The following is a 115,343-nucleotide window of genomic DNA, read 5'->3' as shown; positions in this document are numbered from 1 at the left end:
CCGGGTAGTCCATCACCAATGCACGAAACACGGGCATGCCTGTAAAATAGTAATTATAGAAAGCACTATATAAATAAGGGATCAGGCTCATCCGGAAGTTGAGCAGTGTTCTGATAACAGCCTCATTTTCTTCTGCATCGGGTAATAACCGGTTATCGTTGTTCTTTCCCTTATCTACCTGGAGCCAGGGTGGGTTTTGAAGGTACCAGCTATTGTATAAGGTCTGGGCAGATAAAATGGCAGTTTGGCTGCGCCGGGCCAGTTCTTTAAAAGACGCAGATTCCCTGACTTCGGGCGACCAAAGCAATCCTGAGAACCCGGAATTGCTGATCATTTCCACATACTCTTTATGATTGTACGTGTCGCTGTAAAGTACCGACGGGAATGGTGTGGCCATTGCATTGGAAGAACGCACATCCAGGTAAGTACGCTGATTTTTTTGTTTGAATATATCAAAAATGGTTTTCTGATATAAAAGTCCAAACAGTTGGTGCATTTGCTCTCCGTCAATACCGGAAGGAAATTGAGACAGCTCAGGAAAGCTCCAGCGCGCGCTGCCAAACCTGAGATCAGAATTATCGCATTCATCCATCTTGAAGCCGCTGATACCTATATCAACGAGGTTCTTTTTATGATAGTCTGCAAAGATCGCTCTTGCCTTTGCGTCAGCAAAGTCCGGCACCAGGCCATAAAAGCCCAGGTAATCGCCCGAATACTGCAAGAGCGGTTCATACAAAGGACTTTCCGATCTTACAAATGCGTGCTCCCAAAGATTGACTTTATATCCCTGGTTTCGCAAGCCTTCGATCATTTGCTGTGGTTGCGGGAAGGCGGTATTGTTCCACACAAACGTACAGGGATAAGCAGCGGTTTGCCAGCCTGGCTCCAGCCCTATTACATCCACCGGAATTTTATGCTGCCTGAAATACCGGGCAGCTTTATATACCTCCTGCTCATTAAAATCGGCTTTCACCCGGTACTTCACGCCCAGCCCCCATAGCGGCGGCAAAGCGCCGCCACCGGAAAAAAGATTATAGCGTTGCACAGCAGTACGCATTCCCGGGCCGGCAAATACATATATCTCTATTCCTTTCGCGCCGGGCACATCCACCAGTACATTACCGGCATACCGGTCATTTGCTTTATAAAGATCAGCTGCCGAAAGTTTAATGGAAGTTCCTTCTTTCGTATTGCCGCCATTGCTTTTTTTAGGCTGGTTTCCCCCGCAATAAAAAGTAGTGTATTTGGCCGTGTTCACCAGTACTGCATATCCTTTATTGGATACATAATAAGGAAGCGGGGCATGTGTATAGCCCAGGTTATTTAAAGGGTAATCATTAACAACAGGCACTTTGCGCAACCCGTTTTGATTAAAAGATCCTATTTGTAATCCAAAGCCATACAGTTGTTCATCCTCTCCAAGCGGGACGGAAACTTTTACGCCACGTTCATTTATCACAATATCAACATCAGACAGATCAAACGGGATCGTTTGTGCTGGCAATCTTTGCAGTGCTGCCGTCAGCGGCTTTCTTTCCATTACACTTACCGGCGTAAAAGCGGCAGGTTTCCCTAAGGTGAGTTTAAAAACACCTGGCGCCACTTCTTCAATTGTTTGGGCACTGCAGACAAATGCAATGCAATAAAAGGAAATAAGAAGTGTAATAATTCTTTTCATGTGCTTTTTTTAATCATTTCGACTAATCAATTTGTGTCATACAATCAATGGGGCAATGAGATGTGCCTTTACCATCATCCCTGCCTGCTTCGCAGGTATCGGAATGGTGACTACTATCATTATCTTCAAAAAAAGACACAACATATCATTGGCACCAATCGCGTTTCGGCCTACCGGCTAACCATTGGCTTACGGCTTTTGGGTGAGCCTCATCACAACTGCCAGGTTGTTCTAAAATATTATAATGTCCGAAATCTCTATTAATCGTGTAACGAAACCGAATAAGGTACTGCGTCTTCACGGGTACCCCGCTCTTTGTTAGGAGTGGCGCTCATTTCAAATTCCAGTACTCCCCCGTTAATGATGTCGGAATACGTGATCCAGTTGCGGTGGTGCACTTTATTATTCAGCCTTGCTGATTGAATATAAACATTCTTTTCGCTATTGTTATTGGCCTTCACCACAAATTGTTTCCCGTTTTCGAGCGTAATGGTAATTTTATTGAACATGGGACTTCCTATTACATATTGATCCGTTCCCGGACAAACCGAATACAGGCCAATGGCGCTTAATACATACCAGGAAGACGTTTCGCCCTGGTCTTCATCGCCCGGGAAGCCATTAGGTGTTGCATTATAGATCCGCTTCATGATCTCGCGTAATATTTTTTGCGATTTCCAGGGTTGCCCCGAATAATTATACAAATAGCCCACATGCTGCACCGGCTCATTACCGTGGGCATACTGCCCAAAGCCCTGTAAAACCATTTCCCTCATTTCGTGAATTTCCTGCCCGTAAGAGCCGTATTTTACCGTAGGAGGCGCCGTAAAAAGGCTGTCGAGCTTTTTATTGAACCGGTCCTTTCCACCCATCAGCTGAATCAGTCCATTAATATCATGAAAGACAGACCAGCTCCATTGCCAGGGGTTTCCTTCAGTAAAAGGATCGCCCCATTCTACAGGATCAAAATCTTTCGGCACCCAGTTACCGTTTTTATCACGCCCGCGTACAAAACCAACCGTGGTATCAAATACATTTTTATAGTTGAATATCTGCCGGGCAAAAACATTTTCGTAAAATTTATTGCCCGTAGCCCTGGCCAGGTAGTATGCGCACCAGTCGTCATACGCATATTCCAAAGATTTTGCCCCGCTTTCCGACACTTCTTTATAAGGTATATACCCCAGGCTAAACCAATACTGGTGACCTTCCCTGCCATTAGAGCCACCCCAGGGGCCTTTATTGGTAGCCTCATGATAATAGGCTTCGAGCGTTTTTTGCGGGTCAAAATTCCTGATACCTTTTGCCCAGGCGTCAGCTAATAAAGAAATAGCATGGTTGCCGATCATAACTCCCGACATGCCCGGGTTAGACCATGTAGGAAAAAAACCATACTGCTGCTGTGCATCTAATAAAGACTGCATATACCTTCCCTGCATAGCAGGATGCAGAATATTACTCAACGGGAACTGCGCACGAAATGTATCCCAGAAACCATTATCAGTGTACATGTACCCGTCATGAACCTTATCATCATAAGGACTAAAATAATATGGCGTCCCATTTTCTTTAAGATCATAAAATTTATGGCTGAACAGGCTGGCACGAAACAGGCAGGAATAAAAGGTAGCCTTATCATCCTCCGACCCACCTTCTACTTTCACCCGGCCCAGCAGCTGGTTCCAAACCTTATCGGCGGCCAGTTTGGTAACCTCAAATTGATTATGTTTACCCAGCTCCTGCTTCAGGTTCAGCACTGCTTGTTCAGGGCTGATATAGGATGATGAAACTTTAGCCTGTACCTTTACTCCCGGCTTAAATTGCACATAGGCGCCCTGCTTTTCTCCTGCACCGGATGCCGACATTTCTTTGATGGAGCGGCCTTCCTCACTCCAGGTGCCGTAACTTACAAATGGCTGGTCGAACTGGATGATAAAATGATTTTTAAAATTTTCAGGTATGAAAATACCATTGGTTACATAGCCTATCAATTTTCTTTCCTCCGGAATAATTTCTACATGGGAGAACTTTGTATATCCGTCGAAAACCAAATAAGCGTCTTTTCCTTTGGGAAAAGAAAACCTCATGTGTGCCGAACGCTCGGTTGGTGCTATTTCGGTGATCACATTATTATCAAACTTTACTTTATAATAAGAGGGTTTGGCCACCTCGTTATCATGGCTGAATGTAGTGGCCCGTTCTTCTTCGTTTACTGTTAGCTTACCGGCAACCGGCATTAAGGAAAAAACGCCATAGTCCCCCATCCACGGGCTGCATTGATGCACCTGCTGAAAACCACGTATAGTAGTAGCGTTATAAGTATATTTCCAGCCATCGCCGTTTTTTCCTGTTTGTGGCGACCAGGAGTGAACCGGGAAAGGAAGCGCGATAGTAGGATAAACATTCCCATACGACAAACCCCAGTTTGAGTTGGTACCCTGGAGGGTACTTACATAGTCTACCAATTGCTTTTGTGCAGATGCCTTAAATGAAATGCATATAGCGATCAACCCAGTTAATAATATTATTTTCTTCATTATTTTAATTAATTGAAAAATCTGAAACGGTCAAATTATTTTTTAAGAGGCGCAGTGCTTTGCTGATGTGCTTTTCCACGGTACTGATCGATATACCCATACAGCCTGAAATATCTTTATACGACAGGTCTTCGCTGCGGCTTAAAAGAAATGCCGTTCTGCACTTATCGGGAAGCATACTGATAGTAGACTCAATATTGGATGTAAGATCTTTCAATTCGCAATCGTAACTGGTATTGTAAGAAAAAAACCGGCGACGGGTATTGACCTGTTTATCGTAGGCTTTTCTTACACCCTGCGATCTGAATTCATTTAAAATTTTAAATTTCATCGACTTTATTAAATACGATTTCAATGAAACCTGGATCTCGACCTGAGACTTCCGGTTAAATAAACTGAGAAAGATCTCCTGTACAATATCCTCGGCCATTTGTCTGGAGGCGAGCATTCTTTCCGCCATTGAAGTTAGTAATTCCCGGTACCTCCTGTATAATTCATCAAAGGCCCGGTTCTCTCCATTCTGAAATAAACGAAAAAGTTCCTCATCCTGCAAAGTAGTATGGTATCCCGTAGCTTTTAACATGGCAATCGTTTTAAGTTGTTCAACAATCATTTCGCAAATCCTGTTGCAATATTGAAAAACTTATTAAAAAAAGGTGCAATCTTTGTTTCATATATCTCCTTATTTGTTCCAAATGCATTCGGTACGCCGCAACAGCGTACAAAACTTCCAATTAAATGAATTATTTTGTTATATCATAAGTTTGCAATTGTCACAGATGAAAGGAAAAATGCTGCTTATATTCATTTTGCTGTTTTGCAGGATCCCAGATGGGGTTTGCCAGTCTTTTTATTTCACCCATTACCAGGTGGATGATGGATTATCGAATAATGCAGTGCTGTGTATGATGCAGGACAAGCAGGGGTTCATGTGGTTTGGAACACGCGACGGGCTGAACCGGTTTGACGGCTTATCCTATAAGATTTTCAGGAATGATCCTGCCGATCCCAATACTATTGGCAGTAACGCCATTATGTGCCTGTCAGAAGCAGATAATAACAAAATATGGGTAGGCACAGAAAATGGGATTTATATTTTCGACGAGCTCACCGAAAAATTTACACAGTTTAAAAAAGCGGGGAATGGCGCTGTTCAGGCGCTAAAGGTAGATGGCGATATAGTGTATTATATTACGCTATATGTTCTTTATAGCTATAATACAAAAACAGGACGGTTTAAAACCTATTCTTTTCCTAAAGAGATAACAGCATTTTCAGTATTCATGGATAAAAGCCTTTGGATTACATCTTCCTCGGGTATAGTAGCCAGGTACGACCCCTCTACCGATAGTTTTGAGAACAGCTTTAATGTTTTCTCAAAATCCAAAAATCCTGTATCAAGAAGAATACAGTCCATTTGCGATGCGGGGCAGGGTAAAATACTTGTTGGCACTTCCAATGAAGGCTTAAAGATCCTCGACACGAAGAAAAGGGATTACCAGGACCTGATCACTTACAATGCCGACAAAACGGATATTAACGTAATGGAAATATTAAATACCGGCACTAACGAATACTGGATTGCAACACAGTCGGGTATTTATATTATGAATCTTACAACCAGCCGGTACGAACACATCAAAAAAGAAGATGAAGACCCCTACTCTCTTTCCAATAACATTGTGCAATCGCTGTATAAGGACAAGCAGGGCGGCATTTGGGCAAGCACTTATTTTGGAGGAGTGAACTATTTCTCTGCCAAACAAATGGTATTTAGAAAATACTTTCCCCAAAAAAACGAATCCTCTATTAGTGGCTATGCCGTAGGAGAAATCAAAAAGGATAAAAATGGAAAACTGTGGATCGCTACAGAAGATGCAGGTTTGAACCAGTTCAACCCTTCTACAGGAAAGTTCTTCAATTTTAATCCCGATGTTACTAAAGAAAGTATTACCTATTCAAACGTTCAATGCCTGTTAGTAACCGGGGACTCTATCTGGGCCGGCACCTTCCTACATGGATTAGACCTTTTAAATCTGAAAGGCGAACGAGTAAAAAATTACAATACGCTCAATTCCAATATAGGCAGTAACTTTTCTGATGCGCTTTTAAAAACCTCAACGGGAGATATTATTGTGGGAACAGATAAGGGCATTTATAAATTCTCGAAAAGCATGAACAATTTTGAGCGCATTTCCGAGTTGCCCCAAACATTTTTTCGTGCATTAAGCGAAGACGCAGATGGAAATATATGGGCGGGGACATACGGAAACGGGGTATATAAATACGATCCAAAGAAAAAGAAAGCTTATCATTACCTTTTTTCAGTGGGGGGAAATAAAAGCGTAGCCAGCAATATCATCAACTATATCTATTGCGATATCAACAATACCGTATGGCTGGCTACCGAGGGAGGTTTGTGTAAGCTCAACCCTGGGTCGGGAGCTTTAAGCATCTATACCATTCAGCATAATTTTCCTGCCAATGTTATTTATACCATTATAAAGGATAACAAAAGTAATCTCTGGCTCAGTACATCAAGGGGATTGGTGAGATTTAGTCCCACCACCAATGGAGTAAGAACTTTTTCCAAGTCGGAAGGCCTGCTTACAGACCAGTTTAATTACCGGTCGGCTTATAAAGATAAAAACGGCAATATCTATTTTGGAAGTATAAAAGGATTGATCAGTTTTCATCCCGATTCCATCCGGGAAGCATCATTACAATCTCCGGTCTATATCACAGGCTTCCAGGTATATAATAAAGAACTGCCTATCGGCGATGGTATATCCCCTCTTAAACAATCTATTTTATTCACCTCTAAAATCACTTTACCCTACAACCAGTCCTCCTTTAGTATCGATTTTGCAGCTTTAGACTACAGCTCTCCCCTGACTATGAAGTATGCTTATAAAATGGAAGGGCTTGATAAAAACTGGAACAATCTGCCCAGTAACAGAAAAGCCTATTTTACCGAACTTCCGCCCGGTAATTATACGTTTATTGTTAAAAGCAATAATGATCCCAAAACCCCTTCTCCTAATTTTGCCAAACTGAATATTGAAATACTGCCACCACTCTGGCTGACCTGGGAAGCCTACCTCGCCTATATTACAGGAGCCTTGCTATTGATTTACCTCATCATTATGTTCTTTGTAAACAGATCGAGGGAACGACATCAACGTAAACTGGAAAAAATGGCGTTCGAAAAAGAAAAAGAACACTATGAAGATAAAATAGATTTTTTCACCAATGTAGCACATGAAATAAAAACGCCTTTAACCCTGATCAAAGGCCCGATGGAAAATATTATGGACGAAATAGACAGTTCGCCTTCCATTATGAAAAACCTCGATCTGATGAGCCGCAATACAGACAGGCTCATGCACCTCGCCAACCAGATCCTTGACTTTAGAAAAATAGAACAAAACGGATTCCACCTGAGCTTTGAGCAAATTAATATCTCGGCACTCCTTCAAAATATATATCATCATTTCCAGCCTATTGCTGACAGTAATCATTTAGCATTCACGATAGATAATAATGAAGATATTGATGCCAAGGCAGATGAGGAGGCCCTTACTAAAATATTCAGCAACCTGATTGACAATGCTATAAAATATGCTTCAGGCAGCGTAAGTATCACTTTAAAATACAGCCATCATCATAACAGCTATAAATTAATTGTAACCAACGATGGCTTTATTATACCGCCAGAAGAAAGAGAAAAAATATTTGAAAGCTTTTACCGCGTAAAGGAATCCGCCGGGCAATCAGGAACGGGGATCGGGCTTACCTTAAGCCGTACCCTTGCAGAAATGCATAATGGCTCATTAATATTAGATCCTGAATCGAAGGACGTAAATATATTTATTCTCGAATTACCTGTTCATCCTAAAAATGAAAATTAGATTTGCTTATGAAATGAGCATAAAAATCCCCTGTCTGCCGGCAGGCATTTGACCATTAAAAAATAAAAAACAAACAGATGAAACCTGTTATACTATTAGTAGAAGACAATAGAGAGATACTGGATTTTATCGAGAGCAACCTCATCGATCAATATGATATTAAAAAAACAACCAATGGCAAAGATGCATTGGAAGTGCTTCGTAATGAAATAATAGACTTGATTGTCAGCGATGTAATGATGCCGGTAATGGATGGATTTGAGCTTTGCAGGATTATTAAATCGGATGTGGAATTAAGCCACCTGCCCTGTGTGCTGCTCACTGCAAAAAATACGCTCCAGGCAAGGCTCCAGGGGCTGGAGCTGGGCGCCGATGTATATATCGAGAAACCTTTTTCGCCCAAGCATCTCAAAATGCAGATATCCAGCCTGCTTGCCAACAGGAATAAAATTAAGAACTATTTTGCCAACTCACCGGTAGCTCACCTTAAAACCATCGCACATACCAAAGCAGATGAACGTTTCCTGGAGTCGGTAAATCATATTATTGAAGAACATTTACAGGAGCCGGAGCTGGATGTAGACCGGCTGGCCAGGTATATGAACATGAGCCGCACCACTTTTTACAGGAAAATAAATGCCATTTCTGATCTTACCCCTAACGACCTTATCAACCTGACGCGTTTGAAAAAAGCCGCGGCTTTGATGAGCGAAGGTTATAATATCAACGAGGTATCGGATCTGGCAGGTTATAACTCGCCCAAGATATTCAGCAAGAATTTTGAAAAACAATTTGGCATGATGCCTTCTGAATATATACAGGAACACCTGAAGGGGAAAAAGGGAAATTAGGAGATTATATATCTCAATTTCGTATTGAACAACCCTGCATATCTTATCTTAAATAAGGCGCCTGACATTTTTATCTTTAGACGAATAGTACGCGAAGAAATAATGCTCCCTCTTGGAGATTTCGTGTGAACATATTTCTGTACTTTAAAAAAGGTAAGGAGCAGGTGTAGGGACTGATCGAAAAGATGTCCCCCTTCGGAGGGGGCTATTGAAAAGCCCGTTATTTAGACAGAAGATGAAGGGGGGAGGACAAAGAAATGCTAACTTTATAGTTATGAAAAACCAGTTTGAAAATCACTATTACAATAAAACACTTCAGCCGTATGCCAATCGTCTTCGAAAGGAAATGACAAAGGCCGAAGCCTGCCTGTGGAAGTATATTTTACGGGCCAGGCAACTAAAGGGGTATTCATTTCATCGACAAAGACCTGTGATGAAATACATAGCTGATTTTATGTGTAAAGAATTGATGTTGATAATAGAAGTTGATGGTATTACACATCATTCGGAAGAAGCCTTAAAAAAAGATGATATCCGTCAAAAAGAGTTGGAGTCTGCTGGTTTTACTGTGTTGAGGTTTGATGACAATCAGATATTGAATAACATTAGCAATGTTCACGCTTTTCTTTCGGATTGGATTGATGAGAAGATAAAATAGCGATGATTGGGCTAAATAGGAACGTCATTCCCCCCTCCGTCCGCCGCGGCGGACACTTCCCCAAAGGAAGGACATGTGAATGCTCACAAAAATGACAAGTCAAAGATGTGTTCACACAATTGCTCCTGGAAGGACCCCAGGCGGGGAAAGGATTTGTCCACCCTCCCCCTTCGGGTACTCCCGCCAGCGGGAGATATATTGTTTCCAAAATGTTATGCATCCTCTGCTGTCCCATTGGTAATTTAAAACCCGGTATGTAAACTGTTTATTTTTTTGAACGGGGATCATAAACGGCAACTGCCACCCTGCTATCGGCACACCCATAGTATAGGAACCATTTGTTTTTATGAAAAGCCATCCCTTCTACAAAAACAGTTCCTGCCGGGTATTGCCCGCTTTTTTCGAACGGTTCTGTAGGCACAAAAAAAGGTTTGTCCAGGCGGCCTACTACTTTTGACGGATCTTTCAAATCAAACAACACCTGGCCTGCCGCGTAGGTATTGGCAGTATAGTTCATATCGCCATCATTACCGCTTTTATTTTTCCCGTTATATAACACTAAAATACCTTTATCGGTCATTATTGCCGGTGGACCGCACTCAGTAAGGTCGCTGTCAAAATAATGCAATCGCGGTTCTACAACGGCTTTCAATTCACCATTCTCATTTAAAGCGGGGATCCAGTTAATCAAATCATCAGATGTAGCAATATTCATAAACTTCTCTCCCCAATACATCATATATTTTCCATTTACTTTTGTAATAACCTGCTTACCGTTCACTATTTTGGTAACAACAGAAGCCGACTTACTTGCCAGGTCTTTAAACCTTCCGCTATATGCCCTGTAAAACACAGGCCCGTGCTTGGTCCATTGGATCAGATCTTTAGATGTGGCGACAGCGAGCCTGGGAACCTTTTTATTCCATTGCGTATAAAACATAACATACAATCCGTCTTCGGTAGCAGCAATACGCGGGTCCTCACATCCGCCCGGCCACTCGAATGCTTTCTGGTTATCATCAGCCGGATAGAAAACCGGCGTTGATCTTCTTTTCATCTTAATGCCATCCGTACTTTCGGCTATTCCCAACCTGGAAGTACGCTCTCCAATCCCTTTGCCAGATCTGTCCTCTGACCTGTAAAGCACATATATCTTACCATTTTTTACTGTGGCTGCAGGATTAAATACATCGTTTGCTTCCCAGGCCACCTGTTTCCCGCTCATAGGATCAGGGAAAACACTTTTTTCATCGGGCGAAAGAACCGGGTTTACATTTACCGGTCTGATAAAAGGTCCGAAAGCCCAATCCGGAAGTTGATGCTGCGCGGCTGTAAATATTGTAACAGGGAGTGAGCCGATTGCAAACAGCAGCTTCAAAATTATTTTCTTCATTTTAAACTTTTATTTAGGGTGTATAAAACTTTTTCTCCGAAAGACCTCACCCCCAACCCCTCTCCAAAGGAGAGGGGAGTAGAAATGCGAAAAAGTTTTATGCAACTTTTATTTATTGTAGGGCTCTACCTTTAAAAAATAGGCTCCGTCCGGCAACAGGCTTTCATCAAATTCAATAGCTATATTTTTCGTTTCGCCTTTTAGTAAAGTGAAATAATTATCATTCATTATTGCCGGCAAAATCCTTTCCCCATCGCTTTTCCGGTATGCCTGTACATGTACGGCAAAGGCTACGGCATTGTTCCCATTTTTAATGGCAGCATTAATTACAGCCTTACCATTTTTACGGGAAAGCTTTGAATACACCAGTTTAAGACTGCTTTTTGGCAGGTTGTTTAAAGCCGTATAATTATTGGCCTTGCTACCCCGCCAGTAAAAATTATCGCTTAACAGGTTACCCTTATCATCAGTTAATTTGAGTTTAATAAAATGCACGGCAGATAAACCTGTTTCAGTTTTTTTACCGCTGTATATTTCCATTTCGTACAAAGAATAACCCCACTGCGTGGCACGCTTTATACCCTGCATCTTTACATATCGAGCCATTACGGGTTTAAAGTTGATCGTTTCCAGGCCGCCCTTGCCTTCGCTTGTACTATACACTTCCTTCCAGTCGGAAAGATTGGTAGCCACCAGTAACTTATACGAGCGGGCATAAGCAGCTTCCCAGTTCAATACTACCGTTGCTACTTCCACAGGCTTACCAAGGTCGATATAGATCCATTCATCATCTTTGCTTTCGCTGGCCCACCGGCTGCCGGTGTTATTATCCGCTATACATAAAGCAGGTTCAAATTCTCCCGGAGAAGAAGAGGCTACCACATCTTTTCTATACGCCAGGTTGTCCATTATGAAATCAATATTGAAAAAACGGGTAGAGCTGTTGGATGTCGCATCCGAAGTTACTTTTTTCGAATATTTCTTTTGTAAGCTGCCGTCCATATTATATATTTCGGCAACAGCAGTAATGTTGTCTGCATTGCCGGCTGTAGTATTAATAACATTGACGGCATTATCTGCCGGGTTCCACTGAATGTGCACAGGCTCACAAGCCTTCTTCACCCCCCAGTAAGCACCGTTCAGATCGTAATAATAATCATAGGTTTGCCATACAAAAGAAGGATAGGCTGATTGGCTCATCCAGGTCATAACCCCGGAAGCATCGTTCCACATGTTATGCTGCCAGCCTTCAAACAGGGCTTTATTAGTTACTATGTTTAGTAACTGTGCTTTACGGCAGAAGTCTTCAATTCCGGTAGCGGTTCCATAATTCTCGCTGATGCTTCTTTCATACCTGTCGGGGCCGCCATTGGCGGCAGATTTACCAAAGAAATGCTTATCCCACATATCGTTGCGCGGCCACCAGTCCTTTTGAGGCATAAATTTTTTGAAGCTTTCAAAAGTGGTAAAAACAGCAGTACCTATCTCCGTTCTGAAGCCCCATCCCCTGTTGCCGCCAAAACCTCCGGGATACTTGGTAAAATACCAGTCGGGGTTAAAATTAGTCCAGGGGCCACTTCCCGTTAAAGCATCACTGTGAGAATTGGGCTGGTACCATCGATCTCCTTTATCAAATGTATTGATGTTTTCGCGCAACCAGCCATTGAGCGGAGGCAGTGGATATCCTTCGTTGTCGCCGCACCAAACAGCAATGCTTGCATGGTTTCGTAACCGCCTGATCTTTTCTACCGCATTCTGGTTAAATGCAAAAACATCGTTGGGAAGGTTAGGATGTGAGTTCAGCCAGAAATCGTCCCAAACCATGATCCCGTATTTATCGCAGGCATCGTAAAACTCCTCGTCCGTTACAGAACCGATCCAGTTGCGGATCATATTCATATTCATTTCTTTGTGCAGCCTGATCTTCAGGTCATACTCCGCTCCCCTGCATCGCAGCATATATTCACTCATTCCCCAGTTCCCTCCTTTTACAAAAACACGCGCTCCGTTTACAGATAAATGAAACACACTTCCCAGCGTATCATACGAATACTCCCTTATGCCGAATTTTATTTCCCTGCTATCTAAGGTACTGCCATCTGCAACGTATTTAATAGTGCAGGTGTACAGGTTGGGATCGCCATAGCCGTTGGGCCACCATAACTTTGGATGATCAATAACCAGTTGTTTGTAAAAAGCCGAATCAAAACAGGCTGAAACCTCTTTTCCTGCAGCTATCTTAAAATTTCGCTGAAGCTCAATATTTCCCGGTTGAATATTAATGATACATTGACCATTGACATCCTTGTTCGTACTGTTTTTCAGATCAGCGCTGATTGAAATAATTCCCTTATCCTTAGAAGGAACTTTTGTTCTGATCCACGGATCAGCTATTGTAACCGCACCGGTTACGGACAGGAATACATCATCGGTAATACCCGACAGCAATCCAGGAACGGAAGGCATCCAGTCCCACCCATCACTGGAAATATAAGTAGGGCTTTGATAGTTGGGAACAGGTAACGGCGGGTACTTCACCAGCACAGCCAAAACGTTCTTTCCTTCACGGTTCAGTATATCGGTTATTTTAAAATTTCCCCGGTTCATAAAGCCGTCCAATTCTCCTAATCTGTATCCGTTCAGAAATATTTCGCCTTTGCGATTTATCCCTTCAAAATTCAACCATACGTTTTCGCCTTCTTTATAAGACGGTGTACTGAAAGTAGTTCTATACCAGAAGTTTTTGTTATATTTCTGTTTATCCACCTTATAAATATTGTCCCCAAAGTTGGGATCCTTTTCTACGCCAGCCTCTACATAGGAAGTAAATACAGCGCCTGGCACAATTGCTTTTACCCAGTTTTCAGCATTATAACTATCATTGTATATTTGAATACTATCTCTGCCAACCTCGTCCTGAGGCTTTAATTTCCATACTACATTTTGATCATTACTATTGAAAGAAATGACCCTTTGCCCGTTCATATCCAGGGCTGCAATACAACTAATAAAAAGCATTATAACTTTTACCATCTTTTGTCCGGTTTGCTTAATAGTCACCTTATAAAAACTTTACCCCAACTGTTTATAGAGGAAAACTTTGTGAAAGGTTACTTAAAAGGTAGTTTAGCTATTCATATTTCAAAATATTTAACCGTGAAATTTTTTTTATTGTGTGTGCTGATCGTTGCTGCGGTTCCGGTAAATGCACAAAAGCTTAATGGCCCCACAAACTATTTTGTAGATGGTTATCATGGAGGAGTGTATGGGCATTATCCTATGTGGGTGACCCAATTTATTGCCGATAATATGGAACAATATAAAGACTGGAGATTAAATCTTGAAATAGAGCCGGAAACATGGGATGTGGTGGCCTTAAAAGACCCGGTTAATTATAAACGTATGAAAAAGCTGATCAATGATTCCACACAAAATGCAGTGGCCGAATATGTAAACCCAACGTATGCACAGAGCTATTTTTTTAACAGTTCGGCTGAAAGTACCATCAGGCAGTTTCAGTATGGTATGGAAAAACTAAAACAACATTTCCCCTTGATACGATTTACTACTTACTCTTCAGAAGAGCCATGTTTTACATCGGCCCTCCCCCAGATCCTGCAATCACTGGGCATTCAATATGCATCGCTAAAAAATCCGAATACCTGCTGGGGCGGATATGTAAAAGCCTATGGCGGCCAATCGCTGAACTGGATCGGGCCGGACGGTTCGTCAATACTAACCGTTCCGAGGTACAGTTCAGAAGCCTTACAAAAAAAATCAACCTGGCAAACAACCGCCTGGAATCATTCCGATCAGTTTCTGAATGCAGCTGCCCAACAAGGCATCGAATACCCTGTGGGAATGTGCCTCCAGGATGCGGGATGGGAAAACGGGCCCTGGCTCAATCATCATCAATCTCCATCTACCGCATATACCACCTGGCGTCATTATTTCAGCCTGATTGCACACAATCAACCTTCTGATAACTGGAGGCTCAGTCAGGAAGATATTCACGTAAGTTTGATGTGGGGGTCGCAAATACTTCAGCGTATATCCCAGCAAGTGCGTACTACAGAGAATAAAATAAAAATAGCGGAAAAACTATCTTCCTTAGCCAGGTTCTACAAAGGGGCACCTTATCCCAAAGCGGAGCTGGACAGCGCATGGAAGAGCCTATTGCTGGCCCAGCACCATGATTGCTGGATAGTACCTTATAATAAATTAAATGGCAAAACATGGGCAGAACATGTACAGGACTGGACGACCCAGGCTAACCTCATTGCTGAGCGCATTATACAACAATCTATTAAAAAATTAACAGGCTCCCCTACTGCAAGTAACGTGAAAACGATAACCGTCTATAATCCAACCTCTTTTAACCGTGAAGAAGTTGTTTCCTTCAGGCTTCCACGTTCATTAACAGGTTCTTTTGCAATGGTGCAGGATGGTAAAAAAATCCCCTATCAATTAGTTAAACAGAACAGCGCTGATTATACAATTCTTTTTAAAGCCGGTGTTCCCGCATTCGGTAGCAGCAATTATTCTCTTATACCTGGTACAATGGGGACTGATAATACTAACCGGGCGTTCATCCGTATTACAAAAGAGGGCAATTATCTTTTGAATACGGATCTTTATCAAATAATTGTAGATGCAAAGCGTGGAAATATCAAGCAGCTGATAGCCAAACAGCTCGGAAATAAAAATTTCATTGCTGCAGGAGAAGAAGATTTTAATACACTCCGTGGTTTTTTTTATAACGAGAATCAATTTGCTTATAGCTTTGAGAAAGCACCAACGATCTCCATACTCGAAAGTGGCCCCATTCAAATCAAGCTCAGGATTGAAGGCGTCATTAATAATAGTCTCTTCAGCCAGGTAATACAGTTACGCCAGGGAGAAAAAAAGATCGATCTGAAACTCAATATTAATTACGAAAAAGAAGTAGGTATTGGAGATGGCTTCAGGCAGCATGGTGCTTACAAAGCAGAAGAACTGCGTAAAGCATTTTATAATGACACCTGCAAGCTGCTGGTCCGTTTCCCCCTAAACCTGAAAGGTCAAAAAGTTTACAAAGATGCCCCCCTGGATGTTACAGAAAGCAAACTCGTCAATACATTTTATAACCAATGGGATGAAATTAAAAATAATGTGCTGTTCAACTGGGTAGATATTACTGACGCAGAAAACCACTATGGCATGGCGTTACTTTCTGACCACGTAACCAGCTATTCACACGGCCGCAGCTTTCCCTTATCATTAACCGTTCAATATACAGGCATCGGGCTTTGGGGAAGAAATTATTTTATCGACGGACCTACAGATATACATTATTCTTTATTACCCCACAGCGGGAACTGGCATAAGGCTCAATTAAATAAGGAAGCCACTGTTTGGAACGAACCTTTAATCGTTAGTGTAAATGAGGGTAATAATATACATGCGCCTTTCATTAAAAAAATGGACCCGGGACTGGAAGTTACTGCCCTGTATTACAAAGACGCTGATTTGTATATAAGAATTACAAATACCGGTTCTATGAAAAATATGCATCGGGTCGAACTTAATTGCAACGCAGAATCCCTGCATTTTATTGAACTCAATGATAAGGTAACCTCTTCTCTCCGCCTTGGTTCTGCAGAAAATATTTTCTTTGATTGCAATATACCTTTATTCGGGTTCAAAACAATTAAGCTGGTGAATGCAACACCCAAAGATTAAGAAAACAATACAACCCGTAAATTCGAGAAGCGGGATCCTTCAATTTTAAAATCAAGCCCGGCCTTACTGAAAAGGCCGTTCCTGCTTTTGAGAGAAGTCCGGTAATATTGCTTCACTTAACTTTTATTGACCCAATCAAAAACGATGGCAGCCAAAAGCCCGCCGATAACGGGGCCTGCAACAGGTACCCAGCTATAGGCCCAGTCGCTGCTTCCTTTTTTACCTATCGGCAAAACTGCATGCATTATACGGGGCCCCAGATCTCTTGCAGGATTAATAGCATAGCCCGTGGCACCGCCCAGGCTCAACCCTACAGCCAGCACTATAAAGGCAACCGGTAAAGCATCCAAAGCACCTAAACTATTTGCCGGTGCAATAATGAACAACACAGCAAAAACTAAAACAAATGTCCCTATAACTTCGGTAAGCAAATTGTAAAATGGTTTGCGAATAGCAGGAGCTGTGCTGAATGTAGCCAGCTTTGCTGCTGTATCATCAGTAGCCATATAATGCTGCCTGTAGGTAAGCACCACAAACAGCGATCCAAGCATGGCCCCCAGTATTTGTCCACCTATATATTGAGGAATAAGACCCGGGTTAATCTTCCCAAGCCATGCCAAAGCCAGTGTAACTGCCGGGTTAAGATGTGCGCCGCTCCCTTTTGACGAAATAAATACGCCTACAAAGACTGCCATGGCCCAGCCAAATGCAATAACGATCCAGCCACTTCCGTTACCTTTGGTTTTACTTAAAACCACATTGGCCACTACACCATTACCTAAAATAATCAGTATAGCCGTTCCTATCAGTTCGCTTGTAAAGATACCCATAAGAAAAATTTAAAATTTAATACGCATTACCCGAAAACCTTCGCAGTTGAGATATGACAAATTCGTTTTAATATTATTATTGCCCGAATTATATACGGCCGATTGCCTCCCTTCTAAGCCGGTACCTTATTATTTACCCGGAGCAGGAAAACACAAGGAATGAGAAGTGCAGCATCCGCTATCAGAAAAGATTCTAAAAAACTTAAGGTTAAACATCATTTCCGCCTTGTCAATCTGCCCAACTTTTAAACCTGTTAACTCTCTTTACTCTGCCCAGGACTGTGCCGCCTTTACAGCGCGCTTCCATTCTCTTTGGAAGGACGCTCTTACATCATCTTTCATATAGGGCTCAAACATTTTTTCCTTTTCCCAGTATGCCTGTACCTCATTAATATTTTGCCAGAAACCTACCGCCAGACCTGCAAGGTATGCCGCACCCAGAGCTGTGGTTTCTGTAACAGTTGGCCGTACCACACCGGCATTTAAGATATTGGCCTGAAATTGCATCAGGTAATCGTTAATAGTGGCTCCGCCGTCTACACGTACTTCTTTAATGGTGATGCCGGCATCTGCTTCCATTGCTTTTAATACGTCCATAACCTGATAGGCAATGCTTTCTACTGCGGCACGGGCAATATGCCCGTCGCTCGATCCCCTGGTTAAGCCTACAATGATCCCGCGCGCATGCTGGTTCCAGTAAGGAGCACCAAGCCCTGTAAACGCAGGTACCATGTACACGCCTCCATTATCCTTCTCTGTCGCTGTTAAAGCTTCCACATCACCCGATTTTTGAATGAGTTTTAATCCATCTCGCAGCCATTGTACTACAGCGCCGGCTATAAATACGCTTCCTTCCAGGGCATAATGCACTTCATCATTTATTTTCCATGCAATAGTAGTCAGCAAATTATTTTGAGAAGCCACAGGCTGAGTGCCGGTGTTCATCAGCATAAAACACCCTGTACCATAAGTATTTTTTACCATACCTGGTTGCGTGCACATTTGTCCGAATAATGCAGCCTGCTGATCTCCGGCAATACCACATACAGGGATTTCAGCTGAAGTAAGCAGATGCTGTGTATGTCCATATATTTCGCTGCTGGAACGCACTTCGGGTAACATGGCTTTGGGTATATTCATCAATTGAAGTAAATCGTCATCCCAATTGAGCGTATGAATATTAAAGAGCATGGTTCGGCTGGCATTACTTACGTCAGTTACATGTACCTTGCCGTTGGTAAGCTTCCACAACAGCCAGGTATCAACCGTTCCAAAACAAAGCGCTCCATTCTCTGCTTTAGCACGTGCGCCTGCCACGTTATCCAATATCCAACAGATCTTCGTTCCTGAAAAGTAGGCATCGGTAACAAGGCCTGTTTTTTCTTTGATAATATCCGCTGAACCATCTTTCTTAAGCTGATCGCAATAATCGCTGGTGCGCCGGTCCTGCCATACTATTGCATTATAAACAGGTTGAGAGGTGTTTCTATCCCAAACCACAGTGGTTTCACGCTGGTTGGTTATGCCAATAGCAGCAATGTCCGATGCAGTAATACCTGCTTTTACAACGGCTTCAGCCGCTACACCAATCTGGGTACTCCATATCTCATTGGCATCATGCTCTACCCAGCCAGACATGGGGAAAATCTGTTTAAACTCTTTTTGAGCAACAGCAATAATATTTCCTTTTTTGTCGAAGACAATGGCACGCGAGCTGGTAGTACCTGCATCAAATGAAAGAATGTATTTTGACATAGCAAATCGATTATTATAAGCTTAAATAATACTTGTTGTAATTTATAGTTAACTCTTCAACACTGCAAAAAAATTTTTAATGTGCGATAAGGTTGAAACTTTTATTGATACGTTGGTTAAAAATTGGAGCATTCAAACCCCATCAGGTTCTATTAATCCAGCGTTCCTAACTCATAGATACTGTGAGCGCTTTAGGCCGGGTCATCATTTCGGTGTACACATTACCAAACCGGTCGGTTACTTTTATTAAAACAGATGAAGTAGGGCCCGAAGCCCTGGTTTGAAACAGGTGCCCCGATGTGGCAGTACAGAAATCGGCTGTGGGTATTGCCCCGGCATTAAGGCGCAGCGCCTCGTAAGAAATAATATGTAAAGGGTCTTTCACTTTTACGCGCATCACAGGCAACGGTGTGGTTCCGTTCTCAAAGAGCTCTACTTTCCAGCGCTTATCATAACCCCACACATTTACCAGGATCTCGTTACCGGTATTTTTTGTAGCATAAGGGGTCGCATAATCCGCCAAAAGCGCATCCGTGGTATTAGGGGCATAGTTGGCTGCCGTTATATGCACCTCATTCAGATCATAAGCTCTGAACTGGTAGTTTTCATTGTATCCGATCGATTTATATAACCACTGATAATCCGTATCGTTGAATTTCCAGATAGCATATCCTCCGGGAGCCCCGTCTTTGCAGATCTGGTTTCCGGCATAACCATTTTTACCGGTCCACCACCATGTGGCGCAAACAGCACCGGAGTTATGCTCCATCAGCGCGGAGGAATTCTCGTAGGCATAGCAAATATGGGTATGCCCGGTCAATACATGTACATTACTAAATCCTGAGAAGCAGTTAATTAAATCTGCAGCATTGGTCAGGTTCAGCGATGCAGTCTCCGAAACCGAGGGATTGCTGTTAAGATGAATGTGCATGGCAAGAATGACCGGAGTGGTTTTATCGGTAACGGTAGCGAGATCTTTTTTTAACCAGGTAATCTGGTCCCCGGCAATGGTTTTATTGTAATTCCGCTGTCCGGGCTTTCCTTCAGCGCCTCCCGTATTTATATACTCAATATTATCTAAAACAATATAGTGCACTTTGCCGAGGTTGAATGAGTAATAGGTAGGTCCCAGCGAGGCCCTGAAATCGGCCTCTGCAGGCCAATCAGCAGCTACATAAGGATCGTTGTCATGGTTGCCCATTGTATGAAATACCGGTATATCAATATGCCTCATTACCGACAGGTACTGTGTAAAGCTATATTTATTTGTGTACCAGTAGGCATCCCATGTCATATCGCCCAGCGTAAGCCCGTAAACTTTATACCCCTCCTGCCGGTACCGGGCTATGGTTTCCTTTGCGTCGGGCAAAAAGCCGTTTTGAAACTGGGCAACATCATTATTACGGTTTGCCAGATGCATATCGCCCAGGGCTAACACCACATGTTTATTATTATTTGTTTTTGTTAATGCAAAGTTCATTGTTTCTACTACGGGTGCCGCTGCCTTAAATGCCTGGTAAAAAACAGGAAGTATGGTATTGCCGGTACTTACCTCATAACCGCCCGGAACAGATATAAAAACAAAACTTTTTGTTTTTGCCGATGGCAGGTAATATACGCCGTTAGCATCGGTTAAGGTTACCTCCAGCCCGTCTGACACCACCACACCGGGCACGCCAGCGCCATTGCATTGAACCCTGCCTTTAACCGTCATGCCTGGCACATCTGGCAGGTAATTGCTTTCAGTTCCGGTGTGTTCGGGTTCTCCACCGAAGAGGTTGTTTTTTTTGCACCCAAAGGCAACAAAACCCGCGCTGGCCAGCGTGGTCGAAAGAAGAAACTTACGCCTCGAAATTTGTCCGCGAACTTTTATCGTTTTCTTTTTCATAATTCAAATCTGCATTGCTATTTTCAAAATAATGCACAGCGAACATTCCTGTAACGGTATGCCCCGGTATCAATAGCTCTTATAAATGGCAAAATCATCTAACCCCAAACGACCGTTAGATATGGTATTATCACTGGCTCCCAGTCCTAATTTATTAATACGGAACCTTACGGGCCCCTGGATATCCATCAAAAAAACAGCCTGCTTTGCTGTAAGACTTACTGATGTAGGATGAGCGTCTGAAATATCATTTCCTACCTGTCGCCAGTTTGCCCCCTGATCAGTAGAATACTCCAGCCGGAAAGTACAGGACCTGTCGGTATAGTATGAGCCATACCAAACTGTTACTTTTGAGGCTCCATCGGGCACATCAAAATTCATTTGGAGATATGCCGACGTTGAAAGGTTTTGCTGGAAGCGTATGGCCTGTACTCCTGATACAATACGGTCCCTGCCTGCTGTATTGCCCTGAATAGATTGCAGCATGTACCAAACCCCTGTAGGCATTGTAAGAAGGTTTTGTGTAGCCGCCACATTATAGCTCACTTTTCCCTGGTAGGGTTCTTCAAATGTTTCCGGCCAGCCGGTATACAGTTTGCCGGAAGGGTACATCATATCACCGTATGATTGGAGGCGAAGCGACAGCTTATTATTTCTTTGCAGTAATACCCCCTGAAATGAAGCGCTCGGCGCTATTTTTTCATTAGCAAATCCGGCATTCTCCTCTGTATAAACCTCTATGGTTTTCCCTTCGCCATCCAATAATTTTTTGGCGCCTTTAAGGGGCTCATCAGTTACAGGATCGGGGTTCACATTTGCAGTAATGCTTATTAAAGTGCTTTCATATGCGTCAGGATCTTTTTCAATGGTTCCTATAGATACCGGGCGATGCATTTTAGCGATACGAACGCCTGGTATTTTGGTTATCCTGTTACCCGACACATTATTTATTTCCAGTCCATATTCTTTGCGTTCCATTTGAGCGCTGCTTACATCAATACGTACAGAATCGCCGAACTGGTATTCTGCCGGGTCGGGAACTGCAATCAAGAGCCCTCTTACCTTGTTTCGCCAAACATTTTCGATAGCAATATACCCGGCAGGAAAATTTTTATTTTCTGCTTTTGAAATAACCACACCGGCTATCACATGCGCTCCGGCAAGATTTTCAGTCGACAAAGTGACCGGCTGTCCTTTAAAAACTTTTCGCGTCGCATAAATGGAAGCCTCTTCATTCACTGTACCGATCGCATTATTGAGATCTTTCTTAAAACAGGAGGAGAGCAAAAATATCAGCAGGATTGAAAACACTATATTATCATATTTCCGTTTCATACGTAAATCTTTTATATGATGACTAAAATTTTCATCACGCAATGGAATCGCGATTCTCATTGTATTGATTTTATTTTTATACTTTTCAATACGATTATTGTTTTTGCCACCATACTTTTTCGTTGATGGTATTACCTCCCATGGCGGCAACGGCTTTGTCAAAATTTTCCCGGTTCCGTATCTGAACCCCCAATGGATAGATCATCCTCGATGGCATCTGTCCTTTATTCAGCAGGCCGGGACCAACATACAGGTCCAGCGCACCGGTGCGCCGGTATTCATACCATTGCTGAAAATCGGTAAACATCATGGAAAAATATTTTTGCAGATGGATACGTTTCAATTTATCTGTATCTGTTGCAGCGCTATCAATAGAGGCCAGCGGAGTTTTGAAATAGGTAGTGGTATCAATGGTTTTACCCCACAACTCAATGGATGCCTTTACGCCATTCTGATAATATGGCCGGTACGGCTTTGAAGTATACCCTTTTAATGCTGCCTCTGCCAAAATAAACTGCAGCTCTGCATAGTTCATAATATTGCCCAGCAGGGGTTGTGTTTTTAACGCCAGCTGCAGTGTTGACTGACGATCCGGTACATTACCCTGCGCGTATCCGCTTTGCATACCTCCATATACTCCCAGCGATGCTTCTGTAGCCCAAACCGGTAAACGGGGATCTTTTAGCGCAACCAGGTTATTGATAAAAAATTCAGAATAGCCTTTATCTCCGTTAAAATCAAAATCGCGCGCATTAGTAAAGGGCGACTGGAACGGAACAGAGCCGGTAAACCGTAAAATAGCAGAGCTGTTATTGTCTACCATTAACGGGTATTTAGACGGCTGCTCATCCACTATTTTGCGAATGCGCGCCACAGCATCGATATCTGTTTTATGCGACACCCGTAACAGCAGGCGCAGGTAAAGTGAATTGCCAAACCGGCGCCATTGGTCTGCCTTTCCGCCAAAGACAGGATCGGTATAGGCAAATTCTGTGGGTATGTCTGCTGCCGAGCCCGAAGCAGGAATTAATAGCGTATCGGCGCCTTCCAGCTTATTAAAAATATTTTCATAAATATCTTTCTGGCTGTCAAACACCGGCCTTGTATTTTCTTCATAGAAACCAAGATTGGATTCGGAATAAGGCACATCGCCATACATATCTGTCAAAAGCGAGCCTACCCATGCATCTAGTATGAGTGAAATACCCATATAGGTTTTATAATTGAGCTGCAGGGTGCGTTCCGCATTCCGGTAAATGTCCCGTATATTGGTTAATTGCTGGTACCATGCATTCCATTGTGCATCTGCCTCGGAAGGTCTTACATCATAACGGTGAAACTCACGGCTTTCCGAAGTGGTAACGGTTACCTGCATCAACTCGTTATTAATACGGAAATTACGGTTCAAATTACTGGTTACCAGGTTCATTAATGTGGGAGCCAGCAGGCTTTGCGGGGTTGCCGCAGTAGCGCCGTTGGGATCCGTATTCATGTCTACATATTTCCTGGTACAGCCTACAGAAAATACCAGCGCTGTAACAGCAAGTAAAACCATGGATCTGAAAGATATATTTTTTCTCATAGTCTTCTTATTAGAAATTAACGGATAAATTAAAGCCCAGGGTACGCAGTGACGGGAACTGGGCGACTTCTGCTCCCTTTTGAATACCATCGCCGGTCAGCGATCCGAATTCAGGGTCAAACGCCGGCCAGTTGGTCAATACAAACAGGTCGCGCCCATATAAACCAAGCAATAATTTTTGTACTCTTATTTTTTGTACCATCCTGGCAGGCAGGGCATACTCTATTCTTACCTCTCTGAGTTTTATAAAGTCAGTTGAAAAAGTGTTGGACTCCAGGTTATCTCTCGTAAAGTGCGCCCCATAATAAGACGCGGCATCTACCACTATCTTATTAGGAGTGTAATTGCCATTACCGTTGTCTACCACGCCGTCTCCGATAATGCCATTATAACGGCCGGGAATTGTTTTTTTCAATTTTCCCTCTTCTATCAATACAGCATGGGTAAGCGAATAGCCTACACCACCCCACTGCCCGTCAAACAAAAAATTAAAGCGAAAATTCTTATACCCGAACTCATTGCCCCAGCCTATTTTTAAAGGAGCCGTGGCATTACCAAGATACATTAATTCGCCCGACAGGCGGGGCAACCCGTTATTATAAACGATCTGGCCGTCGGGGCTGCGTACATATCCATAACCGTACATGCCTGTGAACTCGTGCCCTACCTTTGCCAGGATAGCACCCCGTGAACCAAAAACAGTTGTGATCAGCTTTTCGCTGTCATCATTAGATAGCTCAATAACTTTACTCTCGTTATAGCCCAGGTTACCGAATGTGCGCCAGTTCAGCTTATCCTTCCTGTTCAGGATCTTAGCCTCCAGGTTCAGCTCAATACCTTTATTCTGCAGATTGCCCGCGTTTACAATTCGTGAGCTATATCCCGAGGAGGGATCCAGTTGCTCGGCAAGTATCTGGTTGTAAGTATTATTCTTATAAACCGTCAGGTCTATCAAATAACGTCCTTTAAACAGCCTTAGATCAGTTCCCAGTTCATAAGATATTGTTTTCTCCGGCTTTAAACCCAGGTTAGGAATCGTTGCAGGGTTTACCACTCCAGCCGTGTAATCAGCAAGCGTTGTATAAGTATATGCCGTACGGTAAGGTCTGTCGCCGCCGCCGCCAACGCCGGAAAGAGAGGCCCTCAATTTCCAAAAACTGATATCCTTTGTCAACTTAAATGCATCACTGATAATAAAGCTCGTGTTCAAAGACGGATAAAAGAATGGCTTCAGATCATTCTTGTAAGGAGAAGCCAGGGTACTGGCCCAGTCCACACGCATACTTCCATCTAAGAAGAGGAAGTTTTTAAACGATCCGTTAATCAAAGAATAAAGGCTTCCAACACCTACGTTGCTTCTGTACCTTGCAGGAATTACTTTGTCCCCGGCATTTCCAAAATTAAATACCCCGGGGTACATCAGCTTTTCCGTATAGGCGCCGTCTTTAACATATTTATTTTCCATGAGAGCGCCTCCAATATTTGCACCGAAGTTGAAGCGCCTGCTTTTTTTGGTGGTATATTGCACCAGAAAGTCCGTATTACTTTCCTGGGTATAAATATTTGTTTCGCCATAGAAGCCATTAGCATACCTGTAGGTATCAAAAGGACGCTCCTGTTTTCGCTGGTCATATTGAAAATCGATGCCGGTGCGTATCATTAAGCTTAATTGCTCAGAAAAAGCATAGTTGGCCTGTATAGTTCCAACGAAGTTGTTTTTATTCTGGCTGTTGATAATTTCATAAGCCTGAAAGTAGGGGTTGTCCAGCAAATTGGAAAAAGGCGTGGTTTGCTCAATGTTCTCCTTTCCGGGGCGCCAGTATTCTTTAAACCAGTCTATATTCATGCTCGGAGTAATCCCTCTCATAAAATACATAATAGTCTGGTTGTTGTAGCCGGTGTTCGGCAGGTTATCGCTTTTCCTGTTATTATAGTTAATATTAGTGGAAACAGAAAGCTTGTCGGTTATATTATGTTTTAATGCCAGCGCGATGTTGTTTCTTGTATAGCCCGTATTGGGCACAATCCATTTATTGGTTGCGTTTGTGTAGGAAAGCCTTACATTGGTGGTTTTATTGCCTCCTGAAAGAGTAAGGCTGTTCGTAAGGGTGGTAGAAGGGCGGAAAAAATCTTTCCGGTTATTTTTATACGGTTGCCACAGAGTTCTTTCAGGAGGCTTTACACGGTAATATGCGGGATCATTCGGATTGTACTGGTAGTACATCTGCCCGTCGAACTTAGGACCCCATGCCGAACTGCTGCTGAATGTGCTGGGGCCGTCCTCGCTTTGCCCGTAGGAGTAATACAGGTCTTCTCCGGCAGCGCCCTGGCCGTATTCATACTGGTAATCCGGCCAGCGATTGATAAGCCCTATGGATGTATTGGAATTAAAAGTAATACCGATGCCACGATTATTCGCCTTTCCCATCTTTGTAGTAATAATAATAGCCCCGTGTGCTCCCCTGGAGCCATACAATGCCGAAGCGCCTGCCCCGGTAAGCACTGATACGCTTTCAATATCGTTGGGGTTGATATCTGCCAGGCCAGAGCCAAAATCTACCGGGGAGTCGCCGCTTTGGTAATTGCTGTTGCCCGTTCCCGTCATTTTCCCTGAAGAGCCACTCACAATAACACCATCCACTACTACCAGGGCCGAGTTGTTATCGGTAAGCGAGGTTTCTCCTCTTAATATGATCTGGTTGGAACCTGCAGGGCCCCCACCGGACTTGATAAGGTTTAAGCCCGGAACTTTTCCTGTGAGGGCATCCGTCCAGTTATTAGACAACGCATCTGTAAGCTCTTCACCCGAAACCGTTTTCATGGCATAACCCAGCGCTTTTTCCTGACGCTTAATTCCGAGCGCCGTTACAACCACTTCGTCTTCCTGCTGCCCAATGCTTTCAAGCGCCACGTTTATTTCGGAAAGCTCTGCTGTTGCTTTATCCACGGTTTTATAACCAACAGCAGAAAAAGTAAGCACGTCTCCGGGATTTACAGGGATGGAATACCTGCCATCCACACTGGTAGCGGTACCGCGGGAAGTATTCTGTATAATGACGGTAGCATTAGACAGAGGCTCTTTTGTTTCCTGCGAGGTAACAGTACCGGTTACCGTTCTTTGTTGCGCCTGAACAAAAGCAGGAGCAAGTAGCAGCAGGCAAAAAAACAGAAAGCTCGCCGGGCCATATCTTTTGATGGTTTTTCGCAGCATTTTATTTTGTTTTTTAATTTTGGAGAATGAAATAGACATCTTATACCAGCTATACTGATTATTTTAAATTTGTAGTTATCAAACAGGCCATGCGATTACCCGTTTCCCCGCATAACACCGCAAACATATTGCTCAGCAATCAGGCAAGCAACCCTCTGTACATTTGTTAACCGAAACATAATACAGTCCTCTTTTTATATATTGTTACTGTAATGATGGTCTTCCGGTAGTTTCAAAAATGTTTGCCTTTTTATCGTTTTATAATTGTGCTACAAATACGCCATCGTATTATTGTTCTATGTATGCGCACAATAATACCTCCCGTAAAGTTTTTTATGAGCGCTGACTGCTGTAACATGCGGCGTTAAACCCTGAAAAAACGATTCATTGATTTTGTAGTTAAATAAGTCTAATAATAAAATCCAGTAACTGATCCCTCCTTAAAAGCCTGCCACCTTACAAAGTTTACAGCCGGTATTTTTCTGCAATCTTATTAAACGCTGTTACCTGCTCTTCTGCCCAGGATTTTTCCTTATCAAGCAAAATGGCCATTAACTCCGCCACTTCCGGGGCCATACGCATGCTTTCTTCAGCATCTAAAAATAAAGCCCTGGTTCTCCGGGCAAGGAAATCTTCAACAGTTCGGGCCATTTCATGCCGCACCGCCCAATCTAACTGCGCCCGGTATATGCGCAGGCGTTCACTTAACCAGTCATTTTTACCCGCCAGCTTTCCCCTGATTCCTTCAGCGTCGCTTCCATAGAAATAAAGCGGATCCATCCAGTCAACATTTTGCTGGTAACCATGAATTTTAAATGATTTTGATACGGATATTGTACGTGACCAGTTCAGCTCTTTCTCTATATAATCCACCATATCCTCGCCCATCTTTCGGAAAGTGGTCCATTTACCTCCAATAACCGTAAAAAGGTAAGAGCCGGAATGCAATATTTTATGGCTTCTTGATATTTCTTTGGTCTTTTGAGATCCTTCCTGCGGAGCCGCCAGCGGCCTCAATCCTACATAAATGCTTTTTACCTCTTTCCGGGCAAGCTTTTTTGTAAGATATTGAGAGGCAGTATTCAAAATAAAATTCACCTCTTCTTCTAAAGCCCTGGGTTCGAGCGACGGCTCACCCACCAGGGTATCTGTAGTGCCTACCACCACTTCCTGGTGCCAGGGCACCGCAAATAATACCCTTCCATCACTGGTTTTCGGGATCATTAATGCATGTTCGGAACTATACAATGCTTTATCAAAAACCAGGTGAATGCCCTGGCTGGCTACCACACTGTTGCGGGCACCCGGATCATCCATCTTTAGTATGCCGTCCACAAAAACGCCCGTAGCATTTACTACTGCTTTGGCATGTACTAAAAACCTGTCGCCGCATTCCTCATCCTGTACTGTAGCGCCGCTGACCTTTCCGGCGGCGTCTTTTAAAAGCGATACCACTTTTATATAATTGACCGCATATCCACCCTGTTCTATTATTGTCTGTACCAGGTTAATGGCTAACCGCGAATCGTCAAACTGCCCGTCATGATATTTCACCCCTCCCTTCAGTCCCTTTGTTACAATCCCGGGAAGTGCCCGGGTGGTTTGCTCTTTGGAAATAAGCAGGGAAGGCCCTAAAGACAGCCGGCCTGCAATCCAGTCATACATTTTTAAACCAATACCATATTTGATCTTATCCAGCCAATTATATACAGGTATTACAAAAGTTTGATTTTTCACCAAATGCGGGGCATTTCTCCGCAGCAGGCCTCTTTCCTTACTTGCCTCACGCACCAGGGCCACATCGCCCTGCGCAAGATAACGTACTCCGCCATGCACCAATTTGGTACTGCGGCTGGATGTGCCTTTTGCAAAATCCGATTGCTCCACTAACAGTACCTTATACCCTCTTGTAACAGCATCCAGCGCTATTCCCAGGCCGGTAGCGCCGCCTCCGATAACCAGGATATCCCATATAAAATTTTCATCCCTCAATTTTCCGGTTAATATGCCTCTGCCAATACTCATCATAAAATATTACAAAACGAAATTAAAGGAAATATTATGAAACATAAAAAAATAAATATGAAACATAACGAAAAAAAATAAAAGCATGAAAATTGCGCTGGTATTTTCCAGGCAACCGGTCTGAATCTAACAGCGAGGTAAGGTATTTTATTATATTTGCAACAGAAACAAATTACAGGCATGAGCATATCGACAGACAGGCATCAGCATATTTTGCATAAACTGGAAAAAGAAGGAAGCGTTACGGTTAATAATCTTTGTCAGGAACTCTCGGTATCAACAGTAACTATACGAAAGGATCTGAAACTTTTAGAAGAAAAAAAGCTTTTGTACAGAACTCATGGCGGCGCCACCGCCAGTAATCCTTATATTGCAGACAGGCCTGTTAACGAAAAACTACTTATTCAGGCTACAGAAAAACAGGCCATTGGCCACTATGCGGCCACTTTAATAGAAAGAAATGATTGTATCCTGATCGCATCGGGAACTACAGTACAATACCTGGCAAAAAACATCGTATCAGAAGGAAACCTAACTGTGGTTACCGCAGCATTAAACGTTGCAGCCGAGCTTACCAGGCATAGCGAAATAGAAATTATACAACTGGGCGGTATTGTAAGAAAAACCTCTGCATCAGTAACCGGGGTTTATGCTGAAAGCATTTTAAAGGATTTTTCATTCACGAAGCTGTTCCTGGGCGTGGACGGCATTGATCTTGATTTTGGCCTCACTACTTCTAATATGATGGAAGCCCAGCTTAACCGGCAAATGATATTGTCAGCTCAAAAAACTATTGTTCTGGCCGACTCCGCCAAATTCGGGAAACGGGGTTTTGGAAAGATATGCGATTTTGACGAGATTGACCAGATCATCACAGACAGCAATGTTTCTCCACACATTGTGGATATGCTGACGCAAAAAGGCATACAGGTGATCACTTTAAACGCCGCTTAATGCCAGCTTTATCTCCGGTACTCAACGAATAATAATAAGTTCGATGTTCCCCGATTTTTGGAATTTGACGGAATATGACATCGAGCTCAAAGATTAAATTCTGCAATAACGCTCATGCTAAAAGATTGCACCAATCAAAAGATATAACTTCTCAGAAAATTGATAACCTTGGCCAGTTCTCAACTGTAAAAGTTAATATTTGATCCTACAGTAAAGAATGATTTTAAAATTTTCAAAGCTTAGGATTAAAAAATTAAGCAGTCGGTTCGATTTCATTGAGCATTTTTTGTTTTGTCAAGTTGAGGGAATCAGCAAAAATTTGCATCGCGTTTTGCTGCCGCTGTGTGGACGCTCTTCGTTGTAATAAGCAATTCAATGATCCGGATCTGCCCGAAGCGACTCCATATCCTCGTAAATGGCAGCAAATTGAACGCAATTACAAAAGATAAAATCAGACATCCTGAATATTGTTGTCAGTGAAATGGAGCGCATCAAGAATGACCCGAACTTGCAGCATATGGTGCAACAGGAATAAAAAAGGTGCTATTTAGACTGCCTCTCAAAGTTTAGACAAATTTAGTTATTAGATTTGTTATTATAATGTGTAATGAGTTCGATATTACATCGGGCTATCCGGCGAATATCATTTGCTGTTTTCAGGAATCCGAACGCTTTTTCAATCTTACACCAATCCTCTCTCCACCGCCATTTTTACCAGGGTAGCTACATTTTTTGCCCCGAATTTTGCCAATAAGCTTTTCCGGTGCGTATTGGCCGTTGGCAGACTGATGAAAAGTTTTTCTGCAATTTCGGGATTGGTAAGCCCGTTGCATATCAGACCCAGTATCTCCTTTTCACGTTTGGTAATCACAGGCTCTTCCGTACTGCTATATTTCAGTGATTGGGCGGCTTCCATACAGAGGTACTCACCACCGGCAATTACCGTTTCGATAGCTTCAAGTATCTCTTCTCTTGAAGCATTTTTTAGCAGATAACCAGACGCTCCGTTGCCAAGCATAGTGCGAATAATGGACTGCTGGTCGTAAGTGCTTAATCCAAGCACTCTTACCTCAGGGTACTTTTCTTTTACCAGCTTGCAGAGCGCCGTACCTTTTTGGTCAGGCAGATTGATGTCCATCAGCAGCACATCAGGTCGCTGTGTTTCCAGAAAAGCAAGGCAAGCTTCCCCGTTCATGGCATGTCCCATCCAGTGTATCTCATTTTCATGCTGCAATAGTGAGCGGATGCCTTCTATGACCATATAATGGTCGTCCGTAATGAAAACTTTTTTGGTCATGACAGCGGTATTTCAATTAAAACGGAGGTGCCCTTTCCGGGTGCGGTGTTGATGTCTATTCTTCCTTTCAGCAGCTCCACCCGGTTACGGATGCTTTTCCAACCTATACCGTCCGATTGTGCCAGTGTTGCCAAATCAAAACCTTTACCGTTGTCCTCCACGGTAAGCTGCAAAAGACCATCCTCTTTTGATACGTGAGCCTGTACCAGCAGGCTTGTGGCGGCTGCGTGTTTGAGTGCATTATTCGCCAGTTCCTGCACCACTCTGTAAGCCGTTACGGAAAGATTTTGGTCAAAAGAAACCGTATCCATATCAATCGGCTGGTAATTGGCCTTTAGCGTTCTGTTACGGCTCAGTTCTATGCAAAACTCTTTCAATGCAGTGTCCAGCCCAAATTGCATCAAAATTTCGGGCATCATATTATGAGCTACACGGCGCATTTCTTTAATGCTTCCATCAAGTAGCTCAATACCCCGTGAAAATGCAAGTGCATTTTCGGGTGTCATAATTAAGTTTTCCTTCATATTAGTAAAAGAATGTTTAATACCGCTCAGCATACCGCCCAAGCCATCGTGCAGGTCTTTGGCCAGACGGGTACGTTCCTGCTCTTCACCTTTAAGCACCGCTTCCGCAGCGGCAAGCTGTTTTTCAATTTCAAGTTCCGAAATGCGCTGCAGTTGCAGTTTTTGACGATGCTTATAATTGTGGTACGAGAGTAAAAAAATCATTATTAGGGCTACAGTACCACCTATCAAAATCAGATTGAGTGTGTTTTTTTGTCGGATGGAAAGCTGTTGGATCTTTTTTTCGTCCTGCAATATTCTAATCTCGTTATCTTTTTCCTGTACTTTAAAACGAGCCTCCATCATGGCAATTTTGTCTTTTGTTTCTGCTGATGAAATACTATCTGAAAGATTCATTTTAAGTACCAGGTATTCATTCGCCATTTTATAATCACCTTTTTTACTATACCATTCGGCTCCGTTTGAATAGCCAAACAATTGTGCAAATTTCATCTGGTAAACAGCCCCTTTTTCAAGTAATGTATCTATATAAGGCTTCGCCTCATTTAAGCGTCCGGTTTCCATTAATGCTTTGCACAAAGGATCAAGAATAGATAAATACTGATATTGATCGTCGCTTGCCTTAGCATAGTCCATTGCTTTTTTAAAACTGGCAATTGCACCATCATAGTTTTTTTGGCTTCGCAATAGATATCCTTTGTTTTGATAGAATAAAAACCATGTAAATGATCCATCCACTTCTTTTACCAAAGTCTCAATTTGATTAAGCTCTTGTTTCACTTCAACAAACTTCCCCATATTGATGAGTTTCACGATATAATTTAAGCGTCTTTTAGTAATAGCACTTTTGCTGCCATACTTTTCTGCAGAAGCAATTGCTTTTTTGTCATATTCAATTGCTTTTTGAGGCTGTAGCATTTTTTCATATACCGATGCGATTCCACTGTAAACACCAGAAAGCATTTCGGGTTGGTAACGTTCCAATAACATAGCTGCTTTGGTAAAGTGAGAAAGCGATTGTGCATAATCTTCCATTTTCAGATAATCTCCGCCCACGTTATGATGAAGATAAGCCTGCTTAATAAGTGTTTTTTCCCCCGTATCAGCTTTTAATAATGTAAAAGCCGAATCAGCATAACGCATGGCATACTCAAGATTTCCTCTGTCTGAGTAGTATAATTGAGCCGTAAGATATCCCGATTGCAAACCTTTTTTAAAATGCAGTTCCTTACTAAGCGCAATCATTTCGTTGAGATAAGGGAGCAGTAAACTGGTGTTTTCATTAGCAGACGCCACCACGTAATTCATTATTTTGTCAATGCGTACAGTATCGCGTTTTGCATGTCTATTGATTTCATCAAGCAAACTATCCAATTTCTTTGTCTGGGCAAAGCTGACAGAAGGTAAAAACAAAAGTAATGATACTATTGATCTTATAGACAATCGGATTATTGCATTTGAGTTTTCTTTAAGCATACTATTCGTAAAATTTCCTATGCTAAAGATAGCAGTATATTCTGCTATATGCCTATCGTCCAAAAGGATGATTTTTCATTTTTGACATAAAATCATCCTTTCGAACGATTGACTTGCAGTAATCAAAGGTTCAAATTTGTTCTGTAAATCTTAAACAAATAAAAATCATTAAAAATAAATCGTTATGAAAAGTTCTATATCTGTATTTGCCATACTGCTTATGGTCTTCTTTGTTTCTTCATGCAGAAAAGAGGACGATATTACACCTCCCGACACATCGCCTGTGGCACTGTCTCTTTCCTCGTCCACGGTTCATTACAACGATCAGCTGACCATTAACGGAAAAAATTTTTCGGCTAGTGCTGCCGATAATACCGTTACCATCAACGGTGTGGCAGCCGATGTGCATACGGCATCCGCCACACAATTGGTAGTGTATGTGCCGGCAGTGGGCAATACGAGTGGCGAAATAGTCATTACAACAGGTGGAACATCTATTTCGGGCGGTACGGTTACTTATGTGCCGGATGTATTTGTAGGCGGAATGTTATATGATGGTGTTAATGAAAATTATATATCAAAATATTGGGTAAACGGTACGGAAACACAGGTAAGCGAGAATTATAGTGTAATACGCTCCATTTTTGTGGAGAATAAGAATGTTTATCTCTGCGGCGAAAATGACGGGGTCGCTCAATATTGGAAAAATGGCATGCCCGCTTCAATGGGCTCCGGACAGGCCTACAATATTTTTGTGGCAAACAATGATGTGTATGTTGCCGGTGGTGGCTTTTTTCCCGTGTACTGGAAAAATGGAACCAGAACAGAGCTTGCGAACTCTTTCGGTGCAGCAGCATCCATCTTTACTAAGGGAAATGATATTTATGTCGCAGGAAATCTTAATGGACGAGCCTATTATTGGAAAAATGGCACACCGGTAAGGCTGAGCAATCTGCCATCTTACGGCAATTCTATTACTGTGGCAGGTAGTGACATCTATGTAACGGGGCATGAGCAGGAAGCCTCTTCCGGAAAATACAAAGCTACCATCTGGAAAAATGGAAATGCCTTAACGATAAGCGATGAGTATTCTGTTCCTTATACTATTGAAGTAAAGGGGAACGATGTCTATGTAGCCGGATTTACGCAGGCAGGCGGACAAAAAACGCTTACCTATTGGAAAAACGGCAATGCAGTTCCGCTTGCTTCTCTCGGTGCCGCCGAACTTGTCAATATCGGCATAAAAGTATTTGGCAATGATGTATATGTAGCGGCATTCGAGTATGCAGGAAACAAAAAAACAGCTAAATACTGGAAGAACGGCACAGCGGTTACTTTATCCAACAACGCTAATAACATAGAAGCTACCTGCATTTTTATTCGGTAGCGACCAATCATCGAAAATATGTTTAATAAAAAAATAGAGTATATGAAAAAGTTAACCATAATGATTGTTGTCACAATGTTGTACGCCACTACAGTCCAGGCACAAATCTTAAAAAAACTACAGGAGAAAGTAGAAAAGACCGTAAGTAAAACAGTAGAACAGACCACCGACAAAGCGGTTGATAAAGTAATAAAGAAACCGATGGACAAGGCAGCCGATAAGATACTGGAAGGAACTCCTGCAAAAAAAACGAAAGAGAAAGCAGAACAGACCGGTAACGATACTGAAGCACAGGATGATGGAAAAGCCACTGATACAAGAACAAATAACAGTACCACAGACAGCCAGGATAAATATGGCCCGCTCACTACTGATAACAGAGGTTGGTATCAGGGAAAATCTATAGAATATGCAGACATAGGCTGGATTAAAATGCTGGACTTCAAAGACCCGCCAAAGCCCATTATCCTAAACGGAAGAAACTATCCTGTTTCACAGATGGAGGTTTCGCAGAAATTAGCCACATGGATACAACAAACCTACAGTCCCAGAGGATTGTTGGGAGAAATGGTTCAGTCCGTTTATGCACTTCCGGCAGGACAGCCGGTAACCAGCACTTCCTACAACTACAACGAAGCGGAAAAGAACAACCGCAATGCCTTGCCCAATACCTACGGCGCAACGGGTAAAATGTATAGTAACCTGCAAAAAACGAGCACCAAAAAGTTCTGGCCTATTGATGGATTGGCGGGGTACTACGTATGGCAGATTATGGCGAATAATATTGAGCTGATTAGCAGGCAAATGATAGGACTTTCTTCGCCCGATGAATATTACTGCACCATGCCACAATATAGTATGGGTATGAAAGGCGAATATGAGGGTTCAGATAAAAATGCCAACTATCAAAATTTTATGACCAGTTCCAATTTGAAGAACTACACGCATTATTGGATCCCTTCTGATGCGCTGAACAACAATGAGCATTTTTATGTGGTAGTGATGACCAAAGACAAACAGCCACTTCCCTTTGAACAGATAACGGTAGCTGAGCTACTAACAAGGCTTGAAAAACAATTGCCTTTGATGGAAAAAATCGACAGAAACAGTGGCGGAAGACTGGACAATATGTTACAAAAGGCAAAAAATGGTTTGAATATCATGAAAAAGAAGTTTAAGGATAATTATAGTGATTATGTGTATCTGAAAGCCGGACATGATATACAAATTATAGATTTAGCCAATTTAGACGAAAAGAGCAACTTTTATTGGATACAAACAAAGTCACAAACAACAGATAGCTACGGCAATACCAATGTTTATTTTCCCATCCTTCGCTTAAAGAAAGGTGTAAAGGAAGCCTGTGCCAATAGCGGTCCACAGTGGATTGTGTTTAAAATGTACAAAGGAAAGTTTACCGATCATGCAGGAGCTGAACACATGATGGCCAATTTTGTAAACCGTTTTAACTACGACTATGTATATGATTATTTTTTCGGAAAGGGAAAAGTAATCAAACCTTATCAACCTAAATAGATCAGCTACAGATGAAATGGAGTATAAGAAAATATTCATTTTCATACACGAAAGGAATGAATATTTTCTTTTGCAGAATTCCGTGTGACCATTAAAACAATAAAATAAACACATGAAACCTTTTTTGTTATTCACCATCCTGCTGTCATTCTCCATGTGGGTTTGCGCACAGAAAGAAACCTACGATATTGTAAGCTATACACCGCCTGCGGGCTGGAAAAAAGAAAACAACAGTACAGCGGTAGTTTACAGCCGTATTGATGGCGGTAGCTGGGCACAGTTTGGTATTTACCAAAGCACAGCCAGCAAAGGCAGTATAGAAGAAGATGCTGAACACGAGTGGAACGCTATTGTTTTGGCGCTGCACGTCGTAGAAAAGGAAGAAAAAACCACAGCCGAAACGGCGGAGGGCTGGAGTGTGATGAGCCGCAGTGGCGTATGGCAGTACAACGGCGCCAACGTAGCCACTATTCTTACTACTTATAGTAACGGAAAAACCTGTGTGAGCATACTCTGTAATGCCACCGCACAACCTTACCTGAAAGATTTTCAAAAGCTCATTGCCTCCATCACGCTGGCTTATGCACTCAAAAACACCACAACGGCGAATGTCGCCATCGGCATTTCCACCATCAAAGGTTTGTGGGCAAATAACCAAAACGAAACATTTGGCTATATGAGCGGAGGTTATTTCAGGCGGGAGTATCTTTTTAATGCTGATGGTACTTATCAATATAGAGCCAAGCATTGGTCTAATGTTATTAAAGACATCCAGTTCATCCGTGAAACCGGTACTTATACCATCAACGGTAACCAATTGACCCTTGTGCCGCGACAGGCAACCGGCGAATGGTGGAGCAAAGCGAAAAGTGGCAGAACTAACGAGTGGGGCAGCTACCAGAAAGCCTATCAGCACCCATTGGAAAAAACCACCTATACTTTTGAAATCAAAAACCTTTCGGGTATGGAAAATACGTACCTGATCCTTAAAACCAATAAGCCTACTGCACGGGATAGCAAACAGAGTAATCAGGGCAATGCTAATGAATTTAACTACAGCAGTACCCCAATCGGAAAATCCCTGATAGACAACCCACCCGGAAAATAGAAGCCGGCCTCATCAATAAAAAATAAGCAGATGAAACAATTAATTATAGGAATGGCATTGCTGATGTTGGCAACAACTATTCATGCACAGAAAAAAACAACAGGCAAAGAAAAACCGCCTACGCAAAAAGAAATGGATAAAATGCTGGAAGAGGCCATGAAGCAGGAAGGCTTGAGCAGGGAGGAACAGGCGGAAATGAAAAAAATAATGGGAAGTGTTATGCCTGCTATGATGGAAAGCAATGCCAAAGCAGAAAATTACAGCGAGTTTACCAGTAATGCCGGTTTGGTGCCTGCCAGAAATGCCGGAAAGATTGCCATTGCATTGAGTAAAAAAATGCAGCAAAGCGAGATAAAGACCTTTACCGACCTGCTATATTCCAGGATGATGGCAAAAGGCGATGCCGCTGAAATGGCTATCGCCAAAAAAGTAATCACGCAAACGCCCAAAGCTGTGGATATAAACGCCGCAGCCATTTTAGCAATGGTACAGGGGCATGCCGAAACAGCGCTGGCACTCGCCATCAAAGCGGTACAGATGGAACCGACAAATACAACTTACCAGAATAACATGGCGGCATTGCTTACGCAATACGGTTATCCCGAACAGGCTATTCCGGTTTTGAGAAAACTGAACAAGGAATTTAGTACCAACAGCACAGTACTGAACAACCTGTCTCATGCATGGCTGAGCCTGGGCGAAAAGGACAGTGCTGCCGTGTATGCCAATGCCGCCATACGCATCAACCCTTTGCACACTGAAGCCGCACAGGTTGCCGGGCTTATCAAAGAAATAAAGGGCAATGACCCGTCTGACGATTACAGGCAGGCTATGGCAAATGCACCCAATCCTTTTACACAGCAAATGCTCAAAAACAAAGGGGGTAGTGCTAAGTTACAGTGGGATGATATCAGGAACAATCTTACCATCTATGAATATTTTCCTTTTAAATGGTTGAAACTGCCCCAGTTGAGCAATACGGTAAAGGGCTATGAAAACGACAGGGCAATTCAAAAGGCTTATACCCGTGTCAAGGATAAAATAGAAGAGCAAATCAGCCTGATGACCGAACAGACGGAGAAAGAAATGGATGCCCTGGTTGACAAAGGCGATGCTGCCTTTGTTGCTGAAATGGCCGACGCCACGATGAAAGGACAGAGCTGGATGAGCAAGCCTGCCGCCAATGTATTGGAAGTATTACAGGCTTACCAAACGCAAAACCAATTATCCATTGCCGACACCCTCAAAAAATTGGAAAAATGGAAAGATGGATTGAGAAAAGAAAAGGACATCAAAATCAGGAATATCTATAAAAAAATCGATGACCGTGATAAAACAACCTGCCAACAATATAAAGCACAATTGGATGCCCTGGAAAATGATTACCTGTTACAGGTGAATACCCGGACATACAAAGTGATGTTCCGGCATATAAGCAATTACCAATCTTGGCTTAACGCCTGGGTTACCTGGAACTGGTATGTAACCGGGAATGTAAAAAACCTGGTGATGATGCAGGATTTGCAGGCCACCCAACATCTTGTTGCCCTGTATGACCAGATGGCGCAGTTATTGGAAGCCCTGCCCGAACATTGTGGGGTGGCTGCCAAAGAAACACAGTATAACTTTCCTGTTCCCGCAATCCCCAACTTTACCTGTCCGGCGGTGGTAAGCATACCCAGCGGTGCCGAATGGCAGCAATTAACCGCAGGTGCCAAAGATTTTAATAAAAATGTATATGGCATCATTAAGAGCGCAGCACCGGTACCCAATGTGTCCGTAGCTTACGGCATAGGCAACCAGATTGCACAGCCCGGAAAGGCTCCATTTCTTAAAACGGCAAATGGCAGTATCCTACCCGGAGGCATTAATAGCGATGATGATGAGTTGGCTCCTATTCCAAATCTGCTGCCAAAAGGTGAAGAGCTTGCAGCCATACCTGATGTGATGAGAAATCTGGTAGCCAAAGACCTGATGCAGGCGATGTTATCAGCCGATTGCAAAAATATAAAAAGCGATAAACAGAATTTTAAAGAATTAATAGAGAGACTTGAGAAACACGGGCGATTATTAAGAATACCGAAAATTATGGAAAGTTTATTGTATTTAAGACAAGTAAGACAGGCAGAGATAGATGCGACCGCACGCAAAACCTATGAGGTCGTTATAAAAGATGAAGTGCGGCAGAAAGGTCTGCAACCTACCATCAGCAATGGCTTACAGCCTCCGGGAACATTTACCCTGAAACAGTTTTTTTAATGTTAGCATAAATTTTCTTTAATGTGGAGTGAAGCAGATACTTCGCAAAAGCGATTACGATTAAATACCCGCCTGATGTGGAACATTGGCACGGAGCAAGTGTCGATACCGCTTTTGTTCAGGTTGCCATCACAGGGCTGGAAAAGCGCGAAACAGTTTGGTTGAATGAAGTTACAGACGAGGAATACAATAAATAATCAAATCCGTATGATACAAAAATAGATTAGGAATAATGCGCTAAGAAGTGCCTAAATACGACAGATTTAGGCACTTTTAGCATTAACCCCAATATCTGGAATTTCAAAATGAAGCGAACGGATAAATTTTACAATGAAACATATCTTAAATTGGAAACTGCAATCCAGGAACTGGAGATTGAAACTGACTGTCCCATAAAAAGAATAGAAGCGGTTATACAGCTTATCATTCAAAGCCTTGCCGATTTAAAAGAGTTTGTGCTAAAAAACAACTTTAAGAATATGGAAGAAGAAATCCATTGTTTCAAGTATCAGAGACCTGTTATTGTTTCAAAGCTCATCTACTATAATTCCATCTATAAAATCGAAACGAGAAGACCATAAGGGAATAAGCGTACCAAGAAATATTTTACCAAAGAACTGAAAAAGCTAAAAAGGTTCTTTGAGAACAACCTTGATTTTTACAAGTATTCCCGCAGCAATAATTCTTTCGTTGACGAGAAGTTTTTTGTACGTGGGAAGCACGATATAAACCTATGGTTGGACACTTTTTATTTTGAGGCAGACCATCGCTTTTCTACTTCGCACGATTGCCCAAATATCCAGCTTTATTAATGAGGTTTACTCTTCTTTTGAAATTTTACCAATATCCTGTCGCAAACCTGGTGGCTTAGCATTTCCGGTTTTCGTTTGTTGTATTCAATCGTCATTGTACCATCAAATGCTTCTACTGACTTAATTTTAATAATTGTTCCGAGCCGCAGCTCACGGGCATTCAGCAATTTCAGGAAATCATCCGATGAGTGGGTAACTGCTTTAAAGATTACAGTATCCCCTGCCTTGCACTCATTTAGCTTATGATACTCTGTCCATTCCATTTTGCCATTTTTGTCGGGAATTGGCGCCCCATGCGGATCAATTTTTGGAAAACCCAGCAGTTCATCCATTTTTATAAAGAAATCGGGTGACTGTACGTGCTCAATTTGTTCAGCTATTCCATGCACCTCATCCCATCCAAATCCCATTTTCTCCACCAGGAACATTTCCGTCAACCGGTGTTTACGGATAATCAATGCCGCTTCTTTTCCACCTTTGCTGGTAAGGCGCACCGGTTTATAACTCTCATAAACAATCAGCCCTTTATCCGCCAGTCTTTTCATCATGCTGTTTACCGTAGGCATTTTTATCTCCAATTGCTTGCTTAGCTCATTCACATTCACCTCGCCTTTTACGGCAGAAAGGTTATAAATAGCCTTCAGGTAGTTTTCTTCTGTATGCGTGTTCATGCCGCAAAATTACGATATAGTCTTAGCTTATACTAACAGAACGGATTGTTTTATAAATAATTTTGTTAGAATAATCTAACTTTATAAATTTGTACAGCAAAACAAAAACTCAGGTATAAAAAAATAAAATCAATGACACAACTAAAAACGGCCATACTAACCCTGTGCTTAACTCTTTCAGGACTGTTTGCTTTGGCGCAAACCGGGCAAATTACAGGCTCTGTACATGACGAAAACGGAAAAGCTGTCGAAGCGGCAACCATTGCCATTCCCAGGCTGAATATTGGTACTACGACCGACAGCCAGGGAGGATACCAACTGAAAGGGATTGCTGCCGGCAACTGGCAACTGCGTGTAAGCGCCGTGGGCTTTGACACCTATACCCAAACGATAAAAATCGGTGATCCATTTTCCTTAACCCAGGATATAAGCCTGAAAACATCGGGTGCTTCTTCATTAGACGAAGTAGTGGTTACCGGAACGCTGAAAGAAGTACGCAAGTCCGAAAGCCCTGTTCCGGTTACGATTATTTCCTCAAAGCTGTTCCAGAGAAATCCCACCTCCAATGTGCTGGATGCGCTGTATATGGTGAACGGTATTAACCCACAGGTGAACTGCAATATGTGCAACACCTCTGACATTGGTATCAATGGTATGCCCGGTCCTTATTCTATGGTGCTGATTGATGGCATGCCCATTGTCAGTTCACTTTCTACCGTATATGGTTTCAGCGGCATTCCCAATAGTATTATAGACCGTGTTGAAGTGGTAAAAGGCCCCGCTTCCTCCCTGTATGGCTCGGAAGCCATTGGCGGCGTCATTAACATCATGACCAAAAAGGCGAACACAGCACCTAAGTTCTTTTTAGATTATAATGCTTCTACCTGGAGGGAGCTGACCGGCAATACCGGGTTCAGCGCCAGGTTAAGCAATAAGGTAGCCACGATGTTCAACGTGGACGGCTACTATTTCAATACGCCAAAAGACCAGGATCACGATGGCTATATGGATAAAACCCTTCAGAAAAGATTGTCATTCTTCAATAAATGGGATATTAAGCAAAAGTTTGACAAAACTGCCAGCCTGTCCCTGCGCTATTATAATGAAGACCGTCACGGCGGGGAACTGGGCTGGAATAAGGCAGACCGGAAATTCGTGGATTTTAATGAATATGACAATGTCCCCAATTCTCCGGGCTACAATGCCGATTATGTACTGCCCAACGGTTATACTATTTACAACCAAAAATATGCAAAGGGATTTCGTGTTCCCCGTTTTGACAACGCAGCAGACAAACAGCAATGGATGGATGAAGTGCAACAGGCAAATCCCGGTGCTGCACTGGCAGGTAATATGAAGTACCAGGAATCTATTTATACCAGCCGGTTTGAAGCAGTGGGTAAATACGAACTGCCGATTAAGGAAAACATCACCATCCAGGGTTCCTACAACCAGCATGACCAAAATTCAGCCTATGGTACAGAGCTGTTCATGGCGCACCAGAAAACCCTGTTTGGGCAGGCTTTCTGGGATAAGAAATTGGGCAGTCATGATTTGTTATTAGGTGGCTCTTACCGGTATATCTGGTTTAAAGACAATACCATTGCTTCCGATAATGGCAAAGACCCCTTTATTACTCAAATGCCCGGTTTCTTTATACAGGATCTATGGACGCTGAGTCCCAAAACAACCCTGTTGTTAGGCTATCGTTTTGATTATGATATTACCCACTCTGCTTCCGGTGACCATGAAAACCCGGTACATTCTCCCCGCATTGCGTTTAAATATGCGCCTAACGAAAAAAATACTTTACGCGCCAGTGTAGGTACAGGCTACCGGGTAGTAAATATCTTTAGCGAAGACCACAGGGCGTTGAGCGGACAATACGAGGCTAAATTCGGGGAAGAGCTAAAGCCCGAAAAATCGTTAAGCGGTACAGTGGATTATGAAGGCCGGGTAGCTACCGAGGGTATTGGGCTGACTTACGATATAAGCGCCTATTACACGCATTTCTTTAATAAGATTTATCCCGTAAGGAACGATGTAAGCAGAACGCTCACGTACTATAATGTGGACGGAAAGGAATATGCCCGCAATATTGGAGCATCGCTGGATATTGCATTAAACTTTCGTTTCCCTTTCCGTCTTACTGCAGGCGTTTCCTATACCCAGGCGGAATTGTTTGAGTTTGAAAGGGATGATGATGGCAATAAGCTAAGTAACGATATTGTAAAATCACCCTTTGAATTTTCCCCCAAATGGTCGGGCGTATTTACAGCCGCTTATGACTTCATTCCGCAGCTTACCTGGGATGTAACCGGGGAATGGCGTGGCCCGATGCTGCTGCCTACACAGGGAGAAATGGAAACTTACGATGGCAATGGCAATGTAACCGGAACGGTTACTAATCCCCGCGATCCATACTCACCCTGGTTCTGCAAAGTGCATACGCAGTTGACGTATCAACTTAAAAACGGCTTACAGATCTATGCCGGTGTAAAGAACATATTTAACTATGTTCCAAAAAATCTGCTGGTAAATAGGGCTGACCCGTTCAATGACCTGGCAAATCCTGATAAATATGGCGGGCTGCAATTTGACACGGAATATAATTATACGCCGCAGCAGGGCCGTACCGGTTATCTCGGTGTGCGTTTTAGCTTTTAATAATCATCATCATGTATTGCAAACAGAAAACAACAACTAAAAAACCAGCTCCGGTAAAAACCGGTTGGCTATGCACTAAGCGGCAATGCGCAGTTACTTTATTGCTGGTGTTGTTTTCTGTTCATATAGCAAGCGCTCAAATGAATTTTGCCGAACTGGACAAAAAGATGTCGGAGGAGAAGAAATATGTAGTTGTTTATATCGGTTCAAAATACTGCACTTATTGCCTGATGCAGGAAGCGCAGATTAAGAAAAACAATACGTTGAGGCAAAGGCTGGACAGTGCTTTTTATTTTGTAAAAGGATTAGCGGAAGAGGATTCGGCAATTGTTTTTAACCATAAGTACTATCTGAACCCCAACCCTCAAAACCCTTACCAGGTAAATGATTTTGTAAACGTTTACGGTAAGAATGAAAAAGGATTTGTAGGTTATCCGTTGTGGCTTTATTTCGATAAGGACTACCGGCTGCTGTTACGCTTTTACGGGCTGATGCCTCCAAAGAATATTTTAAAGGTGTTGGACAGGATAGCTGCCGTAATGGACAAAGACAAAAATGCGTAAATATTGTTATGGACTGTGCAAACGAAAATTTGAAATAAGATGAGTGATACCTGTATAAGTCATATAGAAAACCATTGGAAAGCGTTAACAACGACCGCAAATGAATGCTTTAATAATGGAGATTTTGAAAAAGCGTTGTCAGTTTACAAAGATGCTTTGTATCGGGCAGAGGCGCTGAACAATCACCAGGGGGATTGCCTGCGGGTGGCTATCCCGTTTATGCAGGTCTATATCATTTCGTGCAACAATCTTTCCAATACCTACGATGAGCTTGGACAGAAGAAATCAGCAGAAAATATGTTGAAACGTGCCGTGTATTATCTCCTGCATCTTTCCGGGCAGAAGCATATTAATATGAACGAGCTTCAGCATGAACTAAGAAGAGCAAGCATTGCACTGCTCAATTTTGCCGGGGAAAACGGCGGAGAAAAAAGCAGGAGAAACTGCTCATAAGCCTGAAAGAGCAATTAGCAGAAAATAAGTTAATAAAAATCGATGTCTAAATTTAAGAGAATACTAAGAGAAATACACGGTATAACAGGTTTGGTAGTGGGCATAGTCATCGTGATTGTTGCATTAAGTGGTTGTGTGTACACCTTTCAATATGAAATCAGAAATGTCATCTATTCGCACCTTATCAACGTCAGTGTTCCCGAAAACGCTGTAAAGCTGTCGGTGGACAGCATCGCCTCAATTGCATCTTCTCATTATACCAAAACCGAAATATTGGAAGTAGTGGCAGTTAAAGACCTTGACGGGCAAACAAAGGATGCCGTTTTCTTTAGCTTAGAGCAGAAGAAAGAAGTGAGCGAAAGCTCCACAGATTGGGACATTAAATTTTCGGGAACTACGATTAGTTTTGGCAATGGAGCAACCGGGCAATTGGCAGAGGGTATTTTGGCCTCCTTCAATACCGCTCCCGAAAGCGGTTACAGCGATGGCAATATAGGCGGGAGCAATTCCTACTACACCTATACCAATAACAACGAACCGAAGCATACAGTACTGATGAAGCCGGGGATGCTTATCCTCGCAAAAACATCAAAAGGCAAATATGCGAAAATAGAAATGATTAGCTACTACAAAGGAAATCCAACGGCTACCGATATGGCCAGCGAAGCCTTTGCCGATTATGGAGAAGGTAGCCAAAGGCAGGAAAAATGGCCACTCCGGCACTATACATTCAACTATGTATTACAGCCGGACGGAAGCAATAAGTTTTGAACAGACCGCAAACTACAAAATGAAGCAGTTGAGTTCGATGTTCCCCGATTTTTTGGAATTTGACGGAACAAGACATCGAACTCCGAGACTAAATTCCGCAATTGCTCTTATTTATCAGAATAACAGTAAGTTACAAGGTAAAAAAAATGGGACAAGTCTTTCTTTTTTAGACTTGTCCCAGGAAGTGACCCCTCAGGGACTCGAACCCTGGGCCTACTGATTAAGAGTCAGTAGCTCTACCAACTGAGCTAAGGAGTCGTAAAACCTTTATTATTTATTAGGCACTGTATCTGCTACCGTAAAATCAATCTTTTCTTTTGTTTCACCACAGTTCAGCATGGTTGCTCCATACTTCGGGTCCTTTTTACCCAGGTAGGGATTAACTACCTCCTCTTTGGCGCTTAACCAGTTACCTATACTTCCCTCACCAAAAGCCATCGGGCATTCCTGCCAGTAAACAATAGAACGATCGTATTTTACAGTAAGCAGCAACATACGTAAATTTTCTGACAATTCCTGCAACGCTCTCCTTTTCTCGTCCCAGCCTGAAGACCCGATAATAGCAGCGATACTGTGTTTACTGTTATCCACCGGGAACAAAGCCGTTTCATAAATAACCGAATCCTTTTTCAACTCGTCTATTTTAAAATGATCAACAGCCAATTGAAGTTCCCGGGCTGTTTTATTTACAGCAGCGCTATCCCAGTTCACAAAAGCGTCTGTCATCGCATAATAACCTGACAGGATATCAGAAACGGATGCATTAAAAGCTTCGCTATGAGCGCTTACCGATAAAGCTTTCGGCTTTTCTCCTACAGGCTCCTCTTTTTTAAACGCATATTTATACACTAAAAAAGCTGCTGCCAACAATAAAACGATCAAAAATAGTTTTTTCATAACCACGGCTTAGTATTACTGGCTGCAATTACTACTTTTGCAGACTCATAAAGTATCAAAAATAGTAAAAATATATATTATGCTGGCAGGCTTACAAAATGTGACTTTTGAATTTGGGGCAAGAACTATTGTAAAAAACGCAACATGGCATATACAACCCAATGAGCGGATCGGTCTTATCGGCTATAACGGAACCGGCAAATCTACGCTGCTTAAATTGCTGACCGGTGGTTACTCTCCTTCAGAAGGCACTGTTGAAAAAGGAAGAGAAACCTCTATCGGCTACCTGCACCAGGACCTGCTGAGCTTTGATACTAACGAATCTATTGTACAGGTGGCCTTAGGCGCTTTTGAAAAGGTATTACAGCTGGAAGCAGAGATTGAAGCATTAGGTAAAGAACTGGAAAGAACAGGCGATGAAAAAACATTACACGAGTATTCCGATAAATTACATGAACTGGAAACATTAGGAGGGTATAATATTCACCATCAGACAGAACAGGTACTACAGGGGCTGGGTTTTTCCAATGCCGACCTTCAAAGACCTTACAAAGAATTCAGCGGGGGCTGGCGTATGCGGGTGCTGCTGGCGAAAATGATACTGGCCAGGCCCGACCTGCTGCTTTTAGATGAGCCGACCAACCACCTGGATCTGCCTTCTATTGAATGGCTGGAAAAATACCTGCAGCATTACCAGGGAGCCGTAGTGATCGTAAGCCACGATAAATATTTTCTCAATCGCATGGTAACAAAAATTGTGGAACTGTACCAGAAGGAACTGCATTTTTATAATGGGAACTACGAATTTTATGAAACCGAAAAAGCGGTGCGTATTGAAATGCAGCAAAAAGCTTACGAAAACCAGCAGGATTATATCAGGCAGAACGAAAGGCTGGTAGAGCGCTTCCGCGCCAAAGCCAGCAAGGCGGCTATGGCACAAAGCATCATGAAAAAATTAGATAAGCTGGAGCGGATTGAAGATGTAAGCATTGAAAGGCCTAATATAAAGATCAATTTCCGGGTGGATAAAACACCAGGCAGGGTACTGACAGAGCTCACCGGGGTTTCTAAAGCCTTCGGGGAAAACATTATTCTTGAAAATGCCAATGCTGAAATAGAGCGGGGCGATAAAATAGCACTGATCGGTGCTAACGGGAAAGGCAAATCTACCCTGCTGCGCATTATAGCTGGTATCGAACCTATTAAAGGGGAAAGAAAATGGGGCCACAATGTAGAAGAAAGTTTTTACGCCCAGCACCAGTTAGAGTCGCTGCACCTGAACAACACCATCATTGATGAAATGAAAGAATGTGGCAGCCAGATGACAGAATTAGAGCTCAGAAGCTTATTGGGCTGTTTTTTATTTAGCGGTGATGATGCAGATAAAAAAATAAAAGTATTGAGCGGTGGAGAAAAAGCAAGGGTAGCTCTGGCAAAAACCATTATCAGCAAAGCCAACTTTTTAATGCTGGATGAGCCTACCAACCACCTGGACATGCATAGCTGCGACCTGCTGATCGACGCATTGAAAAAATATGAAGGCAGCCTGGTGCTGGTAAGTCACGACCGGTATTTCATTTCGAAGACTGCCAATAAAATCTGGGAGATCTCCGATCATAAGATAAAAGAATTTAAAGGCACTTATGATGAATGGGTTGCATGGAATGAACGCATGGCCAGGCAGAACACCACCAATAAAAAAGAAGAAACGGCAACTTCGCAAACTGTATCGCCTAAAGTGGAAGAAAAAAGGCCGGAAGTATCTGACAGAAGCCAGGCGCTCAATAAAGAGCATAAAAAAGAACTGCAAAAACAACAGAAACAGTTTCAGCAAACAGAAGATGCTCTTAATAAAAATAAATCACTACTGCGGGAACTGGAAGCTAAACTGGCCAATCCTGCCATCTATGCAGAGAAAGATAAATTTTTAGCAGTTGAACAGGAATACAAAAAGGCTTCCGAAGAAAATGTACTACTTGAAAAAAAATATGAATCCATTTTTGCTTTGCTGATAGAACTGGAAGAGAAGGCAGGCTAAAGCTTATACCCTAATCCTATACCAACACACCATTTCCCATTGGTTGTAGCGGTTTTAGCATTATAATATAACGGCACCTGCAAAGCTACACGCTTATAAATGATACTAACACCCGCTCCTAAACCCGGCATCACCGCTGCATTCTTTTTAGCGCCTGCAGGCATTTTGTCTTCTTTTATACGAAGACTGGGCAGCATTCCTAAAAGTAAGGTAAATGGCTTATGGGTTAATTTCATAGCAGGCCCGCCGAAATTCACAAAGGCACCCTTATCCGCATAGCCGGCAACAACCATTCCCTCCCATAAGACAGGTTTTATCTTTACCCGTTCATTTTGACTATACACATTTAGAGCAGTGCCCAGGATAATCGCCAGGGAAAAAATACCTTTTAAAAATTTCATATTATTATTTTGGTTGACTTATAAGTAGATCGGATTCTAACAGACACACAGGCAGGAGGCAGCGCCCTCACTGCTGTCTGTAGTTAATAAAGAAAAAAAGAAGAATGAAATAAGCTAAGCAGCTTTTTGCAAACCGGCTACCGGATTGTCACTTTGCTTTCCATAGGTATAATAAATGGCCATGCCTGTAAAGAATAGCCCACCGATAATATTACCCACTGTTACAATAAGCTGGTTGTATAACCACCAATCGGCTATGCTTACCTTTGCTCCGAATAATATTCCGGCAGGAATTACGAACATATTTACCACCGCATGCTCGTAGCCTAACGCAAAGAATATAAAAATGGGTATCCCTGCTGCCAGCATCTTCCCAATGGTTGATTTAGAGGTCATAGCCATTACCACTCCCATACAAACCATCCAGTTGCAAAGTATAGCCTTTACAAATGCTGAAAACAAACCGGCAGCGCCATTCTGGGCATAACCCGTTGTCTTTTTTTCAGCAACGGAAACTATCATCTGCTCAATAGAACCCGGAACTACAACAGGACTCATTGCAGAAGTAGCTACCCAATATAGAACACCATACAAAACACTGCCGATTAAATTACCCAAAAACACCCACATCAGGTTTTTCAGCATTGTTGAAGCGCTGATCTTTTTTTCTATATAAGCCAAAGGCACTAATGCAAAACTACCGGTTACCAGCTCCAATCCTAACAAAGCAATAATGACAAAGCCCACCGGGAAAACCAGGGCTCCAGTAATAGGAACTTTTGTTTGCGTTACCGCTGCATACGCCAGCGTAACCGAAATAGCCAGCAGCGCCCCCGACAAACAACCTCTTATCAAAAGGTCTTTAACCGGTAATGCTGATTTATTTAATGCGGCCTGCATCATATTGCCTGCCACCTCTTTAGGAGATACATAATCCATAGTTATAAAGTTTGGGGTTGAAGAATATATTTTACTAAACAGGATAATCTTTATATGTTGACGCCTATAAACACTATGCCATCTTCTACCTTTACCGGGTAAGTTTTTATATTGCACTCATCGCCGCTAAGGCACTCGCCGGTAAGCAGCGAAAACGTTTTTTTGTGGAATGGACAAGCCACTTTGGGCTCCTCGTTTTTTGTACCTAACATTCCCCGGCTCAAAGCCATTTGTTTCTTGTGAGGGCATAGATTTTGTGTAGCATACCACTCATCGCGCCGCGTAAAATAGAAGAGCGCAATCTGCTCATCACCATACTTAACGCACACTCCACCATTTAACACTACATCTTCTGTGCGGCAGGCTGCAAACCATTGTTCTGAATTGGGAATTTCTTGTTGCTCTTTGGGCATCATAAACTGTAATAATTAAACATTAATAAATAGGCAAGAGATCTGTCAGAGGTCAAAAACAGTTTAAAGAGTATACTATAGCTATTTAGGATGGAGTAACCTTATTCCAGTCTGCCGCTTTCTTTTGATCGCGCATAGGATTGAACGTAACGGTTGGATCTTTTTCCATTGGAGCATTCACAAAATGAGAAAATTTACTTCTTAATTCAGCAGATTCCACAACGCTTTTCCATTCGCACCGGTAATTATCCACCAATGCCTGCATTGCTCTTTCCAGCTCTTCACCAATACCCAGGCTATCTTGTACTACTACATTACGCAGATAATCAATACCCCCTTCCATTTTATTCAGCCATGTAGCGGTACGGGTAAGAGGGTCGGCCGTTTTAATGTAGAACATCAAAAAGCGGTCAATATACCTGATACAGGTTTCTGAGTCAATATCAGCAGCCAGCAATAAAGCATGCTGAGGCTTGGATCCGCCATTACCACATACATACAGGTTCCAGCCCTTTTCAGTAGCAATAATGCCAAAGTCTTTGGATTGGGCTTCCGCACACTCCCTTATACAACCTGATACCGCAGACTTTAATTTGTGAGGCGCCCGTAACCCGCGATAACGTTCCTCTATTCTTATGGCATAGCTCACACTATCGTGTAAACCAAAGCGACACCAGGTGCTGCCCACGCAGCTCTTTACGGTACGAAGCGCTTTGCCATACGCATGCCCGCTTTCAAATCCGGCTGCGATCAATTCTTCCCAAATAGCAGGCAGGTCGCTTACATGAGCCCCAAACATATCTATACGCTGACCACCCGTGATCTTGGTGTACAGGCCGTACTTCTTAGCCACCTGGGCTATCACCATTAATTTATCCGGGGTAATTTCTCCGCCAGGAATGCGCGGCACTACTGAATAAGTTCCTCCTTTCTGTATATTAGCTAAAAAACGGTCATTGGTATCCTGTGAAGCAGCATTTTCTTTTTTAACAATCAGCTCATTCCATAAACTGGCAATAACAGAGCTTATGGCGGGCCGGCAAACTTCGCAGCCATCTCCTTTACCCAATGTGTCCAGCACTTCATCAAAACTGTGCAGGTTTTTCAGCTTTACCAGGTCATACAGCTCCTGTCTTGAATAATCAAAATGCTCACATAACACGTTCCGCACCATTTTGCCCTGCTGCTTCATGGTATGCACCATAATGTCTTTCACCATTGGCGCACAACCACCACAACCTGTTGCAGCTTTTGTGCATTTTTTAATGGCATCTACCGTTTCACAACCCTGCTGCGTAACGGCATTGCAAATATCGAGCTTGGTCACTCCTTCGCAACTGCATATAAGCGCGTCATCAGGTAAGGCCACCACACCGGCGCCGGTATCCCCGCCTCCTTCTTTTGGCTTAATGATAAGGTCCATCGAATCAGGAGGTAACGCCATTTTATTTTTGCAGATCTGCAGCAGCATATTGTAAGCATCAGCATCGCCTACCAATACACCACCTAAAAGTTCTTTACCGTCATTAGAAAAATTGATCCTTTTATAAATACCGCGGTGATGATCCCTGAACACTATTGTTTTTGCTTCATCTCCGGCAATGAACGGATCACCAAAGCTGGCCACATCCACACCTATCAGCTTCAGCTTGGTGCTCATATCAAAGCCCCGGAAGTATTTTTGTGTACCAGCCAGGCGGCATGCCACCACATCTGCCATTTCATAACCGGGAGCTACCAATCCATAGATCACCGAATTGTGCAGCGCACACTCCCCAATAGCAAATACTGAGCTGTCGCTTGTACACATTTCATCATTCACTACAATACCACCTCTTGGCCCCACAGCCAACCCGCAGGTACGTGCCAGCTCATCGCGCGGCTTAATACCAGCAGATATAATCAATATATCGGTACTTAAAATAGATCCATCAGTAAAAATCATTCCCCTGATGGTTTCGTTGCCTAAAATGGCAGCTGTGTTCTTACCGGTATGGGTGGTAATATTCAGCTCCTTTAATTTCTGCACCAGTATATCTGAGCCTGCCTCATCTATCTGGCGAGGCATCAGCCTTGGAGCAAACTCAATAATATGCGTATCTTTTATGCCCAGGTCAAGACAGGCTTTGGCAGCCTCAAGCCCCAACAAACCTCCACCGATAACCACAGCGGTTTTGGCCGTTGGAGCATGGCGCCATATCATATTCAGATCTTCAATCGTACGATATACAAAAACACCCTGCTTATCTACTCCCGGTATAGGCGGTACAAATGCTGAGGAACCGGTAGCAAAAACGAGATAATCATAAGAAAGTGTTACCCCTTCGAAAGAACGAACGGTTTTATATTCCCGGTTTACTTCCAGTACCGGGTCGCCCAAACGCAGTTCAATACCGTTTTCCTTATACCATTTTACAGGCTGTAAGGTTAAATCCGCTACTGTCTTTCCTCCAAAATAAGAACTGAGATGAACCCTGTCGTAAGCGGCAAGGGTTTCTTCTCCAAATACAGTTATGTGCAGATCAGGAATTTCTTTAGAGAGCAGTTTTTCGCAGAATTTTTGGCCCACCATGCCATTTCCAATAATAATAATTTTCATAAACCTCGTTTTTAAAGTTTTAGAAAATGGCAGGCAATAAATAAATTAAAATAAATTATATACAATAAATAATATCACGACTTCCAAATATTTTTTCTTTTTACCTATTATAAATAATATTATTTTTATTTATGTTATTATAAATATAATAAATTTCGATTAATATTTTGTATTTTTGAATAAATTATATTATATATATTTTTTAATAATGTTTAATATATGGCAAAATTAATATTAATTGGTGCAGGTCCTGGAGATCCCGAACTGATCACTTTAAAAGCCATCAGGAAGCTAAAAGAAGCTGACGTAATATTATATGATGCGTTAGCTAATGAAGAACTGTTATCCTATTGCAAAAAAGACTGTGTTAAACAATTTGTAGGGAAAAGGTACGGCTGTCATGCATTAAGCCAATCGGAAATCAATACCCTCATACTTGAATACAGCAGCAAACACAAATATGTGGTACGCCTGAAAGGTGGCGACCCTTTTGTATTCGGCCGGGCCTGGGAAGAAATAGAAACCGCAAAAAATGCGGGCATTGATGTAGAAGTGGTACCTGGCATATCCAGCACTCTGGCCGTACCGGCATCACAAATGATCCCTGTTACCGCAAGGGGCACCAACGAAAGCTTTTGGGTAATTACCGGCACTACCCAAAGCGGGGATATATCAGGTGATATAAAATTAGCGGCCCGGCCAACCGCTACCGTAGTCATACTGATGGCAATGAGCCGGCTCGAAAGGATAGCAGGGATATTTAGCGAATACGGCAAAGCCGAAACACCCGCAGCTATTATCCAGAACGGAACTTTGCCGGACGAAAAAATAGTTACCGGCCAGGTAAAAGACATTTACTTCAGGGCACAATATGCCGGCCTGGAAAATCCGGCCATTATCATCATAGGCGATGTAGTGGCCCTGCCCGCGAAATTAGCTGCTGATAATCATGTAAAAGATCTGCTGAAAACCTTAAACAGGTAATATATATCATATATCACCCGTAAAGATCCTTTTACCTTTATTGCTATGCGTCAGAAAAAAATCATTGATACGACCCAATCTTTTCTACATGCCCATTGCATCAAGGAATGGTGGCCCGCGCTCGAAGCCAACCTTCAGGTTCGTCAGTATAAAAAGAATGAAACCATTATTGCTGAAGGCGATACGGTAACAGGCATTTATTTTATGCTTAGCGGTGTAGCTAAAGTGCACAAGCTTTGGGACGAAGAAAAAGAGCTGATCCTGCGTTTTGCGCACAACCAGGATATTTTAGGACACAGAGGCCTGAGCACTACCACCACCAATTACCCGATCACCGCAACCGCGCTGACCCCGGTTAGTTTATGTTATATCAGCCTTGATTTTTTTGAAGCCACATTCAAAGTAAATAAAGATTTTGCCTATCACTTTATGATGTTTATGGCCGATGAGCTACAGTTGTCAGAAATACGGATGCGCAACCTGGCACATATGACCGTCAGGGCCCGGCTGGCCAGCGCTTTATTAGCATTTGAAAGAAAATTCGGAAAGGATGCAGCCGGCTACATTGCCTTTACTATAAGCCGGCACGATATTGCCGCCTATGTAGGTACCGCCTACGAAACTGTTTACAAAATCATCAACGAGTTTACAGAGCTGGGGTATATTAAAACAGAAGCAAAAAATATTGCGCTCTTAAACCATGAAGCCATAGTTGCCGCCATCTGTTAATATTAAAATAATTTCCGAAATGGGACCTGCTAATACACTTATTGGCATTTAATTCGATTATATTCGTTTTGTAATTTTTTTACTAAACACTTAAAAACTAAATGAAAATGAAAAGAATTCTGGCCATTGTTGCCATTGTTACATTCTCATTCGCCTTACCTTCCTGTAAAGGAAAAAGTGATGCCGAATTAAAAACTGCTGCAGAAGCTGCTATCCAAGCCAACCCAGATTTAAGTGGTGCTACCGTTGAAGTTAAAGATGGAGTAGCCACTATCTCCGGCGAAGTTAAAGACCCTGCAGCCCAGGCTGCTGCAGAAACTGCCGTAAAAGAGGTGAAAGGTATAAAAAGCGTTATGAATCAAACCACAGTGGCACCGCTGCCTCCACCGGTTGCTATTACTCCTGATGATTCGCTTACTACTGCTGTAAAAGACGCTGTTAAAGACCATCCTACTGTTTCTGCTACAGTTACCGATGGCGTGGTTACCTTAACAGGTGAAATTGCTAAGTCTGACCTGAAAACCCTGATGCAAAAAGTACAGGCCACCAAACCTAAAAAAGTAGAAAGCTCAGGGCTTACTGTTAAATAAAAGGGCCGGATAACCACGCAGATAGAGACAATAAAAAGCGGGTTATTCAACATTAATCAATAAATTAAAAAGTTTAAAAAATATATTATGGCACTTCAGGAAAAATATCAGGCTTTGGTTGACGCAGCCAATGCTGCAGGCGTAGCTAACCTGGCTGTAAGAGAGCAGGATGGCGTTTTATATATTGACGGCGATGCACCTAATGGTGCAGTGAAAGACCAGTTATGGGACGTGTACAACCAGATCGATCCTAACTACGCAAGCGGAGATCTGGTTTTAAATGTAAATGCTAAAGCAGATGCTGGAAGCCAGGTTCGCGTTATTACACAGGAATCTAACCTGAATATAAGAAAAGGCCCAGGTACCGATCAACCCATTGTAGGGAAAGCCGCTAAAGACGAAATTATAACACTGGTAAATAGGTCGAGCGATCTTTGGTGGTCGGTTCGTACTAAAGACGGCGAAGAAGGATATGCTTATGCACAATATTTAGAGCCGGTTTCTTAGTATCCAGACTTTATTACCATTTTAAAGCTGTCTCCTGTGTGTGTTAAAGCATTACAGGAGACAGCTTTTTTAACAGGTGCCTGTCTAAGTTTTACGTTCTTACAGTTTTCTTTGAAAGTTCTTGTCGTACTGAGGCCCAAATAACAGGAAAATCAGGTTCTTTAAAATAACAAACAGTAAACTGTTGACGAGGTCTCAGGCGATAGATATCAATACCCTTAGCCAGGACAGGATATCATTGATTTTCATTTAACAATTTTTATTAACAGGCCGACAAAGAATCTTTTCAAATAGATCATAGTTCGGCAAGCTTATCCCGGATCGCTTATTGAACAGATTGAATGTTAAAAGCGGTATTATTGTCCGAAGCAGGAAAAATGTTGCCCGGCCTGATGTAAAAGGATTTCTTGTATCCATTTATGTTTTAACAGCTTCATTTATAATATAACAGAATTCTACGTTTAATCATAACACAAATTTTAAAATTTTATCAAATGAAAATCAATGATCTATAAATTATATATAATAAAAAGAGATTTTTTTAGAAATTTTAAAGAATACCTTAACGTTATTTTTATACGTAATGGTCCCTACCAGACGTTTATAATAATATAACGCGTCAGCTTTCAATGTAAATGACGCTATTATTAACTATAAACCTTTATAAAATGAAAAAAATTGCAACAAAATTCGTACTGGTAGCCGCTTCTGCCTTTATTTTCGGCACAGCAATGGCGCAAACAGATACTACAAAAACGCCGGTGCCTGACACAACAGAAACGCCAGAGCCTACAGATACAACAAGTGTTCCTGACACTACAGCCGTATCAATAATAAATCCAGATATAAATACTTCTCTCTCCATGCAATTGAGTAAATACAATAATGCTTTTTACGCAATAACAAACAGAGAATTGTTAAGTGCAAAACAGTACGATATTAAAACAGAAGAAGAAAACGAAGCTTAATCAGTACTATTTACTGTTTCTGGCTGGTTGCAATAGCCATCTCGCACGAGATGGCTATTGTTTTAGATGCTCATGCTCTATAATTTGTTTGCAATTTTATTATTGTTTTGTCAAAGAGATCCTAAAAAATTTTCATTCTTTCTTTGTATTTTATGAACGAAAAATTTCATGTACGTTTGGGCATACAAATCATACTATGTCCACAAAAATAAAATGCCCGTCCTGCGGCAATGAGTTTGAACCTAATGATGCTATACGCGAAGAAGTAGAAAAAGAGCTTCGTGCTAAAGTGAGTGAGTGGCAAAGGAAGAAAAATGAGGAGCACCAGGCCGAGATTCAAAAAAGAGAATCGGAGTGGCAGCAAAAACTGCAGCAGGAAAAATCCTCTTTACAAAAACAATTAGAAGAGCAGATCCGTACAAGCATCACAGGAGACTTTGAAAACAGGCTGTTGTTATTACAAAAAGCGAATGAAGAAAATGAGGCAAAACTGAAGCAATCAAGGCAGCGGGAAGCCGCCTATTTAAAACGCGAGCAGGAGCTGAAAAACAAGGAAGAAGAGCTGGACCTTACCCTTCAGAAAAAATTAGCCGAAGAAAGAGAAAAACTCGCCGATAACCTGCGAAAAATAGAAGCCGAAAAATCAGCGCAGAAAGAAACCGAATACCAGCTGAAGCTCCGGGAACTGGAAAAGCAGCTGGAAGACCAGAAAAAGCTCGCCAGTGAAATGAAACGTAAGGCGGAACAGGGTTCCATGCAATTACAGGGAGAGAGCCAGGAACTGGCGCTGGAGGAGCTGCTGGCAGCCGCCTTTCCATTTGACAGGATAGAGGAAGTAGGCAAAGGAATGCGGGGTGCAGATTGTATACAGGTGGTTAGAAACAACCTGGGCGCAGAGTGCGGCCGCATCATATGGGAAAGTAAGCGTGCCGAAAATTTTGGAGGAGAATGGATAGAAAAATTAAAAGCAGATATGCGTTCCCTGGGTGCTGATATAGCCATTTTAGTTACCCGCCGTTACCCTAAGGACATGGATTGTTTTGGAGAAAAAGAGGGCGTATGGATCTGTAGTTTTTCTGAAGCGAGGGCATTAGCCGCTGTACTGCGTGACGGTATACTGCGTATTTACAATGCTGCTAAAAGCCAGGATAATAAGGGTGACAAAATGAATATGCTTTACAGCTACCTTACCGGTTCGGAATTTGCAGAACAATGGAAAGCGATACGAGAGGGCTTTTTAAGTATGAAGATAAGCATACAAAAAGAACGGGATGCCATGGAGCGCCTTTGGAAAGCCCGGGAAAAGCAACTCGAAAAAGTGTTGCTGAACGCTACCCACATCCGTGGCTCTATAGATGGCATCAGTGGCTTAGAAAATGTAGACCTTAACTTATTAGGCTATAACTACGAAGAAGAAAAAGACTAAAAAGCCGGGGTATACACGTAGCTCAGGCAGAGGTTATTGAAAAGCTTAAGCGGTACATTGATCAGCACGTTTCTTTTTGTAAAAAAGCAATGGAAGGCTGTTTTACGGGTATCATAAGCCTTTAGCTGGATATGCTTTCTGAAATCTACCGCTCCGTCTCCGTGCCATTTAAACACGGCTTCTTTAGCACTCCATACCTGCGTCAGCTCTTCGCTGGTCACCGGCCGGATGGCATTCTCCTCTTCAGGGCTTATGAACTTATGCCTGATTCGGACCACTTTATCCGTTGGTATCTCTATATCTATTCCTACCCTGTGATCACGGCTTACAATAGCAGCCGCATAGTCACCGCAATGGGATATGGAAAAGTGATAGGCTTCTCCAGGTAAAAAAGGCTTCCTGGTATCGGCGATCTGTACCTGGTGCGAAGGGAAATCTGCAAATAAATATCTTAACAAAAACCTGCCTGCCAGGTGCTGCAGCCGCTTATGGGGGTGGGTAACCTCCCGGTGCAAAGGTACAAGCACTTTAAAAAAAGCCTCTTCTTCTTCTTCTATTTTCCATATACCCAGCCGGGTGGTTTCATTAATATCTTGCTGATAAAAAACGGGCATAATGATGCTAATAATTTATATTGCGCAAAGTAATTGAATTTAGTCAATGAGGAGAAGGAAGCAGTAAACAGGTTAGATCTATCGGCTAAATACCAAAGTCTAAAGTCTGTCGTCTAAAATCTAAAAAATGATCCTGTCTGACATACGCATACAACAAGAAATGGGAAAAGGTACTATTCTCATTCAGCCCTACGATCGGGAATGCCTGGGCAGCAACAGCTATGATGTGCATTTAGGCAATTGGCTGGCTACTTACCGCGAGCATTTACTCGATGCCAAAAAGCACAACGAAATAGAATATTTTGAAATTCCTGATGAAGGGTTTGTGCTATACCCTCATGTATTTTACCTGGGCGTAACTGCCGAGTACACAGAAACACACGCCCATGTACCTTTCCTGGAGGGCAAATCATCCACAGGCCGCCTGGGCATAGACATACACGCCACCGCGGGGAAAGGCGATGTAGGCTTTTGCGGACACTGGACACTTGAAATCTCAGTAAAGCAACCGGTAAAGGTGTACAAAGGAATGCCCGTAGGACAACTTATTTATTTCCCCGTAGAAGGCGATATAGAAATAAAGTACAACCAGAAGAAAAATGCAAAGTACAGCAGCCAGCCCGACAAGCCGGTAGAAAGTATGATGTGGAAAAATAAATTTTGAACTATACAGCTAAATTCAACTGTAATTTGCCACTGAGAGGTGCAGCACCAGGAGGAACAATCCATCCGCAATTATCCTAACACTCCCTTTTAATCGGCCAAAGGCAATTCTACGGTAAACACAGAGCCCTTGCCAACAACGCTTTCCACTTTAACGGTACCTCCATGAGAATCGGCCACAGACTTAACGTAATTAAGGCCCAATCCAAAGCCTTTTACATTGTGAAGATTGCCGGTATGCGCCCGGTAAAATTTTTCAAAAATCCGCTTCTGGGTTTCCCTGCCCATACCTATGCCATTGTCCTCAAACATGATCACAATATTTTTACCCGAATTTAAGGTAGATATCTTTAACCGGATAGGCACATGGTCCTTTGAATACTTAACGGCGTTGTCTATCAGGTTATTTACAAGATTCGTAAAATGCACTTCATCGCCCTTGATCACATCCCTGGCTGCTGCAAGATTCAGTACTGCATCACCATTCTTTTCATGAAGCTGCAGCTGGAAGTTATCTATCACATTCTCTATTACCTCATGCACATGCAGGGGTTTCAGATCAATATCAGCTTCCTGCTTTTCAAACTGGGAAGCTTTCAATATGGTTTCAACCTGCTTATTCATTCGCTGGTTCTCTTCCTTAATGATCCCGCTGAAATAATTCAGCTTTTCCCTGTCGTTGAGTACTTTTTCATTCTTTAAAGCATCTACCGCAAGAGATATGGTAGCAATAGGTGTTTTAAACTCATGCGTCATATTATTAATAAAATCATTCTTTATATCTCCCAGCTTTTTCTGCCTGAGCATTGTATACACGGTAAGATAAAAGGCAGATACAATGACCAGTGTAAATAATACGGCCATCAGAATACTTCCTATCAATGACCGCTTAACAAAAGATTTCCAGTTAATAACGGTTAAATAAAGCGCTTCATCTTTGGTAATGTTTTCAGAAACCGAACCGCTTTTGGATTGAATAATACTAACCGGGGGAGTATAATATTTTAAGGTATCGCTGCTGACCTCATAAAAGTTGGGCGACTGTTTTTCTATATTGATATTTCCCGATAGCATTGAGCCTGTTATAAAAGCGTACTCATATTTCATATCATGCAGCTTTGCCCTGTTAAAAGCCCTGCGTATGATCTTGTCTATCTCATCACTGCTTAACCTGGAGCTGATCGTTATGGATTTAAACGGATCGTAAAAATTACGCTGCGAGAACAGGCTGCTATAATCGTGGCTGGCTTCGTTTATATACTGATCCCTCAAATTGCCAAATTCAATACTGAGCCCCTGGTAAACACTGTTAATTTCCTGCTTCACTTGGTCTTCACGCAATGCAATAAGGTTCTTTAGCCACGACACCTGCATTACGATAATGCCTATTAACGACAGGGTGATTAAAACAGTTATACTAGAAAATAATCTTTTCACAACGTGCAAATATAATCATAGCAATTATGCTATACATTATTAGTTACTGTTGGGCATATATTTAACTTTTTTTAAATCAGCAACAAAAAATCGCAGTATTATTAACTAAAACGTTAACCATGGCCGCACTGCCCTGTTACATCTTTTTGAGCAACAGCTAAATCCTGAAACTTTTATACCCCTTAAGGCAGCGTTTCCCCAGAAAATTGCTATATTGGCTTCATGATAGAGCCAGCACCCGGAATATTACTGATAGCCAATCCCCACCTGGATGACCCGAATTTCTTACGATCTGTTATTTTGCTTTGCGAGCATAATAAAGAGGGTAGTTTTGGATTTGTTCTTAACAGGCAGCTGGACTATTCTGTCGACGAATTAGTGCCGGAGCTGGCAGATTTTCATTTGCCTGTTTTCGAAGGTGGCCCCGTAGAGCTCAACACCTTACATTTTATACATCAATACCCGCAACAGATACCAGGCGGCAAGGAGATAATAAACGGCGTTTACTGGGGTGGAGACTTTGATAAGCTTATCCGGCTGATCAATTCGCGGGTAGCAGATCCCGCTAAAATAAGATTCTTCCTGGGCTATAGCGGATGGGGCGAGGGACAGCTGGATATAGAAATGGAAGAAAAGGCATGGATCATAGCTGAAGCCAGCAGGAAATTTATTTTCTCGGCCAATGAAAAAGAGCTGTGGAAAGATGTATTGAAAGAGCTGGGAGGCGAATATAAGCTGATTATTAATGCGCCTCTTGATCCCAGGATGAATTAGTTTCGAAGGATATAAAATATATCATTATTCAACATGAGAAGAGTATTATTTGCAGGTGTACTGAGCTGCAGTTTTTTTCTGTCGGGCTGCGACACGCTTAAAAATGTTGCAGGCACACTTTCTAATTTCGAGATAGCCCAGGGCCTCAAAGAAGCGTTGACGCAGGGACTGTTCAGTGGTTTTGACGCTTTCGCCAATCCCAGCCAGGGGAATGCCCTGGTTCGCTTTGCATTTCCCGGAGAGGCTGCAAAAATCGAAAAAACATTAAGAGACCTGGGCCTTACCCAGGTGGTGAACAATGTAACTGCCAAATACACCAACGCCATGTCTCTTGCAGTGCAAAAAGCCAAACCTGTTTTTTTAAACTCGGTAAAAAACATGAGCATCGGCGACGCCACAGGCATTTTATTAAGTGGAAATAACCATGCCGCTACCCAATATTTCAAATCGGCCATGTCGCCGCAATTAATGACGGCCTTCCGCCCTATTGTAGACAGCACCATACGTACAACAGGCGCAGGTAATGAATATAATACCCTTGCAAAGGCTTATAATTCAATTCCGCTGATAACCAAAAAACTTGAGCCGAACCTGAACGATTTCATTGCAGCAAGGGCTATTGATGCCATGTTTTTATATGTAGCCAACAAGGAAGAAGATATCCGGTCCAATCTGTCGGCACGTACTACCCCCTTATTACAGCGCGTGTTTGGCTATGCTGACCTCCAAAAGAACAACAGCTCACGGTAAATTAGTGCCGGATTATTTTTTTATCCTGTGGTTGTTTAACCACTTATTTTTAGTAGTTTAGAACTCATTTTCAATCCTAAAACCAATAACCATGACCGAACCTACTACTCCTTACAGCTACCAGGGAGCATCTAATTTATTCAATGATGCGCCTCCGGTAGTTTATGCAGGATTTTGGGAACGATTTGCTGCTGTAATTATCGACGCTATCATACTCTGGATTATCGGCTATTTTATAGGGATCATACTGGGTGCTCCAAGCACCGAAGAGATCCTTACCATGAGCCAAAGAGAAGGCTTCTCTGGCACAATGAGCGCTACTTATTTCAGCACATCCAATATCACTTCATTCATAGTGCAATGGCTTTATTCAGCATTGATGATCTCCGGACCGTGGCAGGCTACTTTTGGCAAAAGAGCTTTAGGGATAAAAGTAACCGGTATGAACGGAGAACGCATCTCTTTCTTAAACGCTACAGGCCGCTATTTTGCTACTATCCTTTCTGCGATCATTTTGCTGATAGGATACCTGATGATGCTGTGGGACGATAAAAAGCAAACCCTGCACGACAAGCTGGCAGGAACGCTGGTTGTTAAAGGTAAGTAAGCAGACGGAAGTCCGGGGTCCGAAGTGGGCAAATGATGACAATGAAAAGTGGTTAAAGACCGTTTCAGACTTTTTCTGGCCTTTAACCTGCAACCTACTTCACCTTGAAATAATGATGCTTGATAGCATACAGAACCAGCCCTACCCTTGATCTTTGTTCCAGCTTTTCAAAAAGGCTGTCGCGGTAGCCATCTACCGTTCGCACACTTACAAACATTTTATCAGCAATTTCCTTGTAGGTAAGATCACTGCAGCAAAGGTTTAAAAATTCCTTTTCCCTGGTGGAAAGTTTGGCATTGCTGGTAGTATCTGAGGGTTTATTCATAGCGAACAGCAGTTTTCCTGTTACAAGTTTCGACAAATGGTAACCATGATTCACTACATCGCGTATCGCGCGGCAAAGCTCCGGCGGATCAGCATCTTTCAGTATGTATCCCTTGGCGCCGCAACGCAGCATTTTAATAACCATTTCCTCATCATCATTCATGCTTAGCACTAATACGCCTGTTAAAGGCAAATGGGCTTCGATCCATACCGCGGTCTCGTAGCCATCCATTAAGGGCATATGCACATCCAGCAGTACAATATCCGGCTCCAGCTTCGTCTTTTCAATGGCCTCGGCGAATTGCTTTCCGTTATCGGCTTCAAGCACCACAGAAAAATCCGCCTCTTCATTTAAAATATTGGCAAGGCCTTTGCGCAGCATGGTATGATCGTCTACAATGGCGATAGAGACAGGTTTCGTTTCAAGCATAGTTTCAGTGATCAGCTGGTTTTTTCAATAAAATCTTTATGGAAGTACCCTGTTCAGGCGAGCTTTCAATAAAAAGATCCGCCCCAATGGCATGCGCCCTGTTCTTCATATTCATCAGCCCAATACCAGAAGTGCTTTCACCAGCTAATTTAAAACCTTTTCCGTTATCCTGTATGAGAATTTTAAGATGATCTGCCCCGTCGTCAACGGAAATATTAACGATGCTGGCAGCAGCATGTTTAATGATATTGTTGAGCGCTTCCTGCACTATACGAAAAAGAATGATCTCTTTCTGATCGTCAAGGGAAAAATGGTTACAGGAAAATGAAAGGTTTATATCCACCAGCCCGAGCCTGCTGATGCGCTCTGCTTCATTTTTAATGGCTTCTGTAATACCAATGCTGCTCACTTTTTCACCCAGCAGGGTTTTGGAAATGCTCCTTATCTGGTAAATAGAATTACTCACCAGATCCCTGGTGCTTTCAATTTTTTCTTTATCCTGTGTATTGTTAATTTCTTTTAAGGTGCCTAAGTTGAGCTTTGCCAAAGAAAGCTGCTGGCCAATATTGTCGTGCAACTCCTGGCTGATATTATTAAAAGCCTGCTCCTGGATCTCTATTTTGGATTGGAGCAACTGTTGCTGAAACCTAAGATTCAAGAGCGCCCGCTCTTTCTTTTCCTGTGCACGGCGTTTGAGATAATATAAAACAAAAAGAACACAAAAAATAGTCAGCACCAGAAAGAATGCTGAGCCCGCAACAACTGATATAGTTAGGTCATCTCTTGACATTTTTTATTTTTGGTATAATCAACTATAAAACCTGTAGCAATAAAAACATACAAAATAATATTGAAAAAGCTCTGCACAAATCCGATATCTTTTAATATGGGTATTCCATCATTTCTCTGGTTCCAGAACAAAAAAACCAAAGCAGAGCAAGGGCTGTATAAAAGATAGGCTGTTAAATACCAGGTTTGAGATGATTTAAAACTAAATATAGCATCTTCTTTTATGATTGTATATAAATAAAATAAAATCCAGCCCGTGTATATGAAATTAGAAAGGAATACCAGCCTGCTTAAAAAAAAAGTTCGAAAGCCATAAATAAACGCCAAATAAACAACCGCAAAAACGAAAACAAATACTGAAAAGATTGAAAAAAACTTAGCCCCGTCAAATATTCTTAAACGATAGAAGAAAAGCATTAAAAGAATAAATTCAACCAGCGTATAAATATTATATACTAAATTAATTTCCGGGTTTTGTTTCCATACCAATGCAAACATTATTTGCGGTATGCTTGCAAAAACAATCAAAAGCAAAATGAGTTTCGAATTACCTTTAAGATATCCATATAAGGCGGTTCCTATTATTAAAGGAGCTATTACTATCCAGGTTGAGCAATAGCTTAAAATTTCCCGAAAACCCATTTTGCTTTTTCATAAAAATATTACATTTCTTTATTAATCAAATCATCTAATAAGAATAAACGAAGTTCGAGTTTCGTCATCTAGATCAGTCAATGGTTTAGTGTCATCAATTGTTGTGGCTGTGAAATTTGGATGCTCAGTAGCCGGAAGATCCAACCTGGTTTTTTTTATGGGATTATACCTGGTCAATTCCCTTCTAACCCCATCTGCATCTATCTCTGCTGTTTCCTCTTTCTTACATCCCACTAAAATAACCGTTGGCTCTCCCTGCCTTTTTATATCATCGTCAGAATCAATCTTTTCATATACCCCATTTATCACAAGCAAAGTATCTACTTCATCTTCTGAAAAGGCAAAGAAACGCTCAACTAATTTTCGGTCAAACACAAACGCACTATATTGTTTATTAGATGATATTTTTTCAAAATATTTTTGTATCCTCGGATCCCTTTTAGAAATATCCTGAATCAGTTCTGAAGTAGACGTAAATAAAACTGAAAAATTCTCTGCAAGTCGTTTAGCATGACTAATACTAATGGGTTTACCATTTACCATAAATATAAATTTTTGATAGTTAAAAAATATTTTCCTCAAAATAACCAACTCTCCCCGCTTTCACAACCCCGTGTTTTCACGGTATTTTATGCCGTTTTATCCGCCGGTAAAATCAGGAGATTATACGCTTGCCTCAAGACTGTACTTTGCTGCATTTTTGTGAGGAGCAGCAGGATGCCAAAGACAATAGGCAGAGAGTAGCAGGCCCTTGGCCTTTGCCTCAGGCCTAAAATACCCACTAAATACCCACTGGTAGGTATTGCAGGTATAAAAGCCGGGTAATAGTTTTGGAACGCTTATTATAAAACTACTAAAAACCAGAACTAACTGCTTATGGATTACTTATCTGATCAACGATATCAAACATAAAACTGCCCGCACCAATGGAGCCAAAATGGAATATAAAACGTTTGAACGACCAGGGAATTTTACGCATTACTATGGATATAAGATTAGAGCATGTGCCGGCACGCCTGATGAGCGAATTGAACACGTATATTACGGAGCACAATTTTATCAGCACTAAACAGCACTTATTTAATACCCTCACGCTGCGCGAAAAAGAAATACTGCTCCACATTATTATGAGCCAGACCACGAAGCAAATAGCAACCAGCTTAAACATAGCAGAGGACACGGTAAAAACGCATCGGAAAAATATGATGCGCAAGCTGCAATGCCGGTCCACGAAGGAATTGGCAGCATATAGTGTTTTTTACACAGAATGAACAGAAAGGAAAATACCGTAAAAACCGGCAGCCGGTTAGCGGGAACAACGTGAAAATGCGGGACGCAACTGCTGTCATCTTCGGGCTTCAATAAACTATATAAAATCAACAATCATGAACAAAACGCTATTCCATTACCTTATTTGCAGCATCTTTTTCATGGGTTTAGGATGTAAAAAAGAAGGAGAGAAAAAGCAAGAACCACCCAAAGCCGGATTTTACCTTTGCGCTGGAAACCACCGGAACGCTCCCAGCCAGCGTGCAATTCAACTCATCCTCATCACAGCATGCAAGGTCTTATCAGTGGGATTTCGGGGATGGCGCTTCCTCAGCCGAAGCAACCCCCCGGCATGGCTTTGCTGCCGCCGGCACTTACCATGTAACCCTCACAGTAAACGGTGATGGAGGTACCGATAGCAAATCGCAGGATGTGGTGATCAGCTTTGAAAAGCCTAAAGCCAATTTTACGTTTTCGGCCGATAATCCCGGTGTTTTACCCACAACAGTACGATTTACTTCATCTTCTGCTAATGCCACTTCCTGTAAATGGGATTTTGGAGACGGCAGCTTTTCGGAAGAGCAGCAACCTGTTCACCAGTTTTTAGCTACGGGCAATTATGAGGTAAAGCTCACCGTTACCGGCCTGGGCGGTACAGACGACATTACCAAAAGCGTTTCGATCACGCTCAGCAAACCTAAAGCCGCTTTTACTTATTCTATTATCAATAACGGCGATTACCCGGTGCGGGTGAATTTTACCAATACCAGCACCGGTGCCGACTCGTATCAATGGGATTTTGACAACGGCGATGTATCGGACCTGTTCAGTCCCGTAGACCGCTTCTTTGCGGTAAAAGCTTTCCAGATACGGCTGGTAGCGGCCAATGCAGCCGGTAAAGATACGGTAACTGTGCCGGTGAGCATCAATATCAACAAGCCCGCAGCCGGGTTCAGCTACACGGTTCTCAACCCGTCCAGCCTGCCGCTGAATATCCGTTGCAGTAACAGCAGCCAGAAAGCCGCCAGCTATTCCTGGGATTTTGGCGATGGTGGCCGGTCGTCGGAAGCTACCCCCCAGCACATTTATACCCAGGGCGGTACTTATACCATTACCTTGTACGCTACCAATCCCGGTGGGACTACAGTGGTAACGCAGACCATTAATGTGTCGCCCTACCCGGCAAGCTATACCACCTTTGGTGGCGAAACATTAACCCTCTACGCATGGGAGGGAGAGAAAGTGGCAGTGTTGTCGAGAAACAAGAATCTTGATGCAACTGTAATGTTTGCCTGGGCCAAAACAATGGACAAGGTATATGGCTATTACAAACTATGTACCGGGCGCGAACCGGGCACTGCCAAAATGATCAACGGGCATACTACTATTGCAGATGTGGCAAGCACCTGCGGAGCAGGATGCGGGTACCTGGGTGCTACGGGTATAGAGCTGCAAAACACTTATTTCGATGTGCTGTACAATGGTATTAAAAATAACAACCAGTACGACCAGGCTGTATTTTATGAATTTGGAAGAAACTTTTGGTTTTATGGAAACCAGTTAGCATACAAAGCCAACGACCCCGTAACTACCGGTTACGCCGTGCTGATGCGCTTTTTAAGCCTTGATGCCACAGGGGTGCAGGGCGGGCCATTTAATTATTATATGACGTACAGCCAGTTTAAAAGCGCCGTTGAAGGATTAGTAGATAAATACACAGCCAACACTTCTTTAAACTGGAGCAACACTTTAGGGCAGGGAACCGGCGTGCCCGGCGAGTTTGGCGGCGGCACCGACCTGTTTGCCTCCTTTTGTATGCGCCTGATGCGCGACTACGGCGGCCAGAACTTTATACAGCAGGTATGGAAAAAAGCGGCCACCATGCCCACTGCCACCACCACGCAGGATGCGGTAGATAATTTTATACTGGCCAGCTGCGCCGCAGCCAATAAAAACCTGACCACTTTATTTACCACCACCTGGCGCTGGCCCATGAGCGATGCGGCGAAGGTGAAGGCGGGGGTGTACCCGTAAAGATAGGATGTGGTAAGCTGCAATGCAAATCGGCAACAGGAAAACAATTTAAAAACGAAATGATAGGAAAAGACTTGTATCAATTATACGCAGCATATTTTAATGCAGGGATTGCGATATGAATAATGGTGATTATTCCGCTGCTTATATAAAAACACACATATTATGGCAATAACCAACTTTAATAGAGTGTATTCGTCCGGCACAGGAACCATCGCTGTGGTCCCTGTCTCGTTTGCCATTAAATAAATGTTTAACCTTAAAAACTTAAATTATGAGAACGAGAGTTTTGTTATGTATTATTTTTATTTTAGGAATAAATAGTTTGGTGTTGTCTCAAACCATCCCCAACATAAATGAGAAAGTTCTCAATAATAAAAAAATAGAGAGTGGCTCTATCAATAAAGACGTTCCGTCAACGGAAAATAAATTAGGGTATTCATTTCCTGAAGAATTGAAAGAGAGTGCTAATAAATATTTAAAAATCACTTCGGATATAGATGCTTATGGGAGTCATAGATTGATAGAAGTATGTAATAAAAAGATAGATAGCCTTAATAATAAGCGAGATATTTTAGATAAAACTCAAAATGCAAGCAATCAAGATTACCTTCAAATTACAAAAGAATTAGAGGAATTAGAAAGTTTAAAAGCTCATTTAACGATTATTAATTCATTGGAGGGCAAGCCCACAATATGGAGACGATTTTTTCCTGTTAGGTCAACTATTCAAGCACAATACTTTTATTTAGATTCAGATGACGGAGACAGAGCTCTTAAATTTATCGGAGATGTTGGAGTGCAAACTAATTTTGATAATCTGTTTTCATTAAAATCAGAAATTTTGAGCGGTGTTACCAAATTAGGAATACCAGTTAAATTTTTATTGTCTTCTACTGTTACACAAGATAGTGAACAAGAAGCGGATAGCACGGCGGTCAATAAACTACAAAATGGAGGACTTATAAATGCTGGTATAAGTTATGCTCTGTTTTTCTCGAAAAATAAATTTGGATTGGGTAAAAAACATAGTTCCTATTTTTACATTCCATTAGAGTATAAATTTCATATGGACAATGTAGAAAATGGGAAATTAGTAAAAGATATGTATTATTATCACGAGCCTTCGGTTTCTGCTATGTTTGTTACAGATATTATTCAAAAAGGAAATACTGATTTGGCTACATTTTTTACAGCCGTAAAATACTCTTATTTCATTGGAGGAAGTAAGTTTGAAGAAAAAATCACTGAAAATAATTTTGATTTTTTGCAGGGAACTGTTGGATTAAAAATCCAAGACAAGTTTACAATTGCTTTTAATATTCCTTTATATTCTAATGTCAAGGCTATTAAAAATATGCAATCAGCCAATTTATCTTTAGTTTTTGCTCCTTAAAAACAAACGTGAAAAATCGTGATATATTTGTTTTAACAGTTCTACTGAATATCATTATGAGCATCGGCATTGACCAGCTCACCAAACAAAACACTACAGGAGCAGAAAATCCTATTTATCCATGCAATGGTTAATTTGCTGTAGTGGCAGACGTTACCCAACAAAAAATATGGCCACACAGCCCAAATCACAACTGGGTGCTTTTATTTGTCTGGGGTTAAGTTTGTTGCTAATATTCCCGGCTTATATTAGCAAAGTCGTTAAACACTTTGCAAAGTGTTAGAGATTTCACTGTTAGCAGTTTTTGCCATAACACAAAAGAATTCCGGAAAAAAAATTCATCTTGCCTTTGCTGGCTTTTGTGTTGGTTGCTGCATTAGTTTACAAAGCAACGGGAGAAAACGTAATGGGTTATGCATTGGTTTTGGCGGTAGTTTGCCCCTTGTTGGTGCTGTGTACAGGCTTAGCTGCGATAGCAGGAACACCCATAAGTTCATTATACCATGATGTTTTCCTTCATGTATAAGCCGCGCACAATACCGACAATGAAAAAACAGGTGATTAATAAACAGAATATCTTCTGTCTTTGCTTCAGCGTTGGGTCCATTGAGGCACTACGGCCTCCATACCTAACCTCAAAACCGGCTGCCGCAATATGGCGTACCGAACGGTGCGAAACAGGCGGAGGAATTCCCTGCAGGATAGAGGGAGTTCCCGAATTTGATCAGATGTTTCTTTACACTACAGCCTGTCCTCAAATAACAATATTGTTTTTAGGTATATTTTTTTAAGCCCTATCCGCTTAGTTCATCAACCAGGTACAGGATCGATTCATAATTAGCGCCGGTTGCCTCCGAAAGCGCTATTTCGCAGGTTCTGGTGGTAGAATAATAGCCATCGTACGGGTGGCTGCAAACCTCCTCTGCTTCTTCTTTAGTAGCCGAATGCGTTAATTCGGGAAAAAGGAACCCCCTGTCCCCAGCCATACCGCAACAGCCGGCATGTACGGGCAGGGTTACTTTGTTCGAGAGCAGCCTGGCCACCTGTACCAGCTTTTCTGTTGTTCCCAGCTTTTCAACAGCGCATACCGGATGCAGTACAATATCTTCCTTTTTCCTGTTGATAGCAATTGCCGGCAATACATAATCGTGCAGGTAATCGACACTGTCTAAAAAAACAAGCTGATCGTATTGCCGCTGCCTTTCAGCAGATAGCGCTTTCCGCAGATTTTTTAAGGTGTACACGCAGGAGCTTACATCTATTACAACAGGTAACTGGCCCTCATTGGTGGCGCTCCACAATTTATGTACAATATCATCAGCCATATATTGATAGGCTTTTTGAAAACCTTTGGATGAAAAGATCTGTCCGCAACAGGTGCCGCTTTGTCCGCTCATTAATTTTACAGCAATTCCTGCTTTGGCAGATACACTCATAAAAACCTCTATGTTGGTCTTTTTACCAGCGTTGCTTCCCATAACACGCGAGATACAGGAAGGAAAGTATACGATGGCCTGTTGCGACGTATGATTATTTATATGATGGTGCAATGCATGAAGTGAAGGAGGTGCAGGCATTTCTTTCGACCATAAAGGAACAGAAGAAAAAAGTTTCCTCATCCCTTTTGTAATGGCTGTCATAGTGCCGGCACCGAATATTTTATTAACCAGGCTTCCGGCATATAAACCTGTACGTGCCGCCTTTTCTACCAGCGAGAAGTTTCGGGCCACTCTTAGGGCAAGATGATTCTGGCGTTCGTTATGGCTTTCGCGCCTCAGCCGTTTTACCAGATCACCGGTATTAATAAAAACAGGACAGCTACCGGCACACAGCCCGTCAACTGCGCAGGTATCCAGGCCGTCATATTGATACTCCCCTAATAGCTCGCTATAAGCTTCCTGGCGGTTCGCTTCCTGCAGCTGTTTTAATTCCCGGCGAACCACAATTCTTCTCCTGGGGGTTAGCGTAAGGTTTCTGCTGGGACAAACAGGTTCGCAATACCCGCATTCGATACATCGGTCTACCTCTTCTTCTACCGATGGAAGTGATTTAAGGTCTTTGATATGGGCTTTTTTATCTGCATTAATGATCACCCCGGGGTTTAACAATCCTTCAGGATCCACCACTTCCTTTATCCGCTTCATCATATCATATGCGGCTCCCCCCCATTCTGTTTCAACAAAAGGTGCCATATTGCGACCGGTACCATGTTCAGCTTTTAATGTGCCATTGTATTTTTCAACTACCAGCTCTACTACCTCTTTCAGGAAATGATCATAATGATTTATTTCAGATGGTGTATTGAAAGATTGTGTAATCACAAAGTGGATATTACCATCTTTCGCATGTCCAAAGATGATAGCATTGTTATAACCAAACTTCTGAAACAAATTTTGCAGATCCAAAACAGCATCGCCCAAATGTTCCAATGGGAAAGCAACATCTTCCAGCACTACAGTAGTGCCGCTTTTGCGAACAGCGCCAACAGCAGGAAAAAGCCCTTTACGTATCTTCCAGAAAAAAGCTCTTTCTTTTTCATCCGTGGTAAATACCGGCGCATTATAAACATCGAGGGCCTGTATATGTGTAAGAAAGGCATCAACCTGTTTTTCCAGTAATTCCATGCTTTCTTCCTGAAATTCTATCAGCAGTGCAGCCGCCGAAGCCGGTAATAATTTTATTTCAGGCGAGATGCCCGGCAGATCTTCAATAGCCCGGAGGGATGCCCTGTCCATCAGCTCAACCATTACAGCACCTGCATCTATCAATGGCTGAATGGCTTTGCAGGCTTTATAGATATCCTCAAAATACAAGAGTGAAGTTGCCTTGAATGCAGGTTCGGGAATGGTTTTTAATACAGCTTCAGATATAAATGCCAGGGTACCTTCAGCACCAATCAGCAGGTGCGCAAATATATCCAGCGGATGTTCAAAATCTATCAGTGCATTTAATGAATAGCCAACCGTGTTTTTGGTCGTATACTTTTTCCTGATCTTTTCAAACAGTGCTTCATCACTCAATACCTGGTTGCGCAAGCTAACCAGGGTATGACTTAAACCGGAACATTCGCTGCTGAAACGATCGTAATCTTCGGGGTTCTCAGTGGTGAATGTTTGTCCGCCAGGCAAAATAAATTTTATAAATAAAGTAGTATGATAGGAGTTGAAAGTAACCCCGCAGCACATACCGCTGGAATTGTTTGAAAGTATACCGCCCATCATTGCAGCAGAGATACTTGACGGATCCGGCCCGATTTTGCGTTGATATTTTTTCAGATAGATATTCACCATTCCCCCGGTAATGCCCGGCTGTACCCTTACTTTATTACCATGATCCTCTACCTGTATTTTGTTCCAGAACTGGCTAAGGTCTACCAGTATCCCGTCGGTTATAGACTGACCTGAGAGGCTGGTACCGCCTGTACGGAATACCAGCGGAACTTTTTGCTGATGCGAAAATCGGAACAGCCTGACAATTTCGTCTTCTGACAACGGCTGCACTACTGCTTTGGGTATCAGCCTGTAAAAACCTGCATCCGAGGCATATGACACAAGGTCTATCAACCGAGATTTTATGCGCTGAGCGGGCAAGATCGTTTCCAGTTGCCGGGCAATTTTGTTTTCCTGTTCCATCTTTTGCAAAGAAAGCTAAATATTGGGGTTAATCCGCTAAGGTGCATAACATTCTTTATTACCTGCCGCAGACCGGTTAGGTTACGCCTGGTTTTATATAGATGGCCTGTCATTAATGACCTGCCAAAGATCATTTTCGGACAATCCCTGTTTATTATGGATTTACGATCGCTCACTACAGGTATAAGGGTCTGCGAGCAGCCAATCAAAAAGCCGGTGATGATTCAGCCGGCTTTTAACTTTATTGTAATGCTCTATCCATTTGATTGCCTATTCTTGTCAGCAGCTCGCCCATTCCAGGAGCTGCGTTGCTTATAATTTTCCCGTCTTTTCCAATTAAAAAATAATGTGGGATAGAGATCACGTTATATTTTTTTACAACCGGGTCTTCGTCCCCACCCTCCGCGAGCAGGTTTACCTGATCTTCCATTTTGTATTTTTTCAGTGCACTTTTCCACTCCTTTTCGTCCGCATCTATACAAACGGAAACAAAAACCACCTCTTTACCCCTGTACTTCTCATGCAGCTTTTGCGCATAGTGCGTGATATCAGAAATGCAGGGACTGCATGTCACCCCCCAAAAACCGATATACACTACTTTTCCTTTAAATGCTGATAAGGAAACCTCTTTGCCATAAGCGTCCTTCAGTGTAAAATCCGGGGCGGGATTTCCGGGTTTTAACGTTACATAAGAGTCGTACCCCTCTTTTAATACTTTTTTTAAAACAGGATCAGTATGCTCTTCTGTAAAACGGTTGTACACTTTCTCTGTTTCTATAAAATCATCCCTGTCGAAACCAAGTAAAATGCTTTTTGTAATAAACCAGTCCCTTATTTCCGGTATTTGAAATACGGCCTTAGCCATATAGTAGTTGTACCTGGCATTATTTAATCTAACCATTTCCCCCTTAAAGGAAGTGAAGATACTTTGACCTGCCATCCGTGAATAATCAAACAAAAACTCCCTGTACTTTACCGAATTCCAAAAAAAATTAATGTCCAAACGTGTATGCTCCAGCCAGTTTATTACTTTACCGAATTCTGGATTTTTAACCAGGTTCGTATCAAGCCGGGGTTGCAGGGAAAAACGACGCCATAAGCCATAGGAAAGAAGTTCATAGGCATACTGATAATAAAGGTTTACATAAGCTGAATTAAAGACATTATAATCATCATTTGCCTTTATTGCAAGCGCATTCCATTGCTGGTTGAATAAATCATTTAGCATCCGGAATATTTTCTCCCCGGTCAGATTTGGATTGTCATAGATCGAATGTTGTAAAGCAATAAAAGGTTTCCTAAAATTAAAATGCTGGTATAACTGAATGCTCAATAACTTATTACGAACCCTATTGTTTGAGTGGATGCTAAAAGTATTTCTGAAATTCCTCTCATCCCAGCTAATAGTCAGCGTATCTCTATCTGCTACTGTAATGGTGACAGGATCATCATTGAGATAAAGAAAAAGGTCCTGCTGTTTACCTTCAATTTCAAGCCGATGCAAGAAATCTCCCTTTTCATCCACTAATACTGAAGAAGAGCTGTCTTCAAAAAAACCGGTTTGTGTATATTCAAAATACGTTCCTTTAAAATGTTTCACATTTCCTTTCAGCCATACAGTTCCAGCATCACTAAAAGATTGGGCCTGCAAGACAAAAGAGAAAAAAATAGCAACAGAAGCAAACACACCTTTTCCCATCTGTTTATTTTTTGTGTTTTTATTTGTCATACCGATACATCGGGAGGAATTCGCATAGAAAAAATATTCATTCTTTTGTGTATGATAATGAATATTTTTTTATGGCTCATTGCATAAACAATTATTTAATACCAAAATAAAAAATGCCCACGAGAAAACTCACGGGCATTCCATTTATTATGTATTCTTTAACTACACTTTCTTCGCTCCCTCTGCCAATACCGTAACATTATTATTCAGTACTTCTACAAATCCGCCCTGAATATGGTAAAAAGCAGCCGGCCCATTAAGGCTTGACTGCAATACTTTCAATTTACCTTCCGTCAAAGCAGCAATAAGAGGAGCATGCTTATCCAGTACTTCAAACGAGCCGGTTACACCAGGCATCTGCACTCCATAAGCATCGCCGCTGTAAATACTGCCTTCGGGGGTTAAAATATTTAGTTTCATCTTTTAAAATGTGATAATGTGATAATATGCCAATTAGCTAAGCTCCCGCTAACAACTTCTTCCCTTTTTCAATAGCATCATCAATATTACCAACAAGGTTAAAGGCTGCTTCAGGATATTCGTCTACTTCACCATCCATAATCATGTTAAAGCCCCGTATGGTTTCATCAATTGGTACCAGTACGCCTTTTAAGCCGGTAAACGCTTCTGCCACATGGAAAGGCTGGGAAAGGAAACGCTGTACTTTACGGGCACGGGATACCGTCATTTTATCTTCATCGCTCAGCTCATCCATACCAAGAATGGCTATAATATCCTGCAATTCCTTGTAACGCTGTAAAATTCTTTTTACCTTATTGGCACACTCATAATGCGCATCGCCTACTACCTGTGGCATCAGGATACGTGAGGTAGAATCCAGCGGATCTACCGCAGGATAGATACCCAGGTCAGCGATTTTACGGCTTAATACGGTAGTAGCATCCAGGTGGGCAAAAGTGGTAGCAGGCGCAGGGTCGGTAAGATCATCTGCAGGTACGTAAACCGCCTGTACAGATGTAATAGAACCGTTTTTGGTAGAAGTAATGCGCTCCTGCATCAGTCCCATTTCTGTAGCAAGCGTAGGCTGATAGCCCACTGCAGAAGGCATACGGCCTAAAAGTGCTGATACCTCAGAACCGGCCTGTGTAAAACGGAAGATATTATCTACGAAAAACAGGATATCCTTACCTTTTCCTTCACCATCACCATCACGGAAATATTCAGCAATGGTTAAACCGCTTAAGGCCACACGGGCACGGGCTCCGGGAGGCTCATTCATTTGTCCGAATACAAAAGTAGCTTTTGAATCGGCCAGCTCCTCTGTTTTCACTTTGCTCAGATCCCATCCACCTTCTTCCATACTATGTTTAAAGTCGTCGCCATATTTCATGATACCGGCTTCGATCATCTCGCGCATCAGGTCATTCCCTTCACGGGTTCTTTCACCCACACCGGCAAATACCGATAATCCGGAGTATGCTTTTGCGATATTGTTGATTAATTCCTGGATCAATACGGTTTTGCCCACACCGGCACCACCAAACAAACCAATTTTACCACCCTTTGCATAAGGCTCGATCAGGTCAATTACCTTGATCCCGGTAAATAATACTTCTGAAGCGGTGCTCAGGTTTTCAAAAGCTGGCGGCTGCGCGTGAATGGGGCGTCCGTTTTCTTTAGAAACCGCAGGCAAACCATCAATAGGATCACCGGTTACATTGAAAAGGCGGCCTTTGATCGCTTCGCCGGTAGGCATTGCGATAGCTTTCCCGGTATCACGTACTTCTGTACCACGAACAAGACCTTCCGTACCATCCATTGCTATAGTGCGCACGCTATCTTCCCCTAAATGTTGCTGAACTTCAAGGACAAGCGTTTCGCCATTTTCTTTTGTGAGCTCAAGCGCGTTATAAATTTCAGGGAGGGTTTCATCAAACTGAACATCGATCACCGCTCCGATAACTTGTTTAATTTTACCAACTTTTGCCATATTATTAAGGTGTGGTTATTTTTGTGGGTGCAAAAGTAAGGCTTCTACGCGTATTATTATGCACCCGCGTTACAAATTATTCACATTTCATTCTTTCATTGAAACAGCAGCAGCCTTAACCTGTCAACTCCCTGATCTCCCTCATAACCACCCCTTTATAGTATGATTTATTAATATATCTGTTTTAAACACAGTTTTTATTATAATTCCGGCTAATTTTGCCTTTAAATCATTATACCTTAGACATTAACCTATATATGAGTTTCAAAAAACCATTACTTATTGCTTTTTTATTTACCCTGTCCTTATGCTCCTGCAATCTTTTTGAACCTGAAACAGGCAAACAACATAAGCCTAAAGAGGAAAAAGAAATGACTAAAGTGGATGTCACTATCGATACCTCCAATTCTTTCAATTCGCTTTTTATCGACAGCGCCGATGTAAGAACTATTTTAGAGCTGAATAACCTGGGCGACACCCTGGCCAACCGTATTAAAAGCTTCTATAACAGCCGGAATTATCAGTATGCCTGGTTCTCAAAAGAAGGGCTGCCGGAACATACTGTTTCTTTCTGGAACCTGCTGAAAAACTACCTGAACTATTCGAAAGATTCGGCCGTTTATAACAAATGGCTGACCGATAAAATGGAAACCCTCATAAGAGTTCAATCCCTTCGCCCTAAAAACGATTCGCTTTACCAGAATGCAGAACTGCTTCTTACCCGGTATTTCTATGTTTACGCAGATCATGCCTACACAGAGGATCCGGATTTCGATATTAAATCCCTGGAATGGTATATTCCTAAAAAGAAGCTGACAGTGGAGGCTATGCTCGATTCTGTACTTACCCGGCACGGGCAATATGCGGATGAATATGCACCCCGGAATCCGCAGTATATCCTGTTAAGGGATCAGTTGCTGAAATATAAACAAATAAAAGACAGCGGTGGCTGGCCAGTAGTAAACAGCAAAGTAGAGGTCATGAAAAAAGGTTATACCGACCCTGCGGTAAAAGCCCTGAAAAAGCGTCTGAAAGCAGAAGGATTTTTAGACATCCCGGACAGCACTCTTACCAATGCTTATGATTCAGCACTTACACGTGCCGTAAACGAAATTAAAAGAACTTATGGGTATAAGCCCGATGGAACAGCCGGAAAAACCTTTTTGAATGATGTGAACATTCCGGTGGAAGAACGGATTCAGCAAATATTGATAAATATGGAACGTATGCGCTGGATGCCCGGCAATACTAAAGACAGCGGCCGATCCATTATAGTAAATATCCCTGAATTTCGCTTACACGTATATGAGTATGGCCGGCCAGCATGGAATATGGATGTAGTGGTAGGAAAGGAAGGAAATAATACTACAGTTTTTACAGGCAGGTTAAGCAATATTGTTTTTAGTCCGTACTGGAACGTTCCTCCCAGCATTGTAAAAAACGAAATGCATGGTAAGCCAAGCGCTGCTTACCTGGCGCGCAATCATATGGAAATAGAAAATGGAAGAGTACGCCAGAAGCCCGGCCCCTGGAATTCTTTAGGGCTGGTAAAGTTCCTGTTTCCCAATAGTTATAATATCTATTTTCACGATTCACCCGCCAAAAGCCTGTTCAACCGCGACAAAAGAAGCTACAGCCACGGTTGCATCCGGCTGAAAGAACCAGCCCGGCTTGCCGAATATCTCCTGAATGATACCGTAAGGTACAGCAAAAAGAAAGTAGACAGCCTGATGCATACCTATAAAGAGAAATATGTAAGGGTCAAAAACCCCGTACCGGTATTGATTACCTATTTTACCTCCTGGGTAAATGATAGCAGCGTGTTAAATTTCAGGGAAGACATTTACGGGCATGACGCCATTATAGCAAAAAAAATGTTCCTGAACAGCGTGGGCACCAGCTATAGCCGTCAGAAAGCTGTTAAAGACAGTATTCAGCGCGTAAAAGACCTGGCACTGCTGAAAGAGCAGAAAAAGAAGGATTCGCTGACTAAAATAGCACGAAGGGATTCTATTAAAAAAGCAGAAACAATAAAGAAAACAACAGACTAATTATTGAATGTTCCTGCTTCTTATTTTTGTAGAATGAACCTGATTGAAGTTTCTACCCCTGCATTAGCCAAAGATTTTATTTTGGCTAATGTTCTTATTAATAAAAACGACCCTGGCTATATCCGTCCTTTAGATAAAGACATCAACGATGTTTTTAATAAAGAAAAAAATAAAACCTTCCGCTCCGGCGAAGCCATTCGCTGGGTATTAAAAGATGACAATGGCAACCTGGTTGGCCGTATTGCCGCTTTTGTAAACAAAAAATATAAAACAAAGGGTGACGACGGGCCCGTTGGAGGTATGGGTTTTTTTGATTGCATCGACAACCAGGAGGCTGCGAACCTTTTATTCGACACTGCAAAAAAATGGCTGGAAGAGAGAGGCATGACGGCTATGGATGGCCCTATTAACTTTGGAGAACGTGATACCTGGTGGGGCTTGCTGGTAAAAGGCTTTGAGCCACCTTTATACCGCATGAACTATAATCCGCCTTATTATAAAGAGCTATTGGAACATTATGGTTTTCAACCGTTCTTTAACCAGGTATGTTTTGGGCTGAATGTAGGACATCGGATACAGGAAAAATTTTATGAACGTCACGCAGCCTTATCAAAAGATCCGCACTATTCTTCGGACAATATTAAAACCAGTAACCTTGCTAAATATGTAAAAGACTTTACCATCGTCTATAATAAGGCCTGGGCCGGTCATGGAGGCTTAAAACAACTGGACGAAAGAACAGCAATGAAGATGTTCCAATCTATGAAAGCGGTAATGGATGAGCGAATCAGCTGGATTATATATTATAAAAATGAGCCCATTGGTGCCTGGATCAATCTTCCTGACCTCAATCAATGGTTCAAACTCCTTAACGGGAAATTGGGCCTTTGGAATAAGCTTAAATTTCTGTGGTATAAAAGAACCCAACCCTGCAATAAGTTTGTGGGCCTGGTATTTGGTATTGTTCCCGAGTTCCAGGGTAAAGGAGCAGACGCCTATATGATCATTGAAGGCTGCAAATTAATTCAAAATCTGAAAATCAAAAACGGTCAATATATTATTGGCCGCCCCATTTATGAAAAATATGAGATGCAGTGGATCGGGGAGTTTAATCCCAAAATGATTAATGTTGCCGAGTCTTTAGGTACCCACCGCAGCCGCGTTTTAACAACTTATCGTTACAATTTTGACCGGGAAAAGGCATTTAAGCCACATCCTATTTTAGTTTAACAACCATTCAAAAATAAATCACCCGCCATTTCTGGAGGGTGATTTCATATAATATATATAATAAATCAATTACCGGGTACAATCAGCGGTCCATGTTTTACCGTCTTTAATATATAATATTTTTAATGTATTGGCATCTATCCTGATATAATTAATGCCCTCTTGACCGCCTATGTTTATAAGCACATTATCGCCTTTCTTTTCAAATTCAATACCATTAAGGTTAGGGATACCATTTGAAAAAGCAAAATTATATTTCACTCCTGAGGCAATTTTTGTTACGGTTACGCTTCCTGATGTGCTGGCTACGTCACCGCCATCGCTTCCGCCATCGTAAGAGATACTGCCCTTGTAAGTACCCGCAAAAAAATCATTATCTGCAGGATCATCATCTTTACTACATGAAATAAAAACTGAAGTTACCAGCAATACAACACCTAAAAATTTCAAAACTGATTTCATAAAGGAATGGTTTTTTGATTAAAAATAATTTCATGGTAATGAAACAAACCCCGTACCAACCTGGTGATATAATTGTTAAAACAGCTTGCGACTAATCTAAAAAACTATACCTTAGCATGTTGCGTTTTAAGAATTTTCGTCGTCTTTCTTTCAGGGGGTTTGTTTGTTATGAAATAAATCAGGTAATCCTGTTTCTTATAAAATCGAAAAACGAACGAATGAAATATATTTATATACTGGCATTTATAATGCTTTTAAGCTGCCAAAAGAATAAACCCGTCAATATACCTGATATTGAAGGTAAAATGAAGGTTATAAAAAACTGTGCCGGGTATTATTTGTTGCACAACACAACCAATTATAAAGTTTGCAACCGGGAATTGCTTAACAATTATAATGACGGGGATATTATTACGGTATCCTTAAGAAAGACAAAAGACTGTAGCTACTACCCTTATACTGAATGCGCCATGGCTTTTGGATACAGCAGCTGGGTTGAGATACTTTCCGTAAAATAAGATACCAATTTTCCACATCCTGTTTGAAGGCAACAAATCCTTCGCCATTTATGTTACATTTGTCGCAAGGAGTAACAAATGGATAAGTTTATTGTATCAGCACGAAAATACAGGCCCCAGAACTTCGATACTGTTGTTGGGCAGCAGCATATTACCACCACCTTAAAAAATGCCATCAGGCAAAACCAGCTGGCCCATGCTTTTTTGTTCTGTGGTCCGCGCGGAGTGGGCAAAACCACCTGTGCGCGCATTTTGGCTAAAACCATTAACTGCGAAAACCCTACTGCTGATGGTGAGGCCTGTAATGAATGTACTTCCTGTGTTTCCTTTAACCACGGCAGCTCATTAAATATACACGAGCTGGATGCCGCCAGTAACAACTCAGTAGATGATATCCGTACATTGGTAGACCAGGTTCGTTTTGCACCCCAGGCCGGGAAATATAAAGTATATATCATAGATGAGGTGCACATGCTTAGCTCCGCTGCATTCAATGCCTTTTTAAAAACGCTGGAAGAACCGCCTCCTTACGCTATCTTTATTTTAGCAACCACTGAAAAGCACAAAATACTTCCCACCATTTTAAGCCGTTGCCAGATATTCGATTTTAAGCGTATCACCACCAATGATACCGTAGAGCACCTGGAACATATTTGTGCGAAAGAAAGGGTTAAAGCGGACAAGGCATCGCTGCAGTTAATTGCGCAAAAAAGCGAAGGCTGCATGCGCGATGCGCTGAGCATTATGGATAAGATCGTGAGCTTTAGCAATGGTGAGATAAGTTATAATAATACTTTAGAGCACCTGAACATACTGGATGAAGATTATTATTTCAGGCTGATGGATTTTATGCAGCAACAGGATCTCGCAGGCGCCCTGTTGTTGTACGAAGATATCAACCGGAAAGGATTCGAAGGAGATCTGGTGCTGAACGGCTTTGCCTCATTCATCAGGAACCTGCTGGTAAGTAAAGATGAGAAAGTAGTGGCCTTGTTAGATACTGTTGAGAGCTTTAAAGAAAAATATATCACCGCTGCAAGGCAGGCAAATGCACTGTTGTTAGTAAGCGCGCTGAATATATTAAACGAATCGGAGATCAATTATCGTTCGGCACGCAATAAAAGGCTGCATGTAGAGCTTACGCTCATAAAACTTTGCTACCTGCAGCAGGCCATGCAGCTTTCACTGGAACCTCATTCAGTAGTAAAAAAAAAACTAACTGAGTCAAGGAGTGCTGCGCTGGCCTTTAAACAGTTACAGCCGGTTGCGCTCAAAACGGTTACTTCCAGAAAGGAACAGAAAGTACAATCATTGCCACAAGAGGAGGCAAAGCTTATAATTGCTGAAGAGCCGGATCCGGTAATAGCTGTGCCCCCTGCACGCCCGGCAGCTGACACGGCCGCTATACAAAGTACGCCACCTAAAAAGATCAGCAGCCTCGAAAAACTACGAAAGCAATTTAAAGAAACAGCCCCTGCAAAAGAAGATAAGCCACTTGAAGAAGCAGGCCTCCTCAACGCCTGGCAAAAATTTACCGGCGTGCTTAAGGAAAATAAAAACCCCGCTGCTCAAAGTTTTGCACTCGCCACCATAAAGATCGTAGATTCCAACTCATTTTATGTTTATACCTCTAACCCGATTGAGAACCGGTTTGTTGAAATCACTAAAAATGAAGCTGCAGCGTTTTTAAAAGAAGAGCTGCAGAATGCACAATTACAGATTTTTAACATCATTAATCCGAACCGCCAGGTGCAGGAAGAAATAGTGGAAAGGCCTCTCACTGCCGTAGATCAGTATCAAAAAATGATCTCCAAATACCCATTGGTACAGCAATTCAAGGAAAAGCTAAAACTGGAACTGGGGAGGTAAAAAAGGGAGCATAGCTGGCGGATAGCCGTTGACATACGATTCGGTTTGACAATATCTTTCTTGTGTAAAAGAACAGGCTACCATTAGGGTACAGTAGGTAACAAAGCCTGCCCACTTTCAAAACTTTCAGCCTTTCGGCTTTTAAACTTATCAACTTTACTCATAATTTACTAATTTCGGGCGAAATACTTTAGATACATGGCTGAAAAAATTTTAATGCCCCGTTTGAGCGACACTATGACTGAAGGGGTGATTGCTGAATGGCATAAAAAAGTGGGTGATAGCGTAAAAAAGGGCGATCTGCTGGCGGAAATTGAAACGGATAAGGCCACTATGGAGCTGGAAAGCTATAAAGATGGCACCGTTCTATACCTGGGCGCAGAAAAAGGTGGGAAATTGCAGGTAGATGACCTGATGGTAATTGTGGGAGACGCGGGAGAAGATATTTCCGGGTTGGTTAATGGAACATCCGGTAGCAGCGCTGCTCCGAAAGAAGAAAAAAAGGCAGAAACACCTGCACCTGCCGGAACAGCCGAAGAAAAACCGGCAGAAACTTCTTCTACATCTTCTTCCCTGGATGTTTCTAAAATCGAAGAAGTGGTGCTGATGCCCCGCCTCAGCGATACTATGACAGAAGGGGTGATTGCAGGCTGGGCAAAAAATGTAGGCGATGATGTAAAAAAAGGCGATCTGCTGGCTGAAATTGAGACAGACAAAGCCACTATGGAGCTGGAAAGCTACAAAAACGGCAAATTATTATATCAGGGCGCCAAAGCCGGCGAAAAAATACAGGTAAACGACCTGCTTTGTATTATTGGTGAAGAGGGAAAAGTTAATGTGGATGAAATTGTAGCAGCAGTGAAAGGCGGCGGTGCAGCGCCTGCTCAGGCACCGGCCTCTAAAGGGGAGCCCGATTCATCGCCTGCAACAGCAGAAAATAATGCTGCTGCCGCAGAAGCAGCGGCAGCGCCCTCAGGGGATGCAAGCGATGGCGGACGAATTAAGGCTTCTCCCCTTGCTAAAAAGTTAGCTGCCGAAAAAGGCATTGATCTTAGCGCAATCCGGGGATCCGGAGATAATGGAAGAATTGTAAAATCTGACATAGACCATTACAAACCGGAGGCAGCTCAACCTGCTGCTAAAGAAAGCACAACTCCTGTAGCAGCTGTACCTGCACCCGCCGGGCAGGTTTCTTTTGAAGAGATCCCGGTTTCGCAAATGCGTAAAACCATTGCAAGGCGCCTTTCAGAAGTAAAATTCTCTGCTCCTGAAATTTACCTGACCATGGAGATCAACATGGATAAGGCCGTTGCCAGCCGGGCACAGATCAACGAGGTTTCTCCGGCTAAAATATCGTTCAACGATTTAGTGATCAAAGCCTGTGCACTTGCATTAAAACAACATCCCGCCATTAACAGCAGCTGGCTGGGTGATACCATCCGTATTAACCATCATGTTGACATTGGTGTAGCAGTAGCAGTAGACCAGGGCCTGCTGGTTCCTGTGGTACGTTTTGCCGATACTAAATCATTATCTCAAATAGCTGTTGAGGTAAAAGATCTTGCCGGGCGAGCCAAAGCTAAAAAGCTGGCCCCTGCCGAGTGGGAAGGAAATACTTTTACCATCTCTAACCTGGGGATGTTTGGCATTGAAGCGTTTACCGCTATCATCAACCCGCCCGCATCCTGCATACTGGCAGTGGGTGCCATTAACCAGGTCCCTGTGGTAAGGGATGGAGGAATCTCTATTGGCAACCTTATGAAGGTAACCCTTACCTGCGACCACCGCGTAGCTGATGGAGCCGTTGGCGCCGCCTTCCTTCAAACACTGAAAAGCCTGCTGGAAGAACCTTTGAGAATGTTGGTATAATTATATAACAAATTACATTTTTTAAAGCCACATTCTTTTACTGATTGTGGCTTTTTTGTTCCATACTGTTTTATTTTCACTTTTTTAAGGGATACCTATGCAAACAATAAAAATCAGCAAAGCACAAGGCGAACTCGTTTATGAGCTGTTTAACAAATACAGGATATTTTATAAACAGCCTTCAGATATTGAAGCAGCAAAAAAATTTATACAGGAAAGATTAAATAATAATGAATCTGTGATTTTTGTTGTACTTACAGATGAAGGAATACCTGCCGGGTTTACGCAGTTATACCCCAAAGTATTCATCCATGAGGGTAAGTAAGAACTGGATATTGAACGATTTATATGTAGATAAGCATTACAGGCAACTGGGCATTGGGGGGCAACTGATTAAAACAGCAATGAATTTTGCAAAACAAAACGGGGCCGGCTTTGTTGAATTATCAACTGCAGTAGATAACCATACTGCTCAGCGCCTGTATGAGCAGATCGGTTTTATAAAGCAGGCGCCCGAAACAGATTTTTTTACCTACCGGATCACTGTAAAATAATATTGAATTAAGAAATCGCCAAGGCGTAAATCGTTAACTTAGGGAAATGAACAAAAAAACATTAATACTCGGCGCTTCAGAAAATCCCAATCGCTACAGCAACATGGCTTTAAAAAGGCTGCGCTCGCATGGCCATGATGTGGTTGCCATTGGCCGCAGGGAAGGGAAAGTAGGCGATGTTCTTATCCAAAAGCAAAAGCCGCAGGATGAAGGTATTGATACCGTAACCATGTATATGAGCGAGCAGAACCAAAAGGAATATGAAGACTATATTTTATCCTTAAAGCCAAAACGCATCATCTTCAATCCCGGTGCGGAAAATAACGCGCTTGCAAAAAAGGCCCAGGAGAAAGGCATCGAACCTATCGAATCCTGTACACTGGTAATGCTAAGCACAGGGCAATATTGAATAGCTTTCGGTTTTCCTGTTTTCAAAAATTTTATATAATTCCTCCTCCCAGAATCAACCTGAATAAACCGAAGAAGATCGCAACAATGCAGATGATGATTCCACCTTTTGATTTTCCTATGATTGATAAGAATAATCCTAAAATGGCAAGAGGAATATTAATCCAGTTAAGCCAGCCTAATAACGGTATCAGACCTAATAGCATTCCGATTAAGGCAAGAATCCCAAAGAGCCTACCGATTGTTTTCATATTTCCATTTTTTAAAATGCACCGACTCTCAAAGTTTCCGGCTACCCTTTATTTGAAGCAAAAAATTAAATTCCGGGTAAGTCAATCCATATCGCATTATACGCTTTTTTAAGCATTAACAAAATTGCAGATCTTTGGCAACCTTTAATTTTGTGTGGTGGCCTGGCGAGGCTGGCCAATGCTGCATCGTGTTTCTTTCTTAAATATACATAAAATTTTCCATTCGCAAATGATACAAGAACGTATGCAGGCCCAGCTTAAAATGTTTTTCCGTGGGTTGATTTAATAATATGCCTGGTAAGCCAGGGCATTCTTTTCATAAAACATATAAAACAATTGGTCTGCCATTCTTTTCCGAAATTGTTTTGCACCAGCCTGCCTGTTTGTAACCGGCCTGCAAACTGTTTCCGCCAGCTATGCCGGTATAAATGCAACATTTTTTCCAAAGATATTTTTTGCTGCAGGTAAGCAGTTGCCAGGCCGGTAAAAATTTTCCCGCTATGCATTGCCATGCTCATGCCATTACCGCAAAGTGGTGTGATCATACCACAGGCATCACCGGCAAGCGGAATATGATTGTAAACAATTTCTTTATTGGCAAAAGATACCTGGGATATAGATACCGGCTGGTTGAAAAGGAACTCGCTGTTCTCAAAAAGCTGTTGCAGGTACGCATTTTTATACAAAACGCTTTTTTCCATTTCTCTAATTCCACCGCTTGCCTGTAAATTAGCCGCTGTTGTTAAATAACAGAGGCAATATTTATCTTCTTCAATCTTTGATATACCGCAATACCCGTTCCTGAAATTATGTAATGCAATAGTATCTGCCGGAAACACGGTTTTAATGTGGTACTTTACACCAATATAATTATTGAGCTTATTGGGTCTTTGCATTACAAACCTGCGTTTCCATTTTACATCCAGTTGACTGCGCTTTCCAAAGCTCCCTAAGGCAAGCCTTGCCGTATAGGCCTTGTTCCCGGTAATGGCCTTGTAATACCCATCAATAAATATGATATCATCAATCCGTGTATTTTCAAAAACAGTAACGCCCTGGCTTTTTGCTTCTTCATACAGTAAATGATCCAGCTTAAAGCGGCTGATACCAAACCCTCCCAGGTCCAGGTCTGCTTTTAATATATTTCCATTAGGTGCGCTTACCTGTAGTTTCTTTATAACAGGCAGATCAAGAGACTGCAGATCAATGCCACAATCCGACAGGTAATTCCAGCTTTCGAGGCTTATGTATTCGCCGCAAACCCGGTGAAAAGGATATGGGTTCTTTTCAAATAGCACCACAGAATAGCCCTTTTTTCTAAGCTGTATCGCGGTAGTCAGGCCGGCCAACCCTCCTCCAACAATTATAATATCGTAATCAGTTATCACTTTTTACAAACAATTAAATGCCTGAAAGCCCATTGCCAGCTTATATTTGCCGCAATACCGGATTTATTAAGAAGTTGCACCCATTCATCCTTTTTAAAACCTCTCAGCACTGAAAGCGGTGCATCATTTTTTACAAGATAAGATTTTGAAAAAACGCCGGTCAGCCATTTGATGCTGTAATAAGCCAATGGATGGCGATGCAGATCATTAATAAAAAAACCTGCACGGGCATTGGTAAACATCCATTGCAGCATCTCGATCACTGCTTCCTCTGTAAAATGGTGGCAAAATAAAGCGTTGAAAATAATATCAGGCGCTTCTTTAAATACAACTCTTTTATAATCGCTGCAAATAAAATCGATACCGTGTTTTGCATAGGTGTTACCTGCATACTCAATACAGTTCGGGTTGATATCAATACCTGTAAGCTTTACAGGAACATGATGCTTCCTGCACCAGTTATAAATAACTACCAGGTTATCACCGCCGCCACATCCGATCTCGCAAACACTGACCTGTTTTGACGTTCCGAGCAATTGCCTGAAACCTTTTAAAGTAATCGCATGCCCTCCCAATAACGTGTTGACCGTGTTCAGCTCTTGCATATTTTGCCTGATATCCTCAAAAGGGATGGTAGGGTCATCCAGCAATTCTTTTTCGTAGCTCCTTTTAGAAAAATCAGGCATGCGATATATAAAAAGTTTCCATCGTAAGTCCCGGCCCGAAAGCCATGCCTACAATGTTTTTTAAAGAAGCATCATTTTTTGCCTCCTGTATTATTTTTTCCAGTACAAATAAAACAGTCGGGCTGCTCATATTGCCATACTCACGCAGCACTTCATAGCTCTCATCCATTGCATCTTTTGAAACAGGAACGCCGCGTTCAATGGCTTCCAGTATTTTCTTTCCACCCGGGTGCACGCACCATGCATGGACATCAGCCTGCTCCAGTTTATAATGCTGCAAGGCATTGTAAACAATATCATGGCTCTTTTTCTCCAGTATATCCGGTACATTGCTGGTCAGGGTCATTAAAAAGCCATCAGCCGATATTTTCCAGGCCATATCATTCATTCCATCAAAATTGATCTCGCTGTAAAAATCATTGATATGCCAGCCATCCCTTACACTATCGTCGTTTTCCACCAGAACCGCTGCAGCGCCGTCTCCGAAAATAATAGTGCTGGTAATATTATCCATGGTTTTCTCTTTCTGAAAATGCAGGGTGCATAGTTCTACACAAACCACCAGCACTTTTGCCTGGGGATCTGTTGCTGCGATATAATGTGCCTGTTTTAAACCGTGAATAGCCGCATAGCAACCCATAAAATTTACTGAAGTCCGATAGATATTGGTTCTCAAGCCCAATGATCTTATGATGGCCAGGTCTAACCCCGGCGCCTGCATACCTGTACAGCTTACAGTAATAAGATGCGTTATATCAGCCGGGGTAACATCACCCGGCAGGCATCTTTTGATCACTTCAACCGATAATTCAAGGGCAGCTTTATCATAGATCTTCAGCCGTTCTTCCAGCTTTTTGGTTTCATAAATATCATTAGTTTTAGCTAAAAGCTCGCAGCTTCCGTTTTCAATATTAAAATCAGGAACAGCCGCATACCGGGTATCAATACCACTTGACCGGTACATGAATTTTAATACCCGTTCTTCCTCTTTCGTACCTGCATGTATATTTTTTATCACATCAAATATCTGCATCTGCCCCTGTTTATAAGGCGGCACAGCTGTTGCTATCGAAGTTATTTTGCTCATATTACTAATATCCTGAATAAGTGATGAGCAAGAAATTATTAAAAGTCATAATGATCTTCAAGCCTCAAACACTATATGTTTTTAATCAATAAAATTCCAATAAAGGCAGCATTGCTACAGGCAGATGCCACATAATTCATTTTCATCAGGTTTTTAAAATTCGCTTCCCCCATATTCTTGTCTACCTTTAAAAACCAGGCAGTAAAATAAATGCCAACCGGCAACATTGCGGTAGCATACAGGGCTAAAGCAAGCAACTGCCTGCTATTTACAAAATAAACAGTTAGCAATAATAATGCTACAAACAATACAACAGCACAAAAAACAAAAGTGCCTTTTATACCCAGCACGTAACTAAGCGTGGTTACCCCGTCGTCTCTATCCTGTTTGTGCTGGTACACCTGTGTAAGCGGGTAAGTGCCTCCAATTAGTAACGATGTAATAACTGCGGGAAATATTATATCCGGAATGATAGCCCCTGCATCGGTGCTAATACTTACAATATAATAGATCAATGCGCCCTGGCACACAATTACTGTTAAATAGCCCGCTATGGGATACTTTTTTAACCGTATACCCCGGTAGCTGTACAGTCTTGATGCAATAATGTACAAAAGTACAGCAAACGCGACTTTGGGACCGATACAAAAAGAAAGCGCCACGGCAATAACATCCATCCCTAAACTTACGTAATACAGTTCTTTATCAACGGGTAAAGGGTTTTCAATACCGCCGATACTGCTCTTGTCCCTGTCCATATACGAATTATAGCCGTTACTGGACGGATACACTAACAGGTGCAGTACAATGAAGATCAACAGGGCGTTTGCCACATTCATATTGGCGGCCTGGCTTAAAGCAAACCAATATACCGGCATTAAAAATAGCGAAAAGCCAAAGCGCAAATGTTGTATGGTAGACGGGGAGACCAATATATTAATGAAGTTATTCAAACTAAGTTATAAAGAAGCCCGGTTTATCATTTTTTTGCCCGGGTAAACAAAACTGGTAAATTGTTTGTTGAAATTTGCTGGGAGCAGGCAAACAGCTGTAAAAATTCGTCTGAAATCAACTATTCCAGGCAGCTTTTCTTTAACAAAAGCAATAAGCAATGTTCGTATATTTTGTATACTTTTATGAGGATTAAATTTTCATTCAAACAGGATTTTATGCTAAAACAATCTTTTATTACTTTGTTCATTTCCCTGTTGTTTGTATCGCTGAAAGCGCAAACCCTGAAACCTTCCGATGCGGACAGTAAGATATCTTTTGTTATCAAAAATATGGGGATGAATGTAGATGGAACTTTAAAGGGACTGGCCGGCAAAATGATATTCGACCCTCAAAACCTGAAAGCAAGCGTATTTGATGTTACGGTTGATATAAACACGATCAATACTGACAACAAAAAACGGGATGCACATTTAAAAAATGATGATTTTTTTGATGCTCCTCAATATCCTGTCATTGGCATTAAAACCACCAGCATACAGTCCAAGGGCAACAATATTTATTTTGCAAAAGCTGTATTAACCATGCACGGCGTTTCTAAAAATATCCAGTTTGATTTTGTTGCAAAGCCAATAGCAGCCGGGTACCAGTTTAGGGGTGATTTTACCGTTAACCGGAAAGACTACGGCATAGGCGGTAACAGCATGACCATGGGAGATGAGGTAAAAGTAAGCCTGGAAGTAGTGGGAAAAAAATAAGCGGTAGCGGAATGAGCTTTTCGAACAGAACAGGTTGCATCTAATTCCTGTATAAAAGCGGGTAGTTTGTAACTACCTATACGGAAAGAAAAAAATAAATTTAAAATAGCCACTACTCTTTTTCCAGCCTGCTTAGCCTTGGCAATATGATTAACATACCAGTATTCCCTGTTTTGAGATAAGTCTGGATGGCGTGTTCAGACTGGATTAAAATATGCCGTTTATGCCAGATGTCGTATATTTCACAGAGCAGGACTGCGACGCAATATGGATCCCCTATATGCTACTGCCTGTTCTATAAAAAGCGTCGAAATCATTATTCATTTTTAACCACTAATTATTACCTTCAACCTATGTTAGTGAAGATAAATGGCAGCGCCGTATATGGCGTTGAGGCTGTGCCCATTACCATTGAAGTGAACTGGATGACGAGCGGTAAAGATCCTTCGATTGTTGGCCTCCCTGATAACGCCGTAAAAGAAAGCCTGCAACGCGTAGAAAGCACCATTAAAACCAATGGTTACGATATGCCACGCACCAAAGTGGTAGTAAACCTGGCCCCTGCTGATATTAAAAAAAGCGGTACTGCTTTCGATCTCCCTATTGCTATAGGTATTTTAGCTGCATCGGAACAAATTGAAAATGTGAATGCGCTGAATAATTATGTTATTATGGGAGAGCTAAGTCTTGATGGAGCAATACGCCCTATTAAAGGATCCCTGCCGATAGCCATACAGGCACGTAAACAGGAATTCAAAGGGTTGATCGTCCCCAAAGCTAATGCACGGGAAGCCGGCATGGTAAACAACCTGAACGTTTATGGTGTAGACAATATCAGGCAGGTAATCAGCTTTATTGAAAATAACGAGTCTGGCCTGGAACCTGTTATTGTAAACACGCGGGAGGAATTTTTTCATTCCCAATACGATTTTGAAATTGATTTTGCTGATGTAAAAGGACAGGAAAATATAAAGCGGGCACTGGAAATTGCGGCGGCAGGCGGACATAATGCCGTATTGATCGGCCCGCCGGGAGCCGGGAAAACCATGCTGGCAAAACGTTTGCCTACCATTCTTCCTCCGCTTACTTTACAGGAAGCGCTGGAAACCACCAAGATCCATTCCGTTGCAGGCAAGCTGCCGGAAAATGCTACATTGATCTCAAAACGCCCTTTCCGATCGCCACACCACACTATTTCTGATGTAGCATTAGTGGGCGGCGGCGGTAATCCGCAACCCGGTGAAATTTCTTTGGCGCATAATGGCGTTTTATTTTTAGATGAGCTGCCGGAATTTAAACGCACGGTACTGGAAGTAATGCGTCAGCCGATGGAGGAAAGGCGGGTTACTATTTCGAGAGCCAAGGTAGCGCTGGACTTCCCCGCCAGCTTTATGTTGATCGCTTCTATGAACCCCTGAAATTGTGTTGCCCATTTGTGGGGCTTAAAGAGGATGGGGGCATTAAATATTTTAGATTAATGACAACATCCTCTTTATCAATAACAATGGAATCAAGAACAGATTCTACAATATCCCGTTTTTCATCACGGGTTTTAGTTTCCCATTTGTTATACAAATTTTCTGCTTCAGAAAACAAATACTTACTGCTTTCTTCATTTTGTCTTAGGGCAAGTAATTCACCCTCAATTTTAGGTATTTGATTTTGTATCTGGGTTAGTCTTTCAAATTGTGGCGTATAGTGGTGCTTAAAGCCCTTTGTTGGCATTTCTCTGTTTGAATGGAGGTCTATTAGCTTATCAAGTCTACTTTGTATTTTTTCAGCTTCCCTTTCCAAAACCTTAATCTGGTTTTCTTTTTCTATAATATACGTTTCTGTAGTTTTAATAAAATTATTGATATTGTCCTTAGAAGCTATATAGTCCGTTAGCTGCTGATGAAATATATACTCTATATCATCCTGTGGAATCTTGTTTTTGCATTTGGTACAAGAATATTTAGAAGTATTGGCATGGGTGTACATCTTCGTACCACATACACAGGTAAGATAGCCTGTAAACAAATGTGTCTTTCTATTTAAAGGCTGTTTCCTTTCACTTGATTGCTCTTTGATAATAGATTGTACTTTATCCCATTTTTCCTCATCAATTAAAGCGGGGACTTCTTGAAATACCCAATCATCCTTTTTCTTTAGTTTCCACTGCTTTTTATCTCCTGTACTTTCAGTATAGTTTGTTCTCCTTAGTCCTTTAGCTATCGGGTCTTCAAGTAGTCTTAAAACAGTAGTATCAGAAAATTCAGAACCATTACGTGTCCTATACCCTTTCTCATTAAGCATATTAGCAACTGTTTTTCTTCTTTTAAACTCTAAGAAAAGGTCATACATTAATCTCCTAACTGTTGCTTCTTCTTCGTTAATGATAAGTTTTTTATCCTGCCATTCATAACCATAGGGGGCAGCCCCGCCGAGTGGTTTACCTAACTTTGCACGGATAGGAATAGAAGCAGAAACCCTATCAGCTATTTCTTCTCTCTCCCATTGTGCCATAGCAGAAATTAAAGTATAGAAGAAGCGACCGGCGGGGCTGGATGTATCAATACTTTCTTGCAAAGAAATTAGGTCGGCGTTAAAGCTCCTAAATATATCTGAAATTTGGAGTAGTTCTCTGGTGTTCCTTGCCAGTCTGGCAATTTTTGAAAATATTAATCCTGTTATCTTTCCAGTTTCAATGTCTTTAAGCATTCTTACTGCTTCTGGATGGTGAAGTACAGCTTTACCGCTCACAGCTTCCAAATGGTAAACTTCTACAACGTCCCAATCTTTTGATTCGGCATAACTTCTTGCTCTCCTTTCGTGATGTTCGGGGCTTTCTCCTTTAGCTTGGTCTTCGGTGCTTACCCTTATCCATATTCCTACTTGCTTTTTCATGTATTACTGTTTTGGTAAACGAATATACGGAAAAGCAACGAAACTATGATGTGTTGATTAAATTATTATTCTTTTTTTATAAGTTATGGAATTATATATATATTTATATGGGAGATGAGAAATTTTAAGCCTTTAACTAAAACAAAACTGGATAAAATTAAACCTCACATCTTTAGTATAAGTTATATTATTTTCGCACCAAAATTGCAGAAATGCTAGATTTAGACCCTGTAAAAATTTGTTTGCAAAAGCTTTCGGAAAAAATTAATGCAGATATTGGAGTTTTTAACGCTGAGGTAAATTCAAGAACTGCTGATTTTTTCATAAAGAATTTGCGAAACAAGGAAAATAAAAAAGAAAATTTCGCGTTAATTCTAACGACACTCGGCGGAGACCCAGATGCAGGTTATAGAATTGTTAAATCTATTAAGAGGCATTACAAAAAGTTCATTTTATACGTCTTTGGATCATGCAAAAGTACTGGAACTTTAATGGCTTTGGGCGCAGATGAAATTGTAATGACAGAATTTGGCGAATTCGGTCCTTTAGACATACAACTTACAAAAGACGATGAGCTCATAAATACTTCAGGATTAAGTTATTTACAAAGTCTTTATTCATTAAATGAAAATTTGTTAGGGTTCTTTGAAGCACATTTTTTTCAATTAAAAAGAAATAGCGGTAATACGATCACGACAAAAACAGCAGCTCATATAGCTTGTGAATTATCTGCTGGACTGATAACACCAATTTCTGGTCAAATCGACCCAATTAAGTTAGGAGAAGTCCAAAGAGCTATAAAGATAGCTGAGGCATACGGAGAAAGATTAGCGCCAGATAATAGAAGACAGCGACAGTTGATCCAAAAACTTATCAGTGAGTATCCATCGCACTCATTCGTAATAGATATTGAAGAAGCAAAAGAAATATTTGGCAACTTAAGAGATGTAAATGATGAAGAAGTCGAATTGGAACATTTATTGTTTACGCATGTTAGGAGTGAGGCTTTAGGTTCGTCTTTTATACAAATATTTGATATAATAACAGAAGATCAAGAAGACGTACAAGAAAATATAAATTAAAATCAAGCACAAATGGACAAATTACAACTGAACAAGTTACCGAAAACGGACTTAGCTAAAAAAAGCATCACAAGGACTGTTTTTGAAAAACAATCAGAAGGTGTTTCCAAAATTTATGAAAAAATGCAAGAATCTTTCTCAATTAAAAAACAATCTAATTCCGACAAGAAAGAATACATTTTAATTTCATAAAATTTTTAGCTAAAAGAAATTTGTAAAATCGGTTCAGGCCGATTTTTTTATTGCCATACTTTTTATTCTTCAGCTGTAGCGTTCAAGCATAGCTTAAGTTTCATTTAACTTTAGTTAGATAAATTTTACTCCTATAGATATGAGGATTTTTTAATACAATAAAAATTAAAACGAGAATTGCCAAAAAAAGCGGCAAAACTTCTTAGTATTCAATCAGCAATATTCATACAGGCAATAAAAAATTACATCCGAGTAATATATTTTTGTATAAATTCGTTTCTCATTAGCTATTGAAAAAATGACAACTAAAGCTACCTATTATCCAAAGTTTGACTACACTCCTACTGACCTCAGCAAATACATTGAGGCAGCAGGCATTTTCACCATTTTACTCAAATCCGGCAAGACTGTACATTTTTTCCCAGAAAATAATGAAAGTTTTAGAGAATGGCTCAATACCCATAACATACAAAATCTTCGAGATAATTAAAAAACAATAAGTATATTTCTCATAGGTTAGCAACGGAGGCCAGCTCTTTTTAGGGCAGGCCTTTTTTAGTTATATAAATGTTTTCTATTTCCCATTAAACTTTTAATTTTAATTTGCAAAAAATATCACTGAATGACGATATAAGGAAATAAACATAAATCATAAATAAGAACTTGCGTTTCGCAAACTGTTTCTGTGTCCGAAAAGTCGAAATTTCAAATTACACCAGAAAAGTTTAGCAAACGCTCAGGCATGCCTGGGCTTTGTTTACTTGGTGTAATGGGCTTCGACTCCCACGGACACGAGTACAATAAAAGTCCGGGCTTTCTTTTGTATAGCAGTTCGCCACACGCTTAACCTTTAGGACAAAATTTACATAACAAAAATATCTACTGCTATATGAAGAAAATATTAATTACAGTGAATGAACTGATTTCAAAAATGCAATACGACATATATCCCAACCCAAATTGCTATTTATCCTCTCGGCTTGCTATTTATCCTATCCCTTTGATAAACGGTATTATTTCCCTGAAGTTTGAATTTAACGACACTTAAACTGCTAATGATGACTTAATATACCAAAGAGGCAAAAACTAATTTATATAACAAAAAATGGTTGCTGTTATATGGAGAAAATACTAACGGTAGATGATGAACTTATTATTGCTAATCGTATCAAAGAAATAATAAACACAGTTGAAAAAGAAGTACCAAATTTCATCCTGTTGGGTATCTGCTTATTTAAAGATAAAGAGGCAGGTACAAGGATAGCTGACTCTATGCAGAATTATTTTAAATCTGCTACCGTTATAACTAAACCAATCATAGAAGAAAAAATATCTAAACCCAAAAGCATTTTCTTAAAAGGCAGGTTCCTTGAAAAAGTCCATTATGAAGACTTAATGGAAATACATTTTTCAAATTATATTTTTAGCACTAAAGAAATCCTGTTTGATAACATTACCGTTATTCAATCCTTTAATGATGTTAAGCGGAACACCATTTTATTTAAATTCAAACAGCATAATACTTTTTTTATCACTGGAAGTACGATTGAAAAAATACTGAAAGTATTACCGCAACATTTTGTACAAGTACATCAGTCTTTTGTTGTTAACCTGCACTATGCTACTCAACGGAATGGAAGATACATATTAGTCGCAAATGAAAAGATACCAATAGGGCGGTCATTTAAAAATGCCATATAACGTATATCCTAAAACTAATTGTTGTTTATCCTTTCTGCTTGCTATTTATCCTATTCATTTGATAATCAGTATTATTTAACAGATGTTTGAATTGTAAGGATAAAGAATTTTTTCAAAGTTTCCCTCGGGGAATTATATACCCAAAAAACATGAAATGCATTTCACTAACAGAAATACTAATTGCTTCCCAGTTTTCTCCGCACTCCTTTTTATCAAAGAAGAGAAAGAATTAAATAAAGAAACATAAATGCCAAAACTAAAAGAGTTATGGTATAAGCAAAGTGATTCAATTAAATAAATAAATTTAAAATGAAAAAAAGTATAATACTATTTGCTTTTATCAGTATAGCAACAATAGGTTTAAATAGTCCATCATTCGCACAAAGTAATACACCGGCAACAATACCAGATTGTCAGGGCAATACTTTAAAGTCATCCAATGCTTTTGAGAAATCAGCATTGTTTAATTCTGTAGGAGTTGATTTATATAAGTACGACTGGAAAAATCCTACTATCAATTGCCACATCAATGAAACCATTAAAGCAAATTCAAAAAGAATGAGCAATTTGTATGGAGCCGCAGCCGCAGGTGGAGGTGCTTTAGGATTACTTACTATAGGATTAGTAGGACACGTTCCTACTGATGTTGACTTTGACAATGATTACGGTTATCCTAAAAGAAAAATAAGTGTTGCTCCTGTTATTTTTGGATTAGGCTCTGCTGTTTTATCTTATTATCTATTCAATAAGTCAAAACGCTGGAAGAGTCGTTCAGAAAATCATCTGACCATCGTGCAGGATTATTTTAGAATGAAAGGACTATAACTTAAAAATTATAATAAACCCATTAACCATTTGTATAAAGGCTAATGGGTTTATTGGTTATTAGTAGAAATATTTTTTGTATATGAAATTTGTCTAAACATTTAAAAAATTAAACCATGAGAAAAATAGCAACTCTTTTGATTTTCATAATCGCGTGCATAACTTTATTTTCTTGTAAAAAAGAAAAAAGCGATACAAAAGATTCAGTTTCTCTTTCTCACTGGACACTATATTCTGATACGTATAAAGCAATAGCTACTTATACAAATAAATCCAATGGGTGGGCATTAGAAGCAACAGATTATAACAATCCTACGAATACCGCTAATAGTATCCTCATATTTTTTAATAAACCATCCAATAGTCGTTCCTTAAAGGTATTAACGCCTGCAGGCACTACTTACGACCCCGATAACACGGCATGGATTCAGGTAGTGGCATACGGTAACTTATATTTCAGTTCTGGAAAAAGCGGAGATAAAATTGATGTGACTATTTTGCCAAACAATAAACTGAAAGTAACATTTTCAAATGTAGAAGTTCCATCAGTATTAAAAGGAACAGCCTTAGTATCGGGCACTTTAATTGAAGAATAATACAAGCCGTAATCAAAAAAAAATTTAGCATACTTATTAAAACCAAAACTATGATTGAGATAAAGCCTCATAAAGACATTTCCTCAATAGGATTAGGTTCGTGGGGGTTTAATGGTAAGATTATCCATTCAATCACCACAGAATTTACTGGTAATTGTTTGAGTAGTCATGATACTAATTGTTTGAATGAAATAATTATCTATTTTGGGTATAGACCTAAAAAGAATACTGTGTTTGAAGTTGTTAATAGCATATATGATATGAGGATAGGGAAAACAGTTTGTATAAATATTTTTTCTGAAGATAAAACACAGTGGGAATCTGTTGAGAGTAATAACGAAAAACTGTATGTAAAATTTCTAAATAAAGGGCTGATGCGTTTATCTTTTTCAAGTATTGCCATGCAAAACATATCGCCATTTGATAAAAGGATTTTATTTTGCTCTGGACTAATTCAAGAGCAAGATAAATTTTCAAATGGATTTCAAAATTTGATTCTAAGGAAGTTGTTTAGCATGAGAGGGAAATAAAATACCAGTTACAAAAATGCAACTGGTATTTTATTTTAGTAATAATTGTATATGTGAATCACCCACTACCTCTTTTTTTATGCTTACCTGGTGGTTTCTTTTTTTCTTTTTTGGGTTGGGTTATAAAATTCGAATAAATCTTAGCTTTTAATTTTTCGCCAACTGATTGGGCAAGGGGTTTAAGTGCTTCGTTCAAAAACATCTTTAAGATACCTATGACGGAAGCAATTATAACACCAATAATAGCAATCAAATCACCCCATCTGTAACCGTGTCCACCATGTTCAAGAACCACAATAACAGTGTTAAAACAAGTTACTTGGTTAATTAAAATCGTTTGGGATGAGTAATTATAAAAAACGATTTTTTCACCGCTAATCTCCCCATATAGTCTAATATCTGGTTCCTCAGTTTTTTCTTGTTCAGTCTCGTCAATTTGAGCATTAGTAAATGGCAATAAAAAGAACAGTCCTAAAGTTGTAAAAATTATTTTCCCAAAAAAACTAAATGTGAAAATATCTTTTGATATCGCTTTAATCTTATGGTGAAGTATCGGCCTCTTCAATTTGCTGTCGGATGTTATATCGTTTCGCATAACTTAAATTTTTGAAGGACTTTAAAATGTTTTTTTGACGCATTGTTTGAATTTAATTGATTTCCTAAATAAGAGTTATCTTTTTCTATATGGGCGCTTTTTAGCGAAATTTTAAATAGTCTATTTACAACAGCTCAAAACTTTACTAACCATTACTACGCACATACTTTCTCCATCATGTGTTTGACACATTTATTTTTTGTCAACAGTGCATAACATTCTTACAATATTTTGGTATCAGATTTAGAGGGAGCATGAAATTTTGTAACGGCGGTAAGAAAATTACCTGTAATTACTTTGAATGAATTGTGTACGCAATTCATTGGATATTATTCAATACTAAAGTTATTACATATTTTAAAAAAGAAAAAATTTTTTTAATACAGAAAAAAGCCTATTATAAAAATAACAGGCTTTTGAATAATATCCTCTTCAAAGTAATATTATTATCCCAGAGGATAGGGATAATATCTTGCGTATAATAGCAATTTCTTTTTACAATGTAAAGTAAGTGAGAACATATCTCACAGATGTATTATAGGGGTTATTTTGTATTAGTTAATAGCAAAGCCTGTAAATTACTGTACCTGTGATTGCACATAACTAAGCTTAGGAATATATTTTTATGTTTTAAAGTTAACTCTTTTCTCAAAACTGCCAAATTATTTAGTGCTACTATGTAGTTAAATATATAAGCCTCATTTAATCAAACAATTAGCTTAAAGTTTAATCATTCAAATACTGATAAGTAATAACCAAAGCCATCGCATCAAATAGTCCTGCATAATAATTCTCCGGTTCCCACGGCTTTCTTTTATGTGATAGCTTTGATTTGAGTTCTGGATACACTTCGGCAATCTTTAAAGATATTTCGTATTTATTCCTTGCACCAAAAATTTCAAAGATGCCTTTCACTTGCTCCCTTGAATATTTAATAACCTTAACTTCAGCATAAATATTATGTGATAGCTCACTAATTAGCTTTTTAATTCTTGGTGATTTACTGGAGCTTTCGTAGTCTTCAACTAATAGTATTTCGGGAGTATAGTATTTAATCATTTCATTAATCCTCTTTACACATGTGCTATTACTTACCGGTCGTACAGTAGTAATACCATAATCAATTATTTCTCCCTTTTCACTTAATATGACAAATCCAAAGCCTAATGTATTTGGATGAATTGCAATTATTCTTTTTCTATTTTTCATTTAATTTTTTATCAATTATTTCATTTAATAAACTTAGGAACGCAATTCTTTCTTGCCCCTTTTTAGTTTTCTTCTGCTTATTTAGTGATTCAATGAGTGGGACAATATTTCCCGATATTTTATTTAAAGTGCGTTTGCTCTGTTCTTCAAATAATTTATCAGTAGATGCTTGAAATATGATTTGATAGGTTAGGATAATTTCAAGGGTGGGTTTCCTTTTTCCTCTCTCACATCTTGATAGGTATGTACTATCAGACATACCAAGAAGAAAAGAAATATTATCAATTGATAATTCTGTTTTCTTTCTAAAGGTTCTTAAAAAATTACGCATAGAGTTGTTGCAATTTTCAGAAAGAAAATTGCCTACTCATATTGTAGTCGTAATTATTTTATGTAGTAGTAATGAAAAGTTGCTATTATGACAATATGGGGATAACAAATTTATTCAGTTGAATTTTTTAAACCTTTCCACTTTGATTTTAGTTCTGAAATAATTTTATTGATATGCTCCGGACTGTTTTCTTTTGTTCCATTTCTTTTGTTATTATTTCTTTTGTTATGTTCCATATTCTGCACATGTTTATGCGGTAAAGTGCACATGTTGATGTCATAATCTGCACATGTTTCGTTAAATGAATAGAATAGACAATAGCGGCCTTGCCTTTCCTTTGGAAGACTTAAAATATTTCCTTTTGTATCACTGACAGTAATAATATTTTTTTCTACAAGTATTTTAATTGTTTCAGAAATAACCCGGCGGGATAATCCGGTTTTCTTTTCAAACTGACTTATTGAAATTCTATCTCTTTCTTTCTTCCATCCATAAGTTTGCCGAATGACAACAAGCAAGATTTTTAATTCTGCATATTTTAATTCTTTTAAGAGTTCATCAATTAGAATATTGGGAGTTTTGGTATAGCCATTTTTCATTATTTAATGATAAATGAATTGCGGCATTTAAGGAGGTATTACTAAAATGCTTAATTGGCTATTTATTATTACTTCATTTTAATGAAAAGAAAAATTAAAATATTTTCTATGAGATTAAGAGTTCCAAGCGAATTAAAAGAAAAAGACATTTTAGAGTTTAAAAGGCTGTATGAAAAGAATTACGGTGAAGTTATTACCTATGAGGAAGCCAGAGATTATGCAATGAGCCTACTACGGTTTATAGCCCTCATTCTAAAAGGTAGTGGTAAAAATTTATGAAATGTATTAGTATATACCGGGCTATATGAGAAATACAACATTTAGATATTTCTTGTATGCAAGACGGTCTTCGGAATCAGAAGACCGCCAAATGGCTTCCATAGAAGACCAGATAGCCGAAGTTAAGAAATTAGCAGAAAGATATTCCCTGAATATCGTTGATGTTATTTCAGAATCTAAGTCTGCTAAGGAGCCAGGTCGTCCTTTGTTTAATAAAATGCTGAAGCGAATCCATAAAGGTGAAGCGGATAGTATACTCACATGGAAACTCAACCGTTTAGCCCGCAATCCTATTGATGGTGGGCAAATTAGTTGGATGCTTCAACAAAACATCATAAAGCATATACAAACCTTTGAAAGAGATTACAACCCCTCTGACAATGTACTGCTGATGCAAGTAGAGTTTGGTATGGCAAATCAGTATGTAAAAGATTTGAGTATTGACGTTAAAAGAGGTATGAGGCAGAAAGCAGAAAGGGGGTGGTTTCCAATTTCAATTTTACCAATAGGCTATTGCCATAATTCCAAATACCGTATCGGTATAGAAGAAGAAATACTACCAGATGGAGAGCAGTTTTCTATACTTAAAAATTTATGGAAACTTCTCTTAACTGGTAAATATTCTGTCATTAATATCAAGAAAAAAGGTGATGCTATGGGATTGCGAAATAAATTCAATAGAGTTATTTCGCAAAGCACATATTATTATATCTTTTCTAACGAGTTTTATGCTGGTTTCTTTTATTGGAAAGATAAAGACGGTGTAATAACTCGTATCAAAGGCAAGCATAAGCCTATGGTTAGCTGGGCGAACTTTTTGACTGTTCAAAATATATTGAACAGAAAGATATATCAAATTTCAAGAGAAAGACAATATGACTTCCCATATCGTGGACTTATCAAATGTGGTGAATGTGGTTGTATGATTACACCAGACCATAAATTGCAGGCAATTTGCACGGAATGTAAACACAAGTTTTCAATTAAAACTATGACAGCTTGCCCTAAATGCGAAACGCCACTTGATAAAATGAATAATCCTACTATCCTTAATATCCTTTATTATCATTGTAGTAAAAGCAGAAATAATTGCTCGCAAGGCTCTATCAGAAAAGAAGAAATAGAATCTACAATTGAAAAAGCTTTAACAAAAATATCTCTCAATCAAGATTTCCGTTTGTTTGCTTCAACTAAATTAAAAGACAGTGAAAAAGAACTTGAAGAAGATAAACAGCAAATTAAGGTTCTTACAAGAAAAAAGACCACGCTTACTAATAGATTAAATGAATTGGTAAACTTGTTAGCTGATAAAAGGATAAATGCGGAGCAGTATAACCTAACATATATAAATACACAGAAAGAAATTTACTCTCTTGAGACCGAAATTGAGAATATACAAAATCAAAAAATCATTACTCAAGAACAAGACGAAAAGGCTTTTAATTTCTGTTTGGATGCAATTGAAAGATTTAGGAATGGTAATGATTTGGAAAAAACAGATATACTTCAGGAGTTATCTTCGAACCTAACATTACTCAATAAAAAGCTATATATATCAATAAAGAAACCGCTTATTGATATTAAAAAACTGCTTATAGAGAAATAGTAAAAAATAGTGTCCTCGAACCTGAAAGTGATTATATTTTTCAAGTGTTAAATTGTTATTTTGGAACAAAATTCCAATCGGGTGAGCCTCATTAAAACCTAAATGAACTCTCCAAAATGGCAATAAGTGAATACTTGACGGGTGAGCCTCATAAAAACCTAAATGAACTCTCCAAACTGGCAATAAGTGAATACTTGACGGGTGAGCCTCATTAAAACCTAAATGAACTCTCCAAAATGGCAATAAGTGAATACTTGACGGGTGAGCCTCATCACAACCTAAATGAACTCTCCAAAATAGCAATAAAGCCATACTTGTGTTCACGTTCGTAATTATTAAACAAAAGACTTCCGTGCATAGAGAATTAATAAGAAAATGAAACCCTAACGTTAAGATGGGTTTTCAATCTTGCCTAATTGTCCTAATAAAAAAATTATCTTCCAATCTTACTTTTTCCAATAAAACACTTACATTAGTAAAAACGTTTTCTTTTTATCCAAAACGAATTGATCATATCATGTGCTTTTTGTATAAGAATAATCCACTGAACCAGTCTGGTCTTATTTAACTCTAGTGGTTATAAAAACACCTATGAAGAGAATAAAAAGAAACTTAGTTGAAAAAGGTGTCCAAAAAAAGACTAAACACCCAGCAGGTACTATTAAATCATACAATTGCTTGCTGAAATTTAATAAACTAAAAACGTTCCATTTTCTTAGGATATGAAAAATAAATAAATCATGATAAAATCATTATTATTTCCGGCAGGAACCTATACTTTAATCATTAACTCCTAATATGAAAATAACTCAAATCAAAATAGAGAACTTCAGACTACTTAAAAATTTCTCTTTGGATTTGGAAGACGATTTATCCTTGATAATAGGAAAGAATAATACCGGCAAAACATCTATCCTGTTTACTTTAGATAAATTTCTTAACGAGAAAACTAAATTCTGTTATGACGACTTAAATATAGATTTTAAAAACGAGTTAGAAGGTCTTATAAAATCAGCGGATATTCCCGAAGAGTTTATGCCTAAAGGCATCAAGCTAAAAATATTTATTGAGTATAACGAGAAAGATGATTTATCAAATGTCAGCAGAGTATTAATGGATTTAGACCCTGATAATAATAAAATTGTATTAGGGTTTGAATATACAGTAACCTATACTGATTTTCTGAAAATTAGAACTGATTATGCGACTTTCTTGGCAAGTGAAAAAGCTAAGGTAGATGAGAAAAAGAAAAACAAGCCTAGAGAATTAAAAGAATTTCTAAAGCAAGAATTAGATAATTATTTCCATACTCACAAGATGTCTTTTGAATATGATATGGTTACTAATACAGTTAATGATGGTAACTTTATAGACCTTGAAAGCGAAGGTATCAGCATTAAAGATATAATTGGTTTCAAATACATCAGTGCAAGACGAGATGTGACCAATAAAGAAAAGGAAAACACATTATCTAAGCAAACATCCAATCTTTATAAAAAGAAAGAAGATAATAGCGACAAAAACCAAGCTACTGAAAACTTTAAAGACCAACTTTCAGAAACCGATAGCAAATTAAGTGATATATACAGTGAGCTGTTCAGTGATGTAATCAAAAAAGTACAAGATTTTGGAGGAGTAAAATTAAATGATACAGATATAGCAATAATTTCAACATTACAGCATAAGGAACTACTTGAAGGGAATACAACCGTAGTATATACCCACGATGACCATAAATTACCAGAGCATTATAATGGCTTAGGTTATATGAACCTTATAAGTATAATTTTTGAAATTGAAATTCTTGTTCAGGATTTCAAACGAGATAAGGACAAAAAGCCAGCAGATATAAATCTACTCGTTATAGAAGAACCTGAAGCACATACACATCCCCAAATGCAGTATGTCTTTATTAAAAACATTAAGAAATTACTTGCCGAAGGTATAAAGAGAGATGATGGAATAAATAGACCACTACAATACATAATTACAACACATTCATCTCATATTGTTGCAGATAGTGATTTTGATGATATTAAATATTTGAAAGCGGAAAACAAGAATAATGTTGTTGCGAAAAATCTTTCAGATTTAAGAAAGCAATATGATGCCGACCCAAACCAATATCAATTTCTAAAGCAGTATCTAACTATCAGCAGAGCTGAAATTTTCTTTGCTGATAAAGCGGTTCTAATCGAGGGGGATACGGAAAGAATATTGATACCAACCTTTATGCGAAAAGTGGATTTGGAAGAAGCAGCTCGTCTAAAAGCAGAAGGCAAAGAAGATACTTTTCTTCCACTATTATCTCAAAATATATCTATTATTGAAGTTGGGGCTTATTCACAAATCTTCGAGAAGTTTATAGAATTTTTAGGTATTAAATCTTTGATTTTAACGGATATTGATGCTATTAAGGTCGTAAAGCAAGATGAGAAAGGACAGGATGTTTGGGGGGCTTGTCCTGTTAATGAAGGTACAAAAACGAGCAATTCTGCAATTAACCATTTTCTGAAAGAAGTTACTTGGGATAATTTAAAAGCATTGTCTATTTCAAATAGAACAATTCTCGTTGGAAGCTCTACGGTTTGTATATGCTATCAGCAGGAAGAAGACACCTATCACGCAAGAAGTTTTGAGGATGCTTTTATCCACATAAACCGAGCGTTTGTAAACGGCAAGAAAAATGACTTTCAAGGACTGCAAAACAGAAAGTTATTTGATGATGGTGAAAATGATGCTTATGTATTAGCTGGTTCTTGTGTTAAAAAGAAAACACATTTTGCATTGGATATTTTATATCATAGTGATGAAAGTTTTAGCAATTGGAATATTCCGGAATACATTAAAAATGGGTTATTATGGTTGAAGCAAGATTAAATGCAAATTTAGAACTCGAAGTAATAGAAATCTTCCAATCAATTGATAAAGGGAGAAACTTTCTTTTAAGTGGTGGCGCAGGGAGTGGTAAAACCTATTCGTTGGTAAGCGTTATTCGTCAGGTGATAACTGAAAACCCAACAGTAAAAGTAGCCTGTATGACATACACCAACGCAGCAGTAAAGGAAATCGAAGAAAGGGTAAATCATAAGAACCTGAATGTATCTACAATCCACGACTTTTTATGGGATAATATAAAACACTTTCAAAAGGAGCTTAAAGAAGCAATTATTTCATTAGCAAATAATGAAGAAGTTAGCAGGATTTCAATTGACGAGGTAAATCCTGTTCCAGAAAACTATTACGAGAGTTTAGAGGATGGCATACAATACAAGGAATTTTTAAGACTACGTGACGGGATTATATCTCACGATGAACTACTTATAGTTGCAAACTATCTTTTTGAGAAATATCCGAAACTTAGCAGTATTGTAAAAGATAAATACAAGTTCATTTTTATTGATGAATATCAAGATACAAGTAAGGCTGTTGTAGATATTTTTCTTACTCATTTCAAGAAAAGCGAAAGAAAAAATATTATTGGTTTCTTTGGCGATGCAATGCAATCTATTTATGATGATGGGATTGGAAATTTAGACGAATACAAAGGAGATGATGCAGATACTGTAAATGAAGTTCCAAAGAAACAGAATAGAAGAAACCCTCAGCTTGTTATTGATTTAGCAAATAAACTTCGGACTGATGGTATTACACAAGAACCTTCTACTAACCCCAACGCACCCAATATGGTTGAAGGTGTAGTAAAGCAAGGCAATGTACTATTCCTACATTCTACTGAAGGCAATATTGGTAAGGTTGAAAAATTCCTGGAAGAAAATTATAGTTGGGATTTCAATAATTCAAAAGAAACAAAGGAACTGAACCTCACTCACAATTTAATAGCAGGCAAAGCAGGATTTAGAACCTTAATGGATATTTATGATAAAGACCACATATTAAGTTTTAGGGATAGAATTAAGAAGTATATAAAAGATAATGGCATTACAACTGATTTTTCAGAAAACACATTTGGCGAAGTTATTCAGATATTACAGCAGGGGAAAAGTGGTCGGGATTTGAATGCTGTTAGTCCGACTAACACAATGCAAAATTTTATTGCCGACAATGCGGAATTGTACAATTCAGCATTAGAATTAAACTATTCTGAATTTTCCAAAATGTTTGTTGATAAAGATCAATTGCTTGACGATAAAAAGCAAGATGAAGATGAAAATAAGAAGGGGTCAAAAAGAGATAATTTAATAAAGCATCTGTTTAAAATTCAAACTAATATTTCTCTATATAAAAATAAAAGGTATAACGAGTTTCTAAGGGCAACAGACTATCGTTTTAGAATAACAAGTATAGCAAGCAAAAGAACTCTAAAAGAAAATATTGATAATCTTGCAAATGTTGGCGATAAAACAATAGAAGAAGTAATTACTGATGCCAACGAAAAGGGTATTTGTATGATTGATGATAAACTCATTGATTTTAAAGAGAAAAAAGAATATTTATATAATCGTGTGAAAAATGTCAGGTTTAGTGAATTTCAAAAGCTATATGAATATTTAGAAGGGCAAACACCGTTCTCAACACAACATAAAACTAAAGGAACTGAATTTAACAATGTTTTGGTTATTCTTGATAATGGAGGTTGGAACAATTACAATTTCGGTAATCTTTTCTTAGAAACGGGCTCGGCAAGCGTATTGAATAGAACTAAAAAGATATTTTATGTTTGTTGCACAAGGGCTAAAGAAAATTTAGCGGTTTTCTTTCACAATCCTGATGCACAAGTAATAGCAAAAGCAAAAGTATGGTTTGATGATTTGAGTATAATTGATATTGATAATAAATCATAATCTCCCGAAATTTGCTAATTCAGCAATATATTACTACTCCTCAAAGATGCTAAGGAAACATATAATCGTTAAATGAAAAATTCAAATAACGATTTAACATTTTTAGCAGAAACTAATTACAGGAATAATAGAAAGTTGTTTGGTATAAAGCAAAAAGATAGACTGCTCCATACATATATTATCGGTAAAACTGGAACAGGTAAAACTAATCTACTGCAAACTCAAATCTTGCAAGATATATGTAGTGATAAAGGATGTAGTGTATTTGATGTTCACGGAGATTTAATAGCAGGCATTTGGAAAAGATTACCAAACGATAGAATTAAAGATGTTATCTATTTAAACATTCCTAATACAAGTCAAAGTTATAAATTCAATCCCTTTCTAAAAGTCCCTTATGAAAAGAGAGCCTTAGTAGCGGGAGGAATATTAGACACACTTTCAAAACTTTGGTCATCCGCTTGGGGCTTAAAATTAGAGCATATATTGCGATATATATTACTTACTCTTTTAGACCAACAAGAGGCTAATATATCGGATGTAATAAAGCTATTAGACAATCAAGAATTTAGAGAGGAATGTATAAAGAATGTAGTGAGTGGTGATATTAAACGCTTTTGGCTGACTGAATTTAAAAACTATACTAAAGCTGATTTATTGCCGATATATAACAAGATTGGGGCGTTTATGGTTTATCCTGCTGTTAAGAGGTTATTAATAGAAAACACTACTGAAATATCTTTTAGGGATATACTTGATAATAGAAAGATATTACTAATAAATATTTCTAAAGGAGCACTCGGTGATAATGTTTCTGAAATTCTTGGGGCATTACTTTTAAACTCATTATCCTTTTCCGCTTTTACTCGAATAGATACCTTAGAAGAAAAGAGAGAACCTTTTATGGTCTACCTTGATGAGTTCCAGGAATACACAAGTCCTGTACTTTTAAATATGCTTTCAGAACTAAGGAAGTTTAAAATCGGTATGATTGTGGCACATCAATATCTTGACCAGTTATCAAAAGAAATACAAAATGCAGTACTGGGAAATGCTGGTACACTAATCACATTTAGGCTTGGTATGAATGACGCAAAATATTTCGCTACGGAATACGAGCCAATATTTACCGCCCAGAATATTGCTAATTTACCAAACTATGAAATCTATTTAAAGTTAATGATTGATGGTACGCCATCAAAGGCGTTTAGTGCGAAGACGGTAAAATGGGAATGAAAAATTTTCTACAACCCATTGATTGTAAAACAAATATCTTCTGTACCTTTAGAGGGAACCAAAATTTAACGATATGCTACTTGCACTCACTGTCATTATCTGTATTATCTTAATCATAGCTTCATACAGAAAAGAAGAACTATTTTCCCATTGGTCGCAATTAATACCAAACTTTAAATTCTCTACTAAAGACTTTTACAATTTAGTACAAAAGGAAATGATAAGCCATCAAGTTGAAGGGCTAAGTTTTAGGGAAGAACATATAAAGGTGGGTAGTGTTTTTTCTTCCAAACGTGTATACTTTCGTGTATCGTGGGAGAATTACTATTACAACCTTTGCTTTGCACCATTCGGTGATGGATGCTTTGTATCATGGTGGCTATTTGAAACTACGTCATCTACACAAGGTATATTATCCAGGATTCCAATAATTAGCCAACTTTCCAGAAGCGATACTTTTTACAAAAAAGATACCGCTTCCGCATTTATGAATTATGCACAAAATTCTATAATGGCGGTACTGGATGAGATAACCAAAGAAACAGGGGTACGTATTAGTGAGCAAGATAGAAAACCAATAATGAAAGACCTATTTAAACGGTAATGTATAGCGAAAAGGCAATACAAAATTTTTATGATTGGGAGGTAAAAGGTAGAGGTTATTACCTCTACCCTTACAATGTTTCCCTTGAACCACCATACAAGCCTTTCTTTCATTCTATCGCTACACATGAATCATACACTGATGATGGCAAAGCTCCTACTTTCTTTGAAAGGATATTTAAAAACAAGAAGCCGGTTGAAACAGAAGAAGAAATAAAAGAAGAAGCATTACCAGAGGAATATTATTCCACTTCATTATTAAAGCAAATAAATATATCTTACCCTAAATCATGCGACTTTAAAGACAAACTATTTCAAGAGTTCTTAAATATGCTATCAGAAACCAATGAGCAGGTTTCTTTTGAAATTATTGCCCAAGGCGAAGAAAGTCATACCCAAATCATTTGTAGCGAACTGGATGAAAGAAGAATATTAAATTTACTAAATACCTACTTTCAAGGTATATATATCAAATCACAAAAACTTGATGGACTTCCTTTTGAATATCCACAAGATATATTACTCTTAGATTTCGGCTATGATGAGGAGTTTATACGTCCCATTAATTCGGCTAACGGGCTAACTTCTCTCATGGCTACTATGAATAATTTAAGAGATGATGAAGCTGTAATGTTTCAAGTCATATTTAAAGGGGTTAATTATCCTTGGGCTAATAGTATTATTCAGTCTGTAAATATTGGCGGTGAAGCATTTTTTGAAGATGCCCCCGAAATGCTTACCTGTGCCAAAGAAAAGGTATCATCTCCGCTATTTAGTGTAATTCTCCGTTTAGCAGTTGAAGCCTCCCATCCTGAAAAAGCGGAAAGTTTGGCGTATGAGTTAATACAAAATATACGGTCATCATCAAGAAGTAAATACAACTCTTTAATCCCACTTAGTAATGACGGATATGCTTTTGAAGACCACTCTGATAATTTAAGGTGGCGAACAAGCAACAGGCATGGCATGTTAATGAATGCTAATGAGCTTTCCTCTTTTGTGTATTTCCCGGAAACTAAACGCTCAAATGAGATAGAAAGGAAAACAAAGGCAGTACCTACTTCTTTAATCAATCAGCAATATTTCTTAGGACTTAATACACATAACGGCACAACAAGGAAAGTTTCTCTAAATGATGCTGATAGATTAAGACATACTCACATTATTGGAGCGACAGGAACAGGTAAATCCACATTAATTACAAACCTCTTTTTAGAAGATGTACACGCCGGCAATGGTTGCTGCATATTCGACCCACACGGCGATACCGTGGGCGACATTATTACCCGCATTCCTCCAAATAGATTAAAAGATGTTATCTTAATTGACCCATCAGATTACGAGTATTCATTTTGCATTAATCTTCTAAACGCTAAAACAGAGATTGAAAGGATAGTATTGTCTTCTGACTTAGTAGAAGCCTTTAAAAGACATTCTACATCATGGGGCGACCAAATGACTTCTGTATTATCTAACGCTGTTAATACTTTCCTTGAATCAACAAAAGGAGGAACACTCATAGACCTAAGAAAATTTCTACTTGATAACACCTTTAGAAAAGATTTTCTAAAAACTGTAAATGATAGCCATATTCATTATTACTGGAACCATGAATACCTGCTATTAAAAAAGGGAAGTATATCACCACTCCTTACAAGACTTGATACCTTTCTAAGACCGAAGCTAATCCGTAATATGTTATCTTCTAAAGATGGCTTAGATTTTAATGAGGTATTAAATCAAAGAAAAATATTATTGGTAAAACTCTCACAAGGGTTAATAGGTGAAGAAAACAGTTATTTACTTGGTACATTAATACTCTCTAAAGTGTATCAAGTAGCACAAGCAAGACAGGCATTACCAAAAGACCAAAGATTACCTTTTTACATATATCTTGATGAGTTTCAAAACTTCATTACTCCATCAATTACAGGTATATTATCAGGTGCAAGAAAATACAGCTTAGGACTTAATTTAGCCCATCAAAATTTGAATCAAATCAAAGACGAGGATGTATATTCATCTTTACTAAGTAATGCTAATATTCGGGTTTGTTTTAGGGTTAGTGATGCGGACAGCAAGAAATTAGAATCCAGTTTTTCTTTCTTTGATAGCAAAGACTTACAGAATTTAAATATCGGTGAAGCAATTAGCAAAGTAGGGAGAAGTACAGAGGACTTTTCTTTAGAAACTGTACTACTACAAAAGGTTAGCACAAATACTAACAGTGAAATCATTACTAAAATTTCAAGGGAAAAGTATTCAAGGAAAGTTTCCGATGTTGTAGAAGAAGTAATACCAGAAACAGTACCAGAGCCATTACCGCAAATTGTAGAAGTGCCTAAGCCAGTCAAAGAAGAAAAGAGCATACCACCAGAACCAAAAGAGGAAATACTACCCAAAGCAGAAGTAAGACCAAAAGAAGAAATACAAATTATACAGCCAGCACCAAAGCCAATATCTAACATTGAAGAAAAGGGGAAAGAATATCTTAATACCCTTGCCGAGAAAGAAGAAATCAGAGAACACAGGTTCATTCAAACTTTCATTAAAAAGCTAAGTGAGCAAAGAGGATATGTAGCCAGTATTGAAGAAGAAGTAAAAGGCGGCCGGGTGGATGTATCACTGTTAAAGGATAACATTAAAATTGCTTGTGAGATTGCTCATCATAATTCAGCAGACTACGAAGTACGAAATATACAAAAGTGCCTAAGTGCTGGATATAACTATGTTTGTGTTTTATCAAAAGATGAAAAACATCTTCAACGTATACAAGGGAAGTCTAAGGACATACCGAATACTGATAATGTGAGGTGGTTTAAAGTAGAACAGTTTGCTTTGTTTCTTGATTCACTGGAAGCGAAGGCAGAAGCACCGGTGCAGAAAGTGAGGGGGTATAGGGTGAGGGTGAATTATGGGAGTAAAATAGCTTAGTTATGCTATACAGTTTTAGTGTCTTTAATGTAAATATTACTTGTATCTTTTTATAATAAATTGCAAATAATAATATTAAAAAAGAGATTATGTACTTTGCAGAAATACAAAATAAAATTTTATACATTGCTGATTGGCCTAATAAAGTTATAGCCATTTCTACGGTTATATACACATTAGGGACTTTCTTACTTTGGCGGATAAGTATTACAAATACAAGACAAAATCGAAAAACTATTTCACTAACGGAAGAGCAGATAAAAAGGGATACAGAAATAAAACAAGTCGAATATATTTCGACAATCCATAAGAATTTTCGGGAAGTATATTCAACATTTCTTAAAGATGAAAAAAGTCTACAGATTTTATCTGATAATTTAGGGGGTACGGATACAAAGATTGTTCGTCAGAATTATCTTGCTTCTTTCCTAATTAATCATGCCTATGAATTATTTGAATTTAACCAGTATAAATTATTACCTGATGATTTTTGGAAAAGAACAGAAATTGATATGAGAGCTCTTTTTCAGTGGCAATTTGTAAATGACCGATGGCAAAGAATAAAAACAATCTATTCGCCTGAGTTTCAAAAATTTATTGAAGAAAAAATTTTGATAATAGAATGTTAAATCTTAACTTTAATACAAAATATTTTATAATGAAAACAAAAATTATTTTTTCAAGTTCTGATGGGGGTGTAGCCTGTGCTGCAGGTAAATGTCCTACTGTTTATCAAACAGAAAATGGTAATTATCTTTTTCAAGGCTTTAAATTAGAAAACATTTCAGAAATATCAGATATTTCTGAAGATGAAACTATTATAGAGTTGCCAAAAGAATTTGTCGAAAAATTCATTGAAAAGATGAAGTAATAGAGTATAATTATTATATGGATATTGATAAAATATTTAAAGAGTATAAATCAGAAGCATTTAGATTGGAAACTTTGCCCCAATATAAAGTTGAAGGCGAATGGGAGTGTTTTCAAGAGTTTCAAAAAAGAAAAGAGGTTATCCAATATCAAGATTTGATTGAGTATTTAGATGAGACAAAAATAAAAATTCAAGAAGGAAAAAGACATATTAGAGTGAGAGCTTTCAAGTCTCCAATTACTGGTTATTTGCAGTTTGAAACACTTGTGGGATACGTACCTCAATCCAAAATAGGAGTTGAGTTAAATTTTATAGATTATAATAAAATGGAAACTCTACTCAAAGACGTAAATGTAGAAAAAAGTCAAATTAAAGATTTTTGGCTTTTTGATAAAACCTATTTGTTTTATATTATTTATAATTCTCATGGAGAATTTCAAGATATAGTAGAGGAAACTGAAACATCAATAATTCAATTGTACGTTGATATTAGGAATTTATTAATTAACAATTCTTTTACCTTGAGTTGTTTTTTAGATAACCATTTATTATAACAAGTTAGATTATATATTTGATATCAATCCCTCAATCCTTTCTTTTAGGAGCTTGGATATAGCATTTCCTTTTTCTGCCCGCGAAAGTGTGCCAGGGTCAATTTTCAAAATTCCCGCCATCTCCTTTTGAGTTAATCCTTTTTCCATGCGATACCTTGTTATTTGATTTGTAGTATTAATATCTGGGGTATATCCCAGGAATTTAATGATACTTGGTATATGGATTAAAACAGGGGAATTTTTATTTAGCTCCCAATTGGTGATGGTATCAGTTTGGACATTCATTATCTTGGCAACCTCACTTTGCGACATTCCTAAATCAAGTCTACGTTTACGGATGTGGTCGCCATAAGTAAGCAGTTCTTTAGGATATGCTCTGTTTTCAGGCTTTTTACCCCTTAACTGGATATTCCCGATGGGCAACGCATCC

Annotated in this window: 95 protein-coding genes, 1 tRNA gene and 1 pseudogene (1 of these 97 running past the window's edge); 55 read left to right on the top strand and 42 right to left on the bottom strand. The window is 40.2% G+C overall.

Annotation, left to right across the window (positions count from 1 at the left end; all coding sequences use genetic code 11):
* The 3 genes from ACYVBM_RS20305 to ACYVBM_RS20295 form a co-directional block, all read right to left on the bottom strand.
* Window positions 1-1,678, bottom strand: partial view of a glycoside hydrolase family 31 protein gene (locus ACYVBM_RS20305; RefSeq protein ID WP_460687530.1) — the 5' portion only. The gene continues 464 nt to the left of window position 1, outside the view; only the first 1,678 of its 2,142 coding nucleotides appear in the window; the start codon lies at window positions 1,676-1,678; the stop codon falls past the left edge of the window.
* 260 nt (window positions 1,679-1,938) lie between these two features.
* Entirely contained in the window at window positions 1,939-4,215 is a 2,277-nt protein-coding gene (locus ACYVBM_RS20300) for a GH92 family glycosyl hydrolase (RefSeq protein ID WP_460687529.1), read from the bottom strand.
* Between the two features lie 4 nt (window positions 4,216-4,219).
* Window positions 4,220-4,828 carry an RNA polymerase sigma factor gene (locus ACYVBM_RS20295; protein ID WP_460687528.1) on the bottom strand — a complete coding sequence of 203 codons (609 nt, stop codon included), beginning with the start codon at window positions 4,826-4,828 and terminating at the stop codon, window positions 4,220-4,222.
* 166 nt (window positions 4,829-4,994) lie between these two features.
* Here ACYVBM_RS20295 and ACYVBM_RS20290 point away from each other — a divergent pair, with 166 nt between their 5' ends.
* The 3 genes from ACYVBM_RS20290 (at window position 4,995) to ACYVBM_RS20280 (ending at window position 9,635) form a co-directional block, all read left to right on the top strand.
* A complete protein-coding gene (locus ACYVBM_RS20290; RefSeq protein ID WP_460687527.1) occupies window positions 4,995-8,126 on the top strand; it encodes a ligand-binding sensor domain-containing protein in 3,132 nt (1,043 codons plus the stop codon).
* A 77-nt stretch (window positions 8,127-8,203) separates the two neighbouring features.
* Window positions 8,204-8,977 carry a response regulator transcription factor gene (locus ACYVBM_RS20285; protein ID WP_460687526.1) on the top strand — a complete coding sequence of 258 codons (774 nt, stop codon included), beginning with the start codon at window positions 8,204-8,206 and terminating at the stop codon, window positions 8,975-8,977.
* A gap of 274 nt (window positions 8,978-9,251) precedes the next feature.
* The gene (locus ACYVBM_RS20280; protein ID WP_460687525.1) at window positions 9,252-9,635 is read left to right on the top strand and encodes an endonuclease domain-containing protein; all 384 of its coding nucleotides are present in this window, start codon (window positions 9,252-9,254) and stop codon (window positions 9,633-9,635) included.
* Window positions 9,636-9,900: 265 nt separating this feature from the next.
* Here ACYVBM_RS20280 and ACYVBM_RS20275 read toward each other — a convergent pair whose 3' ends face one another.
* Window positions 9,901-11,028 carry a glycoside hydrolase family 130 protein gene (locus ACYVBM_RS20275; protein WP_460687524.1) on the bottom strand — a complete coding sequence of 376 codons (1,128 nt, stop codon included), beginning with the start codon at window positions 11,026-11,028 and terminating at the stop codon, window positions 9,901-9,903.
* 108 nt (window positions 11,029-11,136) lie between these two features.
* Complete coding sequence (locus ACYVBM_RS20270) at window positions 11,137-14,061, bottom strand: discoidin domain-containing protein (protein WP_460687523.1); 2,925 nt, start codon at window positions 14,059-14,061, stop codon at window positions 11,137-11,139.
* Window positions 14,062-14,184: 123 nt separating this feature from the next.
* Here ACYVBM_RS20270 and ACYVBM_RS20265 point away from each other — a divergent pair, with 123 nt between their 5' ends.
* Window positions 14,185-16,749: a glycoside hydrolase family 38 C-terminal domain-containing protein gene (locus ACYVBM_RS20265; RefSeq protein ID WP_460687522.1), complete on the top strand. Its 2,565-nt coding sequence runs from the start codon at window positions 14,185-14,187 to the stop codon at window positions 16,747-16,749.
* Between the two features lie 116 nt (window positions 16,750-16,865).
* Here the strand turns inward: ACYVBM_RS20265 and ACYVBM_RS20260 are convergent, their stop codons facing one another.
* From ACYVBM_RS20260 to ACYVBM_RS20230, 7 genes are all read right to left on the bottom strand, one after another.
* Window positions 16,866-17,579, bottom strand: coding sequence for an MIP/aquaporin family protein (locus ACYVBM_RS20260; RefSeq protein ID WP_460687521.1), 714 nt, complete (start codon window positions 17,577-17,579; stop codon window positions 16,866-16,868).
* Window positions 17,580-17,843: 264 nt separating this feature from the next.
* Window positions 17,844-19,334, bottom strand: coding sequence for a glycerol kinase GlpK (glpK, locus tag ACYVBM_RS20255; protein WP_460687520.1), 1,491 nt, complete (start codon window positions 19,332-19,334; stop codon window positions 17,844-17,846).
* Window positions 19,335-19,500: 166 nt separating this feature from the next.
* The gene (locus ACYVBM_RS20250) at window positions 19,501-21,222 is read right to left on the bottom strand and encodes a calcineurin-like phosphoesterase C-terminal domain-containing protein (protein ID WP_460687519.1); all 1,722 of its coding nucleotides are present in this window, start codon (window positions 21,220-21,222) and stop codon (window positions 19,501-19,503) included.
* Between the two features lie 69 nt (window positions 21,223-21,291).
* Window positions 21,292-22,617: a DUF5689 domain-containing protein gene (locus tag ACYVBM_RS20245; protein ID WP_460687518.1), complete on the bottom strand. Its 1,326-nt coding sequence runs from the start codon at window positions 22,615-22,617 to the stop codon at window positions 21,292-21,294.
* A 34-nt stretch (window positions 22,618-22,651) separates the two neighbouring features.
* Entirely contained in the window at window positions 22,652-24,139 is a 1,488-nt protein-coding gene (locus ACYVBM_RS20240) for a SusD/RagB family nutrient-binding outer membrane lipoprotein (protein ID WP_460687517.1), read from the bottom strand.
* A 10-nt stretch (window positions 24,140-24,149) separates the two neighbouring features.
* Window positions 24,150-27,350 (bottom strand): SusC/RagA family TonB-linked outer membrane protein, encoded by a 3,201-nt coding sequence (locus ACYVBM_RS20235; protein WP_460687516.1) that lies wholly within the window; start codon window positions 27,348-27,350, stop codon window positions 24,150-24,152.
* Window positions 27,351-27,815: 465 nt separating this feature from the next.
* Entirely contained in the window at window positions 27,816-29,378 is a 1,563-nt protein-coding gene (locus ACYVBM_RS20230; protein WP_460687515.1) for a glycerol-3-phosphate dehydrogenase/oxidase, read from the bottom strand.
* A 177-nt stretch (window positions 29,379-29,555) separates the two neighbouring features.
* On the opposite strand from ACYVBM_RS20230, the gene ACYVBM_RS20225 reads away from it, so the two are divergent.
* Window positions 29,556-30,329 (top strand): DeoR/GlpR family DNA-binding transcription regulator, encoded by a 774-nt coding sequence (locus tag ACYVBM_RS20225; RefSeq protein ID WP_460687514.1) that lies wholly within the window; start codon window positions 29,556-29,558, stop codon window positions 30,327-30,329.
* 682 nt (window positions 30,330-31,011) lie between these two features.
* Here the strand turns inward: ACYVBM_RS20225 and ACYVBM_RS20220 are convergent.
* Together ACYVBM_RS20220 and ACYVBM_RS20215 are read right to left on the bottom strand one after the other, a co-directional pair.
* Window positions 31,012-31,626, bottom strand: coding sequence for a response regulator (locus ACYVBM_RS20220; protein WP_460687513.1), 615 nt, complete (start codon window positions 31,624-31,626; stop codon window positions 31,012-31,014).
* Window positions 31,623-33,689: a tetratricopeptide repeat-containing sensor histidine kinase gene (locus ACYVBM_RS20215; RefSeq protein ID WP_460687512.1), complete on the bottom strand. Its 2,067-nt coding sequence runs from the start codon at window positions 33,687-33,689 to the stop codon at window positions 31,623-31,625. The genes ACYVBM_RS20220 and ACYVBM_RS20215 overlap by 4 nt, the downstream gene beginning before the upstream one ends.
* Window positions 33,690-33,810: 121 nt before the next feature.
* Between ACYVBM_RS20215 and ACYVBM_RS20210 the strand changes: the two genes are divergently transcribed.
* From ACYVBM_RS20210 to ACYVBM_RS20185, 6 genes and pseudogenes are all read left to right on the top strand, one after another.
* Entirely contained in the window at window positions 33,811-35,013 is a 1,203-nt protein-coding gene (locus ACYVBM_RS20210; protein WP_460687511.1) for an IPT/TIG domain-containing protein, read from the top strand.
* Window positions 35,014-35,055: 42 nt separating this feature from the next.
* A complete protein-coding gene (locus ACYVBM_RS20205; RefSeq protein WP_460687510.1) occupies window positions 35,056-36,549 on the top strand; it encodes a hypothetical protein in 1,494 nt (497 codons plus the stop codon).
* A gap of 112 nt (window positions 36,550-36,661) precedes the next feature.
* A complete protein-coding gene (locus ACYVBM_RS20200) occupies window positions 36,662-37,657 on the top strand; it encodes a hypothetical protein (RefSeq protein ID WP_460687509.1) in 996 nt (331 codons plus the stop codon).
* 30 nt (window positions 37,658-37,687) lie between these two features.
* Window positions 37,688-39,916: a tetratricopeptide repeat protein gene (locus ACYVBM_RS20195; RefSeq protein WP_460687508.1), complete on the top strand. Its 2,229-nt coding sequence runs from the start codon at window positions 37,688-37,690 to the stop codon at window positions 39,914-39,916.
* Between the two features lie 347 nt (window positions 39,917-40,263).
* Window positions 40,264-40,497 carry a hypothetical protein gene (locus ACYVBM_RS20190; RefSeq protein ID WP_460687507.1) on the top strand — a complete coding sequence of 78 codons (234 nt, stop codon included), beginning with the start codon at window positions 40,264-40,266 and terminating at the stop codon, window positions 40,495-40,497.
* 15 nt (window positions 40,498-40,512) lie between these two features.
* Window positions 40,513-40,728 (top strand): annotated as a pseudogene (locus ACYVBM_RS20185) (RteC domain-containing protein); the annotation flags it as partial.
* Here the strand turns inward: ACYVBM_RS20185 and ACYVBM_RS20180 are convergent.
* Window positions 40,725-41,399: a metal-dependent transcriptional regulator gene (locus ACYVBM_RS20180; RefSeq protein WP_460687506.1), complete on the bottom strand. Its 675-nt coding sequence runs from the start codon at window positions 41,397-41,399 to the stop codon at window positions 40,725-40,727. The pseudogene ACYVBM_RS20185 and the gene ACYVBM_RS20180 overlap by 4 nt on opposite strands.
* A 132-nt stretch (window positions 41,400-41,531) precedes the next feature.
* Between ACYVBM_RS20180 and ACYVBM_RS20175 the strand changes: the two genes are divergently transcribed.
* The 4 genes from ACYVBM_RS20175 to ACYVBM_RS20160 are packed head-to-tail and all read left to right on the top strand — an operon-like array spanning window position 41,532 to window position 45,853.
* Window positions 41,532-44,066, top strand: coding sequence for a TonB-dependent receptor (locus tag ACYVBM_RS20175; RefSeq protein ID WP_460687505.1), 2,535 nt, complete (start codon window positions 41,532-41,534; stop codon window positions 44,064-44,066).
* 11 nt (window positions 44,067-44,077) lie between these two features.
* On the top strand, window positions 44,078-44,629 hold the full coding sequence (locus tag ACYVBM_RS20170; RefSeq protein ID WP_460687504.1) for a thioredoxin fold domain-containing protein: 552 nt from the start codon (window positions 44,078-44,080) through the stop codon (window positions 44,627-44,629).
* A 39-nt stretch (window positions 44,630-44,668) separates the two neighbouring features.
* Complete coding sequence (locus ACYVBM_RS20165) at window positions 44,669-45,082, top strand: tetratricopeptide repeat protein (RefSeq protein WP_460687503.1); 414 nt, start codon at window positions 44,669-44,671, stop codon at window positions 45,080-45,082.
* Between the two features lie 42 nt (window positions 45,083-45,124).
* Window positions 45,125-45,853, top strand: a complete 729-nt coding sequence (locus tag ACYVBM_RS20160; RefSeq protein ID WP_460687502.1) for an HmuY family protein — start codon at window positions 45,125-45,127, stop codon at window positions 45,851-45,853.
* Between the two features lie 185 nt (window positions 45,854-46,038).
* Here ACYVBM_RS20160 and ACYVBM_RS20155 read toward each other — a convergent pair.
* Window positions 46,039-46,111, bottom strand: a tRNA-Lys gene (locus tag ACYVBM_RS20155).
* A gap of 12 nt (window positions 46,112-46,123) precedes the next feature.
* On the bottom strand, window positions 46,124-46,750 hold the full coding sequence (locus tag ACYVBM_RS20150; RefSeq protein ID WP_460687501.1) for a DUF3347 domain-containing protein: 627 nt from the start codon (window positions 46,748-46,750) through the stop codon (window positions 46,124-46,126).
* A gap of 79 nt (window positions 46,751-46,829) precedes the next feature.
* Here ACYVBM_RS20150 and ACYVBM_RS20145 point away from each other — a divergent pair, with 79 nt between their 5' ends.
* On the top strand, window positions 46,830-48,788 hold the full coding sequence (locus tag ACYVBM_RS20145) for an ABC-F family ATP-binding cassette domain-containing protein (protein WP_460687500.1): 1,959 nt from the start codon (window positions 46,830-46,832) through the stop codon (window positions 48,786-48,788).
* On the opposite strand, the gene ACYVBM_RS20140 is transcribed toward ACYVBM_RS20145, so the two are convergent.
* The 4 genes from ACYVBM_RS20140 to nirB form a co-directional block, all read right to left on the bottom strand.
* Window positions 48,785-49,189 carry a hypothetical protein gene (locus tag ACYVBM_RS20140; RefSeq protein WP_460687499.1) on the bottom strand — a complete coding sequence of 135 codons (405 nt, stop codon included), beginning with the start codon at window positions 49,187-49,189 and terminating at the stop codon, window positions 48,785-48,787. The genes ACYVBM_RS20145 and ACYVBM_RS20140 overlap by 4 nt on opposite strands.
* A 114-nt stretch (window positions 49,190-49,303) precedes the next feature.
* Entirely contained in the window at window positions 49,304-50,128 is an 825-nt protein-coding gene (locus ACYVBM_RS20135; RefSeq protein ID WP_460687498.1) for a formate/nitrite transporter family protein, read from the bottom strand.
* A 50-nt stretch (window positions 50,129-50,178) separates the two neighbouring features.
* A complete protein-coding gene (gene nirD, locus ACYVBM_RS20130) occupies window positions 50,179-50,544 on the bottom strand; it encodes a nitrite reductase small subunit NirD (protein WP_460687497.1) in 366 nt (121 codons plus the stop codon).
* An 82-nt stretch (window positions 50,545-50,626) separates the two neighbouring features.
* Window positions 50,627-53,140: a nitrite reductase large subunit NirB gene (gene nirB, locus ACYVBM_RS20125; RefSeq protein WP_460687496.1), complete on the bottom strand. Its 2,514-nt coding sequence runs from the start codon at window positions 53,138-53,140 to the stop codon at window positions 50,627-50,629.
* Between the two features lie 219 nt (window positions 53,141-53,359).
* On the opposite strand from nirB, the gene cobA reads away from it, so the two are divergent.
* The 6 genes from cobA (at window position 53,360) to ACYVBM_RS20095 (ending at window position 58,344) form a co-directional block, all read left to right on the top strand.
* On the top strand, window positions 53,360-54,124 hold the full coding sequence (gene cobA / locus ACYVBM_RS20120) for a uroporphyrinogen-III C-methyltransferase (RefSeq protein WP_460687495.1): 765 nt from the start codon (window positions 53,360-53,362) through the stop codon (window positions 54,122-54,124).
* Window positions 54,125-54,169: 45 nt separating this feature from the next.
* On the top strand, window positions 54,170-54,853 hold the full coding sequence (locus tag ACYVBM_RS20115) for a Crp/Fnr family transcriptional regulator (protein WP_460687494.1): 684 nt from the start codon (window positions 54,170-54,172) through the stop codon (window positions 54,851-54,853).
* Window positions 54,854-54,960: 107 nt separating this feature from the next.
* Window positions 54,961-55,443, top strand: coding sequence for a BON domain-containing protein (locus ACYVBM_RS20110; protein WP_460687493.1), 483 nt, complete (start codon window positions 54,961-54,963; stop codon window positions 55,441-55,443).
* Between the two features lie 87 nt (window positions 55,444-55,530).
* On the top strand, window positions 55,531-55,950 hold the full coding sequence (locus ACYVBM_RS20105; protein WP_460687492.1) for an SH3 domain-containing protein: 420 nt from the start codon (window positions 55,531-55,533) through the stop codon (window positions 55,948-55,950).
* A 668-nt stretch (window positions 55,951-56,618) separates the two neighbouring features.
* Window positions 56,619-56,918 (top strand): hypothetical protein, encoded by a 300-nt coding sequence (locus ACYVBM_RS20100; protein ID WP_460687491.1) that lies wholly within the window; start codon window positions 56,619-56,621, stop codon window positions 56,916-56,918.
* Window positions 56,919-57,114: 196 nt separating this feature from the next.
* Window positions 57,115-58,344 carry a DUF2130 domain-containing protein gene (locus ACYVBM_RS20095; protein ID WP_460687490.1) on the top strand — a complete coding sequence of 410 codons (1,230 nt, stop codon included), beginning with the start codon at window positions 57,115-57,117 and terminating at the stop codon, window positions 58,342-58,344.
* Here ACYVBM_RS20095 and ACYVBM_RS20090 read toward each other — a convergent pair.
* Window positions 58,341-58,958 (bottom strand): 4'-phosphopantetheinyl transferase family protein, encoded by a 618-nt coding sequence (locus ACYVBM_RS20090; protein WP_460687489.1) that lies wholly within the window; start codon window positions 58,956-58,958, stop codon window positions 58,341-58,343. The two genes, ACYVBM_RS20095 and ACYVBM_RS20090, sit on opposite strands and share 4 nt — an antisense overlap.
* Before the next feature lie 127 nt (window positions 58,959-59,085).
* On the opposite strand from ACYVBM_RS20090, the gene dcd reads away from it, so the two are divergent.
* Entirely contained in the window at window positions 59,086-59,622 is a 537-nt protein-coding gene (gene dcd / locus ACYVBM_RS20085; protein ID WP_460687488.1) for a dCTP deaminase, read from the top strand.
* Window positions 59,623-59,711: 89 nt separating this feature from the next.
* Here dcd and ACYVBM_RS20080 read toward each other — a convergent pair whose 3' ends face one another.
* Window positions 59,712-61,058, bottom strand: a complete 1,347-nt coding sequence (locus ACYVBM_RS20080) for a sensor histidine kinase (RefSeq protein WP_460687487.1) — start codon at window positions 61,056-61,058, stop codon at window positions 59,712-59,714.
* A 222-nt stretch (window positions 61,059-61,280) separates the two neighbouring features.
* On the opposite strand from ACYVBM_RS20080, the gene ACYVBM_RS20075 reads away from it, so the two are divergent.
* The 3 genes from ACYVBM_RS20075 to ACYVBM_RS20065 all read left to right on the top strand — a co-directional run bounded on the left by ACYVBM_RS20075 (window position 61,281) and on the right by ACYVBM_RS20065 (window position 63,189).
* Window positions 61,281-61,832 (top strand): YqgE/AlgH family protein, encoded by a 552-nt coding sequence (locus ACYVBM_RS20075; RefSeq protein ID WP_460687486.1) that lies wholly within the window; start codon window positions 61,281-61,283, stop codon window positions 61,830-61,832.
* Between the two features lie 33 nt (window positions 61,833-61,865).
* Window positions 61,866-62,582: a DUF4197 domain-containing protein gene (locus ACYVBM_RS20070; RefSeq protein WP_460687485.1), complete on the top strand. Its 717-nt coding sequence runs from the start codon at window positions 61,866-61,868 to the stop codon at window positions 62,580-62,582.
* A gap of 91 nt (window positions 62,583-62,673) precedes the next feature.
* Window positions 62,674-63,189, top strand: coding sequence for an RDD family protein (locus ACYVBM_RS20065; protein WP_460687484.1), 516 nt, complete (start codon window positions 62,674-62,676; stop codon window positions 63,187-63,189).
* A gap of 94 nt (window positions 63,190-63,283) precedes the next feature.
* Here the strand turns inward: ACYVBM_RS20065 and ACYVBM_RS20060 are convergent, their stop codons facing one another.
* From ACYVBM_RS20060 to ACYVBM_RS20050, 3 genes are all read right to left on the bottom strand, one after another.
* The gene (locus ACYVBM_RS20060; RefSeq protein ID WP_460687483.1) at window positions 63,284-63,943 is read right to left on the bottom strand and encodes a response regulator; all 660 of its coding nucleotides are present in this window, start codon (window positions 63,941-63,943) and stop codon (window positions 63,284-63,286) included.
* A gap of 4 nt (window positions 63,944-63,947) precedes the next feature.
* Window positions 63,948-64,733, bottom strand: coding sequence for a sensor histidine kinase (locus ACYVBM_RS20055; RefSeq protein ID WP_460687482.1), 786 nt, complete (start codon window positions 64,731-64,733; stop codon window positions 63,948-63,950).
* Window positions 64,734-65,416: 683 nt separating this feature from the next.
* Window positions 65,417-65,929: a hypothetical protein gene (locus ACYVBM_RS20050; protein ID WP_460687481.1), complete on the bottom strand. Its 513-nt coding sequence runs from the start codon at window positions 65,927-65,929 to the stop codon at window positions 65,417-65,419.
* 383 nt (window positions 65,930-66,312) lie between these two features.
* Between ACYVBM_RS20050 and ACYVBM_RS20045 the strand changes: the two genes are divergently transcribed.
* From ACYVBM_RS20045 to ACYVBM_RS20035, 3 genes are all read left to right on the top strand, one after another.
* On the top strand, window positions 66,313-66,657 hold the full coding sequence (locus ACYVBM_RS20045) for a LuxR C-terminal-related transcriptional regulator (RefSeq protein WP_460687480.1): 345 nt from the start codon (window positions 66,313-66,315) through the stop codon (window positions 66,655-66,657).
* Between the two features lie 229 nt (window positions 66,658-66,886).
* Window positions 66,887-68,689, top strand: a complete 1,803-nt coding sequence (locus tag ACYVBM_RS20040) for a PKD domain-containing protein (RefSeq protein ID WP_460687849.1) — start codon at window positions 66,887-66,889, stop codon at window positions 68,687-68,689.
* A 274-nt stretch (window positions 68,690-68,963) separates the two neighbouring features.
* Complete coding sequence (locus ACYVBM_RS20035; RefSeq protein WP_460687479.1) at window positions 68,964-70,085, top strand: hypothetical protein; 1,122 nt, start codon at window positions 68,964-68,966, stop codon at window positions 70,083-70,085.
* Window positions 70,086-70,879: 794 nt separating this feature from the next.
* On the opposite strand, the gene ACYVBM_RS20030 is transcribed toward ACYVBM_RS20035, so the two are convergent.
* The 4 genes from ACYVBM_RS20030 to atpD all read right to left on the bottom strand — a co-directional run bounded on the left by ACYVBM_RS20030 (window position 70,880) and on the right by atpD (window position 77,397).
* Entirely contained in the window at window positions 70,880-73,717 is a 2,838-nt protein-coding gene (locus ACYVBM_RS20030) for an FAD-binding and (Fe-S)-binding domain-containing protein (RefSeq protein WP_460687478.1), read from the bottom strand.
* A gap of 241 nt (window positions 73,718-73,958) precedes the next feature.
* A complete protein-coding gene (locus ACYVBM_RS20025) occupies window positions 73,959-75,416 on the bottom strand; it encodes a TlpA family protein disulfide reductase (RefSeq protein WP_460687477.1) in 1,458 nt (485 codons plus the stop codon).
* 192 nt (window positions 75,417-75,608) lie between these two features.
* Window positions 75,609-75,866, bottom strand: coding sequence for an ATP synthase F1 subunit epsilon (gene atpC / locus ACYVBM_RS20020; protein WP_460687476.1), 258 nt, complete (start codon window positions 75,864-75,866; stop codon window positions 75,609-75,611).
* 37 nt (window positions 75,867-75,903) lie between these two features.
* Complete coding sequence (gene atpD, locus ACYVBM_RS20015) at window positions 75,904-77,397, bottom strand: F0F1 ATP synthase subunit beta (RefSeq protein ID WP_460687475.1); 1,494 nt, start codon at window positions 77,395-77,397, stop codon at window positions 75,904-75,906.
* 257 nt (window positions 77,398-77,654) lie between these two features.
* Here atpD and ACYVBM_RS20010 point away from each other — a divergent pair, with 257 nt between their 5' ends.
* Together ACYVBM_RS20010 and ACYVBM_RS20005 are read left to right on the top strand one after the other, a co-directional pair.
* Window positions 77,655-79,448 (top strand): L,D-transpeptidase family protein, encoded by a 1,794-nt coding sequence (locus ACYVBM_RS20010; RefSeq protein ID WP_460687474.1) that lies wholly within the window; start codon window positions 77,655-77,657, stop codon window positions 79,446-79,448.
* 33 nt (window positions 79,449-79,481) lie between these two features.
* Entirely contained in the window at window positions 79,482-80,678 is a 1,197-nt protein-coding gene (locus ACYVBM_RS20005) for a hypothetical protein (protein ID WP_460687473.1), read from the top strand.
* Window positions 80,679-80,747: 69 nt separating this feature from the next.
* On the opposite strand, the gene ACYVBM_RS20000 is transcribed toward ACYVBM_RS20005, so the two are convergent.
* Window positions 80,748-81,140: a hypothetical protein gene (locus ACYVBM_RS20000; protein ID WP_460687472.1), complete on the bottom strand. Its 393-nt coding sequence runs from the start codon at window positions 81,138-81,140 to the stop codon at window positions 80,748-80,750.
* A gap of 218 nt (window positions 81,141-81,358) precedes the next feature.
* On the opposite strand from ACYVBM_RS20000, the gene ACYVBM_RS19995 reads away from it, so the two are divergent.
* The 6 genes from ACYVBM_RS19995 (at window position 81,359) to ACYVBM_RS19970 (ending at window position 86,359) form a co-directional block, all read left to right on the top strand.
* Window positions 81,359-81,658, top strand: coding sequence for a hypothetical protein (locus tag ACYVBM_RS19995; RefSeq protein WP_460687471.1), 300 nt, complete (start codon window positions 81,359-81,361; stop codon window positions 81,656-81,658).
* Between the two features lie 78 nt (window positions 81,659-81,736).
* The gene (locus ACYVBM_RS19990) at window positions 81,737-83,527 is read left to right on the top strand and encodes a DNA polymerase III subunit gamma/tau (protein WP_460687470.1); all 1,791 of its coding nucleotides are present in this window, start codon (window positions 81,737-81,739) and stop codon (window positions 83,525-83,527) included.
* A 198-nt stretch (window positions 83,528-83,725) separates the two neighbouring features.
* Window positions 83,726-85,396: a pyruvate dehydrogenase complex dihydrolipoamide acetyltransferase gene (locus tag ACYVBM_RS19985; RefSeq protein WP_460687469.1), complete on the top strand. Its 1,671-nt coding sequence runs from the start codon at window positions 83,726-83,728 to the stop codon at window positions 85,394-85,396.
* A gap of 97 nt (window positions 85,397-85,493) precedes the next feature.
* Window positions 85,494-85,721, top strand: a complete 228-nt coding sequence (locus tag ACYVBM_RS19980; RefSeq protein ID WP_460687468.1) for a hypothetical protein — start codon at window positions 85,494-85,496, stop codon at window positions 85,719-85,721.
* The gene (locus ACYVBM_RS19975; protein ID WP_460687467.1) at window positions 85,708-85,950 is read left to right on the top strand and encodes a GNAT family N-acetyltransferase; all 243 of its coding nucleotides are present in this window, start codon (window positions 85,708-85,710) and stop codon (window positions 85,948-85,950) included. Before ACYVBM_RS19980 ends, ACYVBM_RS19975 begins: the two co-directional genes overlap by 14 nt.
* 46 nt (window positions 85,951-85,996) lie before the next feature.
* The gene (locus tag ACYVBM_RS19970) at window positions 85,997-86,359 is read left to right on the top strand and encodes a CoA-binding protein (protein WP_460687466.1); all 363 of its coding nucleotides are present in this window, start codon (window positions 85,997-85,999) and stop codon (window positions 86,357-86,359) included.
* 31 nt (window positions 86,360-86,390) lie between these two features.
* On the opposite strand, the gene ACYVBM_RS19965 is transcribed toward ACYVBM_RS19970, so the two are convergent.
* From ACYVBM_RS19965 to ACYVBM_RS19945, 5 genes are all read right to left on the bottom strand, one after another.
* Window positions 86,391-86,609, bottom strand: coding sequence for a hypothetical protein (locus ACYVBM_RS19965; RefSeq protein WP_460687465.1), 219 nt, complete (start codon window positions 86,607-86,609; stop codon window positions 86,391-86,393).
* Window positions 86,610-86,866: 257 nt separating this feature from the next.
* On the bottom strand, window positions 86,867-87,997 hold the full coding sequence (locus ACYVBM_RS19960) for an NAD(P)/FAD-dependent oxidoreductase (RefSeq protein WP_460687464.1): 1,131 nt from the start codon (window positions 87,995-87,997) through the stop codon (window positions 86,867-86,869).
* Window positions 87,994-88,683, bottom strand: coding sequence for a methyltransferase domain-containing protein (locus ACYVBM_RS19955; RefSeq protein WP_460687463.1), 690 nt, complete (start codon window positions 88,681-88,683; stop codon window positions 87,994-87,996). Before ACYVBM_RS19955 ends, ACYVBM_RS19960 begins: the two co-directional genes overlap by 4 nt.
* Window positions 88,676-89,770 carry a type III polyketide synthase gene (locus ACYVBM_RS19950; protein WP_460687462.1) on the bottom strand — a complete coding sequence of 365 codons (1,095 nt, stop codon included), beginning with the start codon at window positions 89,768-89,770 and terminating at the stop codon, window positions 88,676-88,678. Before ACYVBM_RS19950 ends, ACYVBM_RS19955 begins: the two co-directional genes overlap by 8 nt.
* Before the next feature lie 71 nt (window positions 89,771-89,841).
* Window positions 89,842-90,723, bottom strand: a complete 882-nt coding sequence (locus ACYVBM_RS19945) for a UbiA family prenyltransferase (RefSeq protein WP_460687461.1) — start codon at window positions 90,721-90,723, stop codon at window positions 89,842-89,844.
* Window positions 90,724-90,939: 216 nt separating this feature from the next.
* On the opposite strand from ACYVBM_RS19945, the gene ACYVBM_RS19940 reads away from it, so the two are divergent.
* Together ACYVBM_RS19940 and ACYVBM_RS19935 are read left to right on the top strand one after the other, a co-directional pair.
* Window positions 90,940-91,479 (top strand): YceI family protein, encoded by a 540-nt coding sequence (locus ACYVBM_RS19940; RefSeq protein WP_460687460.1) that lies wholly within the window; start codon window positions 90,940-90,942, stop codon window positions 91,477-91,479.
* A gap of 353 nt (window positions 91,480-91,832) precedes the next feature.
* The gene (locus tag ACYVBM_RS19935; protein ID WP_460687459.1) at window positions 91,833-92,897 is read left to right on the top strand and encodes a YifB family Mg chelatase-like AAA ATPase; all 1,065 of its coding nucleotides are present in this window, start codon (window positions 91,833-91,835) and stop codon (window positions 92,895-92,897) included.
* Here the strand turns inward: ACYVBM_RS19935 and ACYVBM_RS19930 are convergent.
* Entirely contained in the window at window positions 92,884-94,365 is a 1,482-nt protein-coding gene (locus tag ACYVBM_RS19930) for a recombinase family protein (protein WP_460687458.1), read from the bottom strand. The genes ACYVBM_RS19935 and ACYVBM_RS19930 overlap by 14 nt on opposite strands.
* A gap of 212 nt (window positions 94,366-94,577) precedes the next feature.
* On the opposite strand from ACYVBM_RS19930, the gene ACYVBM_RS19925 reads away from it, so the two are divergent.
* From ACYVBM_RS19925 to ACYVBM_RS19900, 6 genes are all read left to right on the top strand, one after another.
* Complete coding sequence (locus ACYVBM_RS19925; RefSeq protein WP_460687457.1) at window positions 94,578-95,447, top strand: Clp protease/crotonase-like domain-containing protein; 870 nt, start codon at window positions 94,578-94,580, stop codon at window positions 95,445-95,447.
* 12 nt (window positions 95,448-95,459) lie between these two features.
* A complete protein-coding gene (locus tag ACYVBM_RS19920; protein ID WP_460687456.1) occupies window positions 95,460-95,639 on the top strand; it encodes a hypothetical protein in 180 nt (59 codons plus the stop codon).
* A 1,119-nt stretch (window positions 95,640-96,758) separates the two neighbouring features.
* Window positions 96,759-97,340 carry a LytTR family transcriptional regulator DNA-binding domain-containing protein gene (locus tag ACYVBM_RS19915; protein WP_460687455.1) on the top strand — a complete coding sequence of 194 codons (582 nt, stop codon included), beginning with the start codon at window positions 96,759-96,761 and terminating at the stop codon, window positions 97,338-97,340.
* A gap of 309 nt (window positions 97,341-97,649) precedes the next feature.
* Window positions 97,650-98,165: a hypothetical protein gene (locus ACYVBM_RS19910; protein WP_460687454.1), complete on the top strand. Its 516-nt coding sequence runs from the start codon at window positions 97,650-97,652 to the stop codon at window positions 98,163-98,165.
* 116 nt (window positions 98,166-98,281) lie between these two features.
* Window positions 98,282-98,761 carry a hypothetical protein gene (locus ACYVBM_RS19905; protein WP_460687453.1) on the top strand — a complete coding sequence of 160 codons (480 nt, stop codon included), beginning with the start codon at window positions 98,282-98,284 and terminating at the stop codon, window positions 98,759-98,761.
* Window positions 98,762-98,811: 50 nt separating this feature from the next.
* Entirely contained in the window at window positions 98,812-99,291 is a 480-nt protein-coding gene (locus ACYVBM_RS19900) for a hypothetical protein (RefSeq protein WP_460687452.1), read from the top strand.
* A 58-nt stretch (window positions 99,292-99,349) separates the two neighbouring features.
* Here ACYVBM_RS19900 and ACYVBM_RS19895 read toward each other — a convergent pair whose 3' ends face one another.
* The 4 genes from ACYVBM_RS19895 to ACYVBM_RS19880 all read right to left on the bottom strand — a co-directional run bounded on the left by ACYVBM_RS19895 (window position 99,350) and on the right by ACYVBM_RS19880 (window position 102,025).
* Window positions 99,350-99,886 (bottom strand): hypothetical protein, encoded by a 537-nt coding sequence (locus ACYVBM_RS19895; RefSeq protein ID WP_460687451.1) that lies wholly within the window; start codon window positions 99,884-99,886, stop codon window positions 99,350-99,352.
* A 726-nt stretch (window positions 99,887-100,612) separates the two neighbouring features.
* The gene (locus ACYVBM_RS19890) at window positions 100,613-101,095 is read right to left on the bottom strand and encodes a hypothetical protein (RefSeq protein ID WP_460687450.1); all 483 of its coding nucleotides are present in this window, start codon (window positions 101,093-101,095) and stop codon (window positions 100,613-100,615) included.
* Complete coding sequence (locus tag ACYVBM_RS19885; RefSeq protein WP_460687449.1) at window positions 101,085-101,426, bottom strand: helix-turn-helix domain-containing protein; 342 nt, start codon at window positions 101,424-101,426, stop codon at window positions 101,085-101,087. The genes ACYVBM_RS19890 and ACYVBM_RS19885 overlap by 11 nt, the downstream gene beginning before the upstream one ends.
* A gap of 110 nt (window positions 101,427-101,536) precedes the next feature.
* Complete coding sequence (locus tag ACYVBM_RS19880; RefSeq protein ID WP_460687448.1) at window positions 101,537-102,025, bottom strand: replication protein; 489 nt, start codon at window positions 102,023-102,025, stop codon at window positions 101,537-101,539.
* Between the two features lie 81 nt (window positions 102,026-102,106).
* Here ACYVBM_RS19880 and ACYVBM_RS19875 point away from each other — a divergent pair, with 81 nt between their 5' ends.
* The 10 genes from ACYVBM_RS19875 (at window position 102,107) to ACYVBM_RS19830 (ending at window position 114,913) form a co-directional block, all read left to right on the top strand.
* Window positions 102,107-102,304 carry a hypothetical protein gene (locus ACYVBM_RS19875; RefSeq protein WP_460687447.1) on the top strand — a complete coding sequence of 66 codons (198 nt, stop codon included), beginning with the start codon at window positions 102,107-102,109 and terminating at the stop codon, window positions 102,302-102,304.
* A 25-nt stretch (window positions 102,305-102,329) separates the two neighbouring features.
* On the top strand, window positions 102,330-103,910 hold the full coding sequence (locus ACYVBM_RS19870; protein WP_460687446.1) for a recombinase family protein: 1,581 nt from the start codon (window positions 102,330-102,332) through the stop codon (window positions 103,908-103,910).
* A gap of 798 nt (window positions 103,911-104,708) precedes the next feature.
* A complete protein-coding gene (locus ACYVBM_RS19865; RefSeq protein ID WP_460687445.1) occupies window positions 104,709-106,790 on the top strand; it encodes an ATP-dependent nuclease in 2,082 nt (693 codons plus the stop codon).
* Complete coding sequence (locus ACYVBM_RS19860) at window positions 106,772-108,715, top strand: UvrD-helicase domain-containing protein (RefSeq protein ID WP_460687444.1); 1,944 nt, start codon at window positions 106,772-106,774, stop codon at window positions 108,713-108,715. Before ACYVBM_RS19865 ends, ACYVBM_RS19860 begins: the two co-directional genes overlap by 19 nt.
* Window positions 108,716-108,787: 72 nt before the next feature.
* Complete coding sequence (locus ACYVBM_RS19855; protein ID WP_460687443.1) at window positions 108,788-109,951, top strand: type IV secretory system conjugative DNA transfer family protein; 1,164 nt, start codon at window positions 108,788-108,790, stop codon at window positions 109,949-109,951.
* Between the two features lie 73 nt (window positions 109,952-110,024).
* Window positions 110,025-110,555, top strand: coding sequence for a hypothetical protein (locus ACYVBM_RS19850; RefSeq protein WP_460687442.1), 531 nt, complete (start codon window positions 110,025-110,027; stop codon window positions 110,553-110,555).
* Window positions 110,555-113,488: a type IV secretory system conjugative DNA transfer family protein gene (locus ACYVBM_RS19845; RefSeq protein ID WP_460687441.1), complete on the top strand. Its 2,934-nt coding sequence runs from the start codon at window positions 110,555-110,557 to the stop codon at window positions 113,486-113,488. The genes ACYVBM_RS19850 and ACYVBM_RS19845 overlap by 1 nt, the downstream gene beginning before the upstream one ends.
* An 89-nt stretch (window positions 113,489-113,577) precedes the next feature.
* Window positions 113,578-114,117: a hypothetical protein gene (locus tag ACYVBM_RS19840; protein ID WP_460687440.1), complete on the top strand. Its 540-nt coding sequence runs from the start codon at window positions 113,578-113,580 to the stop codon at window positions 114,115-114,117.
* Window positions 114,118-114,146: 29 nt separating this feature from the next.
* The gene (locus tag ACYVBM_RS19835; protein WP_460687439.1) at window positions 114,147-114,359 is read left to right on the top strand and encodes a hypothetical protein; all 213 of its coding nucleotides are present in this window, start codon (window positions 114,147-114,149) and stop codon (window positions 114,357-114,359) included.
* A 17-nt stretch (window positions 114,360-114,376) separates the two neighbouring features.
* Complete coding sequence (locus tag ACYVBM_RS19830) at window positions 114,377-114,913, top strand: DUF6879 family protein (RefSeq protein WP_460687438.1); 537 nt, start codon at window positions 114,377-114,379, stop codon at window positions 114,911-114,913.
* Between the two features lie 9 nt (window positions 114,914-114,922).
* Here the strand turns inward: ACYVBM_RS19830 and ACYVBM_RS19825 are convergent.
* Window positions 114,923-115,343, bottom strand: a 421-nt coding sequence (locus ACYVBM_RS19825) for a helix-turn-helix domain-containing protein (RefSeq protein ID WP_460687437.1), incomplete at its 5' end; no start/stop codon positions are given.

It is taken from the genome of Niabella aquatica, from assembly GCF_054779315.1.
Note: the sequence above shows the minus strand (reverse complement) of the source record. Positions and strands in the feature narration are given on the sequence as shown.

What these genes read in the sequence shown, in the direction of transcription:
- cobA (WP_460687495.1), top strand. Translation starts at nt 53,360, where the DNA reads ATGGCAAAATTAATATTAATTGGTGCAGGTCCTGGAGATCCCGAACTG.
- ACYVBM_RS20055 (WP_460687482.1), bottom strand. Translation starts at nt 64,733, where the DNA reads ATGTCAAGAGATGACCTAACTATATCAGTTGTTGCGGGCTCAGCATTC.
- ACYVBM_RS20195 (WP_460687508.1), top strand. Translation starts at nt 37,688, where the DNA reads ATGAAACAATTAATTATAGGAATGGCATTGCTGATGTTGGCAACAACT.
- nirB (WP_460687496.1), bottom strand. Translation starts at nt 53,140, where the DNA reads ATGAAAATTATTATTATTGGAAATGGCATGGTGGGCCAAAAATTCTGC.
- ACYVBM_RS19875 (WP_460687447.1), top strand. Translation starts at nt 102,107, where the DNA reads ATGAAAAGAAAAATTAAAATATTTTCTATGAGATTAAGAGTTCCAAGC.
- ACYVBM_RS19930 (WP_460687458.1), bottom strand. Translation starts at nt 94,365, where the DNA reads ATGAAAAAGCAAGTAGGAATATGGATAAGGGTAAGCACCGAAGACCAA.
- ACYVBM_RS19840 (WP_460687440.1), top strand. Translation starts at nt 113,578, where the DNA reads ATGTACTTTGCAGAAATACAAAATAAAATTTTATACATTGCTGATTGG.
- ACYVBM_RS20275 (WP_460687524.1), bottom strand. Translation starts at nt 11,028, where the DNA reads ATGAAGAAAATAATTTTGAAGCTGCTGTTTGCAATCGGCTCACTCCCT.
- ACYVBM_RS19935 (WP_460687459.1), top strand. Translation starts at nt 91,833, where the DNA reads ATGTTAGTGAAGATAAATGGCAGCGCCGTATATGGCGTTGAGGCTGTG.
- ACYVBM_RS19860 (WP_460687444.1), top strand. Translation starts at nt 106,772, where the DNA reads ATGGTTGAAGCAAGATTAAATGCAAATTTAGAACTCGAAGTAATAGAA.
- ACYVBM_RS19900 (WP_460687452.1), top strand. Translation starts at nt 98,812, where the DNA reads ATGATTGAGATAAAGCCTCATAAAGACATTTCCTCAATAGGATTAGGT.
- ACYVBM_RS20260 (WP_460687521.1), bottom strand. Translation starts at nt 17,579, where the DNA reads ATGGGTATCTTTACAAGCGAACTGATAGGAACGGCTATACTGATTATT.
- ACYVBM_RS20105 (WP_460687492.1), top strand. Translation starts at nt 55,531, where the DNA reads ATGGCACTTCAGGAAAAATATCAGGCTTTGGTTGACGCAGCCAATGCT.
- ACYVBM_RS20205 (WP_460687510.1), top strand. Translation starts at nt 35,056, where the DNA reads ATGAAAAAGTTAACCATAATGATTGTTGTCACAATGTTGTACGCCACT.
- ACYVBM_RS20175 (WP_460687505.1), top strand. Translation starts at nt 41,532, where the DNA reads ATGACACAACTAAAAACGGCCATACTAACCCTGTGCTTAACTCTTTCA.
- ACYVBM_RS19970 (WP_460687466.1), top strand. Translation starts at nt 85,997, where the DNA reads ATGAACAAAAAAACATTAATACTCGGCGCTTCAGAAAATCCCAATCGC.
- ACYVBM_RS19910 (WP_460687454.1), top strand. Translation starts at nt 97,650, where the DNA reads ATGAAAAAAAGTATAATACTATTTGCTTTTATCAGTATAGCAACAATA.
- ACYVBM_RS20220 (WP_460687513.1), bottom strand. Translation starts at nt 31,626, where the DNA reads ATGACCAAAAAAGTTTTCATTACGGACGACCATTATATGGTCATAGAA.
- ACYVBM_RS20135 (WP_460687498.1), bottom strand. Translation starts at nt 50,128, where the DNA reads ATGGATTATGTATCTCCTAAAGAGGTGGCAGGCAATATGATGCAGGCC.
- ACYVBM_RS20245 (WP_460687518.1), bottom strand. Translation starts at nt 22,617, where the DNA reads ATGAGAATCGCGATTCCATTGCGTGATGAAAATTTTAGTCATCATATA.
- ACYVBM_RS20000 (WP_460687472.1), bottom strand. Translation starts at nt 81,140, where the DNA reads ATGAAATCAGTTTTGAAATTTTTAGGTGTTGTATTGCTGGTAACTTCA.
- ACYVBM_RS20035 (WP_460687479.1), top strand. Translation starts at nt 68,964, where the DNA reads ATGAGAACGAGAGTTTTGTTATGTATTATTTTTATTTTAGGAATAAAT.
- glpK (WP_460687520.1), bottom strand. Translation starts at nt 19,334, where the DNA reads ATGTCAAAATACATTCTTTCATTTGATGCAGGTACTACCAGCTCGCGT.
- ACYVBM_RS19990 (WP_460687470.1), top strand. Translation starts at nt 81,737, where the DNA reads ATGGATAAGTTTATTGTATCAGCACGAAAATACAGGCCCCAGAACTTC.
- ACYVBM_RS20030 (WP_460687478.1), bottom strand. Translation starts at nt 73,717, where the DNA reads ATGGAACAGGAAAACAAAATTGCCCGGCAACTGGAAACGATCTTGCCC.
- ACYVBM_RS20060 (WP_460687483.1), bottom strand. Translation starts at nt 63,943, where the DNA reads ATGCTTGAAACGAAACCTGTCTCTATCGCCATTGTAGACGATCATACC.
- ACYVBM_RS20225 (WP_460687514.1), top strand. Translation starts at nt 29,556, where the DNA reads ATGAGCATATCGACAGACAGGCATCAGCATATTTTGCATAAACTGGAA.
- ACYVBM_RS20005 (WP_460687473.1), top strand. Translation starts at nt 79,482, where the DNA reads ATGAACCTGATTGAAGTTTCTACCCCTGCATTAGCCAAAGATTTTATT.
- dcd (WP_460687488.1), top strand. Translation starts at nt 59,086, where the DNA reads ATGATCCTGTCTGACATACGCATACAACAAGAAATGGGAAAAGGTACT.
- ACYVBM_RS20200 (WP_460687509.1), top strand. Translation starts at nt 36,662, where the DNA reads ATGAAACCTTTTTTGTTATTCACCATCCTGCTGTCATTCTCCATGTGG.
- ACYVBM_RS19985 (WP_460687469.1), top strand. Translation starts at nt 83,726, where the DNA reads ATGGCTGAAAAAATTTTAATGCCCCGTTTGAGCGACACTATGACTGAA.
- ACYVBM_RS20240 (WP_460687517.1), bottom strand. Translation starts at nt 24,139, where the DNA reads ATGAGAAAAAATATATCTTTCAGATCCATGGTTTTACTTGCTGTTACA.
- nirD (WP_460687497.1), bottom strand. Translation starts at nt 50,544, where the DNA reads ATGATGCCCAAAGAGCAACAAGAAATTCCCAATTCAGAACAATGGTTT.
- ACYVBM_RS20115 (WP_460687494.1), top strand. Translation starts at nt 54,170, where the DNA reads ATGCGTCAGAAAAAAATCATTGATACGACCCAATCTTTTCTACATGCC.
- ACYVBM_RS20295 (WP_460687528.1), bottom strand. Translation starts at nt 4,828, where the DNA reads ATGATTGTTGAACAACTTAAAACGATTGCCATGTTAAAAGCTACGGGA.
- ACYVBM_RS19895 (WP_460687451.1), bottom strand. Translation starts at nt 99,886, where the DNA reads ATGCGAAACGATATAACATCCGACAGCAAATTGAAGAGGCCGATACTT.
- ACYVBM_RS19880 (WP_460687448.1), bottom strand. Translation starts at nt 102,025, where the DNA reads ATGAAAAATGGCTATACCAAAACTCCCAATATTCTAATTGATGAACTC.
- ACYVBM_RS19940 (WP_460687460.1), top strand. Translation starts at nt 90,940, where the DNA reads ATGCTAAAACAATCTTTTATTACTTTGTTCATTTCCCTGTTGTTTGTA.
- ACYVBM_RS19995 (WP_460687471.1), top strand. Translation starts at nt 81,359, where the DNA reads ATGAAATATATTTATATACTGGCATTTATAATGCTTTTAAGCTGCCAA.
- ACYVBM_RS19980 (WP_460687468.1), top strand. Translation starts at nt 85,494, where the DNA reads ATGCAAACAATAAAAATCAGCAAAGCACAAGGCGAACTCGTTTATGAG.
- atpC (WP_460687476.1), bottom strand. Translation starts at nt 75,866, where the DNA reads ATGAAACTAAATATTTTAACCCCCGAAGGCAGTATTTACAGCGGCGAT.
- ACYVBM_RS20170 (WP_460687504.1), top strand. Translation starts at nt 44,078, where the DNA reads ATGTATTGCAAACAGAAAACAACAACTAAAAAACCAGCTCCGGTAAAA.
- ACYVBM_RS20270 (WP_460687523.1), bottom strand. Translation starts at nt 14,061, where the DNA reads ATGGTAAAAGTTATAATGCTTTTTATTAGTTGTATTGCAGCCCTGGAT.
- ACYVBM_RS20160 (WP_460687502.1), top strand. Translation starts at nt 45,125, where the DNA reads ATGTCTAAATTTAAGAGAATACTAAGAGAAATACACGGTATAACAGGT.
- ACYVBM_RS19870 (WP_460687446.1), top strand. Translation starts at nt 102,330, where the DNA reads ATGAGAAATACAACATTTAGATATTTCTTGTATGCAAGACGGTCTTCG.
- ACYVBM_RS20150 (WP_460687501.1), bottom strand. Translation starts at nt 46,750, where the DNA reads ATGAAAAAACTATTTTTGATCGTTTTATTGTTGGCAGCAGCTTTTTTA.
- ACYVBM_RS20180 (WP_460687506.1), bottom strand. Translation starts at nt 41,399, where the DNA reads ATGAACACGCATACAGAAGAAAACTACCTGAAGGCTATTTATAACCTT.
- ACYVBM_RS19975 (WP_460687467.1), top strand. Translation starts at nt 85,708, where the DNA reads ATGAGGGTAAGTAAGAACTGGATATTGAACGATTTATATGTAGATAAG.
- atpD (WP_460687475.1), bottom strand. Translation starts at nt 77,397, where the DNA reads ATGGCAAAAGTTGGTAAAATTAAACAAGTTATCGGAGCGGTGATCGAT.
- ACYVBM_RS19920 (WP_460687456.1), top strand. Translation starts at nt 95,460, where the DNA reads ATGGACAAATTACAACTGAACAAGTTACCGAAAACGGACTTAGCTAAA.
- ACYVBM_RS20210 (WP_460687511.1), top strand. Translation starts at nt 33,811, where the DNA reads ATGAAAAGTTCTATATCTGTATTTGCCATACTGCTTATGGTCTTCTTT.
- ACYVBM_RS20300 (WP_460687529.1), bottom strand. Translation starts at nt 4,215, where the DNA reads ATGAAGAAAATAATATTATTAACTGGGTTGATCGCTATATGCATTTCA.
- ACYVBM_RS20050 (WP_460687481.1), bottom strand. Translation starts at nt 65,929, where the DNA reads ATGGTAAATGGTAAACCCATTAGTATTAGTCATGCTAAACGACTTGCA.
- ACYVBM_RS20100 (WP_460687491.1), top strand. Translation starts at nt 56,619, where the DNA reads ATGAAAAAAATTGCAACAAAATTCGTACTGGTAGCCGCTTCTGCCTTT.
- ACYVBM_RS20065 (WP_460687484.1), top strand. Translation starts at nt 62,674, where the DNA reads ATGACCGAACCTACTACTCCTTACAGCTACCAGGGAGCATCTAATTTA.
- ACYVBM_RS19850 (WP_460687442.1), top strand. Translation starts at nt 110,025, where the DNA reads ATGCTACTTGCACTCACTGTCATTATCTGTATTATCTTAATCATAGCT.
- ACYVBM_RS20140 (WP_460687499.1), bottom strand. Translation starts at nt 49,189, where the DNA reads ATGAAATTTTTAAAAGGTATTTTTTCCCTGGCGATTATCCTGGGCACT.
- ACYVBM_RS19925 (WP_460687457.1), top strand. Translation starts at nt 94,578, where the DNA reads ATGCTAGATTTAGACCCTGTAAAAATTTGTTTGCAAAAGCTTTCGGAA.
- ACYVBM_RS19915 (WP_460687455.1), top strand. Translation starts at nt 96,759, where the DNA reads ATGGAGAAAATACTAACGGTAGATGATGAACTTATTATTGCTAATCGT.
- ACYVBM_RS20280 (WP_460687525.1), top strand. Translation starts at nt 9,252, where the DNA reads ATGAAAAACCAGTTTGAAAATCACTATTACAATAAAACACTTCAGCCG.
- ACYVBM_RS19890 (WP_460687450.1), bottom strand. Translation starts at nt 101,095, where the DNA reads ATGAAAAATAGAAAAAGAATAATTGCAATTCATCCAAATACATTAGGC.
- ACYVBM_RS19950 (WP_460687462.1), bottom strand. Translation starts at nt 89,770, where the DNA reads ATGAGCAAAATAACTTCGATAGCAACAGCTGTGCCGCCTTATAAACAG.
- ACYVBM_RS19830 (WP_460687438.1), top strand. Translation starts at nt 114,377, where the DNA reads ATGGATATTGATAAAATATTTAAAGAGTATAAATCAGAAGCATTTAGA.
- ACYVBM_RS19965 (WP_460687465.1), bottom strand. Translation starts at nt 86,609, where the DNA reads ATGAAAACAATCGGTAGGCTCTTTGGGATTCTTGCCTTAATCGGAATG.
- ACYVBM_RS20235 (WP_460687516.1), bottom strand. Translation starts at nt 27,350, where the DNA reads ATGCTGCGAAAAACCATCAAAAGATATGGCCCGGCGAGCTTTCTGTTT.
- ACYVBM_RS20070 (WP_460687485.1), top strand. Translation starts at nt 61,866, where the DNA reads ATGAGAAGAGTATTATTTGCAGGTGTACTGAGCTGCAGTTTTTTTCTG.
- ACYVBM_RS19905 (WP_460687453.1), top strand. Translation starts at nt 98,282, where the DNA reads ATGAGAAAAATAGCAACTCTTTTGATTTTCATAATCGCGTGCATAACT.
- ACYVBM_RS20025 (WP_460687477.1), bottom strand. Translation starts at nt 75,416, where the DNA reads ATGGGAAAAGGTGTGTTTGCTTCTGTTGCTATTTTTTTCTCTTTTGTC.
- ACYVBM_RS19865 (WP_460687445.1), top strand. Translation starts at nt 104,709, where the DNA reads ATGAAAATAACTCAAATCAAAATAGAGAACTTCAGACTACTTAAAAAT.
- ACYVBM_RS20165 (WP_460687503.1), top strand. Translation starts at nt 44,669, where the DNA reads ATGAGTGATACCTGTATAAGTCATATAGAAAACCATTGGAAAGCGTTA.
- ACYVBM_RS19855 (WP_460687443.1), top strand. Translation starts at nt 108,788, where the DNA reads ATGAAAAATTCAAATAACGATTTAACATTTTTAGCAGAAACTAATTAC.
- ACYVBM_RS20090 (WP_460687489.1), bottom strand. Translation starts at nt 58,958, where the DNA reads ATGCCCGTTTTTTATCAGCAAGATATTAATGAAACCACCCGGCTGGGT.
- ACYVBM_RS20075 (WP_460687486.1), top strand. Translation starts at nt 61,281, where the DNA reads ATGATAGAGCCAGCACCCGGAATATTACTGATAGCCAATCCCCACCTG.
- ACYVBM_RS20290 (WP_460687527.1), top strand. Translation starts at nt 4,995, where the DNA reads ATGAAAGGAAAAATGCTGCTTATATTCATTTTGCTGTTTTGCAGGATC.
- ACYVBM_RS20110 (WP_460687493.1), top strand. Translation starts at nt 54,961, where the DNA reads ATGAAAAGAATTCTGGCCATTGTTGCCATTGTTACATTCTCATTCGCC.
- ACYVBM_RS19845 (WP_460687441.1), top strand. Translation starts at nt 110,555, where the DNA reads ATGTATAGCGAAAAGGCAATACAAAATTTTTATGATTGGGAGGTAAAA.
- ACYVBM_RS20010 (WP_460687474.1), top strand. Translation starts at nt 77,655, where the DNA reads ATGAGTTTCAAAAAACCATTACTTATTGCTTTTTTATTTACCCTGTCC.
- ACYVBM_RS20250 (WP_460687519.1), bottom strand. Translation starts at nt 21,222, where the DNA reads ATGAAAAAGAAAACGATAAAAGTTCGCGGACAAATTTCGAGGCGTAAG.
- ACYVBM_RS19835 (WP_460687439.1), top strand. Translation starts at nt 114,147, where the DNA reads ATGAAAACAAAAATTATTTTTTCAAGTTCTGATGGGGGTGTAGCCTGT.
- ACYVBM_RS20230 (WP_460687515.1), bottom strand. Translation starts at nt 29,378, where the DNA reads ATGATGAGTATTGGCAGAGGCATATTAACCGGAAAATTGAGGGATGAA.
- ACYVBM_RS20145 (WP_460687500.1), top strand. Translation starts at nt 46,830, where the DNA reads ATGCTGGCAGGCTTACAAAATGTGACTTTTGAATTTGGGGCAAGAACT.
- ACYVBM_RS20045 (WP_460687480.1), top strand. Translation starts at nt 66,313, where the DNA reads ATGGAGCCAAAATGGAATATAAAACGTTTGAACGACCAGGGAATTTTA.
- ACYVBM_RS20095 (WP_460687490.1), top strand. Translation starts at nt 57,115, where the DNA reads ATGTCCACAAAAATAAAATGCCCGTCCTGCGGCAATGAGTTTGAACCT.
- ACYVBM_RS19885 (WP_460687449.1), bottom strand. Translation starts at nt 101,426, where the DNA reads ATGCGTAATTTTTTAAGAACCTTTAGAAAGAAAACAGAATTATCAATT.
- ACYVBM_RS19955 (WP_460687463.1), bottom strand. Translation starts at nt 88,683, where the DNA reads ATGCCTGATTTTTCTAAAAGGAGCTACGAAAAAGAATTGCTGGATGAC.
- ACYVBM_RS20285 (WP_460687526.1), top strand. Translation starts at nt 8,204, where the DNA reads ATGAAACCTGTTATACTATTAGTAGAAGACAATAGAGAGATACTGGAT.